A 92281-nucleotide genomic window follows, 5' to 3' on the forward strand; every position below is an offset into this window, starting at 1 on the left:
ACCTCGCGTCGACCGGTATCGCGGACACCGCGTACTTCGGTCCGGAGGCCGAGTTCTACGTCTTCGACAGCGTGCGTTTCGCCACGTCGTCGAACGAGTCCTTCTACCACATCGACTCCGAGGCGGGCGCCTGGAACACCGGTGCCCTCGAGGACAACCGTGGTTACAAGGTCCGCTACAAGGGCGGTTACTTCCCGGTCCCGCCGGTCGACCACTTCGCCGACCTGCGTGCCGAGATCTCCCTGGAGCTGGACCGGGCCGGTCTGAAGGTCGAGCGCCAGCACCACGAGGTGGGCACCGCCGGCCAGGCCGAGATCAACTACAAGTTCAACACGCTGCTCGCGGCCGCCGACGACCTGCAGCTCTTCAAGTACATCGTGAAGAACGTCGCCTGGCGCAACGGCAAGACCGCGACCTTCATGCCGAAGCCGATCTTCGGTGACAACGGCTCGGGCATGCACGTCCACCAGTCGCTGTGGACCGGCGGCCAGCCGCTCTTCTACGACGAGGCCGGCTACGCGGGCCTGTCGGACACCGCCCGCTACTACATCGGCGGCATCCTCAAGCACGCCCCGTCGCTGCTCGCCTTCACCAACCCGACGGTGAACTCCTACCACCGTCTGGTCCCGGGCTTCGAGGCCCCGATCAACCTGGTGTACTCGCAGCGCAACCGCTCCGCCGCGATGCGTATCCCGATCACGGGCTCCAACCCGAAGGCCAAGCGCGTCGAGTTCCGCGCGCCCGACTCCTCCGGTAACCCGTACCTGGCCTTCTCGGCCCTGCTGCTCGCGGGCCTGGACGGCATCAAGAACAAGATCGAGCCGGCCGAGCCGATCGACAAGGACCTCTACGAGCTGGCTCCCGAGGAGCACGCGGGCGTCGCGCAGGTCCCGACCTCGCTCCCGGCCGTCCTCGACTCCCTCGAGGCCGACCACGAGTTCCTCCTCCAGGGCGACGTCTTCACGCCGGACCTGATCGAGACGTGGATCGACTACAAGCGCACGAACGAGATCGCCCCGCTGCAGCTGCGTCCGCACCCGCACGAGTTCGAGCTCTACTTCGACGTGTGATCGACGCCTGACAGGCGCCTGAGCAAGGCCTAGCGCCCGCGCCCCCGCTGTTGTACCGACAGCGGGGGCGCGGGCGTATGTTCTATTCTGCCGATGAGACGACACGGGGGTTGACGGGATGCCGGAGCGGCACGAACACGACGATCAGGAGCGCGAGTTCGACCTGAGGTGGGCGGACGACGCCGAGCACAAGGAGCCCTCGGCGCGGGCCCGTATGCTCGCCGCACGCTGGAAGGAGAACCCGCCCGGCCCGGTGCCGTTCCGGCCCGAGCCCGATCATGTGACCCGGCGGCAGCGCCGCTCGGGCTGGGTCTCCACGGTGGTCGTGCTGGGCTGTGTGGCGGCGGTGATCGTGCTGCTCGGGTACATCAACTTCCGCACCTACTAGCCCGGGATCTTTGCTGGTCCTAGGGCCGATCACGACCCGTTCATGGGCGGCGCCGGGTGCACACTGGGCAGTGGGACGAGTGCCTGAGTGCGCGGGGTGGTGCGATATGCGGAGCCGCTTCCGGAGTGACCGGCGGTTGACCGCCCGGATGGGTGTCACGCTGTTTCTGCTCGGGTTGTTGTACGTGGGGTTCGTCGCCGCGTTGATCGTGTTGCTGAAGTCCTGGGTGCTGGTCGTCGTGGTGGCGGCGGGGCTGCTGGGGGCCCAGTACTGGTTCTCGGACCGGGTGGCGCTGTTCGCGATGCGTGGGCGGGTCGTGGAGCGGGAGGAGTATCCCGAGCTGCACGGGGTCGTCGACCGGTTGTGCGCCATCGCCGACATGCCCAAGCCGGTCGTCGCCGTGTCGGACATGGAGATGCCGAACGCGTTCGCCACCGGGCGGAATCCCGATCATGCGGTGGTCTGTGTGACCACGGGGCTGCTGCGCCGGCTGGAGCCGGACGAGCTGGAGGGCGTCCTCGCGCACGAGCTGTCGCATGTGGCGCACAAGGACGTCGCCGTGATCACGGTCGCGTCGTTCCTCGGTGTGATCGCGGGGCTGATCGTGCGGTTCGCCTTCTATTCGCAGCTCTTCGGCGGCGGGCGCCGGGACCAGAACACCGCCGTCGTCTTCGCCGCCGTGATCGGCGTGTCGGCGGCCGTGTACGCGCTCAGCTTCCTGCTGATCCGGGCCCTGTCCCGGTACCGGGAACTGGCTGCCGACCGGGCCGCGGCGCTGCTCACCGGGCGGCCCTCGGTGCTGGCCTCCGCGCTCACCAAGGTGTCCGGCGACATCGCCCGGATCCCGACCAAGGACCTGCGCACCGCACAGGCCTTCAACGCCTTCTACTTCACTCCGGCACTGGGCCGCGAGCCCAGCGTCGCGCAGCTCTTCTCCACTCACCCGAGCCTCGAGCAGCGGCTCGAACAACTGGGGCGGATCTCCGCCGAGTTGGGCGAGGCGACGGCTCCGGGAGGGGCGTGAACATGGGGCTGCTGGACATTCTGCTCGGTCGTACCAAGCCGGTCGCGCCCGATCTCGACCAGCTCTTCGCGCTGCCGTCGGCGGCGGTGACGCTGGAGGCGGCGGCCGGGTTCCGGCCGACCGGGAGCGGGGCGGTGTGCTTCGCCGCCGTCGAGGGCGCGGCGTTCGAGCAGACCCACCGCGAGGTCCAGGCGCTGCTCGACGCGGACACCGAGCGCGAGGGCCGGCCGGTTGAGCTGACCAGGGACGGCTACGGCTACTCCTGGCTGGTCTCCCGGCGCACCCCGAACCAGCTGCCGGAGCTGGTCAACGACCTGCACGCGGTGAACAGCGCGATGGAGGTGAACGGCTTCGGGCCGCAGTTGCTGTGCTCGCTGGCCGGATTCGAGGACGAGCGACAGGGCAGACGGCTCGCGCTCGTGTATCTCTACAAACGCGGAACCTTCTATCCCTTCGCGCCCGTGCCCGGCACGGCGGAACGCCGCGACAACCCGCTCGAGCTGCGCGTGAAGGCGGCTCTCGCGGACGACCTGCGGATCGAGCAGGACCTGAACCGCTGGTTCCCGGTGTGGGGTGCCCCCGGCCTGTGACCGGAGGCACCGCACGGGCTACCACCGGAGGCGGTGGTGTCAGCCGCTCTTCTCGCGCTCCTGACGACGGGACTCCAGGGGACGCTCGCGGCGGTAGCGGCGCTCCCACTTGGCCTGCATGTCACGGCGGTCGCGGTAGGCGCGGTAGTCCGAGGGCATGGATCCTCCCGACGAGGACCCTCCCCCGGCTCCACCGCTCGGCGCGGAGGAGCCCCGGCCGTACTGCAGGTACAGGAACAGCACGGCGACGGCGGCCAGCCAGTAGAGGTGGTTTCCGAATCCTAAGATCACCAGGACGACAGTCCCGGACATGACGATGGTGCCCATCACGGGCCTCCGTTGAGCGTGGGTTGTATCTGGATCTGGATCTGGAGCGGTGATCGTTGATCGGTGATCGCGGTGATCGGTGATCGCGGTGATAGCGGTGATCGATGTCCCGACGGGGCGCTGGGGAAGGGCGACCGTCCGTCGGTGCGTAGAGAGTAGCCCCGGGTCCGCAGGGTTACCCCCGTCCTGCGAAAAGCGGCGTGAGCAGCTCCGTTACGCGTGTCCAGGGTAGGGATCCGGTCACTCGGCGCGCATCTCCTTTTCCCGTGACCCGAGCGCCGTGAATGAATGAGGGGCATGACCGAGTTCTCGTCCTTCACTTACGCCCACGATGGTGAACTGCTCAGCGGGGTGTACGGCGGTGACGCCGGCGGCCCGGACACGGCCACCGTCGTTCTGCTGCACGGCGCCGGCATCGGCAACAAGGAACGGCTGCTCCCGCTGCTCGCCGAGTTCGTGTCCCGCGGCTGCCGTGGGCTCGCCTTCGACTTCTCGGGGCACGGCGAAAGCACGGGCGCGCTGCGGGAGTTGAGCCTGCGGCGGCGCTACGAGCAGGCCGTCGCCGTCATCGACGCGCGCGTGCCGACGGACGGCCCGCTGATCCTGGTCGGCTTCAGCATGAGCGGGCAGACGGTGGCGGACCTCGTGGGGCATTACGGGGAGCGCGTGGCGGCGATCGGGCTGTGCGCCCCGGCGGTGTACACGCACGAGGCCTGGGATGTGCCCTTCGGAGACGGGGACGGGCGGTTCAGCCGGATCATCCGCAGGCCGGACGGGTGGCGTGGGGCGCCCGCGCTGGATGTGTTGCGGGCGTACGAGGGGCGGGCGGTGCTCGCGGTGCCGGGGACGGACGCGATCATTCCGACGGCCGTGACGCAGGCCGTGCAGGACTCGCTGGCAGCCCGCGCGCAGTTCACGCGGTTCGATGTGCCGGACGCGGAGCACATGCTGGGGCTGTGGTTCCAGGAACACGCCGAGGACCGGCGGGAGTTCGTGACCGCGGTCCTTACCGGCCTGGGTGACCGGGGATGGACGGCCACCCGGTCGTGGCTGGCCAAGCAGCTGCCGGAGGGGCGGACGGTGACCGCCACCGCCTTCGCGCAGGGCGGTTGGAGCTCACAGCTGCGGCGGCTCACCCTCGACGACGGCACGCGGCTCGCGCTGCGCACCTTCGTGAAGCCCTTCTTCCGCCGGCACGCACCCGGCCTGCTGACGCGCGAGGCGTCGGTCCTCACCCTGCTCGCCGCCCAGCAGGCCGTACCGGCACCCCGGTTGATCGCCGTCGACGCCACGGCCGAGCACTGCGACCATCCCTCGCTGCTGATGTCTCTGCTGCCGGGCCGCGTGCGGGTCGACGAGGTCGCCGAGGAGGATCTGGACCGTCGCATGGATCTGCTCGCCGCTCAACTCGCCGCGATCCACACGGTCGTACCGGACGAGCGCCCGCGGACGTACCAGGCGTGGACGTCTGCCGAGTGGGTACGGACGCCGGGCGGCCCGCTCTGGGAACGGGCCGTGGAGGTGATCCGCCGTGATCCCCCGGCATACGAAGGCTGTTTCCTGCACCGGGACTTCCACCCGGGGAACGTGCTGTTCAGCGGCGAGGGCGCCCAGTTGCGGATCAGCGGTGTCGTCGACTGGGTGGAGACGTCGTGGGGCCCGGCCGACCTGGACGTCGCCCACTGTTCAACGGCACTGGCACTGCTGCACGGCCCGGAGCACGGACTCGGCTTCCGCGCGCGGTACGAGGCGCACGGCGGACGCCGACTCGCCGACTCCGCCGACCACTTGTACTGGCGGCTGCTCGACGCCCTCGCCTACTCCCCCGACGCGGCGAAGCTCGCCGGGCCGTGGCGTGAGCTGGGGCGGACGGATCTGACGCCGGAGGTGCTGGGCGGGCGGTTGGCGGAGTATGTGGCGGGGTTGCTGGAGTTGTACGGCTGACGGGACATCGGAGCCGTACGGTTGACGCCGGTCAGACCCCGGGCTCGGCCCTGATCACCCCGGCCGCGACGGCCGCGCCCAGCGACGCGTGGTCGGCGGTGGTCTGGTCGGCGTAGGACAGGGCGAAGTCGGTGACCGCGTGGTCGAAGGTGTCGGCCTTGCCCAGATAGCCCGCGATGGCGATGCGGTCGCCGGAGCGGGCGTGGGCCCGGGCGAGGGCGGTGCCGCACAGGCGGGCGTAGGAGCGGAGGTCGTCGGGGCTCATCCCGGCGATGTCCGCGGAGCCCTTCATGTCACGCAGCTGACGCCAGTAGAAGGCGCGGCCCTCCGGCCCGGACATCCAGCCGAGGAAGACGTCACTGGCGGCCTGCAACTGCCGCTGGCCCGCGACGACGCGATGGCCGGGGTGGGTGTACGGCCCGGTCGGCAGATACTCCTCCAGTACGGACTGCCGCGCCTCCTTGATCTGCAGGAACAGCGGGTCGTCGGCGTCCCGTCCGGCGAGCAGCACGATGAAGCAGCGCAGGCCGACGCTGCCGACGCCGACGACCTTGCGGGCGGCATCGACGAAGCGGTAGCGGTCGAGGAGCAGGCGGCGCTCCTCGGAAAGGGTCGAGCGGTAGTCGCTGAAGATCTTGCGCAGGGAGGCAACGTCGGAGGTGCCCGCGGGTTCGAGCAGTGGCGGGTCGTGGACGATGCGGCGGCGCCCGTCGACCACTTCGGTGAGCTTGCCGTAGGCCTGCAGGCTGGTGCGGCGGCGGGCCCGGCCGAGGGTGGCCTCGACGCGGCGGCGGTCACGGGAGGAGCGGACCAGTGGCAGGAGCTCGGCGGCGTCGATGCGCGTGTACCAGACGTCGAGCTCGCCGAGCCGGGCCAGTCTCCGGATGGCCGTGCGGTACGCGGCCACGGCCTCCCGGGTCGCGCGGCGGACCTTGGCCTCCGGGTGGCCGTTCTCGCGGGCGGCCACGGCGACGGAGGCGGCGAGCCGTTTGACGTCCCACTCGAACGGGCCGCGGTACGTCTCGTCGAAGTCGTTGAGGTCGAACAGGAGGGCACGTTCCGGGGAGGCGTACAGGCCGAAGTTGAGCAGATGGGCGTCGCCGCACAGCTGCACGGTGAGGTCGGTGTGCGGGGCGACGGCGAGGTCGGCGGCCATCACGGCGGCGGCGCCGCGCAGGAAGGCGAAGGGGGACGCCGCCATCCGGCCGTACCTGATCGGCAGCAGCTCCGGCAGCCGGTCGAGGCCCTGGCGTTCCAGTACGGCGACGGGGTCGGGGCGGTCGACCGAGGGGAGCCAGGAGGCGTGGGCGGAGCGGGGGGCCCGCTTGCGGGCGGCCTTGCCGCGGAGCTCTCGGTCGGCGGGGGTGGTGGGGGTGCCGGGGGCCGTCACGAGAGGTCGGCTCCGCGTGCGGCTGGCCCGCACGGTGCCTGGCGTATGCCGTACGTGCCCTCGCTGCCCATCGCGCCTCCCGCTGCCACGCCCGCTCGGACGGGGACCCACGCCCTGTTCGCAGTGAACGGCGGGACGAGGCTCGTACGCATGCCGGATACGGCGATCGGGTGACGGCACCGGCGGCCGGCTCGACGGCGGGCCACTGTCAGTGGCGCCCGAGATGATGCGTTCAGGAACCAGGTGTCGGCGTGACGGGTGGAGGCCGGGATGGGTGAGGGGCTGCGGTTCATCGGGGTGGCCGAGCGGCGGGCTCGGCTGGGGTTGCGGCATCGGCTGGGCGGGGCGGCGCGGGCTGCGGGCCCGGCCGAGGTCGCCGAGTCCCTGGTCGCGCTGCACGGCACCGATCCGGCGACCGTGTACCTGGCCGTGGGCGCGCGGCTGGCGGAGCCCGCCAAGACCGTCGCTCGGACCGAGCGGGCGCTGTACGAGGACCGGGCGCTGGTCCGGATGCACGGCATGCGGCACACGGTGTTCGTGTTCCCCACCGAGCTGACGGCGGTCGTCCATGCCTCGACCGGCCTCGCGGCCGCCGCCCGGGAGCGTGCCTCCCTGATCAAGGACATGGCGAAGGCGGGCGCGCCGGACGCGGCATGGCTGGCTGAGGTCGAGGAGTCGGCGCTGGCCGCACTGGCACGGCGCGGTCAGGCCACGGCGGCCGAACTCGCCGAGGACGAACCGCGGTTGCGCGAGCAGTTCGTGTACGCCGCCGGGAAGAGCTACGAGGGCGTGCACACCGTCTCGACGCGACTGCTCCGGGTGCTGGGCGTCGAGGGGAAGGTGGTGCGGGGGCGGCCGCTGGGCTCCTGGACGTCCTCGCAGTTCCGGTGGGCCGTCGCGCCTGAGCATCCCGAGCTGCACGTGGGCGAGGCGCAGGCGGAGCTGCTGCGGCGCTGGCTCGCGGTGTGCGGGCCGGCGACGGAGGCCGACCTGAAGTGGTGGACGGGGTGGCGGGTGACCGAGGTGCGGCGGGCCTTGGCGGCGATCGGGGCGCGGGCCGTGTCCCTCGACGAGGGCACGGGGTACGTCGTCGACGGCGACGTCGGTCCCGTGGCCGGGCCCGCGGAGCCGTGGGCGGCGCTGCTGCCCGCCCTCGACCCCACGGCGATGGGCTGGCAGCGACGGGAGTGGTATCTGGCGCCGGAGCTGTGGCCGTCGCTGTTCGACCGGAGCGGCAATGTGGGGCCGACGGTGTGGTGGAACGGGCGTGTGGTGGGCGGGTGGGCCCAGCGGCCGGAGGGGGAGATCGTGTGGCGGCTGCTCGACGCCGAGGGCGTCGGGCGGGACGCGGAGGCGGCGATCGCTGCGGAGGCGGAGCGGTTGCGGGGGTGGGTGGGGTCGACGCGGGTGACACCGCGGTTCCGGACGCCGCTGGAGCGGGAGTTGTCGGCGTAGGGGTTTTCGCCCCCGCCGCCCCTACCCGTCCCATCCCCCAGGGGCTCCGCCCCTTCGACCCCGCCAGGGGCTCCGCTCCCTGGACCCCTGTCGGCCCGAAGGGCCTCGTCCTCAAACGCCGGACGGGCTGATTCAAGCGCCGGGCCCCCCAAAAAATCGAGGGGCGCCCGGCGCCATCTGTTCATCGCGAGTAACGCATGAACGCCCGCACCATGTGGCACGTCGTCTCCGACGGCGGATGGACCCCGATCATCTCCGCCGTGCTTCGGATCGTCTCGTTGCGCGCCTGGTTCGGCATGTAGACGCCCGAGTCGAGGAGCGCGATCGCCAGGCGCATGGCCTTGAGGCGGCGGTTGTGGGTGATGTACCACTCGCGCGGCCGGCCCGGCGGCAGCGCCCGCTTCTCCAGGGGCGCGTACGGCAGGTCGAGCAGCACCGGGTGCTTCGCGGTGGACTGGGTGGGCAGCGGCTTACGGGTCGGCTTCGGCTTCAGTGCGGCAGCGGGCACAGGCATCCTCCTGTCGCGGTCAGGGCGCTCACCGGAGACTTCGCTGTCCCCGGCGATTCCCTCGAACACTGCTCCCATTCTACTGGCCGCAACTGACAATCAGGAGTCCATGGAGGGCATCAAATGCCCAGGTCGGACCAGGATTTGGCGGCGTGTCACACCAGCTCCGCGAGATGCGCGTGAGACGGCGAAAAAATCGAACAGAGTCCACGCGGGCTACCGTGTGCCGCATGGAAATCTGGATCAACCCCGCCTGCTCCAAGTGCCGCAGCGCGCTCACGCTTCTCGACGCCGAGGGCGCCGACTACACCGTCCGCCGTTACCTGGAGGACGTGCCCACCGAGGACGAGATCCGGGCCGTGCTGGAACGGCTCGGACTGGAGCCCTGGGACATCACCCGGACCCAGGAGGCCGCGGCGAAGGAGCTCGGGGTCAAGGAGTGGGCACGGGACGCCTCGGAACGCGACCGGTGGATCAGGGCCCTCGCCGAGCACCCGAAGCTCATCCAGCGGCCCATCATCACCGCCGATGACGGCACGGCCGTCGTCGCCCGCACCGAAGAGGCCGTACGGGACGCTCTGTCCCGGTAGTTGAGGGTTTGTCGGGCGGCGGGTGCCGGGGCGGTGCGCGGTGTTACCCTCCGCCGCCATGACCTTCGGTGATCAAGGAATGCCGCACGGGCAGCAGCCCCAGCCGTACGGGCCGTACGGGCACCAGCCCGGGCCATATGGACAGCAACCCGACCCGTACGCCCAGTTCGTGGCCGAGCAGGAGCGGATACGTCGCCGGCGTCGGACCCGGCGCGCGGTGGCCGCCGGGACGGGCGTCGTCCTCGTCGCGGCCATCGCCGCCGGTGCGGCGATGTACCGGGGCGGGGAGGGCGACCCCGAGGCGGGCTCACCGGCCCCGACGGCCGTCTCCGATACGCCCGTTCCCACCGTCGACGTCACTCTGCCCTCCGACGCGCCGACCGCTCTCCCTTCGCTGCTCGCACGGCCGGTGATCCGCCCGGAGCAGGCGTTCCCGGACAAGAGCGTGCGCCTGAAGGACGACTCCCGGTACACGCGCGTGGACCTGGCCGGCACCACGGATTGTGCCCGCGGGATGTCGCCGGAGCTGGCCGAGCTGATCGGGCAGGGCCGGCCCTGTTCGAGGTTGACCGCCGCCCTCTTCACGGACGCCGACCGGCGTTCGCAGGTGACGGTCACGGTGCTGAGTTTCGAGCGCGTCGAGGACGCCTCCCGCGTGTTCATGATGGCCTCGATGGACCCGGTGACCTACCAGGTGGTCTCGCTCGATCCGCCGCCGGAGGCGGGGCTGCCGACGGTGCCGCCGGGCTCGGCAGGGGTTTTCCGGCGGGTGATGACCGTCCGCTCGGTGGTGTTCGCCAACGGGCAGTGGGGCGACGGCGCGGAGACGGAGGAGGCCGCGATCACCCGGCAGACCGAGGGCCTGCTGTCGTACGTCAACGACACGGTGGTGGCGTACGAGGACGGAAAGGGTGTGTGACGCAGGTTACTTAAGTGACTCCTGTAACCGCTGAGTAACTTCGTTCGGTATCTCGTACATAGCGGCGTACGCTCCCCTACCTCTCAGGAGGCGCGCATGTCGCGCAGGAGAACTGTCAGTACGAAGAAGAAGATCGCGCTGCTGGTGAGTGCGGCCACGGTGGCGGGAGGCGGTGCCTTCGTCATGGCGAGCACCTCGAACGCCTCGCAGACGCCGACGGTCAAGTCCGCCGCGGAGTCGAGCGTCTGCCAGGGGCTCGCCACCGCGCTCGGCAACAACCAGCGGTTCATCGAGGGGCAACAGGCCAGTCCGGACGCGCAGTCCGCGGCTCGGATCGCCAACCGTGAGGCCGTCATCAAGCAGATCCAGGTCCAGCAGGAAGCCTCCGGGTGTGTCGTTGGGGAGTCGGCTCAGGGCTCCCAGGCGTCGCAGCCGGCGCAGGGCGGAGAGCAGGCGGGACAGCAGGGTGGCGGTCAGCAGGCCGGCGGAGGCCAGCAGGCGGGGGGTGCCGCGCCGTCCCAGAGTGTCCCTGCGGGGAACGAGGAGGCGGGGAACGCCGGCGGCGGTGCCGCGGCCTCGGGCCAGCAGGTCTGCAACGGCTCGACCGTGACGCTCTCCGGCGAGGGCGGTGCTCCGGCGGCGTCCAGCAGCGAGTTCCCGGCCGGTACGAAGCTGAAGGTCACCAACCTGGACAACAACAAGTCCACGACGGTGGAGGTCACCTCGGTCTCCGGCAGCTGTGTGCTGCTCAACAACGCGGCCTTCGAGCAGGTGCGTGAGCCCGGCAAGTTCCTGATCCGCCGCGCGGTGATCGAGAAGGTGGGGTGATGCCGGGGTAGCCACGCCGTACGTGTCAGAGGTCCTGCTGCTCGCGGCCACGGGCGGCAGGACCGACGCGTCTGCCCCGTCCCGCCGCACACGGGGGGAGCGGCGGGGCAGGGGGGCGGGGCATTCCCATCGCATACGAGCCGCCGGGCCGTACTCCCCGGCGACCCCGGATGTCGCCGTATCGACTTTGCATGGCCGCTCACAGCGTGAAACGCACCACACCAATACCAGGTAACACGGGGTTCACATACGAGCAACGGCCGGGAAATCGCCTGTTGACAGGCTCGCGGACATCAAGAGCGGCGCCTCAGTGCCGCAGCGCCGCAGCACCCGCAAGTGCGCCTAGACCCACCCCCGAAGGATGTGGCCCGTGACCTTCAAGGCTGAGTACATCTGGATCGACGGCACCGAGCCGACGGCCAAGCTGCGTTCCAAGACGAAGATCATCGCGGGTGAGCCCGCCGGTCTGGACGCGCTGCCGATCTGGGGCTTCGACGGGTCCTCCACCAACCAGGCCGAGGGTCACGCCTCGGACTGCGTGCTCAAGCCGGTCTTCACCTGCCCGGACCCGATCCGCGGCGGCGACGACGTGCTCGTGCTGTGTGAGGTCCTCAACATCGACCTCACCCCGCACGCCACCAACACGCGTGCCGCGCTCGTCGAGGTGGCGGAGAAGTTCGCCGCCCAGGAGCCGATCTTCGGCATCGAGCAGGAGTACACCTTCTTCCAGGACGGCTACCCGCTCGGCTTCCCCAAGGGCGGCTTCCCGGCCCCGCAGGGCGGCTACTACTGCGGTGTCGGCGCCGACGAGATCTTCGGCCGTGAGGTCGTCGAGGCGCACCTGGACAACTGCCTGGAGGCCGGTCTCGGCCTCTCCGGCATCAACGCCGAGGTCATGCCCGGCCAGTGGGAGTTCCAGGTCGGCCCGCTGTCCCCGCTCGAGGTCTCCGACCAGCTGTGGATCGCCCGCTGGCTGCTCTACCGCACCGCCGAGGACTTCGGCGTGGCCGCGACGCTGGACCCGAAGCCGGTGAAGGGCGACTGGAACGGCGCCGGTGCGCACACCAACTTCTCCACCAAGGCGATGCGCGAGGGCTACGACGCCATCATCACCGCGTGCGAGTCGCTCGGTGAGGGCTCCAAGCCGCTCGACCACGTCAAGAACTACGGCGCCGGCATCGACGACCGCCTGACCGGTCTGCACGAGACCGCCCCGTGGAACGAGTACTCCTACGGCGTCTCCAACCGTGGCGCCTCGGTCCGTATCCCGTGGCAGGTCGAGAAGGACGGCAAGGGCTACATCGAGGACCGCCGTCCGAACGCCAACGTCGACCCGTACGTGGTGACCCGCCTGATCGTCGACACCTGCTGCTCCGCGCTGGAGAAGGCCGGCCAGGTCTGATCCGCCCATGGCTCCTCGAAGGGGGCGTCCACCGGTCCGGTGGGCGCCCCCTTCGCCGTGCGGTGACGGCGTTGTCAGTGGGGCGTGCCATCGTGGGGGCATGGAGATCAACGGGGGCCGTCTCGCCGTCAAGGTCGAGACGGAGTACGGCGAGACGTATGTGCGGATGCCCGAGGAGCAGTTGCGCGAACTGGTGCTGCGGCTCGGGGAGCCCGGTGACCGCTGGCTGGTGGCCCAGCGGATACCGGACCTGCCCGATGTGTTCGCGCAGGTGTGGCACGAGGAGGGCGGGGACCACCGGCTGGAGCACCGGCTGGGCGAGGACGGGTTCTACGGCGCGAATCTCGCCGACGCCGGACAGGTGGCGGCGCTCATGAGCGGCTGGGCACGGCAGGACCCGGGCTGGGATGTGGGCGTGTCCTGGGAGCCGATCGACCTGGGCCCCGAGGACGAAGTGCCCGACCTGCCGGACGACATACGGGAGAAGGTCGAAGAACGCGTCAGGGTGCGGCTGCGCTGCGGGTACGACAGCCGCAGGGAGCTCGCCGACATCGCCGAGGACCACCTCGTCGAGGGGGGCGAGCGACCGGTGTCCAAGGCCCAGGCGTGGCAGCTCGTGGACCGGCTGTGGCTGGAGAGGCTCGCCGTGCAGGAGACGTGGGAGGGCGTCACCGATCCGGAGCGGCTCACCAGCGCCTTCGATGCGCTGGAAGCCTCCGGCATCACCGCCCGGGAGAACTTCACCTGCTGCCGAGGCTGCGGCATGGCGGAGATAGGGGCGGAACGGGAGGACGCGCGGGGGTTCGTCTTCTTCCACCAGCAGGGCACGGAGCATGCCACCGACGGGTACGGTCTCAGCCTCTACTACGGCGGGTTCGACGGCTCCGAGGAGACCACCACTGCCGTCGGGCGCGAGGTCGTCGCCGTGCTCGCCGCCGCCGGGCTGTCCACGGAGTGGGACGGTTCCCCCGGCAAAGCGATCAACGTCACGCCGTTGACCTGGGAGAAACGGCTGGAAGGATGAGAGGAAGGGTCCCGTCCAGCGAGGCCGTCTGCTTCAATGGAGGCATGGCCAGCTTCCAGAAGCACTCCGCGACAGGTCGCCATGACCTCGAGCCCTTCTGGCCTTCCCGTCAGCACCACGACTTCGACCGGGTGTGTTGCCGCGCGGTGAACGCGCGGGCCCTGTAAAGCCGTACCCTCTCGGCCTTCGGCCAGCGCGAAACGACGTACGTCTTCCCACGGACCTCTCGCGCGAAAAGAGCTGACCTCTCATGGCGACCACTCGTTCTCTGTCCTCCGCCGCCACGCTCAACTCCCCCGCCCCGAACGGTTCACGGCATCATCTGCGTGCCGTGGACCGGGACGAGGTGATCGAGATCGCGGACCTCCTGCCGCCGGGTGCCACCTGGCTGCCCGCTCCCCAGCACTCCCTGCCCACGCTGCCGGGACAGCCGCCGATGATCGGCTACCTCGTGCTCGTCCCGGCCGACCAGCAGCCGCCGGTCGCACCGGTCGCGAGCCCGGTCCGTGACACCGCCGGCGACCCGCTCGTCACCGTCGACACCGTGCGCCGCAGCGCGGCGGTCGACGGGCGGGAACTCGACCTCACCTACCTGGAGTTCGAGCTGCTCGCCCATCTGGTGGCCAACCCCCACCGGGTGCACACGCGCGACCAGCTGGTCACCACGGTGTGGGGGTACGGGCATGTGGGCGACGGCCGTACCGTCGACGTCCACATCGCCCGGCTGCGCCGCAAGCTGGGCGCCGAGCACCGGGACACCATCCGGACCGTGCGGCGGGTGGGGTACAAGTACGCCCCGCCGGCCGGGCGCTGACCTCCCCGGCCGCTCCCCCGAGGCTCTGCTGACGGCAGAGTCCTGTTCCGTCCCGCGCCCGCACCGGGCAGAGTCGGCGGCATGAGACTTCTGGTGCTGGGTGGTACGGAGTTCGCGGGACGGGCCGTCGTGGAGGCGGCGCTCGGGCGCGGCTGGGACGTGACCGTCTTCAACCGGGGGCGGCACGAGCCCCCGGCCGGGGTGCGGTTGCTGCAGGGTGACCGCACCGCGTCCGACGGGCTGGCCGCGCTCGCCGAGGACACCGGCGAGTGGGACGCCGTCGTCGACACCTGGTCGGCGGCGCCCCGCGCGGTGCGGGACGCGGCGCGGCTGCTGCGGGGCCGCGCCGCGCGGTATGTGTACGTGTCGAGCTGCTCGGTGTACGCATGGGCGCCGCCCGCCGGGTACGCCGAGGACGCGCCGCTGGTCGAGGGCGCCGAGTCCGGTGCGGAGCACACCGACTACCTGCGCGACAAGCGGGGCGGCGAGCTGGCCGTGGTCGAGGAGTTCGGGGCGGAGCACTCGGTGCTCGTGCGGGCGGGGCTGCTCCTCGGCCCTTACGAGAACGTGGGCCGGCTGCCCTGGTGGCTGACCCGGATCGCGCGCGGCGGGCCGGTGCTGGCGCCGGGCCCGCGGGACCTCCCCCTCCAGTACGTCGACATCCGTGACCTCGCGGAGTGGATCCTGGGCGCGGTGGAGCAGGAGCTCAGCGGGCCGTACAACCTGATGAGTCCGCAAGGGCACGCCACCATGGGCGAGTTGCTGGACGCCTGCGTGGCCACCGTCGGCGGAACCGCCGACCTGCGCTGGACCGAACCCGAGGTGATCCTGGACGCGGGCATCGAGCCCTGGACGCAGCTGCCGGTGTGGGTGCCGCCGGGCAGCGACATGCACGACGCCCTGCACGCCGCGGACGTCTCCAGGGCCGTCGCGACCGGGCTGCGCTGCCGGCCCGTCGAGGAGACCGTCGCCGACACCTGGCGGTGGCTCCAGGACATCGGCGGTACGGCACCCATGCGACCGGACCGGACCGCCAAGGGCCTCGACCCCGAGGTGGAGGCGAAGGTACTCGCGGCGGCCGGGCAGGGTGTACCTGGCACCACCTCCTGATCCGGGGCCTCGGCCCCGTGACCGCCGCCGCGGCCTCGGCGAAACTGACGGCATGACCAACGACAAGAAGAGCAGCGGCAGTTCGAGGGCACGGGGGATGGGGCTCGCCGCGGTACGGGGGCTGGCGTTGGCGCTGGTGTCGCTGCCGGGGGCCGTCCTCTGCTTCGTCCTCTCCCTTGTGTCCCTCGCGCTCGTTCCGATCGGCGTCGGCATCGTCACGACGCCGTATGTGCTGACCGGCGTGCGGACGTTCGCGAACTGGCGGCGCGTCCTCGCGGCCGAGTGGGGCGGGGTGCGGATCCCGTCGGCGTACCGGCCGTTGCCGAAGGACGCCAACCCGTGGACCCGCACCTTCGGGATGCTGCGCGACCCGGCGACCTGGCGGGACCTGCTGTGGCTGCCCGTCGACATGACGGCGGGGTTCCTCACCGCGCTGCTGCCGGCCGTGCTGCTCTTCTATCCGCTGGAGGGGTTCGCGATCGCGGCCGGGTTATGGCGGGTCTTCGCGGACTCCGCCGGCGGCACGTACTGGTACGGCTTCGTGCCGGTCACCGGCCAGGCGTCCGCGCTGGGCGCCGGCCTCCTGGCCCTCGTGCTGCTCTTCCTCGCCCACTTCTACACCCCGCGCCTGCTCCAGACCCACTTCCGGCTCACCCGGGCGGTCCTCGGCTCCGACCAGGGCCAACTGGCCGAGCGGGTGAGGGTGTTGACCGAGACCCGGCGGGACGCCGTCGACACCTCCGCCGCAGAGCTGCGCCGTATCGAACGCGATCTGCACGACGGGGCACAGGCGCGGCTGGTGGCGATGGGCATGGACCTGGGCACCATCGAGATGCTGCTCGACAAGGACCCGGAGCAGGCGAAGCAACTCGTCACGCAGGCCCGCAAGTCCTCCGCCGACGCGCTCGCCGAGCTGCGCGACCTGGTGCGCGGCATCCATCCGCCGGTGCTCGCCGAGCGCGGACTGGGCGACGCCGTAAGGGCGTTGGCGCTGCGGATGCCGATCACGACCGAGGTGAACGTGGAGCTGCCCGGGCGTGCGGAGGCGCCCGTGGAGTCGGCGGCGTACTTCGCGGTCAGCGAGGTGCTCACCAACGCCGTGAAGCACTCGGGCGCCGACCGGATCTGGATCGACCTGCACCACACGAACGACATGCTGCGCATCACCGTCACCGACAACGGCAAGGGCGGCGCGGTGATCGGGGCCGGTTCGGGCCTGGCCGGGGTCGAGCGGCGACTGGGTACATTCGACGGCGTCCTGGCCGTCAGCTCTCCCGCGGGCGGCCCCACCATGGTCACCATGGAGATTCCTTGCGCGTTGTCCTAGCCGAAGACCTGTTCCTGCTGCGCGACGGTCTCGTCCGGCTCCTTCAGGCCTACGACTTCGAGATCGCGGCGGCGGTGGAGACCGGCCCCGAACTCTCTCGCGCACTGGCCGAGCTGGAGCCGGACGTCGCCGTGGTGGACGTACGCCTGCCGCCGACCCACACCGACGAGGGCCTGCAGTGCGCCCTGGAGGCCCGCCGGAGGAAGCCGGGGCTGCCGGTGCTGGTGCTGTCCCAGCACGTGGAGCAGTTGTACGCGCGGGAGTTGCTGGCCGACGGCAGTGGCGGGGTCGGCTATCTGCTGAAGGACCGGGTGTTCGACGCGGACCAGTTCGTGGACGCCGTACGACGCGTAGCGGCGGGCGGGACGGCGATGGACCCGCAGGTGATCCAGCAGCTGCTGACCCGGCGGGCGGCGGACGACCAGCCGCTCGCCCGGCTCACGCCCCGCGAGACGGAGGTGCTGGAGCTGATGGCGCAGGGGCGGACGAACGCGGCGATCGCCGACCGGCTCGTCGTCACGGAACGGGCGATCGCCAAGCACACCGCCAATATCTTCGCCAAACTGGGCCTGGAGGTGTCGGAGGACGACAACCGTCGCGTGCTGGCGGTTCTCGCCTATCTCGACCATGGCCGGTAAAACCGGACCGCCCATTCACCCGCCGTACGGGATCAACAACTCCTGGTGTTTCAGGGCCTGTTGAGAACACAGCGTTCTCACGAATCTCTCAACAATTTCCGAGACGGCTGAACACCCCTGGGACGCCCTCCGTATGAGAGGGAGCCGCTTCACTCCTGTCGGGCGCCTCGATGCCCCCGAAAAAGGAAGTCAGAGGAGTTCCATGGGACGCAACACAAGAAAACGCCGGATGCCGCTGGCCACCAAGGCCATAGCCGGGACGGCGGCCCTAGCGCTCGGTGGGGGCGGGCTTGTATGGGCCAACTTCTATGCCTCGGCACATGAGGACAACAACTCTGGGTGGAACCAGACGAAGTCCACGAACGCCCAGATCGCGACGATCAACTGCCCGGATGTCGGCCAGAAGCTGACGAAGGTGCCGAGGAGCGCGCGCAAGGGTGTCGCCAAGGAGCTGGCGCTGTTGGACAGGCAGGTCACGGACGCCTACAAGCGTCTCGCCGAGACGCGACAGGCCCAGGCCGGTGACGCCAACTACGTCAACAACGCCATCCTCGGCCCGCTGAAGTCCAAGCGCGTGGCCACGCTCGACCGGATCGGCATCAACATCAACCGGGCCGGCGGCCAGCGCCCGCAGAACCTGGACCAGCTCGCCCAGTGCCAGGGCGTCCCGGCCGAGCAGCCGCAGACCAACGACGGCCAGCAGGACGGCGACCAGAACCAGGACGGTCAGGACCAGAACAACGACGGTCAGGACCAGAACCAGGACGGTCAGGACCAGGGCGGCCAGGACGGCGGCGGACAGGACCAGGGCGGCAACGGCGGTCAGGCCGGCAACGGTCCGAACGCGGACGACTTCGTGGACATCACGCAGGTCCAGGGCAGCGCCCAGCTGGGCGTCGGCGCGAACGGCCTCCCCGCGAACGGGGACAGCGGTTCGACCGGTAGCTTCACCACGAATTGCGGTACCAACCAGAACGAGAACCGCAACTCGGACAACGTGATCGTCGCTCCCGGTGTCAGCAACGGTGCGCAGCACCAGCACGACTACGTCGGCAACCAGGCCAACAACGCTTTCGCGAGCGACCAGGACCTGGCGAACGGCGACACCACCTGCCAGAACCAGGGTGACAGGTCGTCGTACTTCTGGCCTGTGCTGCGTATCCAGGACGGTCAGAACGACATCGACGCCAACGCCCCCGGCGGCGGTCAGGACGGCAACGTCGGCACGATCGTCGAGCCCAGCGAGGCACAGCTGAAGTTCGTCGGCAACAGGACGAGCGATGTCGTCGCGATGCCGCAGGCCCTGCGCATCATCACCGGTGACGCCAAGTCCTTCGTGAACGGCAACGCCAACGCCAACGCCAACTGGAGCTGCACCGGCTTCGAGGACCAGGTCCAGCTGCACGACAAGCTCCCGATCTGCCCCGAGGGCAGCTCCGTGGTGCGGACGTCCAACTTCCAGAGCTGCTGGGACGGTCAGAACATCGACAGCGCCAACCACCGTACTCACGTGGCGTTCGTCCAGGCCGACGGCACCTGCGCCAACGGCTTCCAGGCGATCCCCCAGCTCCAGGTCCGCCTGGTCTATGACGTTCCGGCCCCGCAGATCCAGAACGGACAGGTCCAGAACGCCTTCGCAGTGGACTCCTTCCCGGACCAGCTGCACAAGGCGATCACCGACCACAACGACTTCATCAACTTCTTCGACGAGAACACGATGAACGAGATGGTCCAGTGCATCAACAGCGGGCAGGACTGCCAGTAGTCCTCATCCGGTAGGAACAGCAGAAAGCCGGCGGTGGGATTTCCCACCGCCGGCTTTCGCTTGCCTCGACGAATTGAAAGACGACCAAGTCAGCCGTGGTGGCTGCCGCTGTTGTTGTGGCTGCCACCGGGATTCATATGGGCGGACCCTTCCTCCATGGTCCCGCCGAGCGTGCTCTGCAGTGCGGTGACCGTCTTCTCCTGGCCGACGGCGACCCACTTGCGGCCGACGAGGTAGTAGCCGCCGTAGTCCTTCGCCCCGCTCAGCCACTCGGCCTGGCCGCGGTCGGTGGCGAAGGTCGCGAGGACGAACTTGCCGTCGGTGTTCTTGCAGAGGGCCTGCCGGATTTCGTCGGCGTCGGTCTGCATGTTCGGCTTGCACTTCACCTCGGCGGCCAGGTGCTCCAGGCTGCCGGTGGCGGTCTCGGGCACGGCGGCCTTCTCGTCGCCACCGGATCCGCATCCTGCCAGCGCGAACACCGCCGCGGCACCGGCCGCCGCGAGCATCGGTCGGGTCACCTTCATGTCTTCCTCCCTGCAGGGGCCTCCCCGTGGATACGGCTCCCGCGCGCGGAGCGCTCAAAATACCGCTCCCGCGTTCGCCCACCCGTGCGAGAGTGGCCCGGTGAACCAGGACTGGGAAGACCGCGTGGCCGCCGCATGGGCGACCTTCGACGACTACGCCGAGGGGCAGGCGGCCGACTTCCGCGCCGTGATCGACGCGCTCGTCGCCGAACTCCCCGACGACAGCCCCCTGGGCCCCTTCGAGCAGGCCTGCGCCTGGGACTCGACGGGACACTCCGACAAGGCGGTACCGCTGTACCGGGAGGCGCTCACACGAGGGCTGACCGGCTACAAGGGACGGCGGGCCAAGATCCAGCTGTCCAGCTCGCTCAGGAACATCGGGCAGGCGGACGAGGGCGTCAAGCTGCTGACGCCCGAACTTGACGCCCCCTCCGACGAACTGGACGACGCGGTTCGGGCGACCCTGGCGCTGTGCCTGTCGAGCCTGGGGCGTGACCGGCAGGGGCTGGCTCTGGTACTGGGCGCCCTCGCGCCTCATCTGCCGCGCTATCAGCGCTCGATGGCGAACTACGCCCGAGCACTGGTGGAACCCGAGGGCTGAGCCGGCCCGAAAACGCTCCCGGGCGGTCCGGGTGAAGGTGACCAACCGACGATTCGCTCGTTCTGCTGAACGTGCAGTCACAGGATGTCGCCCCGCGCCCGGTCCCCGCCTCGGACGACCCCGTCGTCGACGTCGAGCGGGCCGAGGCCGCGCTCGTCGAGCACTATCCGCGTCTCGTCCGGCTCGCCTACCTCGTGCTGCCGCCGAGCCTCGGTCGCAACCGGCGCGTCGTGACCGCGCACTCCCTCACCCAGCGCGCGCTGCCCCGGGGCCGGGCGGCGGCGGCGCCGGTGATCCCGGCCCAGTCGACCGGCCGCGAGGGCGACCCCGGGTACGCACTGCTCCGGCTCCGCGTCCTGCGTACGGCGCTGGAGGCGGACCGGCCGCTCAAGCGCCTGGCGTGGCCCAAGCGCTCCCAACTGCCGCCCCTGCTGCCCCAGATCTGGGGCCTGCGCCTCTTCCCCCGGTCGGGCGGCGCCGACGAACTCGCCCTGGACCAGCGGCTGTCGGCGCTGTCCGGCCCGGCGCGGGCGGCCTACGTCCTGCGCGGCCTGGAGAAGCTCACGGAGCACGAGGTGTGCGAGGTCCTGGATGCGGCCGGTGTCGACTACGTGGACGACGCGCTGGAGGAGGCCGACACCGTCCCCGCGCAGTACGCGCTGCTCGACTCCCCCGAGTTCGACCCCTGCTCGCTCCAGGCCCGGCCCACCGACCTGATGCGGCGCAGGCAGCACATGAAGGCCGCGCTCGCCGCGGGTGCCGCCCTGCTGGTGTCCGGGGCGCTGCTCGGCCTGCCCGGCGAGGGCTGGGGTCCGGACGGTCCCGCCGCGCCCCCGTACGCGCAGAACCCGGCGGCCGAGGCCGCCCTCGACCCGGCCCAGCTGACCAGGGTCCCCGCGCTGGCCTGGCAGTCCTCCGCCCGCACCGACTTCTCGGTATGGCCCCCGCGCGGCGACCTCGCCGACGACTCGGCCCTCCTGCGCCGGGCCCTCGCCGTCTGGGCCCGCCCCGGCGAGACGGTCCAGGTCTCGGCGACCCCCGGCACCCCGGCGGGCGGACCGCCCGGCGCACCGCAACTGCTGTACGCGGGGGTCGTCGACAACGCCCGGGTGGTGATCCTCTACGACGGCATGCGCATCGCCCGCTACGCCGAGCCGAAGGACGGCACGGCCGGGGCCGCCCTGGATTTCTCCCGGGTCGACGGCGCGGGCCGGGCGGAGGCGAGTGCGGTGGTGCTGGGCCGGGCCGACGGCAACGTCCGCTATCTGCTGGCGCCCTGGGTGAAGCGGGCGGCCGAGCGGGATCTGTTGAAGCCGCGTACCGGGACGATGGACCTCACCGTGACCGACGGGATCACCTCCCCGATGGCGAGCCCCGTCACCCAGCAGACCGGCACCTGCACCTCGTGGAACGCCCTGCAGCTGACCGACAGCACCGGCACCCGGCTGCTGACCGACCTCGCGGAGCTGGTGCCGGCCCGCCTGACCACCGGCCGTCCCGGTGCGGTGAGGGACGCGGCCGGGCCGGCGGCGCTGCGCACCTGGGCGCCGTACTCCTGCTGGCTGGGCGCGATGCGGTCCGCGGGCGTGCGTACGGTCAACGCCTGGGCGTTCGCCCAGCAGGCGCTGCCCGACGGGACCGGTGCGGCGCAGTGGCTGTGCACGCGTGCCGAGACCTGGCGGGGCGGCGGCGAGCGGGTGCTGGCCCAGTTCCGGGCGCCGGGTGCGACGCAGGCGACGGTGGCGGCGAAGGGCCAGAACGTGGCGGCGTGCGGGGCGCGGGATCCCCATGTGCTGGCCGGGGTCCGGTGGAGAGCGCGGACGGGCGACTGGTACCTCCTGGCGGCGGGCACCCGCGACACCGAGTCGATCCACGCCACGGGCGGCGTCCGCGGCACCTCCAAGGGCAGCCTGCTGACCGTACGGGCGGAGCAGGGGGCCCGGGCCGAACTGAAGGGCACACTGGAGAGCGGACGCCGGATCAGCGGGCTGGAGTGAGTCCGGCCGCCACCGGAGCGGCGCTGCTGACACTCGCGTAAACAAGGTCGTGCACGGGGGTTCACCCCGGGACTACCCGTCAGTACATTGACGCCATGTCTAATACGCACGACCGGGTGCCCCTCAAGGCCCGCAAGGTGTCCTTCTCCTGGGACGGCACCCCCTTGCACTGGGTGCCGGGGGATCCGTTCACCACGCACACCATCAACGTGCTGCATCTGCTCCTGCCTGCCGGTGAGCGGTGGTTCGTGCACGTGTACAAGCAGGTGCTGCCGTACATCCGGGACGAGCGGCTGCGCGAGGACGTCATCGGGTTCATCGGGCAGGAGGCGATGCACTCGCAGGCCCATGACGAGGTGCTGCCGCATCTGCGCGAGCAGGGGCTCGACCCGACCCCGTACACCGCCCAGGTCGACTGGCTCTTCGAGAAGCTGCTCGGCGACCGCACCCTGCCGCCGGGGCGGGCGCGGCGGTGGTGGCTGATGGAGCGGGTGGCGCTGATCGCGGCGATCGAGCACTACACCGCGTTCCTCGGCAACTGGGTGCTGAACGCCGACGAGTTGGACCGGCGCGGGGCCGATCCGACCATGCTGGACCTGCTGCGCTGGCACGGCGCCGAGGAGGTGGAGCACCGGTCCGTCGCCTTCGAGCTGTTCATGCACGTCGACGGGAGTTACCGGCGGCGCGTACGGACCTGGGCGACCGCGTTCACGGCCCTCGTCTTCCTGTGGCAGCGCGGGGCGCGGTTCTTCATGGAGAACGACCCCACGCTCGTCGACGGCCGGGCCACCTTCAAGGACTTCTACGTCCGCGGCAGGCGCGGCACGCTTCCCGCGACCGGGGACATGCTCAGGTCCATCCCCCGGTATCTGAGCCGTGCGTACCACCCCTCGCAGGAGGGTTCCACCGAGCAGGCCGTCGCCTATCTGGCCTCCTCCCCCGCCGCGCTGGCCGCCGAGTCGGCCGAGAAGTCCGCGAAGGGTGGCGCCTGATGCCGAAGCTCCGGACCGTCGCCGTGATCGCCGGTGCCGCCCTGCTCGCCCGGCGGGCGATGCGGCGCCGCATCCAGGCCTCGCCGCTGTGGCCGATGCCCGCCCTGGAGGAGCCGGTCTCCGGGCGGCCGAGGTCGCGGGCGCTGCGGCTGCTGGTGACCGCGCGCGAGGAGGTCGCCGAGGGCGTCGTACAACTACGGCTGGAGGGGCGTGACTTGCCGCGCTGGGAGCCCGGAGCGCATCTCGACCTGGTGCTGCCGTCGGGGCTGGTGCGGCAGTACTCGCTGTGCGGCGACCCCGAGGACCCCTCGTCGTACACCGTGGCGACCCGGCTGGTCCCGGACGGGCGGGGCGGCTCGCGTGAGGTGCACGAGCAGGTCCGGGAGGGCATGGAACTGGAGGTGCGCGGGCCACGGAACCGTTTCCCGCTCGTGCGGGCCGAGTCGTACGTCTTCGTCGTGGGCGGCATCGGGATCACGCCCGTCCTGCCGATGCTGCGGGCGCTGCCGGACGACGCGGAGTGGAGGCTGGTGTACTGCGGTCGCGCTCGCACCTCGATGCCGTTCCTGGAGGACGTCGAGAAGCTCGGCCGCATGGGGGTCCCCCCGGGCGAGCGAAGCCGAGCCTGGGGGAGCGTGACCGTCGTGGAGGGGCGGCCCGATCTCGACGCACTCCTCGCCGGGGTACCCGAGGGAGCCGCCGTCTACTGCTGTGGTCCGGAGGGGCTGATGGCGGCGGTGGAGGAGCGGTTCCCGTCGGTCCATCTGGAGCGGTTCACGCCCCGCGCCTCCGGCGGCGATGCCTTCGAGGTCGAACTGCGGCGCAGCGGGCGGACGTTGACCGTGCCCGCCGACTCGACCGTACTGGCCGCCGTCCGCGCCGAGCTGCCCGGCACCCTGTACTCCTGCGAGCAGGGCTTCTGCGGGACCTGCCAACAGCGGGTGCTGGCGGGCGAGGTGGACCACCGGGACGAGTTGCTGACGGACGCGGAGCGCGCCGACTCCATGCTGATCTGTGTGTCGCGGGCGCGGGGTGATCGACTCGTACTGGACATGTGAACACCCGCGATCAGTCCGGTCCGTTCGGGGCCGGAATCGATCGGTAAGGTGTTCGCATGACTACCGGGGTACGGCGAAGATTGGGAGTCGAGGAGCGACGGCAGCAGTTGATCGGCGTCGCCCTCGAACTGTTCAGCCGGCGCTCGCCCGACGAGGTCTCCATCGACGAGATAGCGTCGGCCGCGGGCATCTCGCGGCCGCTGGTCTACCACTACTTCCCCGGCAAACTCAGCCTGTACGAAGCCGCGTTGAAGCGCGCCTCGGAGGACCTGGCGGGCCGGTTCGTCGAGCCGCCCGAAGGGCCGCTGGGGGCGCGGCTACTGCGGGTGATGCGCCGGTTCTTCGACTTCGTCGACGAGCACGGCCCCGGATTCTCGGCCCTGATGCGCGGCGGCCCGGCGGTCGGCTCGACGGCCACGAACGCGCTCATCGACTCGGTGCGGCAGGCCGCGTATGTCCAAATCCTTTCGCATCTGAAGGTGGAGAGCCCGCCCGCGCGACTGGAACTGGTCATCCGCTCCTGGATCTCGCTCGCCGAGTCGACGGCACTGATCTGGCTGGACGGCCGGCGCATCCCGCGCGCCGAGCTCGAGGTCCAACTCGTGCACGACTTCGCCGCGCTGGCCGCCGTCAGCGCCGCCCACGACGAGGAGATGGGCGCACTGCTGCGCCGCATGCTCAAGGACGAGCCGGCCGACGGTCCGTTCGAGGACCTGGTCGCCCGGCTGATCACGCTGGCGTCCTAGGTCACTCAGGGCCTTTTGGACGCTGTCTACCGTTCGAACTTGCGGTACGACGGGTCGAGGTCACGTACCTCGGCGGAGGCGTGCAGGACGACGCCGTCGTCCTCGACGTGCTTGCGCAGCAGCTCCAGGACCGCCTCGGTCAGCTTCGCCTTCGTCTCGTCGGTGCGGCCGGCGAGCAGGCCGAGCGTGACGTGGACGACCGCGTGGTCCTGCTCCTCGGGGTCCTCGTAGCCGAAGGCCGTGAAGTCGCCGGCCCGGAACTGCGTCTTGCAGGCCTCCGGCTTGGCCGCCGCGATCTCGACGGTCGCGGTGTGCAGGTCCCGGGCGAAGGCCGCCCGGTCGAAAGAGATCGTCCTCGAGTGGTCGACGGTGATCTGCGGCATGGGCACTCCTGTTCTACGTCAGCAGCGCTCACCCTAACCGCAGCGCCAGCATCGCGATGTCGTCGTCCCGCTCCCGTCCGAAGCAGCCCAGCAGGGTGTCGCACAGCGCGTCCAGGCCGGCCGGAGCGTCGGTGGCGGCCGTGCGCAGTTGCTCCATGGAGACGGCCAGGTCGATGCCGCGGGTCTCGATGAGGCCGTCGGTGACCATGAGGAGGCGGTCCTCCCGGCTCAGGACCAGTTCGGTCGGCTCGGGCCGGTCGAGGGCGAGCCCCAGCAGCGGACCGCTCACCGGGACGTACTCGGCGTCGCCCTCCCGCGGCACGATCAGCGGCGGGATGTGGCCCGCGTTGGCGATCCGCACCCGCCCGCTCCCGGGATCGACCAGGGCCAGGCAGACCGTGGCGGTGACGTCGGGGTGGTAGTGCAGCAGCATCCGGTCGAGCCGCTCGGCCAGTGCCCGCGGATCGCTCTCCTCGACGCAGTGGGCGCGCAGCGCGTGCCGCATCTCGACCATGACGGTGGCCGCCTCCAGCGAGTGCCCGACGACGTCCCCGACCGCGGTGAGCACCCCCTCCTCCGTGCGCAGGGCGGCGTAGAAGTCGCCGCCGATCTCGGTCTGCCGGGAGGCGGGCACGTACCGCACGACGAGATCGACGCCCGGCACCTTGGGCAGCCGGTGCGGCTGGGGCAGGAAGCTGCGCTGGAGGGTGAGGGCGATGTCTCGTTCCTCCTGGTACATCAGCAGCGGCTCGGCGGCGAGCGCGGTGGCCTGGGCGAGTCGCTCGGCGGGGCGCTCCGCGGGTCGCTCCGCGGGGAGTGCCGCTGCGGTGAGTGCCGCGATAGGCCGTCGCTCGTCTGCGCGTCCGTTGTGGCTTGTCGTGCCCCGCGGCGGAGCCGCATGTCGATGCAGCCCCGCGCCCCTTAGGGGCGCTGCAGGTACCGCAGTCTGGCGCGCTGGCGTGGCGATGCACACCTGGGCTCGGCCCTCCTGGGTGAGCGCCAGTACCAGGCGGGCGTCCTCCTGGATGCCGGGCCGGAAGAAGCCCGCAGGCCACAGCGACGCGGGGACGACGGTGCTGTGCACGCCGGCCCGCCCGCCCCACCCTTCCGCGACCCGCGTGATCAGCCGGGCCGCCGCCTCCCGCACGCCGGCGTCGGGCAGCGCGAGCCGGCTGGGCGGGGTGCCGCAGTGCGTTTCCCCGTCCGGGCCGATGACGAACACCACGGCGGGCGCGTCGGCCAGCCGGGCCGCGCCCGCGGCTGCCGCGTCGGCCAGTTCCCCCAGGCAGCGCGCGGTCTGCACGGCGACGATCGCCTCGGACAGCAGCGTCAGCCGGTGCGCGAGCGTCTCGGCGGCGGCGCTGCGGCGCGCTCCACGGACGGCGGCCCGTACGACGGCCTGGATCTCGCTCGGCTCGGCCGGCACCGTCAGGTAGGCGTCGGCGCCCGCGTCGAGACCCCGGCACCGGTCCACCGCCTCCACGGCCGTCGCGGAGAAGTGGACGACGGGCAGCCGGGCCATGGACGGCCGGGACTTGACCTGCCGGCACAACTCGAAGCCGTTCATGTCCGGCAGCCCGACGTCGACGAGGGCCACGTCGGGCAGTGCGCCCGCGCGCAGCCGCACGTCGAGCTCGCTCAGCGCCTCGCCCGCGCTCGCCACCGGTACGACGTCGTGCCCCGCACGGCGCAGCACGGCGCCCATGGCGTAGCGGCTGGCCGAGACATCGTCGACGACCATCACGGTCGTGCCGAACTTCTTGCCGTCACCGTTCATCGTCAACCGTCCATCGTCGCCTGCCCCCGATCCGCACGAATGGGGCGGCCCGGTGACCGGGTCCGCCCCATTCAACCTAGCGATGTGATCAGAGGGTTGGTGAGAAGACGGCGACAGTGCGACCCGGAACGGCGAACGTGCCCGTTTTCTCTTCGAAGGACGAGGACTTGACGATAGGGTCCGCCCCTGAGGCCTGCACCGGATGCAGCGCATACCCCTGGCCGGCCAGGGCGTCGATCCGCTGCTCCTGCTTCCCGGGCGTCGCGTTGAAGACGACGACGAGGTCGCCGAGCCGCATGGTGATCACGCCGGGCGTCTCGTCCTTCCCGGACAGCGGGAAGGACAGCTTCGACTGCACCTGCTCGGCCGTGCCGAGAGAGAACACCGACTCCATGGAACGGATCCTCAGCAGGTCCCGGTACGCCGCCGAGGTGCCCTCGATCTGCTCGCAGCCGACCTTCACCGTGCCCAACAGGGGCTTGGCGTACGGCCACTTGGACGCGTTGTCGGCCGCGATGGGCAGCCCCCGCCCGAAGCCGTTGCCGTCGGCGCAGTCCCAGTGGATGGCGTTGAACCAGTCGCCGCTGTCGTAGGAGTTGCGGTCCAGCGACTTGGAGCGCAGCAGATCGGTGCCGGCCTGGGAGAGCGCCGGGCCCTGCGAGAGGGTGGCCGTGGCCATGGCGAGGACCTGCATACGGGCGCGGTCGGAGGCGCTCGTCGTCGACGGCAGCTTGAAGGCGAGGGCGTCGAACAGCGACTCGTTGTCGTGGGCGTCGGCGTAGGCGAGGGCGTCGCCGGGGGCGTCCGCGTAGCCGGCCGGGGCGCCGTTGTAGTCGACCTCCGCGCCGGTGACCTCCTTGCCGCCGGTGTCGGTGAACCGGTACTTCGCCAGGTTGCCGGACAGGCCGACCTTGATGAGGTCCTGGTAGTGAAGGAGGCGCGCCTTCTGCTCGGCCGAAGTGCCGTTGCCCGCCGAGGAGTTGGGGTCGGTGTACAGCCCGGACGCGAAGCCCTGGACGCCCGGGTCCTCGTCGAAGGGCCCGCCGCCGCGTACGGCGTCCCGCGCCCGGTCGGAGAAGGTCGCGATGCCGGTGCCGGCCATGTTCTTCTGCGTGGCCTGGACGAAGCGGGCGTCGTCGGCGACCTCACCGAAGTTCCAGCCCTCGCCGTACAGGATGATCTTCTTGCCGTCCACGCCGTCCTCGGCGAGGGTCAGCTCGTCCAGGGCCTTGCGGACCGCCAGGATGTTGGCCTTCGGGTGGTGGCCCATGAGGTCGAAGCGGAAGCCGTCGACCTTGTACTCCTTGGCCCAGGTGACGATCGAGTCGACGACCAGCTTGCCCATCATGGCGTTCTCGGTGGCGGTGTTGGAGCAGCACGTGCTGTTCGCGACCGAGCCGTCGGCGAGGAGCCGCTGGTAGTAGCCGGGGACGATCCGGTCGAGGACGGAGGTGTCCGCCTGACCGCTGGCCGCCGTGTGGTTGTAGACGACGTCCATGACGACCCGCAGCCCGTCGTCGTTGAGCGCCTTGACCATCTTGCGGAACTCGACCGTGCGCCCGGTGCCGTCGGGGTCGGTGGCGTACGAGCCCTCGGGGACCGTGTAGTGGTACGGGTCGTAGCCCCAGTTGTAGGCGTCCTTCGCGGCGATCTTCGCCACGCACTCCTGCTGCTTGTCGGAGTCGGCCGGGAAGGAGGCCAGGTCGCAGTCGGTGGTCGCCTGGTCGTCCCGGCGTTCGGGGATGGTGGCGATGTCGAACGCGGGCAGCAGATGGACGTACGACGTGCCCGCCTTCGCCAGCTCACGCAGGTGCTTGGAGCCGTCACTCGCCTTGTCGGTGAAGGCGAGGTAGGTGCCGGGGTGCTTGGCCGTCCGGTCCTCGACCGAGAAGTCGCGGATGTGCAGCTCCTGGATCTGGGCGTCGTTCAGCGGCACGGCCTTGGGCTTGGTGTACGAGGACCAGCCGCTCGGCTCCAGGGACTTGTCGCCCAGGTCGACGACCAGGCTGCGCTCTGAGTCCGCGGTGAGGGCGACCGAGTAGGGGTCGGTGACCTTGTTGGTGACGACCTTGCGGACGCTGGGCGCCCACACCTTCACGACGTACCGGTACGACTTGTTCTTCCACGACCTGGGGCCGGTCACGGACCAGACGCCGGTGGAGTCGTCCCGCTTCATCGCGACGGTGGCGTCGCCGATCTCCAGCTTCACCGACTGGGCCGTGGGCGCCCAGACGGCCAGCGTCGGGCGGCCCTTGTCGAAGGTCGGCCCGAGATCGGCCTTCGTGGCGCCCGGGTGGAGATCGTCGAGTACGCCGGCGATCTGGACGCCGGTGGCGGCCAGGACAGCACCGTTGGCGGCACGCTGGGAGGCGACGACCTGGCCGCGCAGGGCCTCGCGGACCCGGTCGCGGTCGCGCGGGTCGATCGACCAGGCGGCGTAGTTCTTCAGGTGCGGGAACTTCGCCTTCTGGGCGTCGGTGAGGGAGGTCTTCGACAGCCGCAGCCAGCGCTCGTCGTCGCCGCTCAGCGCGCCGTCCTTCACCGTGATCGAGCCGGTTCGGCTGTAGAGCAGCTGGGTGGAGGCGGGCGCGTCGGAGCCGTTCCAGGCGAGGGTGTTCCGGTCGATCCAGACCGCCTTGGAGGTGGTCAGGTCGAGGGCCGCCGCGGAGCCGGCCGGCTGCGGGAGCAGGTACTTCTCCTGGCCGCTCAACAGCCACACCTCGTGACCGTTGGCGGTGAGGTCGAGCGACTGGTCGGTGGGCAGGTCCTTCTCGTCGCCCTTGTGGATGATGTAGCTGAGGCTGGTGGCACCGTCGCTGAGCGGTACCTCGAAGACCGCACCATAGCTGTCAGTCTTGACCGGCTTCAGCGGGTTCGACCAGTCGGTGGGGTTCGCGGCACCCGTCCAGACGTGCAGACCCCAGCCGTCGTAGGCGCCGTCGGCCCGGTGGTAGTGGATGACCGCCTTGGACTTGTCCTGCGCCGGATAGTCCGGCCGGGTGGTCTGTACGGCTTCCTTGCCCTGCTCGATCCAGATCTCGCCGGTCTTGGCGACGTCGATCGTGCGGTCGGCGGAGACGTCCTTGTTGCCGTCCTTGTCGATGACGAGGAAGCCGACGTTCGAGGCGCCGGGCTTCAGCTTGACGTACGCGAAGGCACCGTAGGCGTCCCGGCCGACGAAGGGGTGGCTGTCCGGCCAGGTGGTGGACTCACCGTCGGCGAGGTCGCCCCAGGCGTACAGGCCCCAGTCGGCGTAGTCGCCGTCGGTGCGCTTGTAGTGGACGATCGCGTAGTCGCGCGAGGAGGCGGTGGGGGTCTCGGGGGCGGGCGGGGTGCCGGTGGTGGAGGCGGCGGTCGTGCTGGCCGTGCGCCCTGCCGAGTCGATGACGACCGCCTTGTAGCGCAGGGCGGTTCCGGCCGGTACGTCGTCCCCGACGACCTGCGTGACCTTGTACGGGGCGTGGTCGGCGGAGCCGAGCGTCTTCCACTTGCCGTTGCCCACCTGGGCGGCGAAGACGACGCGGTTGAGCTGCCCCCCGTCGACGTCGGCGCCGATCTCGACCGTGCCGGTGGCTCCGGCGGCCGGGGCCTTCAAGGTGATCGTCGGCTCGGTGGCGGGCTTGGCGAGCCTGCCGGCCGCCTTGAGGACGATCGCCGAACCGGCCGGGACGGTGACGGTGAGCTTCTTGTCGCCGTCGCTCTTCACCGAGCCGTCGGTCCCGTAGATCCCCTTGAACGCCATGCCCGCCGAACCGGTCGCGAACGTCGCCGTCTTCGCCTCGCCCGCGTTGTTGAAGGCGACGACGTATTCGGTGCCGGTCCTCGCATCGGTCCGGGAGAAGGCGTAGACGCCGGCGCCGTCGGCCGCGTAACGCTCGGTCTGGACGCCGTCGGCGAGGGCCGGGTTGGCCTTGCGGAGCTTGGAGAGAGCCGCGATCTGCTTGTACAGCGGCGCGGTCGGGTCGTAGGCGTCACTCGCGTGGGTGCGGTCGGTGCCGATCTGGTCGTCGTCGAGGTAGTCGGCCGTCCTGGACGCGAACAGGGTCTGGCGGGCGTCCTTGTCGCCGCCGGCGCCGGTGAAGCCCTGCTCGTCGCCGTAGTAGACGACCGGGTTGCCGCGGCTGAGGAACATCAGCTCGTTGGCGAGCCTGTCCTTCTTCAGCAGCTCGGCCTCGGTGGCCTTCGGGTTGTCCTGGTTCAGGAAGTACCCGATGCGGCCCATGTCGTGGTTGCCGAGGAAGGTGACCTGTTCGTAGGCGTTGGCCTTGTCGCTCGTGTACTTGTAGTCGTCGCCGAAGACACCCGCGAGCTTCTGCGCGCTGCCGCCCTGGGAGGCGTACTGCCGTGCCGCCTCCTGGAAGGGGAAGTCGAGGGTGGCGTCGAGGCGGCCCTCGGTGACGTACGGGGAGGTGATGTTCGTGTCGGCGGAGTAGACCTCGCCGAACATGAAGAAGTCGTCGCGGCCCCGCTTGGCAGCGTAGGAGTCGAGGGCCGTGGCCCACTGGGTCCAGAACTCCATGTTGACGTGCTTCACGGTGTCGATCCGGAAGCCGTCGATGTCGAAGTCCCGCACCCAGCGCTGGTAGATCTTCTCCATGCCGCTGACGACCTCGGGACGCTCGGTCCACAGGTCGTCGAGTCCGCCGAAGTCACCGTGCGTGGAGCTCTCACCGGCGAAGGTGGAGTCGCCGCGGTTGTGGTACATCGTCGGGTCGTTGAGCCACGACGGAACCTTGGCGTTCTTCTTCGCGGTGGGGACGGTCGGGGTGCGCGGGAAGGAGTCGGTGTCGACGGCCGGGAAGTCGGATTGGCCGTCCGCGTAGTCGGCGTCGTCGAAGGGCTTGCCGTCCTTGGTCAGGTACGGGAAGGCACCCTTGGAGAGATAGCCGTACGACTTCTCCTCGTAGTCGACGACATCGGCCGTGTGGTTGGTGATGACGTCGAAGTAGACCTTCATGCCCTTGGCGTGGGCCTTGGAGATGAGGGTCTCGAGGTCCTTGTTGGTGCCGAAGTGCGGGTCGACCTGGGTGAAGTCCGTGATCCAGTACCCGTGGTAGGCGGCGGAGGCGTCGCTCCCCGTTCCCTGCACGGGCTGGTTCTTGAAGATGGGGGCCATCCAGATGGAGGTCGTCCCGAGGCCCTTGATGTAGTCGAGGCGCTTGGTCAGGCCCTTGAGGTCGCCGCCCTGGTAGAAGCCCTTGTCGGTGGGGTCGTAGCCGGTGGTGAGGCGGGAACCGGTGAGGCCGCCCTTGTCGTTGGCGGTGCTGCCGTTGGCGAAACGGTCCGGCAGGACGAAGTAGAACTGCTCGCGGGTGGCGTCGTGCCGGGTGGGCTCGGCGGCGAGCTTCGCGTCGGACGGGGGCGCGGGCGGAGTCTCCGCCCGCGCCGCGAGAGGCTGGACGAGTGCTGCGGCCAGCGCGGTCACGGCGACCGCAGCGACCCGTCCGATATGGGCGGTTCGACGCCTCGACGGCGACGGCCATCTCGGTATCACAGATGGGCTCCTAGCGATTGCGGCTCTCTTGGGTCCGACCCCGCGCGAAACGTATCGCCGCCGTAAGCGTTACAGCAAGAGGCTTGAAACCATCGGCAAGAACTTTCAGCTGGGCGCTCAGCGGGGAGAGTTGACGTCCTCACCCGCGTGAGCGTGGGTGATTCCCGCCTGCCCTGCCGCGTGCAGCGGCAGGGCTTCGGCTGACTTGCAACTCAGCAGCTCGACTTGCCGGCGTAGATCGCGAGGGCGGTGTTGGAGCCGAGGGTGGCGGTGAACTGCCCAGTGGAGTTCACCGTCACGGTCGTGTTGTTCTGGACGTTGCAGTACGTCCCCGAAGGCAGCGACGTCTGATAGGTACGGCTCAGCGAACCCGACTCGTGATTGATGGCCACGAACCCCTTGCCGCCCCGCCCGAACGCGATCGCATCGCCCCCGTTGTCCCACCAGTTGGTGACGGCCTCACCGCGGGTGGCGTTGCGGAAGGCGACCATGGACTTGATCTCGGGCCAGTTGTGCTGGCACTTCCAGCCGTCCTGCCAGCAGGCGTTGACGGTGCCGCCGTTGGGCGGGCCGGCGTCGTGGTCGGTGAACTCATAGCCGGAGTTGATGTCCGGAGCGCCGTACGGCCAGGCCAGCATGAAGACGTTGGCCAGCGTGTAGTTGGCGCCATCCTTGTAGTTCAGGGTGGAGCCGTTGCGTTCGGTGTCGTGGTTGTCGACGAAGACGCCGGCCACCGAGCTGTTCATGTAGCCCCAGCCCTCGCCGTAGTTCTTCAGGTAGGCGAGGTTCTCGTTGTTGAAGACGCGCTTGAGGTCGTAGGCGTAGCGGAACTCCTGGACGTCGCCGTTGCCCGTGTACTCGGTGGGCTGGACGGCCTCGCCGCTGCCGTAGATGGCCTCCTGCTTCCAGTACACCGACGGGTTGCTCAGCCGGGACTTGATGTTGGCGAGGTCGGCGGCGTCCATGTGCTTGGCCGCGTCGATGCGGAAGCCGTCGACGCCGAGCGAGAGCAGGTCGTTCATGTAGCCGGCGATAGCGCCGCGGACGTACGACTCCCCCGTGTCCAGGTCCGCGAGGCCCACCAGTTCGCAGTGCTGGACGTTCCAGCGGTCCTGGTAGTTGTTGATCTGGCTCGTGCAGTCGTCGAAGTCGGGCGCCGAGTACAGGCCCGGGTAGTTGTACTTGGTGTACGACGAGCCGCCCGTGCCGGTGCCGCTGCCCGCCGACATGTGGTTGATGACGGTGTCGACGACGACCTTCACACCGGCCGCGTGGCAGGTGTTGACCATGTTCCGGAAGGCCGTACGGTCGCCGAGGCGCCCGGCGATCTTGTAGCTCACCGGCTGGTACGAGGTCCACCACTGCGAGCCCTGGATGTGCTCGGCGGGCGGCGAGACCTGGACGTAGCCGTAGCCGGCGGGGCCGAGGGTGTTGGTGCACTCCTTGGCGACCGAGGCGAAGTTCCACTCGAACATCACCGCGGTGACGTCCTTGGTGCCGGGCGGGGAGGCGGAGGCGGTGGAGCCGGGGGCCCACAGGGCGGCGGCCCCTGCCGCGCTGAGCGCGGTCAGAGCGGCAGCGAGAGCGGTACGGCGTCGCTTCCTGTGGCGCTTCGGGGGCGCCGAGCGTGTCGATATCACAGGCTGAACTCCTTGCGAAAGCGGCTCAGTTCGGGTCCCCCCTGCGCCGCGGCGCGGCTTCGTTGCCGGGCGCCGGGCGAGAACGTACCGCTAACGAAAGCTTTACAGCAAGAGGTTTGAAATTCACAGAAAGAACTTTCACCCGTCACCTTGACGTGCCTTCACAACTGCCCCACGCTCACGGGTAGTTGAATGCGCTAAAAAGGGCCCGCCGCCTGAGCAGGCAGCGGACCCTTCGTGCTGGAGCAGAGGCCGTCAGGCCGTCGTCCACCACACCGTGGTGTCCGAGGGGACCTTCGTCTCGCCGTCCGCCTCGGTGATCTCGCCGCTGGTCATCAGGACGCGGCCGTAGGCCGGGAGGGTCACGGACTCGCCGGTGGTGTTGGCGACGCACACGAACTCGCCGCGCCGGAAGGCCACGACGCCCTCGGGTGCACGGAGCCACTCCACCGCGTCGCCGGCGCCGAGGTCGGGGTGCGTGCGGCGGGCCGCGAGGGCGGCGCGGTACAGCTCCAGGGTCGAGCCCTCGACGCCGGTCTGAGCCTCCACGCTCAGCTCGCCCCAGGTCGCCGGCTGCGGCAGCCAGCTGCCCCCGCTGCCGAAGCCGTACGACGATCCCTCGCGCGTCCACGGGATCGGCACCCGGCAGCCGTCGCGGAAGCCGTCCTGGCCCTCGCCGCGGAAGTAGGCCGGGTCCTGGCGCACCTCGTCGGGCAGGTCGACGACGTCCGGCAGGCCGAGCTCCTCGCCCTGGTAGACGTACGCCGAGCCGGGCAGGGCCAGCATGAGGAGGGTCGCCGCGCGCGCTCGGCGCAGGCCCAGTTCCCGGTCCCCGGCGGTGCGGATCTGGGTGCCGAGGCCGGGCGGGTTGGCGAAGCGGGTGGCGTGGCGGGTGACGTCGTGGTTGGAGAGGACCCAGGTGGCGGGGGCGCCGACCGGGCGCATCGCGTCCAGGGTGCGGTCGACGACCTTGCGGAGCTCGTCCGCGTCCCAGTCGGTGCCCAGGTACTGGAAGTTGAAGGCCTGGTGCAGTTCGTCCGGGCGGACGTAGTTGGCGGTGCGCTCGACGGTCGGCGTCCAGGCCTCCGCGACGAAGATGCGCTCGCCGGCGTACTCGTCGAGGATCGTGCGCCACTGGCGGTAGATCGCGTGGACGCCGTCCTGGTCGAAGAACGGCATGACATCGTTGCCCAGCAGTTTGAGCTGGTCGTGGGAACCCAGGTCCGGCAGCCCCTCGGCCTTCACCATGCCGTGGGCCACGTCGATGCGGAAGCCGTCGACGCCCATGTCCAGCCAGAAGCGGAGGATGGAGCGGAACTCGTCGCCGACGGCCGGGTGTTCCCAGTTGAAGTCGGGCTGCTCCGGCGCGAAGAGGTGCAGATACCACTCCCCGTCCTCTACTCGCGTCCAGGCCGGGCCGCCGAAGATGGACTCCCAGTCGTTGGGCGGCAGTTCGCCGTTCTTCCCCTTGCCGGGGCGGAAGTAGTAGCGGTCGCGGAGCGGGGAGCCGGGGCCGTCCGCGAGTGCCCGCTTGAACCACTCGTGCTGGTCGGAGGAGTGGTTGGGCACGAGGTCGACGATGATCCTGAGCCCCAGCCCGTGGGCGTCACGGATCAGCGCGTCCGCGTCGAGCAGGTTGCCGAACATCGGGTCGACCGCGCGGTAGTCGGCGACGTCGTAGCCGGCGTCGGCCTGCGGGGAGGCGTAGAAGGGGCTGAGCCACACGGCGTCGACGCCGAGGTCGCGCAGGTACGGGAGGCGGGAGCGTACGCCTTCCAGGTCGCCCATGCCGTCGCCGTTGCTGTCGGCGAAGCTGCGCGGATAGACCTGGTAGATCACCGCGTCCCGCCACCAGTCGCTGCGCTTGGCTTTGGCGGGGTTCGGGGCCGGGGCGAGGGCGGAGTGCTGCTGGCTCATGGCGTCCTTGGTACGTAACGGATTCATGGGGTCAGGTGTGCGTACAACGGTGATGACGAGACGGCCGCGGTGACAGCGGGGTCGGATGGACACCGCGACCGCCTCGGGTTCTCGGGGGGGGCAGCGCCCCGTCTTCAGGGGCGCGGGGCTGTATCAATCTGCGGCTACCGCCGCGTGGGCGCGATCAACCACGACGGCGCCGCACACGATCGACGGCCGAGGTCACCCCTTCGTGCCGCCCGCGGTAAGCCCGGTCACCAGGTTCCTCTGCACGAAGTAGAAGAACGCGGAGACCGGTATGGCGACGAGCACCGCCGTCGCGGCCATCAGGTTGCGCTGCGCGTCGTGCTCGCTCACGAACGTCTGCAACCCGACCGCGAACGTGTACTTCGTGTCGGACAGCATGAACGTCGACGCGAACGCGACCTCACCGAAGGCCGTGAGGAAGCTGTAGAACGCGGCGACCGCCAGGCCGGGCTTGGCGAGCGGGAGGATCAGTCGCGCGAACGTGCCGAAGGGGGTCAGCCCGTCGACGCGTCCCGCCTCGTCGATCTCGAACGGGATGGTGTCGAAGTAGCCCTTCATCAGCCAGGCACAGTACGGCACGGTCGTCGTGCAGTAGACGAGGATGAGGCCGAGGTAGCTGTCGACGAGCTGCAGCTCGGACAGGATCTGGTACATCGGCACCATGAGTACGGCCACCGGGAACATCTGGGTGACGAGCAGCACCCACATGAACTTCTTGTAGCCCGGAAAGCGCATCCGCGAGACCGCGTAGCCGGTCGTGGCGGAGATGACGACGCCGATGAGCGTGGTGCCCAGCGTGACGATGAGCGTGCTCGTCAGCCAGTCGAAGAACTTCGTCTCCTGTAGGACGAACGTGTAGTTGTCCAGCGTCATCTTCCCCCAGATGCCGCCTGGGTGGAGGTAGTCGTCCTTGTCCGGGCCGAGGGACAGGAAGACCAGCCAGGCCACGGGGAAGAGCGCGATCAGGCTCGCCACGATGAGGATGCCGTGGGAGACGAAGGACGTACCGCGGCTGTTCTCGCCGCGGCGGCGCGCCTTGCGGGGGGTGGCTGTGGTCACGGAGTCCTGCTTGTTCACCGGGGTCTCAACAGTGGTCGTACTCATGGGGACTCCTGCCTCAGATCGCGAGCTGCTGGTCATTGCGGTTCAGCCAGCGGCGGTAGAAGGAGGTGAAGACGATGAGGATGGCCAGCAGCAGCATGCCGTAGGCGGCCGACTGCGCGAAGTCACGCGGCTGCTGTCCGAAGCCGAGGTAGTAGGCCCAGGTGACGAGGATCTGGGCGTCGGGGGCGGTGTCGCCGAACAGCAGGAAGATGATGGCGAACTGGTTGAAGGTCCAGATGACGCCGAGCAGGACGACGGTGGAGCTGACGGACCGCAGGCCCGGCAGGGTGACGTACCGGAACTGCTGCCACCTGCTCGCGCCGTCCATCTCGGCGGCCTCGTACAGCGAGGAGTCGATGGACTGCAGCCCGCCGAGCAGCGAGAGCATCATGAACGGCACACCGCACCAGGTGTTCACCATGATCGCGGCGAAGCGCTGCCAGAAGGTGTCCTCCAGCCACAGCGGCGTGGGCAGGTGCAGCGTCTCCAGGAACGAGTTGATGATGCCGCCGTCGGCGAGCATGAACCGCCAGCCGAAGACGGTGACGAAGGTCGGCACGGCCCACGGCAGGATCAGGATCAGCCGGTACAGGGTGCGGCCGCGCAGCTTCTGGTTGAGCAGCAGGGCGAGGCCGAGGCCGATGGTGTAGTGGAGGGTGACGCAGGCCGCGGTCCAAAAGATCGTCCAGATGAAGTGCGACCAGAAGCGGTCGTACGCCGTCTCGCCCCACAGGATGTCGGCGTAGTTGTCGAAGCCGATGAACTTGTAGGTGGCCTCGATCTCGTTGACGCCGATGGTGCGGGCGCTGTTGAGGCTGTTGGCGTCGGTGAGAGTGAGGTAGAAGCCGTACGCCAGCGGATACAGCACCAGGACGCCGAGGACGATCACCACCGGAGCGATCATCGCGTAGGCGTACCAGTGCTTCTGGTAGCCGTGCTTCAGGCGCTGGCCCAGCCCGGGCCGCGGCGCGCGGTCACCGCGGCGCTTGCCGGTCGCGCGGTCGATGGCGACTGTCATGGTTCGACAACCTTCGTGGAGATCGACAGATCAGGGGTGTACGGCTGTGGTGTACGGCTGTGGTGTACGGCGCACAGGCCGGTGACCGCCGGATCCTTCCCCCCATGATCAGGAGGATCCGGCGGCCACTCGGGGTCACTTGCTGAAGTCCGGGACCAGCTTGGCGATGGAGGTCTCGGCGGTGCTCAGGCCCTTGTCCAGGGACACCTTGCCTCCGGCGATCTTCAGCAGCTCGGCGTCCACCGGGCCCCACAGGGAGCTGTACTCGGGCAGGGCCGGGCGCGGCTGGGCGGCGGCGAGGACGCCCTGGTAGCCGGCGATGCCCGGGTCGGCCTTGACCTCGGTGGTGTAGGCGTCGTCGCGGGTGGGCAGCGTGTTGTTCTTCAGGGCGATGGTCTCCTGGGCCTTCGCCGAGGTCATGAACTTCACGAACTTCAGCGAGGCCTCCTGGTGGGCCTTGTCCGAGCCCGCGTACACGGAGAGGTTGTGGCCGCCGGTCGGGGCGCCCGCCTTGCCGGAGGAGCCGGCCGGGACGGTGGCGATGCCGAGGTTGGCCTTGTCCTTGAACGCGGAGCCCTTGTAGAAGTTGGTGATCTCCCACGGGCCCTGCATGATCGAGGCGACCTTGCCGCTGACGAACGCCTCCTGGATGTGGGCGTAGGCGTCGGCGGTGGTGTCGGCCTTGTGCAGGCCCTTGCCGTCGAAGAGGCTCAGCCAGGTCTCGTAGCCCTTTTTGGCCTCGGGCGACGCGACGGTGATCTTCTTGGCGTCGGCGTCGACGGTGTCGGTGCCCTCGCCGTAGAGGAACGTCTGGGCGTAGTAGGCCTGGGTGGAGCCCCAGTAGCCGTCGACGCCGGTCTTCTCCTTGATGGTGGCGGCGGCCTTCTTCAGGTCGTCCCAGGTCTTGGGGGCCTCGACGCCGGCCTTCTTGAACAGGTCCTTGTTGTAGACGAAGGCGAGGGTGTCCGTGGTGAACGGAACGCCGTAGACCTTGCCCTCGTACTTGGCCTGCTCGATCAGGCTGGGCTGGAACTTGTCCTGCTCGGCGAGTGCCTCGGTGCCGTCGAGCGGCAGGAAGAAGCTCTTCTTGGCGAAGGCGGGGGTCCAGCCGACCTCGGAGCGCAGGATGTCCGGGGCGCCCTTGGAGCCGGCGGCCGTGTCGAACTTGTTCTGCGCCTGGTCGAACGGGACGTTGACGTACTTGACCTTGATGTCCTTGTTGGCGGCCTCGAACTCCTTGACCAGGGCCTGGTACGTCGGCGCCTCGTTGGTGGCGTTGGAGGTGTCCCACCAGGTGATGGTGACCGGCCCGCTCGAGTCGCTGCCACTGTCGTCCCCGCCGCCGCACGCCGTCGCCGCGAGAGCGAGGGACGCCACCAGCGCGGTGGCCGCTATGCCACGCCGCATGAGTTCTCCTTGAGGGTGAAAGCCCGTGTGATGCAGGGGCGGCCCCGTCTGCCTGCCCTTGCTGTCTTGCCGACTGCGCCGTTGCGGCCGCCGGGCGACGTGAACGTAACAGCGTTGAAAGATCGACGAAAGACCTTGCAGAAAAAAAGTGCAAGAGATCTCCGAAGTTATCCGTGCGTGACCAGTCGGCGACCGTCATGAGACGCTTCTTTCCAGGGGTGGAGCGCCATGCGGACCACTTGTGCAAGACTCTGCAAGCTCTTGCTACCACTTTCACGAGGGAGCGCGATGAAGCAGCAACCCGGACCAGGCCGGCCAACAGGTCGCCGGCGGCGTCCGATTGGTGTGCAAGGCGACTTTCGGCCGGTACAGTCCAGTGCCGTGACCACACGGCTTGCCGACATCGCTGCTCAGGCGGGGGTGAGCGAAGCGACCGTCAGCCGCGTCCTCAACGGGAAGCCGGGCGTCGCCGCCACCACTCGCCAGTCCGTGCTGGCCGCATTGGACGTGCTCGGCTACGAGCGCCCGGTGCGACTGCGCCAGCGCAGCGAAGGCCTGGTGGGCCTGATCACCCCGGAGCTGGAGAACCCGATATTCCCGGCCCTCGCCCAGGTCATCGGCCAGGCACTGACCAGGCAGGGCTACACCCCCGTGCTGGCCACCCAGACGCCCGGCGGCTCGACCGAGGACGAGCTGACCGAGATGCTCGTCGACCGCGGTGTCGCCGGCATCATCTACGTCTCCGGCCTGCACGCCGACACCACGGCCGACATGCAGCGCTATGAGCGCCTGCGCGCCCAGGGCGTCCCCTTCGTCCTGGTGGACGGCTTCTCCCCCAAGGTCCAGGCGCCCTTCATCTCCCCCGACGACCGCGCGGCGATGACACTCGCGGTGACGCACCTGGCCTCCCTGGGCCACACCCGTATCGGCCTGGCCCTGGGCCCCAAGCGCTTCGTCCCGGTCCAGCGCAAGATCGAGGGCTTCCTCCGCGCGATGCAGGACCAGCTGGGCCTGCCGACGGACGTCATAGAGACCGAGCTGATCCAGCACTCCCTGTACACCCTGGAGGGCGGCCAGGCGGCGACCACGGCCCTGATCGACCGGGACTGCACCGCGGTCGTCTGCGCGAGCGACATGATGGCGCTGGGCGCGATAAGGGCGGCTCGGCAACGCGGCCTGGCGGTCCCGAAGGACATCTCGGTGGTCGGCTTCGACGACTCCCCGCTGATCGCCTTCACCGACCCGCCGCTCACCACGGTCCGCAAGCCGGTCCCGGCGATGGGGCAGGCGGCGGTGCGCACGCTGCTGGAGGAGATCGGCGGGACGCCGGCGCCCCACAGCGAGTTCGTGTTCATGCCGGAGCTGGTGGTGCGCGGTTCGACGGCTTCGGGACCCGGAAACAGGAACCACGCCTGACCCGCCCCGCCACCTCCCCGACCAGTCCCCTCGTCCTCAGGGCGGAGAATCCCCCGATCCCGCCCTGCGTCGGTAGGAGAGCGGGGCTGTACGCCCGTCGTAGAACATGCGTGCTTGACCCACCCGAGGGATGATCGGTCGGGGAAGGCTTATCTGGCAGACTCTGTGCCCATGGGTGACTCGACCGTGACGACACTGGAAGGCCGTGAAGCGGCCGTTCCGCACCCGGTCGCGGACGAATCGGGACAAGGCCCCCTGCGCCGTCTGCGCACCCCGCGCCGACCCCGCCTCTGGTTCGAAATCCTGCTGATCGCGGTGAGTTACTGGACGTACTCACTGATCCGCAACGCGGTTCCGGAGCAGAAGGCCGAGGCGCTGCGCAACGCCGACTGGCTCTGGAAGCTGGAGCAAAACCTCGGCATCGCCGTCGAGGAGTCGATCAATCACGCCGTGAACTCGGTGACTTGGCTCATCGTCGGCATGAACTACTACTACGCGACCCTGCACTTCATCGTCACGCTCGGCGTCCTGGTCTGGCTCTACCGCAGCCACCCCGGCCGCTACGCGGCGACCCGCCTGGTCCTCTTCGCGACAACCGGTGTGGCCCTGATCGGTTACTACCTGTACCCGCTCGCTCCCCCGCGGTTGATGACCAACGGCGGCTTCATCGACACGGTCCTGGTCCACGACACCTGGGGCTCGATGGCCTCCGGCGACCTGAAGAACATGTCGAACCAGTACGCCGCGATGCCGTCCATGCACATCGGCTGGTCCGTGTGGAGCGGCGTGACGATCTTCGCGCTGGCGAGGATCCCCTGGGTACGGGTCCTCGGACTGCTCTACCCGACGGCCACACTGATCGTGATCGTCGCCACGGCCAACCACTTCTGGCTCGACGCGGTGGGCGGCCTCATGTGCCTGGCGTTCGGATACACGGTGGCACGCCTCTGGTACGGAAAGCTGCCGCACGCGCTGCCCAGGCGGGTGGTGCCCGCGCCACCACACACGCACCCGCAGTCGCCCACGGCGGGCAGGGGACGTGCCGGGGGGTGTCCGCCCGCAGCGGCGGGCGTCAACGCCGAGCACACTTCTGACGAACCGAGCCGCCCGACCGAGGCCGGACACCCCCCGGCGCGGCCCCGACCCACGACACCCGCGTAGGCGCTACGCGCACCCCACGAAACCCGCACTGGCGCCGCAGGCATCAACGCGCACCCCCACCACCCCGCACAGGCCGCAACGGCACTCCGGCTCCACCGCCGGAGGCATCACGCCCCGTAGAAGAGCTCGTCCACCACACCCCGGGCCCGCCGCGTCGTACGCCGGTACGCGTCGAGCATGTCCCCCGCGTGACCGGGCCCGTACCCCAGGTAGCGCCCCACCGCCGCCAGCTCACGGCTGTCCGACGGGAAGGTGTCGCCGGCCCGCCCGCGTACCAGCATCACCGCGTTGCGCACCCGCGTGGCCAGCACCCACGCCTCGTCCAGGATCGCCGCCTCCTCGGCCGGAATCAGCCCGGCCGCGCACGCGGCGGCAAGCGCCTCCCGGGTCCGCGTCGTACGCAGCCCCGGTTCGGCCCACCCATGCTGAAGCTGCAGCAGCTGCACCGTCCACTCGACGTCGGAGAGCCCGCCGGGCCCGAGCTTGGTGTGCAGCTTGGGGTCGACGCCGCGAGGGAGCCGCTCGGACTCCATACGGGCCTTCAGGCGCCGGATCTCCCGTACGGCGTCCTCGCCGAGCCCCTCGGCGGGATACCGCAGCGGATCGACGAGATCGATGAAACGCCGCCCCAGATCCTCGTCGCCGGCCACCACCTCGGCCCGCAGCAGCGCCTGCGACTCCCAGACCAGGGACCACCGGCGGTAGTACGCCTCGTAGGACTTCAGCGTGCGCACCAGCGGCCCCGACTTGCCCTCGGGGCGCAGATCGGCGTCGATCAACAACGGCGGATCCGCGCTCGGGATCTGGAGCAGCCGCCGCATCTCCTCGACCACCCGGTTCGCGGCCGCCGAGGCCTCCTGATCGTCGACACCGTCGCGCGGCTCGTGCACGAACACGACGTCCGCGTCACTGCCGTAGCCCAGCTCGTGCCCCCCGAACCGCCCCATGCCGATGATCGCGAACCGGGTGGGCAGCGTGTCGCCCCACCCCTCCCGCACCACCGCACGCAGGGTGCCCGCGAGTGTCGCCGCCGTCAGATCCGACACCGCGGCCCCGACCCGGTCCACCAGCGCACCCTGATCCGCCTCGGCCGGATTCGCCTCGGTGCCGTAGGAGTCGACGATGTCGGCGGCGGCCGTACGGAACAGTTCCCGGCGCCGCACACCACGCGCCGCCGTCACCGCCTGCACGGCGTCGTCCGCGCGCCCCACCGCCGCGAGGATCTCCTGCTCCAGGTGCCCACGCGAGCGCGGCTCCAGCCCGGTCCCCCCGTCGCCGTCGCCGAGCAGTGCCACCGCCTCCGGCGCCCGCATCAGCAAGTCAGGAGCGAGGCGCCCCGCCGACAGCACACGGGCGAGGTTCTCGGCGGCGGCGCCCTCGTCCCGCAACAGCCGTAGATACCAAGGGGTCTTGCCGAGCGCGTCCGACACCTTGCGGAAGTTCAGCAGCCCCGCGTCGGGATCCGCCGAGTCCGCGAACCAGCCCAACAGCACCGGCAACAACGTCCGTTGGATCGCCGCCTTGCGGGTGACCCCGGAGGCCAGCGCCTCCAGATGCCTGAGCGCGGAGGCCGGATCGGCGTACCCGAGCGCGACCAGCCGCTCCCGCGCCGCCCCGGCGCTCAACCGTGCCTCGCCGGGGGCGAGTTGGGCGACCGCGTCGAGCAGCGGCCGGTAGAAGAGCTTCTCGTGCAGGCGCCGTACGACACTCGCGTGCCGTCTCCACTCGCGGTTCAGCTCGGCGACCGGGTCGACGCGCAGGCCGAGGGAGCGGCCGATGCGCCGCAGGTCGGCCTCGTCCTCGGGCACCAGGTGGGTGCGCCGCAGCCGGTAGAGCTGGATGCGGTGCTCCATGGAGCGCAGGAAGCGGTAGGCGTCGTCGAGCTGGGCGGCGTCGGCGCGGCCGACGTAGCCGCCGGCGGCGAGGGCCTGCAGTGCGTGCAGGGTGGTGCCGCTGCGCAGGGACGCGTCGTGCCGCCCGTGCACCAGCTGCAGCAGCTGTACGGCGAACTCGACGTCCCGGAGCCCGCCGGGGCCGAGCTTGAGCTGGCGGTCCACCTCGGCCACGGGGATGTTCTCGACGACCCGCCGGCGCATCTTCTGCACGTCGGCGACGAAGTTCTCCCGCTCGGCGGCCTGCCAGACCAGCGGCTCCACCGCGGCGACGTACTCCTCGCCCAGCTCGATGTCGCCCGCCACCGGGCGCGCCTTGAGCAGTGCCTGGAACTCCCAGGTCTTGGCCCAGCGCTGGTAGTAGGCGAGGTGGCTGCTGAGGGTCCGCACCAGGGGACCGTTACGGCCCTCGGGCCGCAGGTTGGCGTCCACGGGCCAGATGGACCCCTCGACGGTCGTCTCCGAGCAGATCCGCATCATGTGCGAGGCGAGCTTGGTGGCGGACCGCAGCGCCTTGCCCTCGTCGGCGCCGTCCATGGCCTCGCCGACGAAGATGACGTCGACGTCGGAGACGTAGTTCAGCTCGTGGCCCCCGCACTTGCCCATCGCGATCACCGCGAGCCGGCACAGCGCGGCGTCCTCCGGCGCGGCGGCGCGGGCGATGGCGAGGGCGGCGCGCAGGGTCGCGGTGGCGAGGTCGGCGAGCTCGGCGGCGGTCTGGGCCACGTCGGTGGTGCCGCACACGTCACGGGCGGCGATGGAGAGCAGACAGCGCCGGTAGGCGACGCGCAGGGAGACGGGGTCGGTGGCCTCGGCGAGGCCGCGCTCGAACTCCTCCACCTCCGGGTGCAGGTCCTGTGGCTCGTACATGACCAGCGCCTGCCAGTCGCCGGCGTGCTTGGCGAGGTGGTCGGCGAGGGCGGAGGAGGCGCCGAGCACGCCGAGCAGCCGGTCGCGCAGGGGCTTGGCCGCTATGACCGTGTCCAGCAGTTGCCGTTGGGCGGCGGGGTCGGGCTGCGCTTCGAGGAGCCGGACGAGTCCGTGCAGGGCGAGGTCCGGGTCGGCTGTGGCGCCGAGGGCCTCCAGCAGCACCGGATCGTTCCTGATCGGCGCGAGTTCCGCGCTCTCCAGGAGCCGCTCGGCGGCCGACGGGTCGGTGAATCCGTGCCGCAGCAGCCGTGTGAAGGTACTGCTCCTGCGCCCCGGCGCCGTCATGGTCGGCCTCCCGTTCCGATCAGGGTCGTTCGCGCCCGATCAAGGTCGTACGCGGTCGAGCGTAGCCGCTGCGCTGGGCTTGGGCGGGGTGCCTGCGGCGGCCTGCGCGGGTTTGGTGGGGGTGCGCGTGCGGATGCCTGCGGCGCCTGTGCGGGTGTGGTGGGGGTGCGCGTAGCGCCTGCGGTCGTGTTGTGGGTCGGGGCCGGGCCGGGGGGTGTCCGTCCTCGGACCGGCGGCTGGACTTAGGCCAGGAGGTGCCGTTTCTTGACGCCGGCCACTGCGGGCGGACACCCCCCGGCCCGTCCCCTTCCCGCCGTGGGCGGCTGCGGCCCGTGGGGGTACACGCCCACCTAGCTGCGGGCAGTCGTGCCGCTGGGGCGGCACGGGTGGGCGCAGCGGCACCCCGCCAGCGCCGGGCCGCGCGTCCCACCCCCGCCCAGCCACAACGCTGGGCACCTCTCGACGCCGATCCGCACTCCCACCCAGCCCGTCCGGCGTTTGAGGACAAGGCCCCTCAAGGGCCGAAGCGGGGGACTGGGGGCGGCAGCCCCCAGTAGGGCCCGCAGCAGCCCCGGATGCCTTGGAATCTGCGGAACTTGGGCGATCGCGGTGGCGCAGAGCATCGTTTTCGGCTTCGGTTAGGGGGAGCCGTTCAGCCAGACCCGCTGGCGATTCACCATGGAGGACTAGCGATGGACTTCACCCTCGAAGTGATCCCGCTGCCCGTGAGCGACATCGACCGGGCCCGCGACTTCTACCGGGACAAGGTCGGCTTCCACGTCGACATCGACCAGGAGGTCATGCCGGGCATGCGCATCGTCCAGCTGACGCCTCCGGGCTCCGGCTGTTCGATCGCCCTCGGCGACAGCATTTGGGACATGACCAAGGGCGAGACCGTGCCCGAGCCCGGCTCGTACCAGGGCCTGCAGCTCTGCGTGGCGGACATCAAGGCGGCCCGGGCGGAACTCGTGGAGCGGGGCCTGGAGGTGTCGGAGCCGGTCCAGTACGCCCCGGACGACGGCGCGACGTTCATGTACTTCAAGGACCCCGACGGCAACGGCTGGTCGATCCAGGAGTACCGCCGCAGGGTGACGGAGCCGCTGCACCAGCTGCTGGCGGAGCAGGCGGCCGAGCGCGGGCAGTGACACCACGGGGGCGCGGGACGGAATCCCGCGCCCCCGGCCTGAGCTTTTGCGCTTGCGCCTACAGCACCGGCAGGTTCTTCCGCAGCTCGAACGCCGTCACCTCGGAGCGGTACTCGTGCCACTCCGCCCGCTTGTTGCGCAGGAAGAAATCGAAGACGTGCTCGCCGAGCGTCTCGGCGATCAGGTCGCTGCGCTCCATGAGAGTGAGCGCCTCGCCCAGGTTCTGCGGCAGCGGCTCGATGCCCATCGCGCGGCGCTCGGCGTCGGAGAGGGCCCAGACGTCGTCCTCGGCGCCGGGTGGGAGCTCGTAGCCCTCCTCGATGCCCTTGAGGCCGGCGGCCAGCAGGACCGCGTAGGCCAGGTACGGGTTGGCGCCGGAGTCCAGTGAGCGGACCTCGACCCGGGCCGAGCCCGTCTTGCCGGGCTTGTACATCGGGACGCGGACCAGGGCCGAGCGGTTGTTGTGGCCCCAGCAGATGTACGAGGGGGCCTCGCCGCCGGCGCCGGCGGTGCGCTCGGAGCCGCCCCAGATGCGCTTGTAGGAGTTCACCCACTGGTTGGTGACCGCGGCGATCTCCGCGGCGTGCTTCAGCAGGCCCGCGATGAAGGAGCGGCCGACCTTGGAGAGCTGGTACTCGGCGCCCGACTCGTAGAAGGCGTTCCTGTCGCCCTCGAACAACGACAGGTGCGTGTGCATGCCGCTGCCCGGGTGCTCCGAGAAGGGCTTCGGCATGAACGTTGCCTGGACGCCCTGCTCCAGCGCCACCTGCTTCATGACCAGGCGGAACGTCATGATGTTGTCCGCCGTCGAGAGGGCGTCGGCGTAGCGCAGGTCGATCTCCTGCTGGCCCGGCGCGCCCTCGTGGTGGGAGAACTCGACCGAGATGCCCATCGACTCCAGCATGGTGATCGCCTGGCGGCGGAAGTCCATGCCGATGTTCTGCGGGGTGTGGTCGAAGTAGCCCGAGTTGTCGGCGGGGGTCGGCACGGAGCCGTCGACGGGCTTGTCCTTCAGCAGGAAGAACTCGATCTCGGGGTGGGTGTAGAAGGTGAAGCCCAGGTCGGAGGCGCGGGCCAGGGCGCGCTTGAGGACATAGCGCGGGTCCGCGAAGGACGGGGAGCCGTCCGGCATGAGGATGTCGCAGAACATCCGGGCCGTGCCGGGGGCCTCGGCGCGCCACGGCAGGATCTGGAACGTCGACGGGTCCGGCTTGGCGATCATGTCGGACTCGTATACGCGGGCGAAGCCCTCGATCGCCGAGCCGTCGAAGCCGATGCCCTCGTCGAAGGCCTGCTCGAGCTCGGCCGGGGCCACGGCCACGGACTTGAGGAAGCCCAGCACGTCCGTGAACCACAGCCGTACGAACCGGATGTCGCGCTCCTCCAACGTCCGGAGCACGAACTCCTGCTGCTTGTCCATCTTCCGCTTCCCCATCCTTGCTGGTCAGGCCGCCTGTCTCCGGTACCGCGGGAGGCGGTCGGGCACCTGAGCATCACACCACAACACCATTTCAGGCGCGTTGCGCACCTTGATCGCCGAAGCGATCCCGGACTGAACGCCCGGCGTACGGCAGGTGTCCTGCCGTGGCACGCGGTGAACTGCTCTGCCGCCCATCTTGCCTGCTCGGACCGACATCCGTAATGCCCGGCCCCGCAAGACCCACCCCACTTTAATTTGCATCTCAGATGCAAGTTTTAATGACCGTGGGCGGCCGCCCTCGCGCCGCCCGGTCGAGCCCGAGGAGAACCGATGCTGTCCGAGCAGTCCGCCGCCACCGTCCGCGCCACCCTTCCCGCGGTCGGCGCGTCCCTCGCCGAGATCACCGAACGCTTCTACGCCGGGCTGTTCACCGCCCGTCCCGAGCTGCTGCGCGACCTGTTCAACCGCGGCAACCAGGCGGCGGGCACGCAGCGGCAGGCCCTGGCGGGTTCCATCGCCGCGTTCGCGACGCACCTCGTGGACCACCCCGACGAGCGGCCCGACGCGATGCTGGGCCGCATCGCCCACAAGCACGCCTCCCTGGGCGTCACGGCGGAGCAGTACGCGCTCGTCCACGAGCACCTCTTCGCCGCCATCGCCGACGTCCTCGGCGAGGCCGTCACGCCCGAGGTCGCGGCCGCCTGGGACGAGGTCTACTGGCTGATGGCGAACGCCCTGATCGCGATCGAGAAGCGGCTGTACGACGAGCGCGGAGGCAGCGAGTGGCGGGAGTGGGAGGTCGTGGGACGCGTCGAGGAGACCGCCGACGTCGCCACGTTCCGGCTGCGCCCGGCCGACGGCCGCCCGGCGCCCGGCTTCCGGGCCGGGCAGTACGTCTCCGTACAGGTCGAGCTCCCGGACGGGGCCCGGCAGATACGCCAGTACAGTCTGTCCGCCGCACCCGGATCGCCGGTACGCCAGATCAGCGTGAAGCGGGTGCCCGGCGGCACCGCGCCCGACGGCGAGGTCTCGAACCACCTCCACGCGCGCGTGCGGGCCGGCGATCGCCTTCGCATGTCGGCGGCGTACGGCGATCTCGTCCTCGCCGGCACCGAGGCCCCGCTCCTCCTCGCGTCCGCCGGGATCGGCGTCACCCCCATGGTCGCGATGCTGGGCGAGCTCGCGGACGCCGGGCACGAGGGCCGGGTGATCGTCGTGCACGGCGACCGCTCCCCCGCCACGCACGCCCTGCGCGCCGACCACGAGGCGTACGCCGAGAAGCTCCAGGGAGCCTCGGCCCACTTCTGGTACGAGACGGACGCCGACGCCCCCCACCGCACCGGCCTGGTCGACCTGACCGACGTCGCCGTACCGAAGGGCACGCGTGCGTACCTGTGCGGTCCGCTGCCCTTCATGCGTACGGTGCGGGCTCAGTTGATCGGGAAGGGCGTGGCGCCGGCCGACATCCACTACGAGGTCTTCGGACCCGACCTGTGGCTGGCCCAGGAGGGCTAGGCCCTGTCGTCAAATTCCCGCCTGCCCGGCGGCGTCCAGGGCGCGCGGCCGATCTGCAGCAGCAGCGGCCCGGTCGGGTCCGCGGTCACATCGGCCACCGTCAGCGGGTCCAGCGAGGCGAAGAAGGCCTCCTGGGCCCGCCGCAGCGCACCGCGCAGCCGGCACGCGGAGTTGAGCGGGCAGGGGTTGTCGCCCTCGCAGTCGACGACGTCGCCGTCCCCCTCGAAGGCGCGCACGACCGCGCCGACCGACGCGGTGCGGCCCCTGTCGCTGAGTGTGAGACCGCCGCCGCGGCCCCGGCGGGCGTCGACCAGGCCCATGTGCTGCAGCTCGGCGACGACCTTGGCGGCGTGCGTGTACGGCACCTCCATGTCCGCCGCGACCTCGCGGGTCGTCGGCGTCGCGTCGCCCATGACGGCCAGCCGCATCAGGAGGCGCAGTGCCAGGTCGGTGGAGCGCAACAGCCGCATGGACGGCAGGGTAGATAATGTGCATCCCGGGTTCAAAATATCGGGCGGTTCCCGATACCGGGGCGGTTCGAAATATCGGCGGCCCGGGCCCGGACCGGTCGGCCGATGCGCCCCCACCCGGCCTTTCCGGCCTTTCCGGCGACCGCTCTACTGGAGGTCGCACCTCCCCCATTACGATCAGCGAACCCGACTGTCCCACCCCTCCCAGAAGGGCACACCTCATGGGCTCCGCCAAGAACAAGAGCAGCGCCGCGCGCAGAGCGCGAATAGAGGAGATGCGGCGCGCCGAGCAGGCCCGTGACCGGCGCAACCGCATCCTCACCATCGCGGCCAGCGTCGTGGTCGTCGTCGGCCTCGTCGTCGGCGGTGTCGTCCTGATCCAGTCGCAGTCCGAGGAGAAGGCGCAGGCGGACAAGACCCCCGGGAAGTTCGTCACCGGCAAGGACGGCGTGAAGACCTGGAACAAGACCTTGTCCCAGACCCACGTCAAGACCGGCGTGACGTACCCGATGGAGCCCCCGGTCGGCGGCGACCACCACGCGGCCTGGATGAACTGCAACGGCGACGTCTACACCAAGGAACTCAAGAACGAGAACGCCGTGCACTCGCTGGAGCACGGGGCGGTCTGGGTGACGTACACCAGCAAGGCGCCCAAGGCCGATGTCGCCGCGCTGGCGGAGAAGGTCAAGAAGACGCCGTACTCGCTGATGAGCCCGGACGAGAAGCAGAAGGACCCGATCATGCTCAGCGCGTGGGGGCACCAGCGGACGGTGACGAGCGCGAGCGACCCGAACGTCGACAAGTTCTTCGAGAAGTACGTCCAGGGTGAGCAGACGCCCGAGAAGGGCGCGGCCTGCACGGGTGGTCTGTCGGAGTGAGGCAGCACGTCGGATGGATGGCGGGGACCGCGGCGGCAGTGCTCGTCGCGGCCGGCACCATCACCTACGCGGTCGCCGAGGACGGGGGCGCGGGCAGCACCCCGAGCGCCGGCTCGGCGGACGCCGGGTTCGCTCGGGACATGGCGGTGCACCATCAGCAGGCCGTGGAGATGTCGTTCCTCGTGCGCGACCGCACCGATGACGAGGACGTGCGGCGGCTCGCGTACGACATCGCGCAGACGCAGGCCAACCAGCGCGGCATGATGCTGGGCTGGCTGGACCTGTGGAAGCTGCCGAAGGTGTCCTCGGACGAGCCGATGACCTGGATGGGCATGGGCGGCATGGCCTCCGGCGAGGACGGCGCGCTGATGCCGGGCATGGCGACCAACACCGAGATGAAGAAGCTGGAGAGCCTCAGCGGCAAGCAGGCGGAGATCTTCTACCTGCAGTTGATGACGGACCATCACAAGGGCGGCATCCACATGGCCGAGGGCTGTCTCGACAAGTGCGCGGTCGAGGTGGAGAAGGACCTCGCGCAGGGCATGGTGAACGGGCAGGAGTCGGAGATCGCGCTGATGAAGGACATGCTGTCGGAGCGGGGCGCCGAGCCGCGTCCGTAGCCGTCTCCGTCTCCGCCTTCCTCTCCGCGCCGTCGAAATGGCGTTGCCATTAGGTTAGTTGGGACCTTCTTGGGACGGGCATTTCCCTGGCCTGAACGGTTCGGCGATTGAGTGGCCACCGTCGGGTGATCCACTCGTCACGAATCGCACAGGGGGTTCCATGAGATCTCGACGTGCCGCGCTGCGCGCCTCCGTGAGCCTGGCGGCGACACTGCCTCTGCTCACCGGCGCGCTGGCACTCGGCATACCCGCGGCGCACGCCGCGGACCGGCAGGGCCGGGACATACTCACCGGCACCAAGCCCGCGTGGGCCACGGCGAAGGCGGACCGGGGGGCGGCCTCGGACAGTGCCCGGGTCTCCGCACGCGTCTACCTCGCGGGCCGGGACGCGGCCGGTCTCGCCGCCTACGCGAAGGCCGTGTCCGACCCGGGCTCGGCGTCGTACGGCAAGTACCTGAGCGCCGGGCAGGCGCAGGCCCGCTTCGGCGCGACGAAGGCCCAAGTGGCCGCCGTCACGGGCTGGTTGACGTCGGCGGGGCTGAAGGTCACGGGCGTGACGCAGCACTACGTCGCCGTCACCGGCGATGTGGCCGCCGCCGAGAAGGCGTTCGGCACCCAGCTGCACAACTACACCAAGGGCGCGCAGACCTACCGGGCGCCCACGACGACCGCCTCCGTGCCGGACGCCGTCAAGGACGCCGTCCTGACCGTCACGGGCCTCGACAACGCGCCCCACCTGGCGAGCCACCAGGACCGGCTCCCGCCGCCGGAGACCGTGTTCCGCAACGCCGGGCCGTTCTCGACGTACCACGGCTCGAACGTGGCGACCACGCTGCCGGACGCCTACGGCACGAAGATCCCGTACGCCGTCAAGGGCTACACCGGCAGGCAGCTGCGCGCCGCGTACGGCGCCGGCAGGCACACCGGCAAGGGCGTGCGGATCGCCGTCACCGACGCGTACGCCTCCCCGACCATCGCGTTCGACGCGGCTACGTACGCGACGCGCAACGGCGACGCGGCCTGGACGAGCGGCCAGTTGCGGCAGGTGCTGCCCGCGAAGTACACGCGGACCAAGGAGTGTTCCGCGGCCGGCTGGTACGGCGAGGAGACCCTCGACGTCGAGGCCGTGCACGCGGTCGCGCCCGGCGCGCAGGTCACCTACGTGGGCGCCGCGTCCTGCCACGACGAGGACCTGCTGGACTCGCTCAGCAAGATCGTCGATCACCATCTGGCCGACCTCGTCTCCAACTCCTGGGGCGAGACCGAGGACGCCCAGACCCCGGACCTCGCGGCCGCCTACGACCAGGTCTTCCAGTTCGGCGCGGTCGAGGGCATCGGCTTCTACTACTCCTCCGGCGACGACGGCGACGAGGTCGCGAGCAGCGGCACCAAGCAGGTGGACATCCCGGCGAGTTCGGCGTGGGTGACGGCGGTCGGCGGTACGTCGCTGGCGGTCGGCAAGGGTGACACGTACCTGTGGGAGACCGGCTGGGGGACCGAGAAGGCGACCCTGTCGGCCGACGGCAAGAGCTGGGACGGCTTCCCCGGCGCGTTCACCTCGGGCGCGGGCGGTGGCACGAGCAGAACGGTCGCCGAGCCGTACTACCAGAAGGCGGTCGTGCCGGACGCGCTGGCCAGGGCGAACAGCGCCGACGGCAACCGCGTCGTCCCGGACATCGCGGCGATCGCCGACCCGAACACCGGGTTCCTGGTGGGCCAGACGCAGACCATGCCGGACGGCACCACGCAGGCGTACGACGAGTACCGCCTCGGCGGCACCTCGCTGGCCGCGCCGGTGATCGCGGCCGTCCAGGCGCTCGCGCAGGAGGCACGCGGCGGGAAACCGCTCGGCTTCGCCAACCCGGCGATCTACGCCAGGTACGGCTCGAAGGCGTACCACGACGTCACCGACGACCCGACGGGGACCGGCCTCGCGGTCGTTCGCGTCGACTTCGTCAACGGCTACGACGCGACCGACGGACTGACCACGTCCGTACGGAGTCTCGGCAAGGACAGCTCGCTGAGCGCCGTGAAGGGCTACGACGATGTGACGGGCGTGGGCACGCCCGCGGACGGTTACGTGGAGTCGTACCGCCGCTGACCGGCACCTTCGGAAAACGGGGCGCCCCGCCGACGGGGGAAGATCGGCGGGGCGCTGTGGTGCCGCAGTGGTTCAGGGGCGGGTGCCCGGAAGGGCTCAGTGGACGGAGTGCTCCTCCAGCGGGAACGTTCCGCCGACCACGTCCTCCGCGAACGCCTTCGCCGCGTTGCCCATGACCTCGCGGAGGTCGGCGTACTGCTTGACGAACTTGGGGACCCGGCCGCCGGTCAGGCCCAGCATGTCCGTCCAGACCAGGACCTGCGCGTCGGTCTCCGGTCCGGCGCCGATGCCGACCGTCGGGATGTGCAGCGTGCGCGTCACCTCGGCCGCCAGCTCCGCCGGCACCAGCTCCAGGACGACCGCGAACGCGCCCGCGTCCTGGACCGACTTGGCGTCCCGCAGGAGCTGCGCGGCCGCCTCCTCGCCGCGGCCCTGGACGCGGTAGCCCATGGCGTTGACGGACTGCGGGGTCAGGCCGATGTGGGCCATCACCGGGATGCCGGACTCGACCAGCAGCCGGATCTGTTCGTGCGACCGCTCGCCGCCCTCCAGCTTGACCGCGCCGACCCCGGCCTCCTTCACCAGCCGGGTCGCCGAGCGCAGCGCCTGCACCGGGCCCTCCTGGTAGGAGCCGAAGGGCAGGTCGCCGACGATCAGGGCGCGGGACGTGCCGCGTACGACGGCCGCGGAGAGCATCGTCATCTCGTCGAGCGTCACCGGCACCGTGGTGTCGTATCCCAGGTGACAGTTGCCCGCCGAGTCACCGACGAGCATGACCGGGATACCGGCCTCGTCGAACACGGACGCGGTCATCGCGTCGTACGCGGTGAGCATGGGCCACTTCTCGCCCCGCTCCTTGGCGAGGGCGATGTCGCGAACGGTGATGCGGCGTGTGCCCTTCCCCCCGTACAGCGCCTTGCTGCCGTCGGAGGGCTTCGCCTGAGGCGTCTGGGCAGCCGAAAGCTGCGTCATTGCAACGGCTCCTTCTGTCATCTCGAGGCGCCCTTACGGCGTCCCCGGACCGTCTCCATGGTGGCACTTCGTGCCAGGGAGGGCCAGGCCCCTCTCTGTGAGTTCCGCCCCGTGCAGATGCGCGGCGCGTGCTGATGCTCAGCGTCTCTGATCAGTTTGGCGATCCCATGCAGGACGAAGTGTCCGGCACGGGTCCCGCCCACCGTGGAGGCGAGGCATGAGCATGCAGGTGGAAGCCCGCGCCTCGCGCCGCGCCTCGTGGCCGGTGCCGGTTGGTGGGTGTGCTGATCGTCGTCACGCCCTGGTGCCGGTGGGCTGCTCGGGGCAGCGGTCTCCGGCCCGTTGGTGCGTGTCCCTCCGGACGCCGGCCCGCCGGTCCCGAGGGTCCGGTGGGGGAGGGTGCCCTGCGTCGCCTGGGCGCTGGGCGTGTGGGAGGGCGCCGGGTCGGTCCGTTCTTGGTCCGGTCCTTCCGGCGGGTCTGTACAGTGGCCCGGTTGACCACGGCGATGGCTTCGAGTTCGTCGACCACCGAGCGGATGGCCATGGCCCCGGTGGTGCGGTCGGTGACGGTCTTGGTCTGATGGGCCAGGCCACGTGCGGCGATACGCTGCCAGGCTCCGGTGTCGCGATCGCCCTGCCAGCTGCAGCCGGGGCTGGGGCACAGGGCCCACTTCCAGCCGGGTGTGGTGGGGCGGTCGGGGGCCTTGCGGTGGCGCAGAGGGGCGAGGCAGCGGGGGCAGTGCCGGGAGGTGCCACGCGCGGGGACGGTGACGACGGCGATGCCCACCTCGGCGGCCAGGTGCCGCATCCGTTCCACGATCCGCCCGCGTACCTGCTGGGAGAGGCGCGTGTTGAGGGTGCGGCCCATGCCGCGGGCCTCCATCGACCGGAGGTCCTCGACGTAGATCACGCTCGCGTCGACGCTGAGGGCCTGGTCGACTGCCACGGGGCGGGACTCCAGCCCAGACGCCGCAGCGCCATCCACGCATTCGACGGCAGTTTCCGCCCTTGGGTATCGACACCGGAGGCCAGCGTGTCCACGTCGGCGGCCTTCCCGTGCCCGGCCAGGAGCTCACTGGTCATGCCGGAGACCAGAGCGGCTGCCCAGCCCACCCGCTGAGCCAGCACCGAGGCGGTGAGGACATCCCCGGTTCTCTCATCAGCCGCGGTGCGAAGCAGGACACGGGCCCAAGCGGCGCGGGAAGTCTCCCCCTCGCTCAGCGCCAGCTTCCAGCCCGTAGTGCTGTCATCCGATCAACGACACCCCCGCGAAGAGGTCACGCATTCGATCCACGTACCTGTATGCGACATGGTGCCCGGTACCGGACCTGCGGCACGACGGCTGGCGATTCTCAGGAGGGAAAATACGAATGCGAACGGGAGTTGGCGGCCGCTGAGCAGAACGCGCGCGTGTGCCGGAACAGATCGTCGACGCCGTGCTCGAGGGTCTACGGCCCGTCAGTTCGCGCACGCCGTAGATCGCATGTGCGCGTTTCGTCACAGAGCGCGCTTTCCCCCGCCGCATCCGGAACTCCTGACGGCGACTTGTACGTCCTCGCCCCCGTACGGCCGTCATGAGTACGGCAGGAACGGAGCCGATCATCCCCTAGGGTTTCTCTGGGCGCGGGGGGACGACGGTGTGCACGGCAGGTAGTGAGGCGACGGTATGGCGCAGCAGGCGTACGTGACGGAGACGGACAACGGAGGCTCGGGGCCCGAGCGCCGGGAATCCGGGCTTCGGCGCCTGACGAACCGCCTGAAGGAGAGCCGCCTGTTCGCGGGCTGGCGCGGCGACCGGCGCATCTGGCGGCGCGGCATCGTGCTGGCCGCCTGCGCCGTGCTCCTCGCCCTGGTGATGGCGCTGCACGCGCAGATCCCGAACGCGGTCGGCAACCTCGGCAGCCTCACCGAGACGTTCCTGCCCTGGCTGGGCCTGCTCGTCCCGGTGCTGCTCCTGCTGGCCCTGGTACGGAAGTCCGCGACCGCGCTCATCGCCGTGCTGCTCCCGGCGATCGTGTGGCTGAACCTCTTCGGCGGCCTCCTCGTCGACCGGACCGGCGCCGGCGGCGACCTCACGGTGGCCACGCACAACGTCAACGCGGACAACGCCGATCCGTCCGGCACCGCCCGGGACGTGGCCGCGTCCGGCGCGGACGTGGTGGCCCTGGAGGAGCTGACGGCCACGGCGGTCCCGACGTACGAGAAGGCGCTGGCCGCCACGTACGAGTACCACTCGGTGCAGGGCACCGTCGGCCTGTGGAGCAAGTACCCGCTGAGCGGCGTCAAGCCCGTCGACATCAAGCTGGGCTGGACGCGCGCCATGCGGGCCGTGGTGGCCACGCCGTCCGGGCAGGTCGCGGTGTACGTCGCCCATCTGCCGTCGGTGCGGGTGAAGATCGAGGCCGGGTTCACCGCCCGGCAGCGCGACAAGAGCGCCGACGCGCTGGGCGAGGCCATCGCCGACGAGCCGCTGGAGCGGGTGGTCCTGCTCGGCGATCTGAACGGCACGATGAACGACCGTTCGCTCCGGGCCGTCACCGCCCAGATGCGCTCCACGCAGGGCGCCTCGGGCAGCGGGTTCGGGTTCAGCTGGCCGGCGTCGTTCCCGATGGCGCGGATCGACCAGATCATGGTGAAGGGCGTGGAGCCGGAGAGCTCGTGGACGCTGCCGGAGACGGGGAGCGACCACCTTCCCGTGGCCGCTCGTGTGAAGGTCGACACGTCCTCGTAACCGGAGGAATACTGGGGTCGGGCGCGTTTGTTCCGGAGCTGAACATAAGCTTGGTACGGAACTCCGCTCCCCCTCGAAAGGCACGGCTCTCTTCATGCCCCTGGCCCTGCTCGCCCTGGCCGTCGGCGCCTTCGGCATAGGTACGACCGAGTTCGTGATGATGGGCCTGCTGCCCGAAGTCGCGAACGACCTGGACATCTCCATCCCCTCCGCCGGGCATCTGGTCTCGGCGTATGCGCTGGGTGTCGTCATCGGCGCCCCGCTGCTGGCCGCTGTGACGGCGCGCATGCCCCGCCGTACGGTCCTGATCGGCCTGATGGCGCTGTTCGTGGTGGGCAACGCGGCGTCGGCCTTCGCGCCGGACAACTCCTGGCTGCTCGTGGCCCGCTTCGTGAGCGGTCTGCCGCACGGTGCCTTCTTCGGCGTCGGCGCGGTGGTGGCCACGAGCCTGGTCGCGCCCGAGCGCAAGGCGCGCTCGGTGTCCCTGATGTTCCTCGGACTGACCGTCGCCAACATCGCGGGCGTGCCGGTCGCCACGCTCGTCGGGCAGAACCTGGGCTGGCGGGCGACCTTCCTGGGCGTCAGCGCGATCGGCCTGGCCGCGATCGCCTCGCTCGCGCTGCTGATCCCGCGCGACCGGGTGCCGGCGCCGTCCGCCGGGCTGCGGGGCGAGCTGGCCGCGCTGAAGTCCCTGCCGGTGTGGCTGGCGCTCGGCACGACGGTCGCGGGCTTCGGCGCACTCTTCGCGGCGTACAGCTACGTCACGCCGATGCTGACCGACTCCGCCGGATACGCCGACGCCAGCGTGACGCTGCTGCTCGCGCTGTTCGGAGTGGGCGCGACCGTCGGCAACCTGCTGGGCGGGCGGCTGGCGGACCACGCGATGCGCAGGACGCTGTTCGGCGGCCTGCTCTCGCTGGCCGCGGTCCTGGCCCTGTTCCCGCTCATGATGTCCACGGCGTGGAGCGCCGCCCTGGCGGTGGCCCTGCTCGGCATGGCGGCCTTCGTGACCGGCTCCCCCCTCAACCTGATGGTCATGGAGAAGGCCTCGTCGGCCCCGTCCCTGGCCTCCTCGGCCAACCAGGCCGCCTTCAACCTCGCCAACGCGGGCGGCGCCTGGATCGGCGGCCTGGCCCTCGCCGCCGGCTTCGGCGTGACGTCACCGGCGCTGGCGGGCGCGGCGCTGGCCGTGCTCGGGCTGGGGGTCGCCGGTGCCGCGTGGGCGGTGGACCGGCGCCGGGTCGCTCCGCGGGCCGGGCGGGAGCGCGTGGTCGCGGGGCATGTTCCGCAGCAGGCGGAGATGGTTGAGCGCTGAGCCCTGAACGCTCCCGACGAGGAGGGGCGGCCGGTGATGGTCACCGGCCGCCCCTTCGTCGTATCCCGTCCGCGGGACTTCGTCGTGCCCCGCCCTCGGGGCTGTCGGTGTCCTGTAGGTCCTGTCGGTGATCTGTCGGTCGTTTGTCGGTGGCCCCTGACACCGTCGTGGGCATGACGCGAATCGACAAGAACCCCGACGGCGTGAGCAGCGCCGTGTCCGTGCGGGGGTTGGTCAAGCACTACGGCGAGACCAAGGCTCTGGACGGTGTTGACCTCACGGTGCGCGAGGGCACCGTCATGGGCGTGCTCGGCCCGAACGGCGCCGGGAAGACCACCCTGGTGCGGATCCTGTCCACGCTGCTGGCCCCGACCGCCGGCCAGGCCACCGTCGCCGGGTACGACGTCCTGCGGCAGCCTCGGCAGCTGCGCCGGGTGATCGGGCTGACCGGGCAGTACGCCTCGGTCGACGAGAAGCTCCCCGGGTGGGAGAACCTCTACCTCATCGGGCGGCTGCTCGACCTGCCCCGCAAGGAGGCACGCACGCGTGCCGACGAACTGCTGGAGCGGTTCTCGCTGACCGAGGCCGCCAAGCGGCCCGCCGGCACCTACTCCGGCGGTATGCGGCGGCGGCTCGACCTCGCCGCGTCCATGATCGGGCGGCCCTCGGTGCTGTTCCTCGACGAGCCGACCACGGGGCTCGACCCGCGCACCCGCAACGAGGTGTGGGACGAGGTCAAGGCCATGGTCGGCGGCGGGGTGACGGTGCTGCTGACCACCCAGTACATGGAGGAGGCAGAGCAGCTCGCCTCCGAGCTGACGGTCGTCGACCGGGGCAAGGTCATCGCGGGCGGCGGGATCGAGGAGCTCAAGGCCAAGGTCGGCGGGCGGACCCTGCGTGTCCGGCCGACCGATCCCCTGCAGTTGCGGCCGCTCGCCGGCTACCTGGACGAGCTCGGCATCACCGGGCTCGCCACCACCACCGTGGACAGCGAGAGCGGCACCCTGCTCGTCCCGGTCCTCAGCGACGAGCAGCTCACCGCGATCGTCGGCGCCATCACCGCGCGCGGCGTCACCCTCGCCTCCATCACCACCGAACTGCCCAGCCTGGACGAGGTGTTCCTGTCCCTCACCGGCCACCGCGCCAGTGCCCCCCAGGACGCCGTGCCCGCCGACGACCGCCAGGAGGTCGCCGTATGAGCGCCGCAACGACCACAGCGACGACCACGACAAACCCGAACGCCACCGACGTCCGCATCCCGCTGCGGTCGCATCTGCGGCACACCGGTGCGCTGGTGCGCCGCAACCTGCTGTGGATCCGGCAGGACCCGGAGTCGATGTTCGACGCCATCCTGATGCCGATCGTCTTCACGCTGCTGTTCGTGTACGTCTTCGGCGGATCCATCGGGCAGGCGCTCGGCGGCGGCCAGGAGCAGTACGTGCAGTACGTCGTGCCCGGGATGATGGCCATGATGGGCATGAGCATGGCCATGTCGGTGGGGACCGGGTTCAACCAGGACTTCAACACCGGCGTCATGGACCGCTTCCGGTCGCTGCCGATCGGGCGGGGCTCGGTGCTCTTCGCCAAGATCGCGGTGGAGCTGCTGCGGATGATGATCGCGACCACGATCATGCTGATCGTCGGCGTCCTGGTCGGCTTCGACATCACCGACTGGGGCGGGCTGCTCGCGGCGGTGGCGCTGGCCGCGCTGTTCGGCTCGGCGCTCATGTGGGTGTTCCTCACCCTCGGCGTGGTGCTGAAGAACGCGCAGTCCGTGCAGGGACTGGGCTTCCTGGTGCTGATGCCGCTCCAGTTCGGCTCGTCGATCTTCGCGCCGACCGACTCGATGCCGGGCTGGCTGCAGTCCTTCACCGACGTCAACCCGCTGTCCTCGCTCGCGGACGCCGCGCGCGGGCTGATGGTGGGCGGCAACGGCCCGATCGCGCAGGACGTGTGGGTGACCGTCGCCTGGTCGCTGGGGCTCACGGCGGTCATGGCGCCGATCGCGATCCACAAGTTCCGCACGAAGAGCTGACGGACGGCCGGCTGACACGGCCGACGGACATCCGATACGAAGCGCCGGTGCACGCGTCACACCAGGGCGGCGGCCTCCCGGAAGGGCAGGCCGCCGCCCTCCGCGTACGCCGCCTCGTACGCCGAGTCGCCGAGCACCGCGCGCGTGTGCCGCACCGCCCGCTCGTACACATGGCGCTCATGGGACGTCGCGACATGCCGGGGCGGCAGCAGCGCGTCCGCGGCGCCGAGACAGCGGGCGGCGTCCAGGGCCCGGCCGCCGCCGTCGACACGGGCGAGGGAGTAGGCGGCCATGGTCAGATAGCCCGAGCGCATCTGCGGGGCGATGGCCTCGGACAGCGGGTCCTCGGCGCGTTCCAGCGCGCCCCTGATCCGCTCCAGGGACTCCGGGTAGCGCCCGTCGGCCGCGTCCAGCCAGGCCTCCGAGCCGAGGATGAAGGCGTCGAAGACGATGAAGTGGGCGATCTTGAACTGCTCGCGCAGCAGCCGCAGTTGCTCACGCGCCTCCGGGATCCGGCCGGTCAGGCCGAGTCGGCCGGCCAGGATCAGCCGGGCGAAGGGCATCGACTGGTCGTTCGGGCCGCTCGCCTGGTCGAGGACCTCGCGCAGCAGACGCTCCCCCCGCTCGGCCTCGCCCGCCTCGATGAGGACGCTGCCGAGCCGGGCGCTGAGCACACCCGTGTGGCCGCGGGCGCCGAGGTGCTCGGCGCGTTCGAGCGCCGCCTCGTAGTCCGCGGCGGCCACGCGGTACTCGCCCCTGCGCTCATGTGCCTCGGCGCGAGCGGCGAGTGCCTCCGCGGTGCCCCATCGGTCGCCGAGGCGGCGGTAGATCGCCAGCGACTCGTCGGCGTCGCGGGTGGCGTCACCCGCCCACTCGGTGCGGTTGGCGAGCAGATTGGCCCGCATCTGCAGATTGGCGGCGAGGTCCCACTCGTATCCGGGCACGCCCCGGCAGGTGTCGACGGCGGCGTCGATGATCGTCCGCACCCGTGCCATGTCCCCGGTGAGCAGGACGGCGTAGAACCACAGGGAGCCGGGGAAACGGCACCCCTGGGGCAGTCCGGGCCGGTACGTCTCGCCGACGGCGCGCAGTTTCCGCTGCCCCTCGGGCGACTGCCAGCGCTCCAACTCCGTGTCCATACAGGCGAGATGGACCAGATGGACGCTGCGCCGGGCCTCGGCGAGGACCTCGCCGGTCCAGGGCGGCGGAGTGGCGATGCAGCGCTCCCACACCGGGGCGGCGGGCCGAACGGGCTCGCCGAAGGGGTCGGGGCCGAGGTCCTGGACCTCCCGGGACCAGTTGCGGGCGACGATGCGCTGGTCGCGCATCAGCCAGTACCAGGCCATCGAGAGCACCAGGCACATCGCCTCCTGCTCGTCGCGCACGGCCACGGCGTGGTGCAGGGCGGCGCGGATGTTCTCGCTCTCGCGCTCGAACCGGCGGATGACGGCGAGCTGCCCGGCGCCGCGCAGCGAAGGCTCGCTGGTGCGGGCGAGTTCGCGGTAGTACGTCAGATGCGCGCGCTCGGTCTGCGCCCGCCGGCCGGCCTCGTCGAGCCGTTCGGCGGCGTACTCGGCGACGGTCTCCAGGAGCCGGTAGCGCATCTCCCCGTCGCCCGAAGGGGCCGCCACCACCAGGGACTTGTCGACGAGCGAGCCGAGCGCCTCCAGCGCGACGGGTCCGCACACGGCCTCGGCGGCGGCGAGATCACAGCCGCCGGCGAAGACGGACAGCCCGCACAGCACGTCCCGCTCGTCCTCGTCCAGCAGATCCCAGGACCAGTCGACGACCGCGCGGAGGGTCTGCTGGCGGGGCAGGACGGTACGGCTGCCCGAGGTGAGCAGCCGGAAGCGGTTGTCGAGCCGGTCGGCGATCTGACGTGGCGTCAGCATGCGGAGCCGGGCGGCCGCGAGCTCGATGGCGAGGGGAAGGCCGTCGAGGCGCCGGCAGATCTCGGCGCACGCCGCGGCGGTCTCCTCGTCGGCGTCGATCCGGAACCCCGGCCTGGCCGCGGAGCCCCGGTCGGCGAGCAGCCGCAGCGCGACCGGCTCGGGGAGGGGGTCGACGGGCCGCAGCAACTCCCCCGGTACGCCGAGAGGTTCACGACTCGTGGCGAGCACGGTCAGCTGCGGGCAGCGCTCCAGCAGCTCCTCCACGAGGCGGGCGGCGGCCTCGACGACATGCTCGCAATTGTCGAGGATCAGCAGCATGCGGCGCTTGCCGCAGTGCTCGGCGAGCCGCTCGAGGGGGTCGTCGTGCCGGTCGGTGCCGGCCCGCATGGCCTCGGCACCGGCGCCGTACAGCACGGTCTCCCGTGCGCCGACGGCGGTGAGCACGGCCTCCGGTACGGCCTGCGGGTCGTCGACCGGCGCGAGCTCGGCCAGCCACACCCCGTCCGGCGCGGCATCCCGCACCTTCTCGGCGGCCTCCTGCGACAGCCGGGTCTTACCGGCGCCGCCGGGGCCCAGCAGGGTGACCAGGCGGGCGGTGGTCAGATCGCCGCGGATGGCGTCGATGTCCGCTTCCCGGCCGACGAAGGAGGTGAGGCGGGCTCGGAGGTTGCCGGCACGGCCCCCTCCCCCGACCTGCTCGGCACCCTTCGCCCCACCAGCCTCGACCCAACCCGACCCCCTGCCGAACGCCCCCGCGCTCTCGGACTCCGGGCCCTCCTCCGGCTGAAGCAACTCCCCGTGCAGCGCCCGCAGTTCCGGCCCGGGGTCGGCGCCCAGCCGGTCCGCCAGCAGTCGTCGTACGTCCTCGTAGGCGGCCAGTGCCTCTGCCGTGCGGTCCGCGTCGCGCAGGGCGCGCAGGCGCAGGGCCTGCAGGGACTCGTCCAGGGGGTGGGTGTCGCACAGGGCGGTCAGCTCGGGCAGGGACTGCTCGGCGTGGCCCAGGGCGAGGGCGGCGGTGTGGCGGGCCCGCAGGGCGTCGAGGCGCCGGGTCTCCTGGCGGGCCGCCTCGGCGGTGCGGTCGGGGAGGTCGGCGAGGGCGGGGCCGTGCCACAGGCCGAGGGCGTCGTCGAGGGCGACGGCGGCCTTGGCGGGGTCGCCGTCGGCCAACGCGCGCATGCCCTCACCGGCGAGGCGCTCGAAGCGGTGCAGGTCGATGTCGTCGGGCGCCGCGGCGAGGCGGTAGCCGCCCTCGGCCGACACCACCGCGTCCGCGCCCAGCACCCGCCGCAGCCGGCCGACGAGGGCCTGCAGCGCGCCCGTCGCGTCGGCCGGCGGATCGCCGTCCCACACCTCGTCGACCAGCAGACTCGCGGGCACGGTACGCCTGCCCCGCAACGCCAGCACGGTCAGCAGGGCACGCAACCGTGCCCCGCCCACCGGAACGGGGGTGCCGTCGGGGCGAAGGGCCTGGGTGGTGCCGAGGATGCGATAGCGCACGGGGTCCATTGTCTCTGGTGGGTTCGGGGGCGGTCACAGGGTTGGGGGGCGCGGCGTGTGCGGAGGTACGGGGGCAGGGTGTCCGGAGGCGGCGTATCCGGAGTACGGCGCCCTCACCCCGGTTCCGGGACCGTGCTCAGGGTCGCCAGCAGCTCCGCCAGGGCGGCCGGTGCGAGGCCCGTCACCTCTCTGCCGGGTGCCGTGTGCGGGATGCCCCGGGCCTCGCGCACGGCGTGCGACAGCCAGGAGTCGGTGCCGGGTACCTCCAGGGTCACGATCACGCCCGCGTCGGCGTCCGCGAACCACTTCGGGCACTCCCACACCGACCGCAGCGACCGGTCCCCGGCATCCGGCTCCCGCGTGAGCGAACCCGGCGCCACCTCCCCGAACCCCTGCCTCAGCACCTGGATCGCCCGGACCCAGCCACGGGTCTCGGGCAGGTCGGGATCTCCGTGGAACTCGGCCGTGAGCAGCCCGACGAGACGCAGCACGTCCCCGGGCCGCACGTCGCCCAGCTCCTCCTGCGCCAGGACGCCGACCGGATGCTCGTGCAGGGCGACCACGAGTCCGTTCTCGTCCCGTAGGACCCGCACCCCGCCCTCGTCCCCCGGCATGTCCTCCACCGGGCCGACGACCTTGGTGAGCTGGTCGTGCCAGCCGCCGCCGAGCAGGCCGTCGGAGGAGCTGAACAGCAGCGGCCAGCTGACCTCGTCCCCCACCTTGAAGGGCGTACCGCAACACCCCATCTGCCAGTCCGCGTAGAACACATGCCAAAGCCCCATGCCCCCACCCTCCCCGGAACCACCGCCCCACCGCGAGACGTTTTCCCCGTACGCCCGGTACGGTCGGGCAGTCCCCACGCGGTCCCGCACATGGACGAGACGCGTGTACAAGAGTCCAGGGAGCCCCATGACCACCGCCCTCACCCGCCGCAGCGAACGGCGGATCAGCCCCGTCTTCGTCGGGATCCTGGCCGTCACCGCGGTGACCGGCTGGGCCACCTGGACAGGGTTCGCCGAGCAGCCCGGGCTGGCCGTGTTCCTGTTCGTGACGGCCGCCTGGATCGTGTCCCTGTGTCTGCACGAGTACGCACACGCGCGTACGGCCCTGCACAGCGGCGACATCTCGGTCGGGTCGAAGGGCTATCTCACCCTCAACCCGCTGAAGTACACGCACGCGCTGCTCAGCATCGTGCTGCCGGTCGTCTTCGTCATCATGGGCGGCATCGGACTTCCCGGCGGTGCCGTCTTCATCGAGCGCGGGCGGATCCGGGGCCGCTGGCGGCACAGCCTGATCTCGGCGGCGGGACCCTTGACCAACGTCCTGTTCGCCGTCGTGTGCACCGCCCCGTTCTGGCTGGACGCCCTCGACGGCGTCCCCCGGGACTTCCGCTTCGCGCTCGCCTTCCTCGCCCTGCTCCAGGTCACGGCCGCGATCCTGAACTTCCTGCCGGTCCCGGGTCTGGACGGCTACGGCGTCATCGAGCCCTGGCTGTCCCAGAAGGTCAGGCGCCAGGTGGAGCCGTTCGCCCCGTTCGGCCTGCTGTTCGTGTTCGCGCTGCTGTGGCTGCCGGCGATCAACGGCGTGTTCTTCGACATGGTCGACGCGGTCCTGCGCGGCCTGGGAATCGGCGACGTCGACACGTACTGCGGCTACGACCTGTTCCGCTTCTGGCGGGAGGCCAATCCCTACTGCTCGGTCAGCCCGTGACGGACCCGCTGCGCCGATCGGCCTTGCCGCGCCTCAGGTAGTACCAGGTCATGTTGGACGACAGCCCCGCCAGCAGCACCCAGACGATCCCCAGAAGGCTGCCCTGCACGAAGGACACGACCGCCGCGGCCACGGAGAGGAGACAGACGATCAGGGCATAGATGGCGAGGCGGGGCATTTCGGTCGGCTCCTTCGGGGGACACTGCTACGGCGACCAGTGTCCCCCATCCCCTCATACGTCGGTGACGCGGAGCCCGGCGTGTGCCTTGTACCGCCGGTTCACCGAGATCAGGTTCGCGACCAGCGACTCCACCTGGTGGGCGTTGCGCAGCCGCCCCGCGAAGATGCCGCGCATGCCGGGGATGCGGCCGGCCAGCGCCTGGACGATCTCGACGTCGGCGCGGACCTCGCCGAGCACCATGACGTCCGTGTCGATCTCCTCGATCTCCGGGTCCTGGAGCAGCACGGCCGACAGGTGATGGAAGGCCGCCGTCACCCGCGACTCAGGCAGCAGGGCGGCGGCCTGCTCGGCGGCGCTGCCCTCCTCCGGCTTCAGCGCGTAGGCGCCCTTCTTGTCGAAGCCGAGCGGGTTGACGCAGTCGACGACCAGCTTGCCGGCCAGCTCCTCGCGCAGGGACTCCAGCGTCTTGCCGTGCCCCTCCCACGGCACGGCGACGATCACGATGTCGCTGCGTCGCGCGCACTCGGCGTTGTCGGCACCCTCGACACCGTGCCCGAACTCCTCGGCGGCGGCCTCGGCACGCTCGGCCGCCCGCGAGCCGATGATCACCTTCTGGCCGGCCCGGGCGAGCCGGTAGGCGAGGCCCTTGCCCTGCGGCCCGGTCCCACCGAGCACGCCGACGACGAGCCCGGATACGTCGGGAAGGTCCCAGGGGTCCTTGGCCGGGGCCTTCGCGGGGGCGTCGGTGGGCTGCTGTGCACTGTCGGTAGAGGTCATGGGCCGACTTTACGTCCGGCCCGCCCGCCCCGATGGATCAGGTGAGCTGCGTCACGGGCACCCGCCGGAAGGCGATGCTCTCGTACGGGCCGAAGTCGCCGGTCTCGTAGAGGAGTCCGACCGTGTCGGCGTCGATCCGTGCGAGATCCGAGTACGCGGCGGGCAGTCCGTTCACCGTGTGCGCGGACCGCCAGGTGAGGCCGCCGTCGGTGGAGGCGCGGATGGTCATCAGGGCGCGGGCGGCGGGGTCGGCGGGGCCGGAGAAGAGCAGGAGGTCGGGGTCGCGCAGCTGGAGGACACTGGCCTGGCAGATGGGGGCGACCAGGCCGGCCTGCGGACGGAAGGGCTTCACCAGCGTCGCGCCGCCGTCCTCGGAGTACGCGTCGGCGCGGTTGCCGGGGGACGTCGAGTCGTTGCGCGTGTTGAAGTAGACGCGGCCGTCGGGGAGTTCGGCGGCGGTGGTCTCGTTGACGTTGACGTAGCCGTCGGTGTTCTCGTCGACGTAGCCGATGCGCCAGGTGGCACCCCGGTCGTCGCTGAGCAGGCAGTGGCCGCTGTTGTACCGGGCCTCCGTGCCGATGTCGTCGCCGGTGGGCGGGATCGTGTGGTTGGCGGGGACGACGACCCGGCCGCTGCTGAGCTGGATCGCGTGGCCGGGCGTGGTGGCGTACCAGCGCCATCCCGGCCGCTTCACCTGCGCGGTGATCTCCTGCGAGCTCGACCAGGTGACGCCGTCGTCGTCGCTGTGGCGCACCCAGATCCGGCGGCCGTCGGCGTCGCTCACCTCGCCGCGCAGGATGCCGGCCTCGGTCGCGCCTGCGTGGTTGCGGATGTAGACGAGCAGGATGCGCCCGGTGTCGAGGACGACGGGGGCCGGGTTGCCGGCGAGGTGCCAGTTGTTGTCGGCGACCACCGCGAGGGGGCCCCAGGTGCGGCCGCCGTCCGTCGACCGCTTCAGCACGATGTCGATGTGCCCGTGGTCGGCGGCGGAGTCGACCCGGCCCTCGCAGAAGGCGAGGACGGTTCCGGCGGAGCTGGTGACGACGGCGGGGATGCGGAAGCTCGCGTAGCCCTCGTGACGGGCGCGGAAGGGGACGCTGGTCTCTGTCATGGAGGGCTCCTCGGATGGCCGGTCGCCGCGGCTCGGTCGCCGGTGGCCGCCGGCGAGGCACGGACGGTTGTGCGGGGTGACGGATCGGTTTGCCCAAGTCGGGCGAATTCGTGGTGAACTCCGGGTCACGAGTGGTCGATTGCGGCAGGATGCGGTCGCATGGATGCCGTACGGGTCGCGTTGCTGCGCGAAGTACTCGCCGGGACCGAGTGGTTGGGGGCCACACGGCGGTTCGCGGGGGCGCTGCGGGCGTCGGCGGTGGGGCACGGCGGCGGGCTGCTGCTGGTCGGCACGCCGGAGTACGAGCCGTGGCATCTGGCGGCCCATCTGGTGGACGAGGCCGCGTGGTCGGGGACGCCGGAGCTGGCCCCGACCCTCGTACGGCATGCCGCGCGCGCCTCGGACCCGGCGCATCTGGCGGTGGGCCTCGGGCGGTTGGCGGCGGCACGGCGCGGGGAGACGCTGCTGGTGGTGTCGCCGGAAGGGCCCGGGGAGCCTCTTCTGGAAGGGGTGCACGACGCCCGGCGGGCCGGGGCGACGGTGCTGGCGCTCGGCGCCGACGAGGGGGACCTGACGGCGATGGCGCACGAGACGCTCGCCGTGTCCGAGGACTCGGAGCTGGACCTGGACACGGTGCAGCACCTGGTGAGCGCGGCCGCCGGCGAGAACGCGCTGCCTTCCCCGAGAGGCCGCCGACGGTTCCGCGACCGCCTGTCCCGGCTGGCGGAGTCGTTGACCGCACCGCCGCCCGCTCCCTGGTGACCTCGCCCGCCCACTGACCCGACTGCCGGTCCCCGGCCCGGCCGGCCCCGCCCCGCAAAACCGTTTGCCTCCCGCGCCTCCCCGCCCGAACATGACCCCTCGTGACGGACGACGGCCCCACCGACCCCACCCCCGCTCCTCCCTCCCGGCTCCGCGCCGTACTCCCCGACCTCGCCCCCTGGCACGCCTCCGCCGACTTCCGGAAGCTGTGGCTGGCCGGGCTGATCTCCTCCTTCGGCAGTTTTCTGACGTTCGTCGCGCTGCCCGTGCAGATCAAGGAGCTCACCGGGTCCGCGGCGGCGGTCGGCGCGATCGGTGCCGTGGAGCTGGTGCCGTTGGTGGTGTTCGGGCTGTACGGCGGCGCGCTCGCCGACGCGCTCGACAAGCGGAAGCTGATCCTGTGGACGGAGGCCGGGCAGGCCCTGCTGAGCGCGGTGCTGCTGGTCAACGCGCTGCTGCCGAGCCCCGCGGTCTGGCCGCTGTACGCCGTCGCCGCCCTGTCCTCCGCGCTCGTCTCGGTCCAGCGCCCTGCCCTGGACGCCCTGTGGCCCCGGATCGTGGCGCACGAACACCTCCCGGCCGCCGGCTCGCTGAACGCGCTGCGCTGGCAGGTCGGCGGCGTCGCGGGCCCGGCGCTGGCCGGGGTGGTAGTCGCGTACGCGGGGCTCGGCTGGGCGTACGGCACGGACCTGCTGACCTTCGTCGCCTCCGTCCTGCTCACGCTCGGCATCGCCCCCTCCCCCGCCTCCCACGCGGCCGCGAAGCCGTCCCTCAAGGCCATCGCTGAGGGCGCCCGGTACGCCTGGAGCCGCAAGGAGCTCCTCGGCACGTACGTCATCGACATCGCGGCGATGCTCTTCGCGATGCCGCTCGCCGTACTGCCGTTCCTCGCGGACGAGTTGAACGCCCCCTGGTCGCTCGGGCTGATGTACGCGGCCGTCCCCGCGGGGGCGATGCTGGTGAGCCTGACCAGCGGCTGGACGTCCCGGGTGCACCGGCACGGACGGGTCGTGGTGCTGTCGGCGGCGCTGTGGGGCGTGGCGATCGCGGCCGCCGGTGTCACCCGTGACGTCTGGCTGGTGCTGCTGTTCCTCACCCTGGGCGGCGCAGCCGACATGGTCAGCGGCATCTTCCGCGGGGTGATGTGGAACCAGACGATCCCGGACGAGCTGCGCGGCCGGCTCGCCGGGATCGAGCTGCTGTCGTACTCGGTCGGCCCGCAGCTCGGCCAGACCTATGTGGGCGGCATCGCCGCCTGGAAGGGCGTCAGGACGTCGGTCTGGTCGGGCGGGCTGCTGTGTGTGGGCGCGGTGGGGCTGCTGGCGCTGTGTCTGCCGAAGCTGATGGCGTACGACGCGCGCACGAACGAGCACGCGGTACGGCTGCGGGAGCAGCGGGCGGCGGCAGCGGCGGCCGCACCGGCGCCGACGCCCGCGGAGAGCTGATCAGGCGTCGTCCGCCGGCCCCGTGGGGGCGTCGTGCCACCGCGGGTCGTTCTCCCACTCCAGGTTGCGCTCGCGCGCCAGGTCCATCGCATGCTGGGCCTCTTCCCTGCTGGCGTAGGGCCCGAAGCGGTCCTTGGCCGGGCACTCCGGCCCTTCCTCGACCTTCTTGTGGACGAGGCAGTAGTACCACTCGCCCGGCTTCCCGACCGTACGCTTCTTGAACAAGGCCATGACCGGCTCCTCTCGCCACCGTCATGTTCCCCCATGCCCGCTGGTTAGACTCGCTTGCATGTCTGGCCAGTCGCTGCTCGTTCCGGGGGAGCTGTCCCCCACCCGTCCCGTGCCCGGAAACATCCGCCGCCCCGAGTACGTCGGCAAGCCCGCGCCGACGCCGTACACCGGTCCGGAGGTGCAGACCCCGGAGACCGTGGAGGCGATGCGGATCGCCGGCAGAATCGCGGCGCGGGCGATGGCCGAGGCGGCGAAGCTGATCGCCCCCGGGGTCACCACCGACGAACTGGACAAGGTGGCGCACGACTACATGTGCGACCACGGCGCCTACCCGTCCACGCTCGGCTACCGCGGCTTCCCCAAGTCCCTGTGCACGAGCGTCAACGAGGTGATCTGCCACGGCATCCCGGACTCCACGGTGCTGCGCGACGGCGACATCGTCAACCTCGACGTGACGGCGTACATCGGCGGGGTGCACGGCGACAACAACGCGACGTACCTGGTGGGCGACGTCGACGAGGAGAGCCGCCTGCTGGTGGAGCGCACCCGCGAGTCCCTCAACCGCGCGATCAAGGCGGTCAAGCCGGGCCGCCAGATCAACGTGATCGGCCGGGTGATCGAGTCGTACGCGAAGCGCTTCGGCTACGGCGTGGTCCGCGACTTCACCGGCCACGGAATCAACTCCTCGTTCCACTCGGGCCTGATCATCCCGCACTACGACAGCCCGCACGCGACGACGGTGATCCAGCCCGGCATGACCTTCACCATCGAGCCGATGCTGACCCTCGGGACCCACGAGTACGACATGTGGGACGACGGCTGGACGGTCGTCACGAAGGACCGCAGGCGGACGGCCCAGTTCGAGCACACGCTGGTGGTGACGGAGACGGGGGCGGAGATCCTGACGCTGCCCTGATCGCCGACCTTCGAGCCCGCCCTGCCAGGGCGGGCTTTGTCTTGTACGCTTTTACCGACAGGGCGTCGGCAAACCTATTGACTTAGGTAAGCCTTACCTCAGAGGATATGCCCATGGAGCCCTTCTCGACACTCATCCGCACCGCGTCCCATGAACAGCACGTGGAGGCCGAGACCTCGACGTTCATGAGCGACCTGCTCGGCGGACGGCTCGGCGTCGACGCGTACGCGCGGTACACCGAGCAGCTGTGGTTCGTGTACGCCGCGCTGGAGGCCGGGGCCGAGCGGCTGGCGTCGGACCCGGTGACGGGGCCCTTCATCCGGCCGGAGTTGTTCCGGCTGCCGGCGCTGGAGCGGGACCTGGCGCATCTGCGGGGTCCGGGCTGGCGGGCAGGACTGTCGGCGCTCCCGGCGACGCGGACGTACGCGGACCGGGTGCGCGAGTGCGCCGAGCGCTGGCCGGGCGGTTACGTCGCCCACCACTACACCCGCTACCTCGGCGACCTCTCCGGCGGCCAGATCATCCGCGACAAGGCGGAGAAGACGTGGGGCTTCGCCAAGAAGGGCGACGGGGTCCGGTTCTACGTCTTCGAGCAGATCCCCAACCCGGCGGCGTTCAAGCGGAGTTACCGCGAGCTGCTGGACGCGGTGCACGCCGACGATCTGGAGAGGCAGCGGATCGTGACGGAGTGCAAGAAGGCGTTCGCCTTGAACACCGGGGTCTTCCGGGCGTTGGGCGAGGAGTTCCCGCTGAGCGCCTGAGGCTGCGGCTGCGGCTGCGGCTCAGCGTTCCAGGACGACCCGGCCGCCGAGTTCGACCCAGTCCCCGGGCTGCGGCGCGGTGAGCAGCTGCGAACCCGCGCCCTGGGTGATGTTGAGTGCCCGGCCGAGCCGATGGGTGAGCTGGATGGCCGCCGCGCCGGTCGCCTCGTCCTCCTCGATGCCGTCGCCACGGCCGGGAAAGCCGCGGGCCCGGACCCGTCCGGCGGCCTCGTCCTCCCAGGCCCAGGCGTAGATCCACTCCCCCGGCGGGGGCACGGTGAGGTCGTCGACCTCGGCGGCGGTCGCGTACTGCCTCAGCGTGCGCGGTGGAGCCCACTCCGCCCGCGCCTCGATCCAGCTGAACTCCCCGTCCAGCCGCGCGCCCACCACACCGGCGGGTGTGACCAGCTCGGGCACGTCGAGCAGCCAGGCGGTACCGACACAGGGGTGACCGGCGAAGGGAAGCCTCAGCGTCGGCGTGTAGATGTCGACGACCCCGCGCTCGGGGTCGTCCACGAACACGGTCTCACTGAAGCCGAGCTTCGCCGCCAACGCCTGCCGGTCGCTCCGCTCGGGGATCACCGAGCCGTCACGGACGACGCCGAGTTCGTTGCCGTATCCGCCTTTGGGGCCGCAGAAGACGCGGAGGACGTCGTAGTCAGTCACGGGGGAATTGAAACATCGCACGGACGGCGAGGTCGTCCCAGGCGGCGGCTCCGCCGGGGAGCGGCAGGCAGCCCGTGGGCAGTACGCCGTAAGGCAGCGAGGCGATCGCATCGGCGTACGCCTGTTCCATCCTGGCCCGCTGGCGCTCCGCGTCCGGATCACCGGCGCGTGCCGCAAGCCGTCGCAAGCGCTCCTCGTGTCCCTCGGTCACCTCTTCGGCCGCCTTCCGCCAGGCCTCCTCGTCGGGCACCTGGCTCAGTTCCACGCACTCCGGCGTCCGCTCCTCCGCCAGCGCCGCCACCGCGCGGTCGTGGCCGTCGAGGATCACCCAGCCGTCGAGGAAGGTCACCCACCACAGCAGTACGGGCGCGAGAGTGCCCTCGCGGGCGTGCTTGCGGTACGCCTTCACCCGCCCGGCGTCCGGTGGCGAGAGCGGCCTCAAGGGCAGCACTCCGTGCCAGCCGCCCCCGCAGGACAACTCCAGTCGGCCGCCCGGCCAGTCCCGCACGAAGTCCTCGGTCCAGATACCCGGCGGAAAGCCGGTACGGGCCGCCAGCTCCCAGCGTCCGTCGCGCAACGGGGTCCCGTCGGCGTCCTCCAGCCAACGCGCGTATCGATGCAGCCAGTTGATCTCTGATCGCATGGTCGACGAGCGCAGCGCCGGAAGCGGCGAGCGGAAGCCGTCCAGGCGGTGCAGATACAGCTCCGGGCAGCAGCCCTCGCCCACCGACCGCCCCAGCAACAGCGGCCGCTCCCCCTGTCGCAGCAGCAGCCGCCCCTGCTCCGCCGTCTCGAAGCGCAACGCCGGCGGACCGGGCCGACCGGACACCGCCAGAACGAGTCCGTCTCCTGGCAGAAACTCCCTGGCCGCCCTCTTCACGGCGACCAGTGTGCCGCATCAACGGCCGCACCCAGGAAGGGAATAATGAAGGTAAGGCTAACCTAAGCCCATGACCGTACTGGAGCAGCCCGCGCCCGAGGCCACCTCGGACGCCACCCCACCATCCAGACGCCGCCCCACGACCAGCCGGCTCCTGACCACCGGCCTGGCCGTCGCCCTCCTCGTCCTCGTCCCGGTCGCCGCGGGCATCGGCGCCTACCCGGTCCCCGTCGGCGACGTCCTCGCCTCCATCCAGCACCGCCTCGGCCTCGGCGGCACCGAACTCGACCGCGTCGCCGAGTCGGTGCTCTGGAACGTCCGTTTCCCGCGCATCGTCCTCGCGCTGCTCATCGGCGCCTCCCTCGGCTGCGCCGGCGCGCTGATGCAGGGCGTGTTCGGCAACCCGCTCGCCGAGCCCGGCGTGATCGGCGTCTCGTCGGGCGCGGCGGTCGGCGCGGTCGGCGCCATCGCGCTCGGCGTCAACTTCCTCGGCACATGGACGGTTTCCGTCTTCGCGTTCGTCTCCGGGCTCGCCACGGTGCTGCTCGTGTACGCGATGTCGCGCTCCGGCGGCCGTACCGAAGTGGTGACCCTGATCCTCACAGGTATCGCCGTGAACGCCTTCTGCGGGGCGGTGATCGGGCTGTTCCTGTTCTTCGCGGACACCGCGGCCATCCAGCAGATCACCTTCTGGCAGCTCGGCTCGCTCTCCCAGGCGACCTGGCCGAAGGTACTGGCCGTCCTGCCGTGCGCGGCGCTCGGACTCGCCGTCGCCCCGCTGTACGCCCGCCGGCTGGACCTGCTGGCCCTCGGCGAACGGCCCGCGAGGCATCTGGGCGTCGACGTGGAGCGGCTGCGGATCGTCCTCGTCCTGGTCATCGCGCTGCTGACGGCCGCCGCGGTGAGCGTGTCCGGGATCATCAGCTTCGTCGGCCTCGTCGTGCCGCATCTGCTGCGGATGGCGGCGGGTCCGGGGCACCGGTTCCTGGTGCCGGCCAGCGCGCTCCTCGGTGCGCTGGTTCTTCTCGCGGCGGATCTGGCGTCCCGCACGATCGCGGCGCCCGCGGAGTTGCCGCTCGGGGTGTTGACGGCGCTGCTCGGGAGTCCGTTCTTCTTCTGGTTGCTGCGGCGGACTCGGCGGCGGCAAGGGGGGTGGGCCTAGGGGTTGTGTTCGACTGCGGGTGCGTGGGGGCTGGTCGCGCCCGCGCGGCGGAGCCGCAAATCGATACAGTCCCGCGCCCCTAAAGGGCGTTGGTCCCGCCCTCGGTAACCACTCGCCCTTCGTCAAAGGAACCCCTTCGATGAGACTCCTCCGCCCACATCCCGCACCTCCGCCCGCCGCCAACCCCGGCGACACCCTCGCCGAGGCCCAGGACCTCCACGTCCACCTCGGCCCCCGCCCCGTCCTGCACGGCGTCTCCGTCCCCGTCCGGGCCGGTGAAGTGCTCGCGCTCGTCGGGCCCAACGGCGCCGGAAAGTCCACCCTGTTGAGTGCGCTGGCCGCCGACCTCCCGGCCGCCGAGGGTGTGGTACGGATCCATGGCCGCCCGGCGACCGACTGGTCCGCGGGCGAACTCGCCCTGCGCCGCGCGGTCCTGCCGCAGTCGGCGACGCTCTCCTTCCCCTTCCCGGTGGAGGACGTCGTACGGATGGGTCGCGCACCCCACGCCTCCTCTCCCGCCGAGGACGACCTCGCCGTCGCCGAGGCGATGGCCGCCACCGAGGTCACCGACTTCGCCGTACGGCCGTTCTCCGCGCTCAGTGGCGGTGAGCGGGCCCGCGTCGCGCTCGCCCGTGTACTCGCCCAACGCGCCCCTCTGCTGCTGCTCGACGAACCGACCGCGGCCCTGGACCTCCGGCACCAGGAGCTGGTGCTGCGACTGTGCCGGGAGCGGGCGCGGGCCGGGGACGCGGTGGTGGTCGTACTGCACGATCTGGGGCTCGCGGCGGCCTACGCGCACCGGGTGGCGATCCTGCGCGCCGGACGGGTCGCGGCCGACGGGCCACCGGCCGAGGTGTTCACCGAGCGGCTGCTGTCGGAGGTCTACGACCAGCCCGTGGAGGTGCTTCCGCACCCGCGGACCGGGGACCTGCTGGTGGCCCCTCGACGCAACCTTTTGACGTTCCTTTGACCCCTCTATGGACTCGCTTTTGGTCACTTAGGTAATCCTTATCTGCATTAGGCGAGCCTCACCTTCCTTCATTGTGAGGCCCGTCACGCACACTTTCCGGCCACCTCCTGGAGCCTTCATGCGCACCGTCAGACGCCCCGTGACCACCGCCATCGCTGCCGTGGCGGCCCTGACCGCCGTCACGGCGTGCACGGAGAAGGGCAGTTCGGCGGGCGGTGACCGGGTCGTCAACGTGACCGCGACGGACGACAAGTGCGAGGTGTCGAAGAAGGAGTTCCCGGCCGGGCACGTCGAACTCGCCATCGAGAACAAGGGATCCAAGGTCACCGAGGTCTACATCCTCTTCCCGGACGACCGCATCGTCACCGAGCGCGAGAACATAGGCCCCGGCACCAAGCAGACCGTCACCGCCGAGGTGAAGGCGGGCGACTACACGATCGCCTGCAAGCCCGGCATGAAGGGCGACGGCATCCGGCAGACCGTCAAGGCCACCGGGGACGGCGCCGTCGCCAAGCGCGATCCGCGGCTGGACAAGGCCGTCGCCGCCTACCGCGAGTACGCGCAGACGCAGGCCGACGAGACCCTGCCGCTGGCCGAGACGTTCGCCAAGGCCGTCAAGGACGGCGACATCGAGGCCGCGAAGAAGGCCTACGCCCCCTCCCGCATCGGCTGGGAGCGCACCGAGCCGGTCGCCGAGTCCTTCGGCGACATCGACCCGAAGGTCGACGTCCGCGAGGACGGCCTGGAGGCCGGCCAGGACCCGGCCACCGACTGGACCGGCTGGCACCGCCTGGAGAAGGCCCTCTGGCAGGACAAGAAGATCGGCGACCGCGAGAAGGAGCTCGCCGATCTGCTCATCAAGGACCTGAAGGACTGGCAGAACCGGGTCGGCAAGGCCGAGATCACCCCGACCTCCATGGCCAACGGCGCCAAGGAACTCCTCGACGAGGTCGCCACCGGCAAGGTCACCGGCGAGGAGGAGCGCTACTCGCACACCGACCTCGTCGACTTCAAGGCCAACGTCGAGGGCGCGCAGAAGGCGTACGAGCTGCTGAAGCCGGTCGCCCAGGAGAACGACCCGGCGCTGGTCACCGAACTCGACAAGCAGTTCGGCGCGCTGAACGGGCTGCTCGACAAGTACCGCGCGGACAAGTCGTCGTACGACTTCACCTCGTACGACAAGGTCGGCGAGGCCGACCGCAAGGAGCTGTCGGACGGCGTCAACGCCCTCGCGGAGCCGCTGTCCAAGCTCGCCGCCGCCGTCGTCGTGAAGTGAGGCGGGCACCCAAATGACCGAGACTCCTGCATCCCCGTCCCGACGTGCCCTGATCGGCTGGGGCGGGGCCGGGCTCGCGCTCGGTGCCGTCGCGGCCGGGGGTGCCGTGGCGATGACCGGCACGGGCCAGGACGTGGACCCCGTCGGCGCCGAGGCGGGCGCCGCCGTCGACTTCCACGGCGACCAGCAGGCCGGTATCGCCACCCCCGTACAGGACCGGCTGCACTTCGCCGCGTTCGACGTGAAGACCGACGACCGCGCCGAGTTCGTGCGGATGCTGAAGGACTGGACGGCGGCCGCACGCCGGATGACCGCCGGGCAGGCGGTCGGCGAGGGCGCGTACGGCGGTCTGGCCGAGGCGCCGCCGGACGACACCGGTGAGGCGCTGGGGCTGAAGCCGTCGCGGCTGACCCTCACCATCGGGTTCGGTCCGTCTCTGTTCGAGAAGTTCGGGCTCGCCGGCCGGCGCCCCGAAGCCCTCGTCGACCTGCCGCACTTCGCCGGCGACAACCTCGACAGGAACCGCAGCGGCGGCGACCTGTGCGTCCAGGCCTGTGCGGACGACCCGCAGGTCGCCGTGCACGCGATCCGCAACCTGGCCCGCATCGGCTTCGGCAAGGTCGTCATCAAGTGGTCGCAGCTCGGCTTCGGGAAGACCTCGTCCACCACCCCCGAGGAGCAGACCCCGCGCAACCTCATGGGCTTCAAGGACGGCACCCGCAACATCGCGGGGACGGAGACGGACCGGCTGAAGAAGTTCGTGTGGGTCGGCGAGAAGGACGGCCCGGAGTGGATGACCGGCGGCTCCTATCTCGTCGCCCGGCGCATCCGTATGCACATCGAGACCTGGGACCGCACCTCCCTGCAGGAGCAGGAGGACATCATCGGCCGCGACAAGGGCGAGGGCGCCCCGGTCGGCAAGGCGAAGGAGCGTGACGAGCCGTTCCTGAAGGCGATGCTGCCCGACGCGCACGTCCGGCTCGCGCACCCCGACTCCAACGACGGGGCCACGATCCTGCGCCGCGGCTACTCCTTCACCGACGGCACCGACGGCCTGGGCAGGCTGGACGCGGGCCTGTTCTTCCTCGCCTACCAGCGCGACCCGCGCACCGGGTTCATCCCGATCCAGCGCAACCTGGCGATCGACTCGCTCAACGAGTACATCCAGCACGTGGGTTCGGCGCTCTTCGCCATCCCGCCCGGCGTCCGCGACAAGGACGACTGGTGGGGCAGCACCCTGTTCGGCAAGGAGGCGTAGGCCGTGTTCTCCAACTATCTGATCGGTCTGCGCGAGGGGCTGGAGGCCAGCCTCGTCGTCTGCATCCTCATCGCCTACCTGGTGAAGACGGACCGCCGGGACGCCCTCAGGCCCATCTGGATCGGCATCGGCGTCGCGGTCGCCCTGGCGCTCGGCTTCGGCTGCGCGCTCGAATTCGGCTCGCAGGAGCTGACGTTCGAGGCACAGGAGGCGCTCGGCGGCTCCCTGTCGCTCCTCGCGGTGGTCCTGGTGACGTGGATGGTGTTCTGGATGCGGCGCACCGCCCGGCATCTGAAGGCCGAACTGCACGGCAAGCTGGACGCCGCCCTGCGGATGGGCACGGGCGCGCTGGTCGCGACCGCGTTCCTCGCCGTCGGCCGGGAGGGCCTGGAGACGGCCCTGTTCGTGTGGGCGTCGGTGCGCGCGGCGGGCGACGGCACCCCGCGCCCGCTGATCGGCGTCGCCCTCGGCATCGCCACGGCGGTCGTCCTGGGCTGGCTGTTCTACCGGGGCGCGCTGCGCATCAACCTCGCCCGGTTCTTCACCTGGACCGGCGGCATGCTGGTGGTCGTGGCGGCGGGCGTGCTGGCGTACGGCTTCCACGATCTGCAGGAGGCGCGCTGGCCGCCGGGCCTGAGCGACAAGGCGTTCGACATCAGCGACACCGTCGATCCGTCGAGTTGGTACGGCACCCTCCTGAAGGGCGTCTTCAACTTCCAGCCCGATCCGACCGTCCTCCAGGTCACGGTGTGGCTGCTGTACCTGATCCCGACGCTCACGCTGTTCCTCGCACCGGTAGGGTTCGCCTCCGGGAAGGGGAAGGTGAAGGGACCTGATGAGCAGGGAACGCGGCCCTCGAAGGCTCCGCAGGCTTGACCGGAGCGCACTGATAGCTGCCTCGATGACCGCTTTGTCGCTGACGGCGAGCGGATGCGTGGTGGTCCACGGGGAGCGGGAGATTCTCCCCTCGGCCACCAAAGCGGAGGCTGCCAAGGCCCTACAGCAGTTCACAACCGCGTACAACAAGGCGGACAAGGCGTACGACAGCTCCCTCGACGCCGACCACGTCACCGGCGCCCTGAGCGACATCGACGCGGCGCGGCTGAAGGCGGGCAAGGCGGTGAGCCCCGGCGGCAACGCGGCACACACCCCGCTGGAGCTGTCGGACACCAAGTTCACGATCCCGAAGAAGGCGGGCTGGCCGCGCTGGTTCGTGGCCGACGCGGCCGGCAACAAGTTCGGCAGCGCACGCTGGTTCTTCGTCTTCACCCGCCACAGCCTGGACGAGCCGTGGGAGGCCGCGTATCTGACGCTGGTGGCCCCCGACGACGTGCCGAAGTTCAAGACGGACAAGGACGGCTGGGCCGAGGCCGTCCCGGCGAACTCGGCCGAACTGGCCGTGCCGCCGGGGGACTTGAGCAAGGCGTACGCCGGCTACCTCAAGGACGGCGGGGACGTCTTCGCGGACGGCCGCCACACCAGCGGGTGGCGTGCCGACCGGGAGAAGGACGCCAAGCGACCGGGTCTGGTCAGCCAGTTCATCGACGAACCGCTCACGAGCGGCGACTACGCCCCGCTGGCGCTGCGCACCACGGACGGCGGCGCGCTGGTGTTCTTCACCACGCGCTACTACGAGAAGCGGACCGCCTACGCGGGCACCTCGGTCCCCTCTCCGGGCAAGGCCGTCGAGGCGCTGACGAAGGGCGAGATAAAGCAGTCGCTGACCCTGGAGATCGTCTCCACCGAGGTGGCCCTGGACCCGAAGGGCTCCGGGAAGGTGAAGGTCATCGGCCGAACGCAGGGGCTCACGTCGGCGAAGGGCGAGTGACGTAGCTCAGGCCCGAGGGGCGGCGGCTCGGCGCGGCCGCCCCGCAGGCCGCCTCAGCGGCGCAGCGGCCAGGCCCCGCTGACGTGGTCGGACTCCTGGCCGACGTGGCGGGCGCAGGCGTCGGTGAGGATCTCCAGCAGGCTCAGCGGGTCGGGCAGCGGGTGTTCGAGCCCGCGCACCCAGTGCACGGTCCGGCCCTCGCCGGGCAGCTGGGCGGGCGGCACGAGGACGTAGGACCCGCGGCAGTGCCAGCGCAGCCCCGGGTGCTCGTCCATGGTCTCGGGGTGGCAGTCCAGCTCGCAGGGCCACCACTCGTCCTCGTCCTCGGGGGTGCCGCGGGTGAGGGTGAAGAACAGCATGCGGCCGTCGTCGCTCTCGGTGACCGGTCCCACCTCGATGCCGGAATCGAGCAGCCGCTCCAGCGCCTCGCGCCCCGCCTCGATGGGCACGTCTAGGACGTCGTGCACCATGCCGGTCGCGGTGATGAAGTTGGCCTGCGGCTGATGGCGGGCCCAGCGCTCGATCTGGGCGCGGTCGGTGGTGGACTGCGTCTGCCAGGCGAAGGACACCGGGTGCCGGGCGGGGGTGGGACAGCCGACCCGGTCACAGGAACAGCGGTAGCCGGCGGGGTGCGCGGCGGGCGCGAGGGGCAGTCCCGCCGCGGCGGCGGCCAGCAGCAGGGCCTCCCTGCCACCGTCGTCGGCGGCGTCCTTGGGGCGGCGTCCACGCAGCCACTGGGAGAATTTGCCCTGCAGGCCGGTCCGGCCGCCCAACTCCGAGCTCATCTATCGCCTCGCCTCGCTGTCGTGCGGAACAGCATGCCCTATGGTCCCATCATCGTGCGCTCCGGGGGGCCGTAGCGGACAACCGGGGTAGGTGGGGCGAGGCGTACACAGCACCGCGATCAGGGGTAATGGGCAGCTTTGGCGGGATTTACGTCCCTACCGTGTGCGCGGTGCGATGCCGTACAGGGCGTAGTCGACCAACGTGTCCGTGTACTCGTACGAGATCGGGCCCGTGTGCTGCAGCCAACGCTGGGCGAGGGGGGAGACCCACAGTTCCAGGGCGATGCGCGGGTCGACCTCCGGGCGGACCTGGCCGGCCTCCTGGGCGGCGCGCACCCGGTCGACGTACAGCATGAGCGAGGGTTCGAGGAGCTTGGTCACGAAGACCCGGCCGAGCTGTTCGTTGACCACGCCCTCGGCGGCGAGGGCGCGGGACGGGATCTCGAAGCGGGGGTCCTTGAGCTGGTCGACGGTGAGGCGCAGTACGGCTTTGAGATCGGCGGCGAGGTCGCCGGTGTCCGGGATGGCGAACTCGTACTCCGGGCCGGCGTCCCGGGACGCCTGCTCGCTCAGGTCGAGGAAGGCCTCCAGCAGGACGTCCGCCTTCGACGACCACCAGCGGTAGATCGTCTGCTTGCCGACGCCGGCGCGGGCGGCGATGCCCTCGATCGTGGTCCTCGGGTAGCCGACTTCCCCGACGAGGGCGAGGGCGGCGCCGTAGATGGCCCGACGGGACTTCTCACTCCGGCGGGTGGAGCTGGGGGCGGGCTGAGCGGACTTCTGGGCTGCCATGGCTTGAATTTATCAGGTTGACAAGACGGAGCGTCTCGCCGGACCCTGGGTGAGCACGATACATCGAGACGAACCGTCTCGTTTCATTCATTCCGACGAAAGGAGCTCCACCATGGCCCGAAGCGGAGCCGGAAACATGCTGGGCGTCGGCGGGACGCGACGGAACCTCGGCCGCAACGCGCTGCGCGGAGGCGGCCGGGACGGCCGTATCGGCGGCGGGACCGACCCCCTTGCCCAGAAGAAGGAGCTGCTGCGCAAGCTCCAGGAGAAACAGGGGCAACGGCGGGAAGGGGAGCCGACCGACGACGCGTCGTGATCGGCGTCCGCGTTCCCCGTGCCCCTTCGGGCCCGTCTCCCCCGCCCGGGGGAGGCGGGCCGCTCTCGTGCGGTGGGCCGGTGCCTAGGGCTCTTCGTTCTCGGCCGGAGGCCAGGCGTCGCCCCAGTCCGCGTCGCGGGCCGCCTTGTAGAGGTCGCCGTGGCGTTTGGTGATCGTGGTGCGGCGCAGGGAGGGTTCGGTTTCGCACAGGTCGAGGAGGACCTGGCCCTTGCGGATCTGCGGTTTGCGTACGACGCGGGCGGGGGCCGGGGTGGCGGGGTGGCGGGTGGCGGCGACGTAGGCGAACTTCTCGTCCTCGTAGGCGAGGGAGCCGCCCTTGATCTGGCGGTGGAGCGAGGAGCGGCTGACCCTTGCCGAGAAGTGGCACCAGTCCGTGCCGGGGACGATGGGGCAGGCGGCGCTGTGCGGGCAGGGGGCGGCGATGTGGAAGCCGGCGGTGACGAGGCGGTCGCGGGCCTCGATGACGCGGGTGTAGCCGTCCGGGGTGCCGGGCTCGACGATCACGACGGCCTGGGCGGCGGAGGCGACGGTGTCGAGGAGGGTGGTGCGGTCGGGGGCGGTGAGCTCGTTGAGGACGTAGGAGACCGTGACGAGGTCGGTGGGGTCCAGGGTGAGCGTCGAGCCGATTCGGGCGCGGTGCCAACGGGCGTTCTGCAGCGCGGGGTTGGCGGCGGCGATCTCCCGGCCGATGGCGAGGGCGGGCTCGGCCCAGTCCAGCACGGTGACGCCGCGCTCGCCGGGCCAGGTGGCGGTGACGGCCCAGGTCGCGGCGCCGGTTCCGCCGCCGACGTCGGTGTGGCTGGTGGGGGTCCAGTCGGGGACGGCCTGCGCGAACGCCTCCAGTGCCGCGTGGACGGCCTCGAAGGTCGCGGGCATGCGGTAGGCGGCGTAGGCGGCGACGTCGGCGCGGTCGCGGAGGATGGGGGTGTGGGTGGGGGTGGCGCCCCGGTAGGTGGCGATCAGGCGGTCGACGGCCTGGGCGGCCTGGCGGGGTGGGAGGCCGTCGAGGAGGGTGGCGAGGCTGTGGCGCAGGGTCTCGGCCGGGGGTACGGGGGCGTTCACTCGGCGATTCTATGAGGGTGCGGGGCGTGGGTGCGGGCCTCGGTCTCCTCAAACGCCGGACGGGCTGAAATACCTGCTTACGTACCCCGCACCGCCCGTGCCACCCTCGTCCCCACCGCCGCCCGCGGCCGGCTGTCCGGCCCCCGCCTGCGCGGATGCACCGTGTTCGCCAGCAGCACGACGAAAGTGTCCGTCGCCGGATCCAGCACCAGCGATGTCCCCGTGAACCCGGTGTGCCCCGCCGCCCCCCGCCCCGCCAGCTCCCCCATGAACCACGGCTGGTCGATCGCGAACCCCAGCCCGGGCGGGGTCAGCAGCAGTTCCACGAAGTCGGGGCCGAGGATGCGGGCGGGGCCGTACGCGCCGCCCGACAGCAGTGCTCGGCAGAAGATCGCCAGGTCTCGGGCCGTCGAGAAGAGGCCCGCATGGCCGGCCACCCCGCCCAGCGCCCACGCGTTCTCGTCGTGGACGACACCCCGCAGCATCCCCCGGTCCGCCTTGGCCCACGGCCGCCGTTGGTCCTCGGTCGCCGCCGCCCCGGGGCAGGGCCCGAAGTGGGTCGCGGTCATGCCGAGGGGGCGGGTGATGCCGTCGTGGACGAGGACGTCGAGCGTGCGGCTCGTGAGGCGTTCCAGTACGTGCTGGAGCAGGAGGAGGTTCAGGTCGGAGTAGCAGTAGGTGCCGGGCACGCCGATCGGTGGCTCCGCGCGGAGCATCTCCAGCCGCTCCGCGTCGTCCGCGCAGTCGTACAGCGGCAGTTCGGGCCGCAGTCCGGACGTGTGCGTGAGCAGTTGGCGCACCGTGATGCCGTACCGGGCCGCCGCTCGGAAGTCCGGCAGGTACGCCCCGACCCGCGCGTCGATGCCGAGCGTGCCCCGCTCGATCTGCTGCACCGCGGCCACCGAGGTGAACAGCTTGGTGAGGGAGGCCAGATCGAAGGGCGTGTCCGTGGTCATCGGAACGCGGGCGCCGGGCGGCAGTTCCACCCCGGCGTCCCTCTTCTCGTCGTAGGAGGCGTACCGCACCGCCCAGCCGGCCGCCTCCTCCACCGCGAGGTACGGCCCCCGCCCGACGGCCAGCACCGCGCCGGCCGCCCAGGGGCGAGGGCCGGTGCTGAGGTCATGGACCTCGCGGACGAGATGACGGATCTCCTCGGGGTCGAGTCCGGCCCTTTCCGGCGTGTCCCCGCGCAGTCTCGGCGCGCTCAGCTCTCCGCTCCCTCCGCACCCGCAGATCTGTCCGCACGTCTGTTCCAAGGACGGCACATTCCCATGAAGCAGGCCAGCGCCACCAGTGCTGCGGCCAGTTGGACGACGGCCATCGGGACGGCGGTGTCCTCCCCGGCGACACCCACGAGGGGCGAGGCGATCGCGCCGATGAGGAAGGAGGACGTGCCGAGGAGCGCGGACGCGGAGCCGGCGGCGTGCTTGGTGCGCAGGAGGGCCAGCGCCTGGGTGTTGGGCAAGGTCACGCCCATCGCGGACATCAGGACGAAGAGGGCCGCGGCCACCGGCACCAGGCCGACCTCGCCGAACACGCCCAGGGACATCAGCAGCAGCGCCGTCGCCGCCAGGATCACCACCGCCAGGCCCGCCCCGAGCACCCGGTCCAGGCTGACCCGCCCCACCAGCACCTTGCCGTTGATCTGGCCGACGACCACCAGCCCGACCGAGTTGAGGCCGAACAGCAGGCTGAAGGTCTGCGGCGAGGCCCCGTAGATCTCCTGGATCACGAACGGCGACGCCGATATGTAGGCGAAGAGGGCGGCAAAGGCGAACCCTCCTGCCAGCATGTACCCGGCGAAGGGGCCGTCGGCCAGCAGTCCGCGCATGGCGCGCAGGGCCGCGCCGACCCCGCCGGCGTGCCGGTCGTCCGCCGGGAGGGTCTCGGGGAGCTTCCACCAGACGAGGCCCGCCAGCAGCACCCCGACCACCGTCAGCACAGCGAACACGCCCCGCCAGTCCGTCACCCGCAGCATCTGCCCGCCGATGAGCGGCGCGATGATCGGGGCGACGCCCGAGATCAGCATGAGGGTGGAGAAGAAGCGGGCCATCGCCAGGCCGTCGTACAGATCGCGTACGACCGCCCGCGCGATGACGATCGCCGCCGCACCCGCGAGTCCCTGTGCCAGCCGGAAGGCGATCAGGGACTCGACGGTGGGCGCGAGCGCGCACAGCACGGTGGCCACGACGTACACGGCCAGGCCCGTCAGCAGCGGGCGTCTGCGGCCCCAGCGGTCGCTCATCGGGCCGACCACCAGCTGCCCGAGCGCCATGCCGGCCAGGCAGGCCGTGAGCGTGAGCTGGACGGTCGCGGCGGGCGCGTGCAGGGACCCGGTGACCTCGGGGAGCGCCGGGAGGTACATGTCCATCGCCAGCGGGGGCGTGGCCGTCAGTCCGCCGAGGATGAAGGTGACGAGGAAGCCGGTGCGGCGGAGGGAGCGGGTGGGCGGTTGCTTCGCCGAAGGTGGATTCGCCGGTGACACCGCCGAAGGTGAAGGTGTCGCCGACTGCGACGCGTCCTCTATCGGCCCCCCACGGTCGCCCATGCACCCCTCCCTCTCCCAGTGATCCGCCCTCTATGCTCTCAGCTCGTACAGAGTGCCGAGGGTCACATGACCGAGGGGTGGGGCCGTGATGGCCGAGCAGAGCGTGCGGTGGGGGATCCTGGCGACCGGCGGGATCGCGGCCGCGTTCACGGCGGACCTCGTGGATCTGCCGGACGCCGAGGTGGTGGCGGTGGCCTCGCGGAAGCAGGAGTCCGCCGACGCGTTCGCCGAGCGGTTCGGGATTCCGCGGGCGTACGGCGACTGGGCCGCGCTCGCCGAGGACGGCGACATCGATGTCGTGTACGTCGCCACCCCGCACTCGGCGCATCGGGCGGCCGCCGGGCTGTGTCTGGAGGCCGGGCACAACGTGCTGTGCGAGAAGGCGTTCACGCTCAACGCCCGCGAGGCCGGGGAACTCGTCGCGCTGGCGAAGGCGCGCGGCAGCTTCCTGATGGAGGCCATGTGGATGTACTGCAACCCGCTGATCCGTCGACTCAAGGCCCTGGTGGACGACGGCGCGATCGGTGAAGTGCGCCATGTCCAGGCCGACTTCGGGCTGGCCGGCCCCTTTCCGCCCTCGCACCGCCTGCGCGACCCGGCACAGGGCGGCGGCGCGCTGCTGGACCTCGGCGTGTACCCGGTCTCCTTCGCCCAGTTGCTGCTCGGGGAGCCGTCGGACGTCACGGCGCGCGCGACGCTGTCCGCGGAGGGCGTCGACCTCCAGACCGGAGCCCTGCTGTCCTGGGACGGCGGCGCGCTCGCCTCGGTGCACTGCTCCATCGCCGGCGGTACGGCGACCTCCGCGTCGGTCACCGGCTCGGGCGGCCGTATCGACGTGCCGCACGGCTTCTTCTTCCCGGACCGTTTCGTCCTGCACCGCGACGGCCGTGACCCCGAGGAGTTCACGGCCGACCCGGCGGACGGGCCCCGCAACACCCTGCGGCACGAGGCCGTCGAGGTGATGCGCGCCCTGCGCGCCGGGGAGAGCGAGTCCCCGCTGGTGCCGCTCGACGGCACGCTGGCCGTGATGCGGACGCTCGACGCGATCCGGGACCGCGTCGGCGTCCGCTACCCGGGCGAGGCCCCCGAGGAGGACTCCGGCGAGGACCTCGTGCCCGCGCTCACACCGGCGTGAGCCCCGGCTCCCCGGCCCGGGTGACGAAGGACGCGGCCGTCGTGACCGGCGCCCCGGGCGTGGTCACGTACGGCACCGTCTTGAAGTCGGCCCGCGCCTGCTCCTGGCCCAGCGCGACGGTCGTGTAGCCGCGCCGCCCGTTGTAGAACCTCATGTGCGGGTTGGCCTGCATGTACGTGTCCCAGTTGGCGGGCCGGTCGGTGCCGTCCCGGCCGCTGGCGATCGACGTGGCCACGATCTCGGTGCCGAGCGTGTCGGAGTCGGGGTCGTCGAAGTCGTCCTTGATGTCGAAGCCGTAGCCGACGTGGACGTCACCGGTGAGCACCATCAGGTTCTCGATCCCGGCGGCCTTGGCGCCGTCCAGGACCCGGCGGCGGGAGGCGCGGTAGCCGTCCCAGGCGTCCATGGAGACCCGGGAGGGTGTGGTGAGGTCGAACTTCCGCTGGGAGAAGGTGACCTGCTGCGGTACGACGTTCCACAGCGCCGTCGAGTCGCGCCATCCGTCGAGCAGCCAGCGCTCCTGGGTGGCGCCGGTCATGGTGCGCGCCGGGTCGTCGACGTCCGGGCCGGGGATCTGCGCGCCGTCGCCGTAGGCCTGGTTGGAGCGGTACTGCCGGGTGTCCAGCACGTCGAACTGGGCGAGCCGGCCCCACCGCAGGCGCCGGTAGAGCCGCATGTCGGAGCCCGTGGGCTGCTGCGGACTGCGCAGGGGCTGGTTCTCCCAGTAGGCGCGGTAGGCGGAGGCCCGGCGCAGCAGGAACTCCTCCGGCGGGACGCTGTTCTCGGGGGTGTCGTCGGCGTAGTTGTTCTCGGTCTCGTGGTCGTCCCAGGTGACGACGAAGGGGTGCGCGGCGTGCGCGGCCCTGAGGTCGGGGTCGGTCTTGTAGAGGGCGTAGCGCAGGCGGTAGTCCTCCAGGGTCACCGTCTCGCGGTTGAAGAGGGCCGGGAGCGTGCGGTCGGTGTAGTTGCGGTAACCGCCGACGGAGTTGACCGCGTACTCGTACAGGTAGTCGCCGAGGTGGAAGACGACGTCCACGTCGTCCTGCGCGAGATGGCGGTACGGCGTGTAGTAGCCGTCGGTGTACGCCTGGCAGGAGACGGCCGCGAGGGTCAGCGAGCTCGTCGCGGCGTCGGCGAGCGGCGCGGTGCGGGTGCGGCCCGTCTCGCTGATCCAAGCGCCGGTGCGGAAGCGGTAGTAGAAGACGCGGTCCGCGTCCAGGTTGTCGACCTCGACGTGGACCGTGTGGTGGAACTCGGGGTGCGCGGTGGCGGTGCCGCGTCTGGCGATACGGCTGAACCGCTCGTCGTGCGCCAGTTCCCACTGGACCGTGACGCGTTCGGCGGGCAGTCCGCCGTCCGGCTGGTACGGCACGGGGGCCAGGCGGGTCCACAGCACGACAGAGCCGGGCAGCGGGTCGCCGGAGGCGACGCCGAGCGTGAAGGGGTCGGCGGTGATCTTGCGGGGGTCGAGCCGCGCGGCACTGGCGGCACCCGCCGTCGGCAGGTTCACGGCGAAGGCGAGCGCGGCGGCCGCGCCGGTGAGGGTCAGGAAGCGGCGGCGGCCGATGTGCCGGGCGGCGGCGCGCAGTTCGGGGGCGTGCTGGGGCGGGTGTGCAGCGATGGTCATCCGGTCCTCCCCTGACTGATGGATGCATGACGCATTGGAGTGGCCGGGGACGACACCCGCTTGGCGCGTACACAACACCCGGATGGCAGACAGATGAGTTCCGAATGGCGGACCCTCACGTACGCTGCGGCCCCATGAACGACAGGGAAACGGGCACAAGGATCGCCGTGGTGACCGGCGCCGGCTCCGGCATCGGACGTGCGGTGGCCGTGGAGCTGCTGCGCGCGGGCTGGTCGGTGGCGCTGGCCGGGCGGCGCGTCGAGACGCTGGAGGAGACGGCGGGGCTGGTGCCCGACGGCGCCGCTCTCGCCGTACACACGGACGTGTCACGGCAGGAGGACGTGGCCGCGCTGTTCGCCGCCACCGTGGAGCGGTTCGGGCGCGTGGACCTGCTGTTCAACAACGCGGGGACGTTCGGACCGGGCGGCGTGCCGGTCGAGGAACTGTCGTACGACGCCTGGCGGCACGTCGTGGACACCAACCTCAACGGGGCGTTCCTGTGCGCGCAGGCGGCGTACCGGCAGATGAAGGAGCAGGACCCGCGGGGCGGCCGGATCATCAACAACGGCTCGATCTCGGCGCACACGCCGCGGCCGCACTCGGTGGCCTACACGGCGACCAAGCACGCGCTGACCGGCCTGACCAAGTCGCTGTCGCTGGACGGGCGGCCGTACGACATCGCCGTCGGGCAGATCGACATCGGCAACGCGGCGACCGACATGACCGCACGCATGGAGACGGGCGCTCTGCAGGCCAACGGCTCAGTGGTGCCCGAGCCCGTGATGGACGTGGCCGATGTGGCGCGGACCGTGCGGCACATGGCGGAGCTGCCGCTGGCGGCGAACGTGCAGTTCGCGACGGTGCTCGCGACGGCGATGCCCTACGTGGGGCGCGGCTGAGGTCCCCCCGGCCCTCCCGTCACCTCCACAACTTGCACAAGCGGAATATGAAGTTCCACTGCGTCGCGGCCGGTGGGCGACATATGCTCAACTTCGCCTGCACAAGAGCTTCACATATGGAGCAGGCGGCTTCCGCAAGCCATACCGAGGGGGGAGGCGGCAGCCGTTCCACGATCACCGGGTGGGGGTGGACCTCGCGTGGGACCGCGAGGTACGCACCGGTGCGTGGAACGGCTGCCGCACAGGCCGTACGACGATGCTCAGAAGACTCTGGCGGGGACTTCCTGACGGCGGTTACGCCTGACCGGTCTCGAAGCGGGAGATCCTGCCGTCCTCCTCCACCTCGAAGTGCCAGCGGGTGCGCATCTCGCCCCAGGTGTCGTTGCGGTAGCTGGCGAGGAGGTCGCGGCCTTGGTTCGACTCGTTGTCGACCTCCATGTGGCCGTTGGAGGAGAAGATCTCGTTCTCGATCCAGTCGGCGAGGTCGCGGTCGGTGCCGTCGTCCGCCATGGTCGCGCCGGGCGCGAGGATGCTCAGGAAGCCCTCGCGGTCGTGCGAGTTGACGGCGGTGACGAACGCACGGACGGCGGGGTCGCTGAGTTTGGACGTCTGAATCGTCATACCGGTCAGACTCACATCGCCCCCGCCGGCCCGCCACCCGAACGGCGGCGAGGGCGGGCCGAGTGGGTGTCTTCGGTGCGACGGTGGATACGCGGGAGGGGATCTGTTCGAGCCGACTGTTCCTGCTGACTGTTCCGGGAGTCGCTGTGGGTGCTGCGAGTGCTTTCGACCGACGTGATCTGGGTCTGCTGTTGCTCCGGCTGGGTGCCGGCGGGGTGCTGGCCGCGCACGGCACACAGAAGCTGTTCGGCTGGTTCGGCGGGCACGGCCTCCAGGGCACCGGCCAGTTCATGGAGTCGGTCGGCTACCGGCCGGGCAAGGCGAGCGCGACCGCGGCGGGGCTCGCGGAGACCGGTGGCGGCACGCTGCTGGCGCTGGGGCTGGCGACGCCCGCGGCGGGTGCGGCGGCGGCCGGGGCGATGGCGGGGGCGTCCGCGGTGCACGCCCCGAACGGCTTCTTCAACCAGGGCGGCGGCTACGAGTACGCGGCCACCCTCGGCCTGGCCGCGACCGGCCTCGCCATCGCGGGCCCCGGCCGCCTCTCCCTCGACCACGCCCTGCGCCACGTCCTCGACCGCGGCTGGATGGTCCCCACGGCACTGGCGGCGACGGCCACGGTGACAGCGCTGGTGGTGGGGGCCCGCAACCGGCGGCTGGACAAGCCGGAGAAGGAGGAGGGGGCGGGCGGGTTCGAGGGGCAGGAGTCGCTGTTCGGCGAGTAAGCGGGACCAGTGAAGCGAAGTGGGCTGACAGCTCCCGGACATTTCCCGGCCGTTGACCTTGCAGCGCAGCCGTGACACGAGCCGGTCGATCGCACCGTCGGTCGGGGGGGTCGGCCCAGACGTGCCGTCCGATCTGCTCCTTCGAAAGCACGCGTTCGGCGTTGACCAGCAGGCAGCGCAGCAGCCGGTACTCCGCGGGCGTGAGCTCGATGGTGCGCTCGCCACGGCGGGCCCGGCGGGTGGCGTCATCCAGCACGAGGTCGCCGTAGCGCAGCGAGCCGTCCCATCCCGCGGTCTCCGCGTCACCGCGCGGTGCGCGCACCAACTGGCGTGCCCGGCCGAGGACTTCGGCCACCCCGCCCGGAGCGCCGCCCGGCTGCCCGTCCGCGCCCGGGCAGGCTCCGGGGAGGGTGCCCAGGAACTCGCCGGTCCCGGTCAGCAGCAGGACGGCCGGGCGGTCGGGGGCGAGCAGACGGCGGCTGTGCCTGAGCGCCTCGGCCTCGTTGAACCCGTAGAAGGGGTCGTCCACGGCCTTGTCGATGCCCCGGGTTCCGCCGGCGAAGCCCCGGACGTAGACGAGGGGGAGTCTGCGGTTGTCGTCCACGCTGTGCCTCCAGGTGCCGGGGTCCACCTCTCCTGCCTGGAGCAAGCCCGCAGGTCTGGCCTCCGGGAGGGGGCCGGACCGGTGACGTGCCGGGATCCGCGACAGCGGCATGCGCGCAGAACCGTGCGACGGACGCGCCGCTCCGCCCCGTAGAGCAGACGACGGACATACGTCTGCAGGGAGGGGAACGGAAAGTGGCAGGGCAGGGAGTCAGAACCGCCAGGGGTACGGCGGCCGCGCTGGCGGCGATGGTGGCGCTCACCGCCTCACAGGCACCGGGCGCGGTCCCGGCACGGGCCTCGGCACCGACGCCGAGGCAGACACCCGCCGAGCACGGGCCGAGCGTCTCCGGCGACACCCCGTACCGCACCGAGCTGCCGCCGCTGCGGACCGGGAAGCCCGACGGCGACGAGCCGGCACCGGCGGAAGTGGGCGGCGCGCTGCCGGCGAGCGTGTTCGCCGCGTACCGGCGAGCCGAGGAGCGGCTCTCCCGGGAGGCGCCCGGCTGTCGCCTTCGGTGGCAGCTGCTGGCGGCGATCGGGCAGGTGGAGTCCGGGCAGGCGCGGGGCGGTCGGGTGACGTCGGACGGTACGACGGTGACGCCGATCCTCGGCCCACGGCTGGACGGCGTGGCGTTCGCGCTGATCCGGGACACGGACGGTGGGGCCCATGACGGGGACACGGCGTACGACCGGGCGGTCGGGCCGATGCAGTTCATCCCGTCGACCTGGGCGCGCTGGGGCGCCGACGGCAACGGCGACGGCCGTATGGATCCGAACAACATCTTCGACGCGGCCCTCGCCGCCGGACGCTACCTGTGCGCGGGCGGGCGGGATCTGTCGGTCCCCGCCGAGATGGACCGGGCGATCCTCGGCTACAACCACTCGACGGCCTACCTGCGCACGGTCAGGGCCTGGTACGCGTACTTCCTGGGCGGCCACCGGGTGGTGCCGGACGCCTCCGCCGGTTCCGCTGACCGCCCCGAGCCGTCGCGGTCCCCCTCGAAGCCGAAGGAGGGCTCACCGCCGCGCCCCTCCGCGCCTCCGAGCGCCACCCCGTCCCGCCCACCGTCGACCCCCGCCTCACCGACCCCCATCGCCCCGTCCCGCCCGGCCACCGACCCCGAGGAGACCGACAACCCG

The 92281-nt window shown here is 71.0% G+C and carries 80 protein-coding genes and 1 pseudogene (1 of these 81 running past the window's edge); 48 read left to right on the forward strand and 33 right to left on the reverse strand.

All coding sequences use genetic code 11. From position 1 onward, the window contains the following. The 4 genes from glnA to pspAB form a co-directional block, all read left to right on the forward strand. Window positions 1–1070 carry the 3' portion of a type I glutamate--ammonia ligase gene (gene glnA / locus IF78_RS0133485; protein WP_031487374.1) on the forward strand. The gene continues 340 nt to the left of window position 1, outside the view, so 1070 of the gene's 1410 nt are visible here — the last part of the coding sequence; its start codon lies beyond the left edge, outside the window; the stop codon is at window positions 1068–1070. Between the two features lie 118 nt (window positions 1071–1188). After that, a complete protein-coding gene (locus IF78_RS0133490) occupies window positions 1189–1458 on the forward strand; it encodes an SCO2583/SCO2584 N-terminal domain-containing protein (RefSeq protein ID WP_031487375.1) in 270 nt (89 codons plus the stop codon). 106 nt (window positions 1459–1564) lie between these two features. After that, window positions 1565–2482, forward strand: a complete 918-nt coding sequence (gene htpX, locus IF78_RS0133495) for a zinc metalloprotease HtpX (protein WP_031487376.1) — start codon at window positions 1565–1567, stop codon at window positions 2480–2482. A 2-nt stretch (window positions 2483–2484) separates the two neighbouring features. Further along, window positions 2485–3072, forward strand: a complete 588-nt coding sequence (pspAB, locus tag IF78_RS0133500; protein WP_031487377.1) for a PspA-associated protein PspAB — start codon at window positions 2485–2487, stop codon at window positions 3070–3072. A gap of 39 nt (window positions 3073–3111) precedes the next feature. Here the strand turns inward: pspAB and IF78_RS0133505 are convergent, their stop codons facing one another. Then, window positions 3112–3399, reverse strand: a complete 288-nt coding sequence (locus tag IF78_RS0133505) for a hypothetical protein (protein ID WP_031487378.1) — start codon at window positions 3397–3399, stop codon at window positions 3112–3114. A gap of 297 nt (window positions 3400–3696) precedes the next feature. Between IF78_RS0133505 and IF78_RS0133510 the strand changes: the two genes are divergently transcribed. Further along, a complete protein-coding gene (locus tag IF78_RS0133510; RefSeq protein WP_031487379.1) occupies window positions 3697–5343 on the forward strand; it encodes an alpha/beta fold hydrolase in 1647 nt (548 codons plus the stop codon). A 31-nt stretch (window positions 5344–5374) separates the two neighbouring features. Here the strand turns inward: IF78_RS0133510 and IF78_RS0133515 are convergent, their stop codons facing one another. Next, complete coding sequence (locus IF78_RS0133515; protein WP_031487380.1) at window positions 5375–6733, reverse strand: DUF2252 domain-containing protein; 1359 nt, start codon at window positions 6731–6733, stop codon at window positions 5375–5377. Between the two features lie 270 nt (window positions 6734–7003). On the opposite strand from IF78_RS0133515, the gene IF78_RS0133520 reads away from it, so the two are divergent. Continuing rightward, a complete protein-coding gene (locus IF78_RS0133520; RefSeq protein ID WP_031487381.1) occupies window positions 7004–8188 on the forward strand; it encodes a winged helix DNA-binding domain-containing protein in 1185 nt (394 codons plus the stop codon). Between the two features lie 181 nt (window positions 8189–8369). On the opposite strand, the gene IF78_RS0133525 is transcribed toward IF78_RS0133520, so the two are convergent. Next, window positions 8370–8696, reverse strand: coding sequence for a hypothetical protein (locus tag IF78_RS0133525; RefSeq protein WP_031487382.1), 327 nt, complete (start codon window positions 8694–8696; stop codon window positions 8370–8372). 230 nt (window positions 8697–8926) lie between these two features. On the opposite strand from IF78_RS0133525, the gene IF78_RS0133530 reads away from it, so the two are divergent. The 10 genes from IF78_RS0133530 to IF78_RS0133580 all read left to right on the forward strand — a co-directional run bounded on the left by IF78_RS0133530 (window position 8927) and on the right by IF78_RS0133580 (window position 19113). Next, on the forward strand, window positions 8927–9286 hold the full coding sequence (locus IF78_RS0133530; RefSeq protein ID WP_031487383.1) for an arsenate reductase family protein: 360 nt from the start codon (window positions 8927–8929) through the stop codon (window positions 9284–9286). 58 nt (window positions 9287–9344) lie between these two features. Next, complete coding sequence (locus IF78_RS0133535) at window positions 9345–10205, forward strand: hypothetical protein (protein WP_031487384.1); 861 nt, start codon at window positions 9345–9347, stop codon at window positions 10203–10205. A gap of 96 nt (window positions 10206–10301) precedes the next feature. Beyond that, window positions 10302–11033, forward strand: a complete 732-nt coding sequence (locus IF78_RS0133540; RefSeq protein WP_031487385.1) for an RlpA-like double-psi beta-barrel domain-containing protein — start codon at window positions 10302–10304, stop codon at window positions 11031–11033. A 370-nt stretch (window positions 11034–11403) separates the two neighbouring features. Beyond that, on the forward strand, window positions 11404–12435 hold the full coding sequence (gene glnII, locus IF78_RS0133545) for a glutamine synthetase (protein WP_031487386.1): 1032 nt from the start codon (window positions 11404–11406) through the stop codon (window positions 12433–12435). 100 nt (window positions 12436–12535) lie between these two features. Next, window positions 12536–13459: a DUF6891 domain-containing protein gene (locus IF78_RS0133550; protein WP_031487387.1), complete on the forward strand. Its 924-nt coding sequence runs from the start codon at window positions 12536–12538 to the stop codon at window positions 13457–13459. Between the two features lie 250 nt (window positions 13460–13709). Continuing rightward, window positions 13710–14273, forward strand: coding sequence for a winged helix-turn-helix domain-containing protein (locus IF78_RS0133560; protein ID WP_031487388.1), 564 nt, complete (start codon window positions 13710–13712; stop codon window positions 14271–14273). 81 nt (window positions 14274–14354) lie between these two features. Next, on the forward strand, window positions 14355–15383 hold the full coding sequence (locus IF78_RS0133565; RefSeq protein WP_031487389.1) for an SDR family oxidoreductase: 1029 nt from the start codon (window positions 14355–14357) through the stop codon (window positions 15381–15383). A 52-nt stretch (window positions 15384–15435) separates the two neighbouring features. Further along, the gene (locus tag IF78_RS0133570) at window positions 15436–16710 is read left to right on the forward strand and encodes a sensor histidine kinase (RefSeq protein ID WP_031487390.1); all 1275 of its coding nucleotides are present in this window, start codon (window positions 15436–15438) and stop codon (window positions 16708–16710) included. Then, complete coding sequence (locus tag IF78_RS0133575) at window positions 16695–17348, forward strand: LuxR C-terminal-related transcriptional regulator (RefSeq protein ID WP_031487391.1); 654 nt, start codon at window positions 16695–16697, stop codon at window positions 17346–17348. Before IF78_RS0133570 ends, IF78_RS0133575 begins: the two co-directional genes overlap by 16 nt. Before the next feature lie 202 nt (window positions 17349–17550). After that, window positions 17551–19113: a DUF1996 domain-containing protein gene (locus IF78_RS0133580; protein ID WP_031487392.1), complete on the forward strand. Its 1563-nt coding sequence runs from the start codon at window positions 17551–17553 to the stop codon at window positions 19111–19113. 89 nt (window positions 19114–19202) lie between these two features. Here the strand turns inward: IF78_RS0133580 and IF78_RS0133585 are convergent, their stop codons facing one another. Next, entirely contained in the window at window positions 19203–19637 is a 435-nt protein-coding gene (locus IF78_RS0133585) for a hypothetical protein (RefSeq protein ID WP_031487393.1), read from the reverse strand. A gap of 100 nt (window positions 19638–19737) precedes the next feature. Here IF78_RS0133585 and IF78_RS0133590 point away from each other — a divergent pair, with 100 nt between their 5' ends. From IF78_RS0133590 to IF78_RS0133610, 5 genes are all read left to right on the forward strand, one after another. Beyond that, on the forward strand, window positions 19738–20238 hold the full coding sequence (locus tag IF78_RS0133590; RefSeq protein WP_031487394.1) for a tetratricopeptide repeat protein: 501 nt from the start codon (window positions 19738–19740) through the stop codon (window positions 20236–20238). A 71-nt stretch (window positions 20239–20309) separates the two neighbouring features. After that, window positions 20310–22235 (forward strand): hypothetical protein, encoded by a 1926-nt coding sequence (locus IF78_RS0133595; RefSeq protein ID WP_031487395.1) that lies wholly within the window; start codon window positions 20310–20312, stop codon window positions 22233–22235. 95 nt (window positions 22236–22330) lie between these two features. After that, a complete protein-coding gene (locus tag IF78_RS0133600; RefSeq protein WP_031487396.1) occupies window positions 22331–23227 on the forward strand; it encodes a metal-dependent hydrolase in 897 nt (298 codons plus the stop codon). Beyond that, entirely contained in the window at window positions 23227–24285 is a 1059-nt protein-coding gene (locus tag IF78_RS0133605) for a PDR/VanB family oxidoreductase (RefSeq protein ID WP_031487397.1), read from the forward strand. The genes IF78_RS0133600 and IF78_RS0133605 overlap by 1 nt, the downstream gene beginning before the upstream one ends. A 56-nt stretch (window positions 24286–24341) precedes the next feature. Then, window positions 24342–25031 carry a TetR/AcrR family transcriptional regulator gene (locus IF78_RS0133610; protein ID WP_031487398.1) on the forward strand — a complete coding sequence of 230 codons (690 nt, stop codon included), beginning with the start codon at window positions 24342–24344 and terminating at the stop codon, window positions 25029–25031. Between the two features lie 26 nt (window positions 25032–25057). On the opposite strand, the gene IF78_RS0133615 is transcribed toward IF78_RS0133610, so the two are convergent. From IF78_RS0133615 to IF78_RS0133650, 8 genes are all read right to left on the reverse strand, one after another. After that, the gene (locus IF78_RS0133615; protein WP_031487399.1) at window positions 25058–25414 is read right to left on the reverse strand and encodes a 5-carboxymethyl-2-hydroxymuconate Delta-isomerase; all 357 of its coding nucleotides are present in this window, start codon (window positions 25412–25414) and stop codon (window positions 25058–25060) included. A 28-nt stretch (window positions 25415–25442) separates the two neighbouring features. Beyond that, a complete protein-coding gene (locus IF78_RS0133620; protein WP_031487400.1) occupies window positions 25443–27191 on the reverse strand; it encodes a fused response regulator/phosphatase in 1749 nt (582 codons plus the stop codon). 88 nt (window positions 27192–27279) lie between these two features. Beyond that, on the reverse strand, window positions 27280–32685 hold the full coding sequence (gene pulA / locus IF78_RS0133625) for a pullulanase-type alpha-1,6-glucosidase (RefSeq protein WP_031498586.1): 5406 nt from the start codon (window positions 32683–32685) through the stop codon (window positions 27280–27282). Window positions 32686–32897: 212 nt separating this feature from the next. Continuing rightward, window positions 32898–34256, reverse strand: coding sequence for an alpha-amylase (locus tag IF78_RS0133630; protein WP_031476621.1), 1359 nt, complete (start codon window positions 34254–34256; stop codon window positions 32898–32900). Between the two features lie 324 nt (window positions 34257–34580). Continuing rightward, window positions 34581–36242, reverse strand: a complete 1662-nt coding sequence (locus tag IF78_RS0133635; protein ID WP_031476619.1) for a glycoside hydrolase family 13 protein — start codon at window positions 36240–36242, stop codon at window positions 34581–34583. Window positions 36243–36464: 222 nt separating this feature from the next. Next, window positions 36465–37373, reverse strand: coding sequence for a sugar ABC transporter permease (locus tag IF78_RS0133640; RefSeq protein ID WP_031476618.1), 909 nt, complete (start codon window positions 37371–37373; stop codon window positions 36465–36467). Window positions 37374–37386: 13 nt separating this feature from the next. Then, entirely contained in the window at window positions 37387–38391 is a 1005-nt protein-coding gene (locus IF78_RS0133645; protein WP_031476617.1) for a carbohydrate ABC transporter permease, read from the reverse strand. A 135-nt stretch (window positions 38392–38526) separates the two neighbouring features. After that, window positions 38527–39798, reverse strand: coding sequence for an extracellular solute-binding protein (locus tag IF78_RS0133650; protein ID WP_031476615.1), 1272 nt, complete (start codon window positions 39796–39798; stop codon window positions 38527–38529). A gap of 381 nt (window positions 39799–40179) precedes the next feature. Between IF78_RS0133650 and IF78_RS0133655 the strand changes: the two genes are divergently transcribed. Together IF78_RS0133655 and IF78_RS0133660 are read left to right on the forward strand one after the other, a co-directional pair. Continuing rightward, the gene (locus IF78_RS0133655) at window positions 40180–41214 is read left to right on the forward strand and encodes a LacI family DNA-binding transcriptional regulator (protein ID WP_031476613.1); all 1035 of its coding nucleotides are present in this window, start codon (window positions 40180–40182) and stop codon (window positions 41212–41214) included. Between the two features lie 171 nt (window positions 41215–41385). Then, a complete protein-coding gene (locus tag IF78_RS0133660) occupies window positions 41386–42375 on the forward strand; it encodes a phosphatase PAP2 family protein (RefSeq protein ID WP_031476612.1) in 990 nt (329 codons plus the stop codon). Between the two features lie 107 nt (window positions 42376–42482). Here the strand turns inward: IF78_RS0133660 and IF78_RS0133665 are convergent, their stop codons facing one another. Further along, window positions 42483–45482, reverse strand: a complete 3000-nt coding sequence (locus tag IF78_RS0133665) for a bifunctional [glutamine synthetase] adenylyltransferase/[glutamine synthetase]-adenylyl-L-tyrosine phosphorylase (protein ID WP_031476610.1) — start codon at window positions 45480–45482, stop codon at window positions 42483–42485. 692 nt (window positions 45483–46174) lie between these two features. Here IF78_RS0133665 and IF78_RS0133670 point away from each other — a divergent pair. Beyond that, window positions 46175–46627 carry a VOC family protein gene (locus tag IF78_RS0133670; protein ID WP_031476609.1) on the forward strand — a complete coding sequence of 151 codons (453 nt, stop codon included), beginning with the start codon at window positions 46175–46177 and terminating at the stop codon, window positions 46625–46627. 58 nt (window positions 46628–46685) lie between these two features. Here the strand turns inward: IF78_RS0133670 and IF78_RS0133675 are convergent, their stop codons facing one another. Next, entirely contained in the window at window positions 46686–48047 is a 1362-nt protein-coding gene (locus IF78_RS0133675) for a glutamine synthetase family protein (RefSeq protein WP_031476607.1), read from the reverse strand. Window positions 48048–48377: 330 nt separating this feature from the next. On the opposite strand from IF78_RS0133675, the gene IF78_RS0133680 reads away from it, so the two are divergent. After that, window positions 48378–49562, forward strand: a complete 1185-nt coding sequence (locus IF78_RS0133680) for a globin domain-containing protein (protein ID WP_031476605.1) — start codon at window positions 48378–48380, stop codon at window positions 49560–49562. On the opposite strand, the gene IF78_RS0133685 is transcribed toward IF78_RS0133680, so the two are convergent. Then, window positions 49559–50032, reverse strand: a complete 474-nt coding sequence (locus IF78_RS0133685; protein WP_031498589.1) for an Rrf2 family transcriptional regulator — start codon at window positions 50030–50032, stop codon at window positions 49559–49561. The two genes, IF78_RS0133680 and IF78_RS0133685, sit on opposite strands and share 4 nt — an antisense overlap. Before the next feature lie 221 nt (window positions 50033–50253). Between IF78_RS0133685 and IF78_RS0133690 the strand changes: the two genes are divergently transcribed. The 3 genes from IF78_RS0133690 (at window position 50254) to IF78_RS0133700 (ending at window position 53631) form a co-directional block, all read left to right on the forward strand. Continuing rightward, entirely contained in the window at window positions 50254–50910 is a 657-nt protein-coding gene (locus IF78_RS0133690; RefSeq protein WP_031476601.1) for a thioredoxin-like domain-containing protein, read from the forward strand. A 17-nt stretch (window positions 50911–50927) separates the two neighbouring features. Then, window positions 50928–51530 (forward strand): DUF305 domain-containing protein, encoded by a 603-nt coding sequence (locus tag IF78_RS0133695; RefSeq protein ID WP_031476599.1) that lies wholly within the window; start codon window positions 50928–50930, stop codon window positions 51528–51530. A 160-nt stretch (window positions 51531–51690) separates the two neighbouring features. Next, on the forward strand, window positions 51691–53631 hold the full coding sequence (locus IF78_RS0133700; RefSeq protein WP_031476597.1) for a S53 family peptidase: 1941 nt from the start codon (window positions 51691–51693) through the stop codon (window positions 53629–53631). Between the two features lie 96 nt (window positions 53632–53727). Here IF78_RS0133700 and panB read toward each other — a convergent pair whose 3' ends face one another. Together panB and IF78_RS0133710 are read right to left on the reverse strand one after the other, a co-directional pair. After that, a complete protein-coding gene (panB, locus tag IF78_RS0133705) occupies window positions 53728–54603 on the reverse strand; it encodes a 3-methyl-2-oxobutanoate hydroxymethyltransferase (RefSeq protein ID WP_031476595.1) in 876 nt (291 codons plus the stop codon). A gap of 151 nt (window positions 54604–54754) precedes the next feature. Further along, window positions 54755–55549, reverse strand: coding sequence for a zinc ribbon domain-containing protein (locus IF78_RS0133710; RefSeq protein ID WP_234439702.1), 795 nt, complete (start codon window positions 55547–55549; stop codon window positions 54755–54757). A gap of 720 nt (window positions 55550–56269) precedes the next feature. Here IF78_RS0133710 and IF78_RS0133715 point away from each other — a divergent pair. The 4 genes from IF78_RS0133715 to IF78_RS0133730 all read left to right on the forward strand — a co-directional run bounded on the left by IF78_RS0133715 (window position 56270) and on the right by IF78_RS0133730 (window position 60684). After that, window positions 56270–57334 (forward strand): endonuclease/exonuclease/phosphatase family protein, encoded by a 1065-nt coding sequence (locus tag IF78_RS0133715; RefSeq protein WP_031476592.1) that lies wholly within the window; start codon window positions 56270–56272, stop codon window positions 57332–57334. A 94-nt stretch (window positions 57335–57428) separates the two neighbouring features. Further along, window positions 57429–58649: an MFS transporter gene (locus tag IF78_RS0133720; RefSeq protein WP_031476590.1), complete on the forward strand. Its 1221-nt coding sequence runs from the start codon at window positions 57429–57431 to the stop codon at window positions 58647–58649. Window positions 58650–58822: 173 nt separating this feature from the next. After that, complete coding sequence (locus tag IF78_RS0133725; protein WP_031476588.1) at window positions 58823–59848, forward strand: ATP-binding cassette domain-containing protein; 1026 nt, start codon at window positions 58823–58825, stop codon at window positions 59846–59848. Further along, window positions 59845–60684 (forward strand): ABC transporter permease, encoded by an 840-nt coding sequence (locus IF78_RS0133730; RefSeq protein WP_031476587.1) that lies wholly within the window; start codon window positions 59845–59847, stop codon window positions 60682–60684. The genes IF78_RS0133725 and IF78_RS0133730 overlap by 4 nt, the downstream gene beginning before the upstream one ends. A 56-nt stretch (window positions 60685–60740) precedes the next feature. Here the strand turns inward: IF78_RS0133730 and IF78_RS0133735 are convergent, their stop codons facing one another. Further along, complete coding sequence (locus IF78_RS0133735) at window positions 60741–64082, reverse strand: AfsR/SARP family transcriptional regulator (RefSeq protein ID WP_031476586.1); 3342 nt, start codon at window positions 64080–64082, stop codon at window positions 60741–60743. Between the two features lie 104 nt (window positions 64083–64186). After that, the gene (locus IF78_RS0133740) at window positions 64187–64855 is read right to left on the reverse strand and encodes a DUF6578 domain-containing protein (protein ID WP_031476584.1); all 669 of its coding nucleotides are present in this window, start codon (window positions 64853–64855) and stop codon (window positions 64187–64189) included. Window positions 64856–64982: 127 nt separating this feature from the next. Between IF78_RS0133740 and IF78_RS0133745 the strand changes: the two genes are divergently transcribed. Further along, on the forward strand, window positions 64983–65783 hold the full coding sequence (locus IF78_RS0133745) for a site-2 protease family protein (protein WP_031476582.1): 801 nt from the start codon (window positions 64983–64985) through the stop codon (window positions 65781–65783). Here the strand turns inward: IF78_RS0133745 and IF78_RS0133750 are convergent. From IF78_RS0133750 to IF78_RS0133760, 3 genes are read right to left on the reverse strand one after another with little or no spacing between them, the layout of a single operon-like run. Then, window positions 65773–65961, reverse strand: a complete 189-nt coding sequence (locus IF78_RS0133750; protein ID WP_031476580.1) for a hypothetical protein — start codon at window positions 65959–65961, stop codon at window positions 65773–65775. The two genes, IF78_RS0133745 and IF78_RS0133750, sit on opposite strands and share 11 nt — an antisense overlap. 54 nt (window positions 65962–66015) lie before the next feature. After that, window positions 66016–66741, reverse strand: a complete 726-nt coding sequence (npdG, locus tag IF78_RS0133755; protein ID WP_031476578.1) for an NADPH-dependent F420 reductase — start codon at window positions 66739–66741, stop codon at window positions 66016–66018. A gap of 37 nt (window positions 66742–66778) precedes the next feature. Further along, on the reverse strand, window positions 66779–67852 hold the full coding sequence (locus IF78_RS0133760) for a sialidase family protein (protein WP_031476577.1): 1074 nt from the start codon (window positions 67850–67852) through the stop codon (window positions 66779–66781). Between the two features lie 159 nt (window positions 67853–68011). Here IF78_RS0133760 and IF78_RS0133765 point away from each other — a divergent pair, with 159 nt between their 5' ends. Both IF78_RS0133765 and IF78_RS0133770 read left to right on the forward strand, forming a co-directional pair. After that, entirely contained in the window at window positions 68012–68614 is a 603-nt protein-coding gene (locus tag IF78_RS0133765) for a hypothetical protein (RefSeq protein ID WP_031476575.1), read from the forward strand. 101 nt (window positions 68615–68715) lie between these two features. Further along, the gene (locus IF78_RS0133770; protein ID WP_031476573.1) at window positions 68716–70059 is read left to right on the forward strand and encodes an MFS transporter; all 1344 of its coding nucleotides are present in this window, start codon (window positions 68716–68718) and stop codon (window positions 70057–70059) included. Here the strand turns inward: IF78_RS0133770 and IF78_RS0133775 are convergent, their stop codons facing one another. Next, window positions 70060–70290: a hypothetical protein gene (locus IF78_RS0133775; RefSeq protein WP_031476571.1), complete on the reverse strand. Its 231-nt coding sequence runs from the start codon at window positions 70288–70290 to the stop codon at window positions 70060–70062. A gap of 58 nt (window positions 70291–70348) precedes the next feature. Between IF78_RS0133775 and map the strand changes: the two genes are divergently transcribed. Then, window positions 70349–71206, forward strand: coding sequence for a type I methionyl aminopeptidase (gene map, locus IF78_RS0133780; protein ID WP_031476569.1), 858 nt, complete (start codon window positions 70349–70351; stop codon window positions 71204–71206). A gap of 113 nt (window positions 71207–71319) precedes the next feature. Further along, window positions 71320–71967 (forward strand): biliverdin-producing heme oxygenase, encoded by a 648-nt coding sequence (locus tag IF78_RS0133785; RefSeq protein ID WP_031476567.1) that lies wholly within the window; start codon window positions 71320–71322, stop codon window positions 71965–71967. Window positions 71968–71988: 21 nt separating this feature from the next. On the opposite strand, the gene IF78_RS0133790 is transcribed toward IF78_RS0133785, so the two are convergent. Then, window positions 71989–72633, reverse strand: a complete 645-nt coding sequence (locus IF78_RS0133790; protein ID WP_031476565.1) for a PhzF family phenazine biosynthesis protein — start codon at window positions 72631–72633, stop codon at window positions 71989–71991. Continuing rightward, window positions 72626–73513: a hypothetical protein gene (locus tag IF78_RS0133795; protein ID WP_031476564.1), complete on the reverse strand. Its 888-nt coding sequence runs from the start codon at window positions 73511–73513 to the stop codon at window positions 72626–72628. Before IF78_RS0133795 ends, IF78_RS0133790 begins: the two co-directional genes overlap by 8 nt. A gap of 70 nt (window positions 73514–73583) precedes the next feature. On the opposite strand from IF78_RS0133795, the gene IF78_RS0133800 reads away from it, so the two are divergent. The 6 genes from IF78_RS0133800 (at window position 73584) to IF78_RS0133825 (ending at window position 80007) form a co-directional block, all read left to right on the forward strand. After that, window positions 73584–74675, forward strand: a complete 1092-nt coding sequence (locus IF78_RS0133800) for a FecCD family ABC transporter permease (protein WP_031476562.1) — start codon at window positions 73584–73586, stop codon at window positions 74673–74675. A gap of 139 nt (window positions 74676–74814) precedes the next feature. Next, entirely contained in the window at window positions 74815–75645 is an 831-nt protein-coding gene (locus IF78_RS0133805; protein WP_031476560.1) for a heme ABC transporter ATP-binding protein, read from the forward strand. Window positions 75646–75763: 118 nt separating this feature from the next. Continuing rightward, a complete protein-coding gene (gene efeO / locus IF78_RS0133810; protein WP_031476558.1) occupies window positions 75764–76921 on the forward strand; it encodes an iron uptake system protein EfeO in 1158 nt (385 codons plus the stop codon). 13 nt (window positions 76922–76934) lie between these two features. Further along, window positions 76935–78179, forward strand: coding sequence for an iron uptake transporter deferrochelatase/peroxidase subunit (gene efeB, locus IF78_RS0133815; protein WP_031476556.1), 1245 nt, complete (start codon window positions 76935–76937; stop codon window positions 78177–78179). A 3-nt stretch (window positions 78180–78182) separates the two neighbouring features. After that, window positions 78183–79055 (forward strand): iron uptake transporter permease EfeU, encoded by an 873-nt coding sequence (efeU, locus tag IF78_RS0133820; protein ID WP_031476554.1) that lies wholly within the window; start codon window positions 78183–78185, stop codon window positions 79053–79055. Further along, window positions 79015–80007, forward strand: coding sequence for an SCO2278 family lipoprotein (locus tag IF78_RS0133825; protein WP_078662679.1), 993 nt, complete (start codon window positions 79015–79017; stop codon window positions 80005–80007). The genes efeU and IF78_RS0133825 overlap by 41 nt, the downstream gene beginning before the upstream one ends. 53 nt (window positions 80008–80060) lie before the next feature. Here IF78_RS0133825 and IF78_RS0133830 read toward each other — a convergent pair whose 3' ends face one another. Both IF78_RS0133830 and IF78_RS0133835 read right to left on the reverse strand, forming a co-directional pair. Continuing rightward, window positions 80061–80792, reverse strand: a complete 732-nt coding sequence (locus tag IF78_RS0133830) for a bifunctional DNA primase/polymerase (RefSeq protein ID WP_031476550.1) — start codon at window positions 80790–80792, stop codon at window positions 80061–80063. Window positions 80793–80948: 156 nt separating this feature from the next. Continuing rightward, complete coding sequence (locus tag IF78_RS0133835; protein WP_031476547.1) at window positions 80949–81584, reverse strand: TetR/AcrR family transcriptional regulator; 636 nt, start codon at window positions 81582–81584, stop codon at window positions 80949–80951. A 112-nt stretch (window positions 81585–81696) separates the two neighbouring features. Here IF78_RS0133835 and IF78_RS0133840 point away from each other — a divergent pair, with 112 nt between their 5' ends. Then, window positions 81697–81900, forward strand: coding sequence for a DUF6243 family protein (locus tag IF78_RS0133840; protein ID WP_031476545.1), 204 nt, complete (start codon window positions 81697–81699; stop codon window positions 81898–81900). Window positions 81901–81984: 84 nt separating this feature from the next. On the opposite strand, the gene IF78_RS0133845 is transcribed toward IF78_RS0133840, so the two are convergent. The 3 genes from IF78_RS0133845 to IF78_RS0133855 form a co-directional block, all read right to left on the reverse strand. After that, window positions 81985–82983, reverse strand: coding sequence for a small ribosomal subunit Rsm22 family protein (locus IF78_RS0133845; RefSeq protein WP_031476544.1), 999 nt, complete (start codon window positions 82981–82983; stop codon window positions 81985–81987). Window positions 82984–83060: 77 nt separating this feature from the next. Further along, window positions 83061–84248: a serine hydrolase domain-containing protein gene (locus tag IF78_RS0133850; protein WP_031476543.1), complete on the reverse strand. Its 1188-nt coding sequence runs from the start codon at window positions 84246–84248 to the stop codon at window positions 83061–83063. Beyond that, entirely contained in the window at window positions 84188–85531 is a 1344-nt protein-coding gene (locus IF78_RS0133855) for a multidrug effflux MFS transporter (RefSeq protein WP_031476541.1), read from the reverse strand. The genes IF78_RS0133850 and IF78_RS0133855 overlap by 61 nt, the downstream gene beginning before the upstream one ends. Before the next feature lie 88 nt (window positions 85532–85619). Between IF78_RS0133855 and IF78_RS0133860 the strand changes: the two genes are divergently transcribed. Continuing rightward, window positions 85620–86666: a Gfo/Idh/MocA family protein gene (locus IF78_RS0133860; protein WP_031476539.1), complete on the forward strand. Its 1047-nt coding sequence runs from the start codon at window positions 85620–85622 to the stop codon at window positions 86664–86666. On the opposite strand, the gene IF78_RS0133865 is transcribed toward IF78_RS0133860, so the two are convergent. Beyond that, window positions 86653–88293 carry an alkaline phosphatase D family protein gene (locus IF78_RS0133865; RefSeq protein ID WP_031476537.1) on the reverse strand — a complete coding sequence of 547 codons (1641 nt, stop codon included), beginning with the start codon at window positions 88291–88293 and terminating at the stop codon, window positions 86653–86655. The two genes, IF78_RS0133860 and IF78_RS0133865, sit on opposite strands and share 14 nt — an antisense overlap. A 134-nt stretch (window positions 88294–88427) precedes the next feature. On the opposite strand from IF78_RS0133865, the gene IF78_RS0133870 reads away from it, so the two are divergent. Further along, a complete protein-coding gene (locus IF78_RS0133870) occupies window positions 88428–89192 on the forward strand; it encodes an SDR family oxidoreductase (protein WP_031476535.1) in 765 nt (254 codons plus the stop codon). Between the two features lie 294 nt (window positions 89193–89486). On the opposite strand, the gene IF78_RS0133875 is transcribed toward IF78_RS0133870, so the two are convergent. Next, window positions 89487–89813, reverse strand: coding sequence for a hypothetical protein (locus tag IF78_RS0133875; protein ID WP_031476533.1), 327 nt, complete (start codon window positions 89811–89813; stop codon window positions 89487–89489). A 146-nt stretch (window positions 89814–89959) separates the two neighbouring features. Between IF78_RS0133875 and IF78_RS0133880 the strand changes: the two genes are divergently transcribed. Then, window positions 89960–90535, forward strand: a complete 576-nt coding sequence (locus IF78_RS0133880; protein WP_031476531.1) for a DoxX family protein — start codon at window positions 89960–89962, stop codon at window positions 90533–90535. Between the two features lie 112 nt (window positions 90536–90647). Here the strand turns inward: IF78_RS0133880 and IF78_RS50975 are convergent. After that, window positions 90648–91250 (reverse strand): annotated as a pseudogene (locus IF78_RS50975) (winged helix-turn-helix transcriptional regulator); the annotation flags it as partial. A gap of 83 nt (window positions 91251–91333) precedes the next feature. Between IF78_RS50975 and IF78_RS0133890 the strand changes: the two are divergent. After that, on the forward strand, window positions 91334–92281 hold a 948-nt coding region (locus IF78_RS0133890), incomplete at its 3' end, for a lytic transglycosylase domain-containing protein (protein WP_425314637.1).

Source organism: Streptomyces bicolor (assembly GCF_000719285.1).
In the GTDB taxonomy this organism is placed as follows: Bacteria; Actinomycetota; Actinomycetes; order Streptomycetales; family Streptomycetaceae; genus Streptomyces; species Streptomyces bicolor.

What these genes read in the sequence shown, in the direction of transcription:
- IF78_RS0133680 (WP_031476605.1), top strand. Translation starts at nt 48,378, where the DNA reads ATGCTGTCCGAGCAGTCCGCCGCCACCGTCCGCGCCACCCTTCCCGCG.
- IF78_RS0133510 (WP_031487379.1), top strand. Translation starts at nt 3,697, where the DNA reads ATGACCGAGTTCTCGTCCTTCACTTACGCCCACGATGGTGAACTGCTC.
- IF78_RS0133720 (WP_031476590.1), top strand. Translation starts at nt 57,429, where the DNA reads ATGCCCCTGGCCCTGCTCGCCCTGGCCGTCGGCGCCTTCGGCATAGGT.
- pspAB (WP_031487377.1), top strand. Translation starts at nt 2,485, where the DNA reads ATGGGGCTGCTGGACATTCTGCTCGGTCGTACCAAGCCGGTCGCGCCC.
- IF78_RS0133615 (WP_031487399.1), bottom strand. Translation starts at nt 25,414, where the DNA reads ATGCCGCAGATCACCGTCGACCACTCGAGGACGATCTCTTTCGACCGG.
- IF78_RS0133725 (WP_031476588.1), top strand. Translation starts at nt 58,823, where the DNA reads ATGACGCGAATCGACAAGAACCCCGACGGCGTGAGCAGCGCCGTGTCC.
- IF78_RS0133635 (WP_031476619.1), bottom strand. Translation starts at nt 36,242, where the DNA reads ATGAGCCAGCAGCACTCCGCCCTCGCCCCGGCCCCGAACCCCGCCAAA.
- IF78_RS0133645 (WP_031476617.1), bottom strand. Translation starts at nt 38,391, where the DNA reads ATGACAGTCGCCATCGACCGCGCGACCGGCAAGCGCCGCGGTGACCGC.
- IF78_RS0133835 (WP_031476547.1), bottom strand. Translation starts at nt 81,584, where the DNA reads ATGGCAGCCCAGAAGTCCGCTCAGCCCGCCCCCAGCTCCACCCGCCGG.
- IF78_RS0133520 (WP_031487381.1), top strand. Translation starts at nt 7,004, where the DNA reads ATGGGTGAGGGGCTGCGGTTCATCGGGGTGGCCGAGCGGCGGGCTCGG.
- IF78_RS0133550 (WP_031487387.1), top strand. Translation starts at nt 12,536, where the DNA reads ATGGAGATCAACGGGGGCCGTCTCGCCGTCAAGGTCGAGACGGAGTAC.
- IF78_RS0133670 (WP_031476609.1), top strand. Translation starts at nt 46,175, where the DNA reads ATGGACTTCACCCTCGAAGTGATCCCGCTGCCCGTGAGCGACATCGAC.
- IF78_RS0133685 (WP_031498589.1), bottom strand. Translation starts at nt 50,032, where the DNA reads ATGCGGCTGTTGCGCTCCACCGACCTGGCACTGCGCCTCCTGATGCGG.
- IF78_RS0133560 (WP_031487388.1), top strand. Translation starts at nt 13,710, where the DNA reads ATGGCGACCACTCGTTCTCTGTCCTCCGCCGCCACGCTCAACTCCCCC.
- IF78_RS0133765 (WP_031476575.1), top strand. Translation starts at nt 68,012, where the DNA reads ATGGATGCCGTACGGGTCGCGTTGCTGCGCGAAGTACTCGCCGGGACC.
- IF78_RS0133585 (WP_031487393.1), bottom strand. Translation starts at nt 19,637, where the DNA reads ATGAAGGTGACCCGACCGATGCTCGCGGCGGCCGGTGCCGCGGCGGTG.
- IF78_RS0133775 (WP_031476571.1), bottom strand. Translation starts at nt 70,290, where the DNA reads ATGGCCTTGTTCAAGAAGCGTACGGTCGGGAAGCCGGGCGAGTGGTAC.
- IF78_RS0133745 (WP_031476582.1), top strand. Translation starts at nt 64,983, where the DNA reads ATGACCACCGCCCTCACCCGCCGCAGCGAACGGCGGATCAGCCCCGTC.
- IF78_RS0133605 (WP_031487397.1), top strand. Translation starts at nt 23,227, where the DNA reads ATGCCGAAGCTCCGGACCGTCGCCGTGATCGCCGGTGCCGCCCTGCTC.
- IF78_RS0133700 (WP_031476597.1), top strand. Translation starts at nt 51,691, where the DNA reads ATGAGATCTCGACGTGCCGCGCTGCGCGCCTCCGTGAGCCTGGCGGCG.
- IF78_RS0133695 (WP_031476599.1), top strand. Translation starts at nt 50,928, where the DNA reads ATGGCGGGGACCGCGGCGGCAGTGCTCGTCGCGGCCGGCACCATCACC.
- efeB (WP_031476556.1), top strand. Translation starts at nt 76,935, where the DNA reads ATGACCGAGACTCCTGCATCCCCGTCCCGACGTGCCCTGATCGGCTGG.
- IF78_RS0133570 (WP_031487390.1), top strand. Translation starts at nt 15,436, where the DNA reads ATGACCAACGACAAGAAGAGCAGCGGCAGTTCGAGGGCACGGGGGATG.
- IF78_RS0133650 (WP_031476615.1), bottom strand. Translation starts at nt 39,798, where the DNA reads ATGCGGCGTGGCATAGCGGCCACCGCGCTGGTGGCGTCCCTCGCTCTC.
- IF78_RS0133715 (WP_031476592.1), top strand. Translation starts at nt 56,270, where the DNA reads ATGGCGCAGCAGGCGTACGTGACGGAGACGGACAACGGAGGCTCGGGG.
- IF78_RS0133540 (WP_031487385.1), top strand. Translation starts at nt 10,302, where the DNA reads ATGTCGCGCAGGAGAACTGTCAGTACGAAGAAGAAGATCGCGCTGCTG.
- IF78_RS0133800 (WP_031476562.1), top strand. Translation starts at nt 73,584, where the DNA reads ATGACCGTACTGGAGCAGCCCGCGCCCGAGGCCACCTCGGACGCCACC.
- IF78_RS0133620 (WP_031487400.1), bottom strand. Translation starts at nt 27,191, where the DNA reads ATGAACGGTGACGGCAAGAAGTTCGGCACGACCGTGATGGTCGTCGAC.
- IF78_RS0133535 (WP_031487384.1), top strand. Translation starts at nt 9,345, where the DNA reads ATGACCTTCGGTGATCAAGGAATGCCGCACGGGCAGCAGCCCCAGCCG.
- IF78_RS0133855 (WP_031476541.1), bottom strand. Translation starts at nt 85,531, where the DNA reads ATGGGCGACCGTGGGGGGCCGATAGAGGACGCGTCGCAGTCGGCGACA.
- IF78_RS0133865 (WP_031476537.1), bottom strand. Translation starts at nt 88,293, where the DNA reads ATGACCATCGCTGCACACCCGCCCCAGCACGCCCCCGAACTGCGCGCC.
- IF78_RS0133870 (WP_031476535.1), top strand. Translation starts at nt 88,428, where the DNA reads ATGAACGACAGGGAAACGGGCACAAGGATCGCCGTGGTGACCGGCGCC.
- IF78_RS0133580 (WP_031487392.1), top strand. Translation starts at nt 17,551, where the DNA reads ATGGGACGCAACACAAGAAAACGCCGGATGCCGCTGGCCACCAAGGCC.
- IF78_RS0133735 (WP_031476586.1), bottom strand. Translation starts at nt 64,082, where the DNA reads ATGGACCCCGTGCGCTATCGCATCCTCGGCACCACCCAGGCCCTTCGC.
- IF78_RS0133640 (WP_031476618.1), bottom strand. Translation starts at nt 37,373, where the DNA reads ATGAGTACGACCACTGTTGAGACCCCGGTGAACAAGCAGGACTCCGTG.
- IF78_RS0133860 (WP_031476539.1), top strand. Translation starts at nt 85,620, where the DNA reads ATGGCCGAGCAGAGCGTGCGGTGGGGGATCCTGGCGACCGGCGGGATC.
- IF78_RS0133565 (WP_031487389.1), top strand. Translation starts at nt 14,355, where the DNA reads ATGAGACTTCTGGTGCTGGGTGGTACGGAGTTCGCGGGACGGGCCGTC.
- panB (WP_031476595.1), bottom strand. Translation starts at nt 54,603, where the DNA reads ATGACGCAGCTTTCGGCTGCCCAGACGCCTCAGGCGAAGCCCTCCGAC.
- IF78_RS0133505 (WP_031487378.1), bottom strand. Translation starts at nt 3,399, where the DNA reads ATGGGCACCATCGTCATGTCCGGGACTGTCGTCCTGGTGATCTTAGGA.
- IF78_RS0133660 (WP_031476612.1), top strand. Translation starts at nt 41,386, where the DNA reads ATGGGTGACTCGACCGTGACGACACTGGAAGGCCGTGAAGCGGCCGTT.
- IF78_RS0133740 (WP_031476584.1), bottom strand. Translation starts at nt 64,855, where the DNA reads ATGGGGCTTTGGCATGTGTTCTACGCGGACTGGCAGATGGGGTGTTGC.
- npdG (WP_031476578.1), bottom strand. Translation starts at nt 66,741, where the DNA reads ATGACCTCTACCGACAGTGCACAGCAGCCCACCGACGCCCCCGCGAAG.
- IF78_RS0133530 (WP_031487383.1), top strand. Translation starts at nt 8,927, where the DNA reads ATGGAAATCTGGATCAACCCCGCCTGCTCCAAGTGCCGCAGCGCGCTC.
- IF78_RS0133750 (WP_031476580.1), bottom strand. Translation starts at nt 65,961, where the DNA reads ATGCCCCGCCTCGCCATCTATGCCCTGATCGTCTGTCTCCTCTCCGTG.
- IF78_RS0133825 (WP_078662679.1), top strand. Translation starts at nt 79,015, where the DNA reads ATGAGCAGGGAACGCGGCCCTCGAAGGCTCCGCAGGCTTGACCGGAGC.
- IF78_RS0133490 (WP_031487375.1), top strand. Translation starts at nt 1,189, where the DNA reads ATGCCGGAGCGGCACGAACACGACGATCAGGAGCGCGAGTTCGACCTG.
- IF78_RS0133875 (WP_031476533.1), bottom strand. Translation starts at nt 89,813, where the DNA reads ATGACGATTCAGACGTCCAAACTCAGCGACCCCGCCGTCCGTGCGTTC.
- IF78_RS0133840 (WP_031476545.1), top strand. Translation starts at nt 81,697, where the DNA reads ATGGCCCGAAGCGGAGCCGGAAACATGCTGGGCGTCGGCGGGACGCGA.
- efeO (WP_031476558.1), top strand. Translation starts at nt 75,764, where the DNA reads ATGCGCACCGTCAGACGCCCCGTGACCACCGCCATCGCTGCCGTGGCG.
- IF78_RS0133665 (WP_031476610.1), bottom strand. Translation starts at nt 45,482, where the DNA reads ATGACGGCGCCGGGGCGCAGGAGCAGTACCTTCACACGGCTGCTGCGG.
- htpX (WP_031487376.1), top strand. Translation starts at nt 1,565, where the DNA reads ATGCGGAGCCGCTTCCGGAGTGACCGGCGGTTGACCGCCCGGATGGGT.
- IF78_RS0133760 (WP_031476577.1), bottom strand. Translation starts at nt 67,852, where the DNA reads ATGACAGAGACCAGCGTCCCCTTCCGCGCCCGTCACGAGGGCTACGCG.
- IF78_RS0133610 (WP_031487398.1), top strand. Translation starts at nt 24,342, where the DNA reads ATGACTACCGGGGTACGGCGAAGATTGGGAGTCGAGGAGCGACGGCAG.
- IF78_RS0133675 (WP_031476607.1), bottom strand. Translation starts at nt 48,047, where the DNA reads ATGGACAAGCAGCAGGAGTTCGTGCTCCGGACGTTGGAGGAGCGCGAC.
- IF78_RS0133730 (WP_031476587.1), top strand. Translation starts at nt 59,845, where the DNA reads ATGAGCGCCGCAACGACCACAGCGACGACCACGACAAACCCGAACGCC.
- IF78_RS0133805 (WP_031476560.1), top strand. Translation starts at nt 74,815, where the DNA reads ATGAGACTCCTCCGCCCACATCCCGCACCTCCGCCCGCCGCCAACCCC.
- map (WP_031476569.1), top strand. Translation starts at nt 70,349, where the DNA reads ATGTCTGGCCAGTCGCTGCTCGTTCCGGGGGAGCTGTCCCCCACCCGT.
- IF78_RS0133600 (WP_031487396.1), top strand. Translation starts at nt 22,331, where the DNA reads ATGTCTAATACGCACGACCGGGTGCCCCTCAAGGCCCGCAAGGTGTCC.
- IF78_RS0133785 (WP_031476567.1), top strand. Translation starts at nt 71,320, where the DNA reads ATGGAGCCCTTCTCGACACTCATCCGCACCGCGTCCCATGAACAGCAC.
- IF78_RS0133830 (WP_031476550.1), bottom strand. Translation starts at nt 80,792, where the DNA reads ATGAGCTCGGAGTTGGGCGGCCGGACCGGCCTGCAGGGCAAATTCTCC.
- IF78_RS0133690 (WP_031476601.1), top strand. Translation starts at nt 50,254, where the DNA reads ATGGGCTCCGCCAAGAACAAGAGCAGCGCCGCGCGCAGAGCGCGAATA.